This window comes from Acinetobacter pittii, assembly GCF_034064985.1.
Lineage (GTDB): Bacteria > Pseudomonadota > Gammaproteobacteria > Pseudomonadales > Moraxellaceae > Acinetobacter > Acinetobacter pittii_H.
The window spans coordinates 2,244,087-2,359,429 of record NZ_CP139249.1 but is presented as its reverse complement, the minus strand read 5'-3'; the positions used below and the strand labels follow the sequence as shown (position 1 = coordinate 2,359,429).

Here is a 115,343-nt window from a genome sequence, read left to right as displayed (position 1 = left end):
TTTAATTAATCAGTTGTCGACAATGGGTTTCTCTCGAATTGAGGCAGGGTCTTTTGTTTCTCCAAAAGCGATTCCGAACCTGCGAGATGGAGAAGAGGTTTTTACTAGAATTACGCGCCATAAAGATATTATTTATGTTGGGTTAATTCCAAATTTAAAAGGCGCGCTTCGGGCAGTTGAAGCCAATGCAAATGAGTTGAATCTAGTCCTCTCTGCTAGCCAAACCCACAACCTTGCCAATATGCGTATGACAAAGGCTCAATCGTTTGCGGGATTTACCGAAATTGTAGAGCAACTACAGGGTAAAACACAGTTTAACGGAACTGTTGCAACAACGTTTGGCTGCCCATTTGAAGGCAAGATTAGTGAAAAGGAAGTGTTTAGCTTAGTTGAGTACTATCTAAAACTGGGTATTGATAATATTACACTGGCAGATACCACTGGCATGGCAAACCCAGTGCAAGTGAAAAGAATTGTCTCTCACGTTTTATCGTTAATTTTACCTGAGCAGCTGACCTTACATTTTCATAATACACGTGGATTGGGATTAACTAATGTTCTTGCAGCTTATGAAGCTGGAGCAAGAAGGTTTGATGCCGCATTGGGTGGATTAGGTGGGTGCCCATTTGCACCAGGTGCTTCAGGAAATATCTGTACTGAAGATTTGGTCAATATGTGCGAAGAAATGGGAATACCCACCACTATTGATTTGGATGCTCTTATTCAACTTTCCAGAACTTTACCAGCTCTTTTAGGGCATGACACGCCAAGCCAGCTTGCCAAGGCGGGGAGAAATACAGACTTGCATCCTATACCGGATTACATCAAATCACTTAATTAAGATACGTTACTCAAGTTAGTTCGAGATAAGACGATATTCGTATCGTCATCGGTTAACTCGTCTTTAAAAACTTGAGAAGACGTGTTTTGAGGCTCATTTTCAGGAGAAAATAAATGAGTTTAACGCAAAGCATGGAATTATCGGCTGAAGCAACTGCCGAAAAGCAATTAATAAAAAAAGTAGCATGGAAAATCATGCCATTAATTATGGTGTGTTACCTATTTGCCTTTTTTGATCGTATCAATATTAGTTTTGCCAAGTTTCAGTTACAAGCTGATTTATCTCTAAGCAATACAGCTTATGGCCTTGGTGCCAGTTTGTTTGTAATTGGGTATGTAATATTTGAAGTACCGAGTAATTTATTGCTACATAAATTTGGTGCAAGAAAATGGATTGCACGCATCATGGTTTCTTGGGGTGTTGCAACGGCCTTAATGGTCTTTGTGACTACAGAGTGGCAATTTTATGTATTACGTTTCTTGATTGGTGCAATGGAGGCTGGCTTTGCTCCGGGTGTGCTGTATTACATGACTCTTTGGTTTCCTCAAAGCTATCGTGGTCGAATTATTTCATTATTTTTCCTTGCTTCTGCTTTTGCGGGCATCTTTGGGGGACCAGTTTCAGGCGTGTTGTTGTCATCACTTGATGGTGTGATGAACATGCGTGGGTGGCATTGGTTATTTCTATTGGGAGGTATTCCGTGTGTTCTGTTGGGTCTCTGTGTTTTAACTTATTTAAAAGACCGTATTGATGATGCACAATGGCTATCTGCATCAGAAAAAGTGCATTTAAAACGCTTAGTTGAACCAAAACAACCAGAAAAAGCGACCCATTCATTGTGGGCAGCAATTAAAACCCCAGGTTTCTTGGTTTTGAGTCTGAGCTATTTTTTGATTCAAGTTGCATCTTATGGACTAAATTTCTGGGGGCCACAATTAATTAAAAGCTCAGGTATTGATGATACCAAGCTCATCGGCTTGTTGACAGCAATTCCATATATTATGGGGGCAATGACCATGGTGATCGTGGGTCGTTTGGCCGATAGAACGGGTGAGCGCTTAAAATTTACAGTAGGGTTATTGTCTTTCGGTGCAATTGGTTTCTTTACAGCGGGTTTCTTTGATACCAATCCTGTTGTTGTAGTCATTTCGCTTGCTTTATTAGGGGCGGGTATTGTTGCAGCAATTCCTTCTTTCTGGAATTTACCACCGAAGCTTCTGGTTGGAGCTGGGGCAGGTGCTGCTGGTGGCACAGCGCTCATTAATACATTAGGGCAAATGGGAGGAATTGTTAGTCCTATTATGGTTGGTCATATTAAAGACATAACAGGGAGTACAACGCCCGCGCTATATATTATTGCAAGCTTATGTGTTGTGTGTATTGCACTACTAATATGGGCTACGCCAAAACGGTTAAAAGAGAAAGGTTAAACGATTCACTCATGCTCCAAGCCATCTAGGTGGCTATGGAGTGAGCGTAGTTAATATGAAAATGACCTAGAAGCCTATTTAACTCGATACCAATGTATTCACGAGCAATAAGTTTTTCACCATCTAGTGATGCGACTTTTTAGGACGCTAAACTATTTTTATATATGATTGAAGGCGCAATTATTCAGCTTTTAAGTTCAGATGAGGCAATCGATCGGGAAAAGGTACTCGATTGTTTTTTGCAGTTTAGGGGGGGAAGTAATTTGAGACCTCAGAATGCGCTAAACAATCGATAAAATTAAAAGCCGTTTGTCACCATATCTACGGATGTGGTTTTTATACTTTTAAGACATTTACTTTATTGCTTAATCAGAAAAATGAATGTATGGCTGATAACAAAAAATATTAGACCGGTCGTCTACTAATCTATATAGTGAGGCCTAACTTTGTTGACATTCTAGTTTAAAAGAGAAAATTAATGTCTATTATTCTTCATCATTTAAATGCTTCACGCTCATTTCGAATTCTGTGGTTACTTGAAGAAATTAATCAACCTTATGAATTAAAAAGTTATTTTCGAGATAAAACTACAAACCTTGCACCTCAAGAATTAAAAAATATTCATCCTTTAGGAAAATCACCTGTGATTGAGCTTAATGGAAAAGTAATTGCAGAATCAGGTGCTATTGTAGAAATTTTGATTGAAAAGTTTGCTCCTCAACTTATGCCCGCGAAAGATTCAGACAGTTATCTTGATTATTTACAATGGGTTCATTTTTCAGAAAGTTCGGCTATGGTTCCATATTTATTAAATATTTTTAATTCGATTGAGTTAAAAAATGGCACTCAATTAAAGTTCTTAGATCAATATGCGCAAACTGAGTTGGATAAAGTATTTTCGTATTTAGATCAACAATTAGTAGGCAAAAAATTCTTAGTAGGCAATAGCTTAACGGGTGCCGATTTTATGATTGGTTTCGTAGTCTATGGTCTGATTAATTCTTTAAATATTCGATCAAAATATCTCAATATTGAGCAATATGTAAAAGGTCTCGAAAACCTAGAAAGCTGGCAAAAAGCCATGTCTATAGAACAAAATCTTCATCACCAAACCAATGTCTAAAAACGAAATGGCCTTAAGCACTGAAAAAAGAATTGATTTCCCAAGTTGAGAAATCAATTCAGCAATTTAGATCCCTTCAACAAAACTTACCATGACATCACAGCAGCCTTGGCGTTTACTTTTGGCAAGCTGATATTCAGGTGAAAAATAACATTCACGTGCAGTTTCCATATCTGGAAACTTAATCACCACGTGACGTTCAAACACTTGCCCCTCTAAGACTTCCGAGGCACCGCCACGCGCAAGAAACTTGGCGCCGTACTTTTGAAAAGCTTGCGGAGCAGTGGCCATATATTGTTTATATTGTTCCATATCATGAATGGTGACATGAGCAATCCAGTAAGCAGACATATCGTATTTCCCTATAATTCATTCAATAAAGGTTTATTTACCTTTTCCTAAAACTTGTGATTTCAGGTATCTAAAATATTTTTTGCGACAGCAGCAGCTTCGGCAATATGTTCAGCAACCGCTTGTTTTGCCTTTTCAGGGTCTTTGTGAAGATAGATGGCTTCGCACATATTTTTAATACGTTGATAACCTGAAATTTCACGCTTTGTCGATTTCATAGTCATGGCACGAAGGCGGCTAATTCGGCCATTTAAGCGCTGAACTACTTCCCAAGCAATATGATGATTTGCGGTAGCGAAGATGGTTTGATAAAGCTGGGTTGAGGTCTCAATAATCAGATTGATGTCATCGGCAGCAAAAGCAGCTTTAAGATCTTCTAATAGAAACTTTAATTTTTCAGCAGTTTTTTCATCTAGGTTTTTAGTGCAGTCAACCACAGCACTTTGCTCTAATAAAAGACGAATTTCATAAATCTGTGAAGCGATGTCCCAGTTAAGTAGCGAAACAATAGGGCCTTTATTTGGCAAAATTTCAACTAAACCTTCTGCTTCCAAATAACGAATCACTTCGCGAACCACAGAACGGCTCACGCCGAGTTCTTCACATAACGTTCTTTCAACCAGTCTTTTTCCTGAAGGGAAATAGCCCGTAATAATGGCATTGCGCACTTTATCTAAACACAGCTCTCGTAATGTTACGGGCGGGTTTTCAATTTTAAGATTCATAAATAATTAAATTTTCCTGTTTTTTAACATGTTGAGTTTCATCACATGTTTTTCAATAAAAATTAGCATAGCAAACTCTTGCTTTTTTTTCAGTATGTATTATGGTATACCATAATACGAATGACAAGATAATTTACTTGCAAGGAAGAGCAATGGAACTCATACGTAAAACAGTGCTACATGTAGAAACCACTTATGTAGATGGCGGCAAAGAAGCAGCAAAGCCTTTAAAAATGGTGGCAGCCGCAGCGGTGATTAAAAATCCGTGGGCAGGGCAAGGTTATGTAGAAAACCTAACACCGGAAATTCGCCGTATTGCGCCGATCTTAAGCGAGCATTTAACCAAGCTTATTCTTGATGAAGTCGGTTCTGGTGAAGCAGTTGAAGCTTTTGGTAAAAGTGCAGTAGTTGGCTTAAACGGTGAACTTGAACATGCATCAGCTTTAATTCACACCTTACATTTTGGTAATACTTACCGTAGTGCTGTTGGTGCGAAATCTTATTTGGCATTTAACAATACCCGTGGTCCAGCAAATGCGCCGATTTTAATTCCAATGATGGATAAAAATGACGAAGGTCGTCGTTCTCATTACTTAACATTGCAATTTGCAATTCCAGATGCACCTGCTGCCGATGAACTGGTTGTTGTGATTGGTGCAGCAACAGGTGGTCGACCACATCATCGTATTGGTGATCGTTATAAAGATTTGGAAGAGTTAGGTCATGATGTCAAAAACCCTGCAGCTGTCAAATAACCGTATTGCTCACTATTTCGAGCAAGGCGAAGGAGAGCCTCTGGTTCTGATCCATGGAGTGGGAATGCAAGCCGCGGCATGGTATCCACAAATTGAATATTTTTCTAAACATTATCATGTAATTTCAGTAGACATGCCGGGACATGGTCAAAGCACCAAATTACCGGCAGAAGCAAAATTACAAGATTTTGTTGAATGGACCATCGAATTTATTACAGCCTTAAATCTAGGACCTGTAAATTTAGCGGGACATTCAATGGGATCGCTGATTACCACAGGAGTTAGCGTTACCCGTCCTGATTTAGTTAAACGGATGGCAGTGCTCAATGGTGTATATAAACGTACAACACAAGCACGTAATGCAGTCATCCAAAGAGCTGAAGAGTTAAAAACAGGCCGTATTGATGTTGAGACTCCGCTACAGCGCTGGTTTGGCGAAAGTGAAGTCGAGCGTATTGCAGCAGCCAAAGTGAAATCATGGCTCGAAAATGTCGACTTGTCTGGTTATACCACTGCATATTCTGCGTTTGCACAAGGCGATGAAACCTATGCAGATGACTGGTCAAAGATCACTTGTCCTGCTTTGGTGTTGACCGGAACGGATGATCCGAATTCAACTGCAGAAATGGCTTTGCAAATGGCGAATCAGGCAAAGCATGGCACTGCAATAGTCATTGAAAATGAACGTCACATGGTGAACTTAACTGCACCTGACAAAGTGAATAATGCAATGCAAGCGTGGTTGGAAACCAGCGTTTAATTTGCCACACATTGCTGAAGGAATATAACAATGAGTGAAATGGATACGATTAATAAAATGCGTGAACTACGTGATGCTTTCGGGTCATTTATGACAGGCGTTACCGTGGTCACAACCTGTAAAGAAGATGGAACGCCACTTGGCTTTACAGCGAACTCTTTTGCTTCGGTGTCTTTGGACCCAGCTTTACTTCTAGTGAGTATTGCCAAGACATCAAGCAATTATCATAACTTTGCAAATACCACTCATTTTGCAATCAATATTTTGGCAGAAGAGCAAAAAGATGTTTCGAATACCTTTGCTCGTCCGAGCGAAGACCGTTTTGCAAATCTTTCATGGTCAAAAAGTGCTTGCCAAAACCCGCTGATCGATCATGTCAGTGCATGGTTTGACTGTACAACCTACCAAGTTGTTGATGCAGGTGACCATGCCATTTTAATTGGTAAAGTTGAAGACTTTGCTTCGACAGGTTTTGCAGGACTTGGTTATTATCGTGGTGGATATTTCACACCAGCGAAACTTTCTGCCGAGGTGATCTCTGGTCCTAAAGTGGTGATGAGTGCAATTATTGGACATGAAAATACTATTTTACTTGAAGAAACTGCCGATCATAAATGGACTATTCCACATGTCATGGTAGATAAAGACGGTGCAGATAAAGCGCTCGAGAAAATCTTTGCACAATATCAGCCAGATGCTTCTGCCAACTTCATTTACTCTGTATATGAAAACGTTGAAAACCAGCAGCAATATATTTCATTTTTATGCAACACACCCGTAGCTCAAGCCACTAAAGGTCAGTTTGTCGATTTAAATGATCTTGAAAAGCTAGAGTTTGTAGACAGCGCTTTAGAAAGTATGTTGATGCGCTATCGCAAAGAAAACCATTTGAAAACTTATGGTGTTTATTACGGAAATCAGACAACAGGTACAGTTCGTCAAATCGTTAAAGAGGAAGTTTAATCATGCGTTTTTCATTATTTGTGCATATGGAACGTGTTTCTGATCAGCAAACCCAGAAGCAGCTTTATGATGAAATGATTGAGCTTTGTCAGATTGCAGACCGCGGCGGTATGCATGCAGTTTGGACAGGCGAACACCATGCCATGAACTTTACCATTGCACCGAACCCATTTTTAAATCTGGTCGATTTAGCAAATAAGACTCAAAATGTTCGTTTAGGTACAGGCACAGTGGTAGCGCCATTCTGGCATCCGATTAAACTTGCAGGCGAAGCTGCAATGACTGACATTATTACCAATGGTCGTTTAGATATTGGTATTGCTCGCGGTGCTTATTCGTTTGAATATGAACGTATGGTTCCGGGCATGGATGCATGGAGTGCAGGTCAGCGTTTACGTGAAATGATTCCCGCAATTAAAAACCTTTGGAAAGGCGATTATGAGCATAACGGGGAATTTTGGCAGTTTCCAAAAACGACTTCAGCTCCTCAACCACTTCAACAACCACATCCACCAATTTGGGTTGCTGCACGTGATCCAAATAGCCATGAATTTGCTGTGCAAAATGGCTGTAATGTACAGGTAACGCCTTTGCATTTAGGTGACGAAGAAGTTGAAAAGCTTATGGGACATTTCAATGCAGCTTGCGAAAAGTTCAGCGATGTACCGCGCCCTGAAATTATGTTGCTCCGCCATACCTATGTGGCAGATAGCGAAGAAGATGCTCAACTGGCAGCAGATGAAATTAATACGTTCTATAACTACTTTGGTGCTTGGTTTAAAAATGAGCGTGAAATTAATCAAGGTTTAATCGCACCTTTAAGTGCTGAAGAAATTGCTGCACATCCTTTTTATACACCAGAAGCGATGCGCAAAAATAATGTGATTGGACAGGCCCAAGAAGTCATTGACCGCTTAAAAGCTTATGAAGCAATGGGCTATAACGAATATTCTTTCTGGATTGATACGGGCATGAGCTTTGAACGTAAAAAAGCCTCATTAGAACGTATGATCAATGAAGTTATGCCGGCATTTGCATAGAGGCGAATATCATGACAGCAGATTTTCAGCTTTATATTAATGGTCAGTTTGAATCTGGTGCAGCGACTTTTGAAAGTATTAATCCTGCAACAGGTGAAGTCTGGGCACAGATGCCGGAAGCTCGAACCGATGAAGTCAACCGAGCAGTTCAAGCGGCATCTCAGGCCTTAAAAGCACCAGCTTGGGCAGGTTTAACTGCCTCACAGCGTGGTAAATTGCTCTATAAACTGGCTAATTTAATTGAAAAAGCTGCACCGCAACTGGCTCAAATTGAAACCAGTGATACGGGCAAGATTATTCGTGAAACATCGAGCCAGATTGCCTATGTCGCTGAATATTATCGCTACTATGCAGGTATTGCCGACAAATTAGAGGGAAGTTTTCTACCGATTGATAAGGCCGACATGCAAGCATGGATTGTTCGTGAACCAGTAGGTGTGGTTGCTGCAATTGTTCCTTGGAACAGTCAGTTATTTCTATCGGCAGTAAAGGTTGGCCCAGCTTTAGCGGCAGGTTGTACCGTCGTGCTAAAAGCCTCTGAAGACGGCCCTGGACCATTATTGGCTTTTGCTAAATTGGTCCATGAAGCGGGTTTTCCGGCTGGAGTGGTCAACGTGATTACCGGTTTCGGACCTGAATGTGGCGCCGTGTTGAGTAGTCATCCTGATGTTGCCCATGTTGCGTTTACAGGTGGTCCAGAAACCGCACGGCACATTGTGCGTAACTCGGCTGAAAATCTTGCAAAAGTTTCACTCGAGTTAGGTGGAAAATCACCATTTATTGTATTTGCTGATGCAGATATTCAAAGTGCGGTAAATGCTCAGGTCGCTGCTATTTTTGCTGCTACTGGGCAAAGTTGTGTAGCAGGTTCACGCTTACTGGTTGAAGAAAGCATTAAAGATGAATTTGTTCAGCGTTTGGTTGAGCGTGTACAAACCATAAAAATTGGTTTACCTCATGAGATGGCAACCGAGTTTGGGCCGCTTTGTACTTTACGCCAACGCCAAAAAATTGAGCAAGTCGTTGCAAGTTCAATCCAGCAAGGTGCAAAACTTCTTACCGGGGGTAAAAGCCTTGAGCGAGCAGGTTATTACTATCCACCGACCATTTTAGATTGCACCGATGCACCTCAAGCAGATTGCATTACCACGGAACTATTTGGTCCGGTGTTATCGGTAGATAGTTTCAAAGATGAAGCGGAAGCCGTGCAAAAAGCCAATAGCACGCCTTATGGACTGGCAGCAGGCGTTTTTACCACCAATTTAAGTCGTGCTCACCGCATGACTAAAGTCATTGGGTCGGGAATTGTTTGGCTAAACACTTATCGCGCGGTTTCTCCACTTGCACCTTTTGGTGGACATGGGCTTTCGGGACATGGTCGGGAAGGTGGCGCAAATGCGGTTCTAGATTACACCACCACCAAAACAGTTTGGTTACGTACCTCAGATGAGCCAATTGATGACCCATTTGTCATGAGATAAGTCATGACTTGAGGTATGAAAATATAACGGGATTTTAATTTCAAGGATGAAAAAATGAATCAGTCAAACCCAATAATCGCCTAAAGCTTTAAATAGTTGAAAACGTAAAACTAGATGTATCGATGCTTAATCAAGTATTGATTGGACTGGCTTTACCTTTTTCTTGGCTAAAACAACACAAACAGAGAAATGAGCTGTTTGTAAAAGGAAATAAAAAGATGAAGCCGAGTCATATTGAAATGACTTTGGCTGGGTAGATTTTTTGATGTTGAGGAAATGAATTCCTCAAAGAGAGATTAAGGATATGAGCCAAAACGAAAATAGCAATAATGCTTTCGCTATCGAAAGTCATTCCATTGATTATGTTGCTCCCTCTGAACGTAATGGAAAAGTTCGCGATCTATTCACATTATGGTTTTGTACCAATATTGCACCGCTTGCCGTGATTACGGGTGCAATGTCAATTTTAACCTTTAACCTCAATATTGTAAGTGCATTGTTTGCGATCTGCTGCGGACATTTTTTTGGTGCAGCGATTCTAGCCTTAACCTCTGCACAAGGTCCGCAGGTCGGCATTCCTCAAATGATTCAGAGCCGCGCACAGTTCGGACGTTATGGAGCATTGCTGGTTGTACTGTTTACGACCCTCATTTATTTAGGTTTTTTCATCTCTAACATTATTTTGTCAGGGAAAACCCTGCATACTGTTGTTCCTGCCATTCCAGTGCCGACCGCGACTGTCATTGGCGCAATTGCAGCAACCACAATAGGCGTGATCGGTTATCACTTTATTCATAAGTTTAATAAAATTGGAACTTGGTTTATGGGTGGTTCATTGCTCATTGGCCTCATGATTATGGTGCCGCATATTAATGCAGATGTACTAGCCAAAGGCTCTTTCAATATGAAAGGCTGGTTTGCCATGTTTGGTTTGTGTGCGGTATGGCAAATTAGTTTCTCGCCTTATACCTCAGACTATTCACGATATTTACCGAAGTCGATTGGTATTTATAAGCCATTTATCTTTACCTATTTAGGCGCATCGTTAGGAACTATTTTTGCAATGGCATTTGGTACGATTGCGGTCAGCATTGGCTCAACCACAGATGCCATGGAAGCGGTAAAGTCGGGTACTGGGCTATTCGGTTATGTTCTTATGATTTTGTTCTTATGCAATATCATTGGTCATAATGCCATGAACCTCTACGGTGCGGTTCTTTCTTGTATTACCTCTATTCAGACTTTTGCAGGGCAGTGGATGCCAAGCCGAAATATCCGAGTCGTGTTATCAATCATTGTATTAGTTCTAGCGACTTTAACGGCGCTTTGGGCATCAAGTAACTTTATTAGTTTCTTCTTGAATGTGATTTTTGCCTTGTTATTTATTTTGGTGCCGTGGGTGTCTATTAATTTATTAGATTTCTATGTCGTGAATAAAAAGTCTTATGACATTCAATCGATCTTTGCACGTGATGGTGGTATTTACGGCAAATTTAATGCAAAAGCGCTTACGGCTTATTTCATTGGGATCGCGGTACAAATTCCGTTCTTAAAAAATGCCTTCTTCACAGGTGCATTGGCCGATGTAATTCCCGATGCGGATATTTCATGGGTGATTGGATTGGTGGTGAGTCTGGTGGTGTATTACATCTTTAATCTAGGAAAGATTAAATGTTCTGCGCCTGCATTAAACGCAAAATTACCTCAATAAGCATTGTAGTGAAAGGAATCCCACAATGAAAAAAAGCTACTTACAAGCGGCTCTAAGCACAGCATTGATGGCTGTAATCTATCCAAGTTATGCAGGTGTAAGTTTTGGAAATAGCGATGGTGAATACGGCAAGCTCACCGTATCAGGTTATGTTCGCGCTAACTATCAAGATAAACACTATGGCGAAACTGCTTCTGATCAAAAAATTCGTTTTGATGCTGCGCAGTTAAAACTGGACTACGAGCGTGGACCGTTATTTGGTCATGCGGAATATCGGTGCTATCAATATGATCGTCTATGTGATTTTTCTACGTTAGTTGATGGTTATATAGGGTACAAATTAAATAAAACAGATCAAGTGGTGGCAGGTGTTCAGCCGATTCCATTTGGACCGGGACGTTTTTGGGGCAATAGCCTATATGGAAGTATGAGCACAACCGCAGGTTTGGAAGATGTTCACAATCTTGGTTTGAATTATCACTTTGAATTGCCGACAGCAACTAAGTTTGATGTGGGGTATTTTGCGGTAGATGGTGGAAGCTACACAGGCTCTACCCAACATTCAGGTCGCTACACTGCAAATTATGTCAGTTCAGATGATCCCAACAAAACCGATTTGCAAGAAAAGAACATGTGGGTAGGCCGAGTGACTCAAGATATAAATCTTGGAGTTAATGGTTTAACCACACAGCTCGGTGGTTCCTATTGGACATCCGATATTGAAAATAAAGCTGCTTCGAGTGATGGGCGTCGTCATGCATGGGCACTTTTTGGTAAAGCTAATTATGGCAATTTTAATGTGACCCTTACTGGCGGTAAAAATGATGTAACTAATCAGGACCAGCTTAATCCTAATCAGTCGATCATGGGCTCTTACGACAGTGAATATTATGTCGCGAACAAAGGAACATTCTATACCGCAGACGTTGGTTATTCTTTCAAAAATGTTAAGCAGATCGGGAACATTACACCGTACTTTATGTACAGTCAGTACGACAAAGATCAGGACAATATGAAAGATTCGATTCGTAATATTATTGGTGTGTCTATTGACCATAAACAGCTATCTTTGGTGGCTGAATACATCATGAGTAAAAATGACCCATTCATTGGTGGGACTCAAGATTCATTGGCACAAGGGGATGATAACCAGTGGAATAAGTTGCTTAACTTAACGCTGTTTTATTATTTCTAAAGACATTTAAACATTCGGTCATACCGAAAATTTTTTTAAATTAATTTTTGGTATGCCATAATACAAGGTTGATGGTGAGCTATTTAATTTATGTATCGCTCCACTATCAATGCAGAAGATCTCAATAGGATAATGATCATGCAGCTTAATGAACTCGCTTTATTTCGTCAGCAAGCCTTTGTTGCTGGAAAGTGGTGCGATGCAGACCATCAACAAACATCCGAAATTTTAAATCCGGCGACATTAGAGATTATTGGTACTGTCCCAAATATGGGCAAAGCTGAAGCCGAGCGTGCCATTGAAGCTGCCAAAGAAGCTTGGCCGCTATGGAAAAATAAAACAGCAAAAGATCGATCAATTATTTTAAAAAAATGGTTCGATTTAATCATTTCAAATGCAGATGAATTAGCTTTTATTTTAACGAGTGAGCAAGGAAAGCCCTTAGCTGAAGCCAAGGGTGAAATTTTATATGCTGCCAGTTTTATTGAATGGTTTGCTGAAGAAGCAAAACGAGTGTATGGCGATATTATTCCGAGTCCATATCCCGATGCTCGTATTGTCGTAAATAAACAGCCTATTGGCGTCGTTGCAGCTATTACGCCGTGGAATTTTCCCGCTGCCATGATTACGCGTAAGGTTGCTCCAGCCTTGGCGGCGGGTTGTCCTTGTATAGTAAAACCGGCGCCTGAAACGCCTTTTACTGCTTTGGCTTTAGTGGACTTAGCCGTGCAAGCTGGCGTGCCTGCTGAAATCTTTAGTGTGATTACAGGTGATGCAGTTCATATTGGTGATGCGATTTTTGAAAGTGATGTCGTACGCAAGTTTACTTTTACCGGTTCAACACCAGTTGGCAAAATGTTGCTTGAGCGTTCAGCAAAAACCTTAAAAAAAGTTTCCTTAGAGTTGGGTGGCAATGCGCCGTTTATTGTATTTGATGATGCCGATTTAGATGCAGCAATTGAGGGAGCGCTCATTGCTAAATTTAGAAATGCAGGGCAAACCTGTGTCTGCGTCAATCGATTTTTAGTGCAGGCGGGCATTTATGAAAAATTTATTGCTGCCATAAGCCAAAAAATCCAAAACTTTAATATTGGTAATGGATTAGAAGCTGGGCATGACATTGGGCCATTAATTAATGCCAATGCGGTGAAAAAAGTTGAAGCTCATATTCAAGATGCATTAGATAAAAATGGTCGTCTTGTGATTGGTGGTAAAAGGCATACTGCGGGTGAATTATTTTTTGAACCGACACTAATTGCAGATGTTACCGCTGATATGGATGTTGCAACCCAAGAAACGTTTGGTCCGCTAGCAGCTGTATTTAAATTTGAAACCGAGCAACAAGCAGTTGAAATGGCAAATGCAACTGAATTTGGTTTAGCCGCATATTGTTATACCAAAGATTTAGGCCGTGCTTGGCGAATGAGTGAACAGCTTGAGTATGGCATGGTCGGAATTAATAAAGGCCTTATTTCAAATGAAGTTGCGCCTTTTGGTGGCATTAAACAGTCTGGTTTGGGGCGTGAAGGTTCTAAATACGGTATTGAAGATTATCTGGAAATTAAATACACCTTGTTTGGAGGATTGAATATATGAGTAATGAAAAATTTGAAAAGGGTTTAGCAATCCGTAAACAAGTTCTTGGTGAAGAATATGTAAATAATTCAATCAACAATGCTGATGAGTTTAATCTTCCTCTTCAAGAATTAGTCACTGAATATTGCTGGGGAGCTGTTTGGGGGCGTGAAGAATTAAGTAAGCCTGAGCGCAGTTTAATTAATTTGGCAATGATCTCAGCTTTAAATCGTCCGCATGAATTAAAACTACATGTTAAAGGTGCACTTCGAAATGGTGTACCTAAAGAGAAAATTCGTGAAGTGCTTTTGCAGGTTGCAATTTACTGTGGCGTGCCTGCTGCTGTAGATAGCTTTCGAATTGCTAAAGAGGCAATTAAAGAGTTTGAGTCTGAGCAATAAACGTTGCCTTTGAATAATTAAAAAAGCCTTGTTCAAGTGGACGAGGCTTTTTTTATTTTTAAGCTTATTTGTTCAGTTCAGGGGGTAAATGCTGCGCCAAATAATCAATTGCAAGACGGGTTTTGAGTGGCATAAAAGGCAGTGTAGGCCATACTAAATGAATCGGAAAAGCAGTGCTCGACATGGCGTCTAACACTTGTACCAGCTTACCGTCCTGTAATTCATTTTGAATGAGCCAGTCGGGTAGCCAAGCGATACCAGCTCCAGCAAGCGCTGCATTTTTAATAGCTTGTAAGTCATTTAAAAGAAGTTTTGCTTTGGGCTTAATAAAGAAAGGCTCGCTATTTTCTTTTTGAAGTCGCCATTTCTGCATTTGACCAAAATGCGGATCGGCAATCGTGGCGTGCTGGTCTAAGTCCTCAATATGTTCTAGGGGACCTGCTTTATTTAAATAGTCAGGTGAGGCACAAAGTAGCATTCGATGCTCACCAATCGGTTTGGCAACGAGCTGAGTGGTGTCAGGCAATACCCCGATTCTTATACATAAATCAAAACCTTCTTCGATCAAGTCTACATTTCGGTCATTAAATGAAATTTCTAGCTGTAAGTCCGCATGCTGCTGAGCAAATTTAACCATGAGCGGGGTAGCAAAGAGTTGTCCAAAAAGTACAGGCACAGACATTCTTAATCGGCCTGTTGCGTTAATTTTCCTTTGGTCTAATAAAGCTGCCGCATTTTGTATTTCACTTAACGCTCGGCGGCTATGTTCATAAAACAAAGCTCCTTCGTCAGTCATGCTGAGTGAACGTGTTGTTCTTTTAAATAGAGCTACACCAAGCTGTTCTTCAAGCCGAGCAATATTTTTACTTATGGCTGAGCGAGTTAAATGTAATTGCTCGGCAGCTTTTACAAAACTTCCAGCTTCAACCACCGTCACAAATATAGAAATTGCACTCAACTCATGTTGCATGATTGTTGCCTAAAAGGAACCAATGATAAGAAATAATATCACCACTGTTGAATTTATTGTGGGGTTAATATGGCTTCATCAAAAACGTGGAGATGGTCATGGCTAAAATATTGGTATTAAAATCCAGCATTATGGGTGAGGGTTCTCAAACCAATCGCCTAATCGATGTAATGCTTGAACACCGTAAAGGCCAAGGTTTGCAAGATGACATTACCATACGCAATTTAGCTGAAATGAACCTGCCTGTATTAGATTTGGAAATTTTTCAGGCGCTTCGTGGGGCTGAAAATGTAAATCAAGACATTCAACGAATCGTTGCTTTGTCTGATGAATTAATTGCTGAATTAAAAAGTGCCGATTTATTGGTGATAGGCGCACCCATGTACAACTTAAATGTGCCGACTCAACTTAAAAACTGGTTTGACTTGGTGGCACGGGCAAGACAAACATTCCGCTACACCGAAACTTATCCTCAAGGTTTGGTGAAAGGGGTAAAAGCGGTGGTAGTAAGTAGTCGGGGTGGTATTCATGTCGGCCAAGAAACTGAGGCAGTCACGCCTTATCTCAAAGCGGTGTTAGGGCTAATGGGCATTCATGACGTTGAATTTATCTATGCAGAAGGCTTAGACATGCAGGCTTATCGCAGCAACGCTTTAGATTTGGCAAGCCAGCAAGTTAAAGAATTCGCTGTTTAAAATTATGAGTTGAAACTCTTGTACCTCTAACTGATGACAAGAGTTTCTAAGTCTATTTAAATTACATTTCTAAGTTCATTTGCTGTGTTGCGCAGCAATGGCAAAATTTGCTGAACCAAATAATCTTCTTGTACACGGTTGGTTTGAGACATGCAGTTAAGCGCTGCTATGGCTTGACCTTGGGCGTTAAATACGGGCACCGCAATCGCAATCACGCCAAGCTCATGTTCTTCTTTGGAAAGACAATAATCCGATAACGAAATACCCTTAAGCACTTCAAAAAACTTTGACTCATCTACTATGGTAAATGGCGTTAAGCGCTTTAAACCATAATTTTTTACCCATGTGTGCTGAGCTTCTTCAGGGAGTGCTGCCAGCAATACTTTACCCGTGGAAGTGGCATGGGCAGGGAGTCGGTTTCCTAAGTGCATCCCATACGGGCTAACACGTAAATTATCTTGCTGCGGTAAATAACTACGGGCAATCGGCACCACTTCGTTATCGTCTAACACCACAATTGAAAAAGTCAGAGATGTCTGCGCACACAAAAGGTTTAAAAATGATTGAGCAACTTTAGGCAGGTGGGCAGAGCTTAGATAAGAACTCGAAAAGCGCAGCACGCGATGAGTGAGCCAAAAGTAATGTTCATCGGTTTCTAAATAGCCTAAGTATTTTAAAGTTTTAAGATAACGCCTTGCTGCTGTTCGGCTAATACCGGTTCGTTCAGCCACTTGAGTGACATTAAGCCGCTGGCGATCTGTTCCAAAAGCTTCCAGTAAAGCCAAGCCTTTTGCTAAGCCTGCAATGTAGTCTTCTTGACGAATTTTCTCATGCGAGTTTGGGTGCTCTAAAAAAGCATCGAGAGAAGGCATCCTTTCATTCCTGTTATTTTGGTTGTTTCTGTCCGCTATTCGGACAAACTAAATGATAAACGGTTATTTTCGTCTTGGATACATAGTGCACAAAACTTAAAGCCAGTAATTTAAAAGTCAGGATGAAACAAGGATGAAGTTATGGAAATTTTAAAGACACAGGTTGCAATTATTGGATCTGGACCAGCAGGGTTATTGCTTGGGCAACTTCTATATAAAGCTGGCATCGACCATATTATTGTTGAGCAGCGTAGTGCTGAATATGTGGCTTCACGGATTCGTGCAGGAATTTTAGAGCAAGTTTCGGTCGACTTACTGAAACAAGCAGGTGTTGACCAAAACTTAAAAGACAAAGGATTACCGCATTCAGGCATTGAAATCTTAACCAATGGTGAATTGCATCGAGTTGATTTAGCTGCACTCACGGGTGGCAAACAAGTGACCGTATATGGTCAGACCGAAGTCACCAAAGATTTAATGACTGCGCGTGAAGCAGAGCAGCTCACTTCATTTTATGAAGCTCAAAATGTACAAGTAAAAGATTTTTACACTGCACCAAAAGTTGAGTTTGAGTACCAAGGTAAAGCCTTTCAAATTCAGTGTGACTTTATTGCTGGTTGTGATGGCTACCATGGTGTCTGCCGTGCCAGCGTGCCAGACGATAAAATTAAAACCTTTGAAAAAGTTTATCCGTTTGGCTGGTTAGGGGTGTTGGCCGATGTGCCACCTGTAGCCGATGAACTCATTTATGTACAGTCAGAGCGTGGATTTGCTTTATGTAGTATGCGTTCAGAAACACGTAGCCGTTATTATTTACAAGTCCCTTTAACAGATCACGTCGAAGATTGGTCAGATGAAAAGTTCTGGGATGAGTTAAAAAATCGCCTAGACCCTGAAAGCCGTGAAAAGCTAGTGACAGGACCTTCTATTGAAAAAAGTATCGCGCCGTTACGCAGCTTTGTGACAGAGCCAATGCGTTTTGGAAAACTATTTTTAGCTGGCGATGCTGCGCATATTGTTCCACCGACTGGAGCAAAAGGCCTCAATCTGGCGGCTTCCGATATTGCTTATTTATCAAGTGCGCTTGTTGAATATTATGTCGAAGGTTCCGAGCAAGGTATAAATGAATACTCAGAAAAATGCCTACAACGTGTATGGAAAGCTGAGCGCTTTTCTTGGTGGATGACTCATTTATTGCATCGTTTTGAAACTGAAAGTGAGTTTGATCACAAGATTAAACAAGCCGAGTTAAGTTATGTGCTTGGCTCGATTGCAGGTAAAACCACATTGGCCGAAAACTATGTCGGTTTGCCTTATGAGATTAAGCAAATTGATAGTTTTAAGCACGCAAGCTAAAGACTAAGTAAAAAATAAAAAGGGCATGCAAATGTCCTTTTTTTATATAAAAACTGGATGGAATGAGATCGGTTAAAAGATGTGATTCGGCTATAAAGTAGCCCCAATACTATTCAAAATACAGGGGCTACCTATCAATTCACCTAAAGTTTATTCAGCGGTTGCCGTAACTTTATTATTGGTTAATATCACTTGTTGTTGAGATTGAAGGGGCTTAATCACTTGTGGATTAGAGTTACTCCACGGGATATAGGCTTCTGTCAAAATATGGCCTGTAAGACTGGTTAAATCACTCGTTTTAACTTCTGCATCGCCTTGACGACCAAATAATACAACTTCATCACCTGCTTTGGCCTCTGGAATATCGGTTACATCAACCATCACAGTATTCATTGATACTCGACCTACCACTGGTGCTTTTTGTCCATTTATTAATACAAAAGCCTTATTACTAAAACTACGACGGTAACCATCCGAATAACCTACAGGGAGGTTTGCGAGTCTAGAGTCACGTTTTAAAGTATAAGTTTGGTCATAACCTACAGTTGAATCTTTAAGGTAATTATTCACTGCGGCAATTTGTGTTTTAAATGCCATCATACCTTTAAATTCAGGGTGATTAGGAAAATCCCCATATATAATTGCGCCTGCACGAACCATATCTAAATGTGATTCAGGAACGTTTACGGTAGCAAATGAATTAGCTGTATGTAATGTTAATTCTTTACGATTAAGTTTGGCTTTTTTAATCAACCATGCGGTTTGTTCATTAAATTGCGCCAGACGCTCACGAACAAATTTTTCATCTTCTACGGCATAGTGGGTCATAATGCCGTCAATTTTAAGATGAGGGAGTTTGGTGATCGCCACAGCTTGTTCTTTGCCTAGAGCCGTAGACATTTCAAGACCATTACGATCCATACCACCCGAATTTAAAGCCAAGCTGTAATGAACAGTTGTATTGTTCGCTTCTGCCCATTTAGACATACGAGCAGCTTGGTCATAATTACCTAAAAGCTCTTCAATATTTAAAGCCTGTGCGTTAATAATTTCACTATCTGTGGCTGTACGTAAACGTGTAATTTTGCCTTTATAGCCATGCTTACGCACCATAGCCGCTTCAGCATTACTGGTAATGCCAATACAAGATACATTTAACTTCATAACACTTGGCATAAGTAGGTCAATACTATGGCCGTATGCGTTAGCTTTCATGACTATACAAAGTTGTGTTTTGCCATTAAGTAACTGATTTGTCCTTTTAATATTATCTTCAAAAGCTTGAGTATCAATTTCTATCCATGCATTGGCTGTAGGAGCAGGACTTACTTCATTTGTAACATGGGGAGTAAGTAAGGGAGCTGCATGAGCAAATTGCACCGAACCGAATAATATTAATGCACAGCTATAAGCGAGATGAGAAAATTTTGTTTTAAGTTTCATGAGTTTTTTAATCTTTCCTGGCTGAATATAATTTAATGCTGGGTGGATTTTTATGGTTAAGTACTGAAATATAATTGATTTAAAATTTCACATGATTTTGTCGCAATAATACTTTCTCCTTAAAATATTATAGTCGCTATTAAGTAAAGTTTAATTTTGCTTAAAATAAATTGAAAAAATAAAAATCTGATTTCAATTAATCTTAATTAAATCTAAATATACATTCATAAAAAAACAAGAAGAAAAATTATTATATTTTTTGAATGTTATTTTTTTAATCTATTTATTAGGGCTATTTTTAATAAAATTTTTTAAAATATAACATTTGGTAAATAATTAACTTTATTATTGCAAAAGATTTTTTTATTTTTTAAATATATTTGATTGTATTTTTTATCAGTTGGTAAAATATAAAAAAATGGATGAATAAATATCCATAATTTTATTTAATAGAATACAAAAAATTAAAATAAATATATTTTCAAAAACTTATTTATTATTTATTAAGGATATTTAGAAATTATGGATTATGCCGTGTCAATTTTTAAGCATCTAATGTCATGTTTAATAGTTTTTCATAAGTTAATTTAAATTTTATAAATAGAATATTAATTAGGTTGAGTGAATAATTGGGTAATATTTAACCTTGGGTGTGTGGTCTTGGTTTTGTGCAATAAATAGGCTGGTATGTCATATATTATTTTTTTAATTCGATTTATTGTTTGAGATTTTGGTTCAATTAAAAATTTTATGTTTGTTTTGAAGTTAAGGAATTTTCTTAATATTTTAGTTTTTATTAAATAAATAATTTTATATTAAGACTTTATAAATATAAGATGATGAGTATGTTTTTTTAATTACTCGGAATAGTTTGGCTTTTTCTTGTTTATATTATTCTAATTCTATAAGGGTGTAATATAGGAGGGCTGATCTTGATTTTTAGTGCAAACCATCAGTTCCTGTGTAAGAGTCCGTATAGAAATATGAATTTTTATCTTAAAAAGTGTCTAATTAAATATCCTGTAATGGCTAGGCCATGCCGTTTTTTCTTGATGAACAAATGAGCTCAGGAAAGTTTTGCGAAGCCATCATAGGCGTACACCCACCATTTTTATGAAAAAATGAATTGGGATAAAATCGGGGAATAGGACGCATTTTGCTTAAAAGATCAGCATTAATAAAAGCTTTTGTCACATTTTTTCAGTATATTGCTATTAATTTCTTTATTTATAAATTCTAAGTTTGTATGGAACAGGACCAAGCTCGCATACCTAAATATATTCCTATCCGCGATGCAATTGCCCATGATATTGAATCTGGCGTATTAGAAGCCCACGCAAAACTCCCATCGGAAAGAGTGCTTTCTGAACAATTCCAAACCACTCGAGTGGCTGCACGTGAAGCTTTATTGGCTTTGGAAACTGATGGTCTGATTTATCGTTTAGACCGCCGTGGTTGGTATGTTCGCTCTCCTCGTATTATTTATCATCCGCAATCTACAAAAAACTTTAATCAGTTTGTGATTGAACAAGGCTATGAACCTTCTACAGAAGTGATTTCGAGTGAAATAACACAGGCTACTTCTTGGGATGCCAAGCATTTAAAAGTTGAAAAAGGGCATCCAATTTATTCAGTTTGGCGACGTCGTTGTATTAATGGTCGCCCTGTTTTGGTTGAGCATTTACGTGTGAATGCCGAGCTTTTTCCCGAGTTTTTATCTCATGATCTCAAGCAATCCATTACTTTGCTGATGGCAAATCAATATAACTGCCATATCACCAGAGCCGATATTAACCTCTATCCAACAGCTTTATCGGAACAGCAGGCCAAAGCACTGCATGTGAATGTGGGCGCACTGGGTTTATATATTTGCCGTAGCAACAGAAATAAAGAAGGCGAAATTACTGATGTTGACCAAGAATATTGGTTACACGATGTTTTAGATTTACATTTCGAAGCGCGAGCATAAAAATAAAATCTGGTTTAAACCAGATTAATTAAACTGTCATATAAAGCTGTTGAAATACCATCATCAAATAATTGCATTCGATGGTTTGCAGATGAAACAGTATGTTCAACAGACAATTAAACTCGGTGCTGCATCAGTTTTAGGTGTAGTAGTTGCTATTCAAATGGGATGTTCATCAGCAACATCAAAACAATCAGAAGAAATTACAGTCTATACGGCAGTGGAAGCCGACCAGCTTAAACAGTACCAAGAAGAATTATATCAAGCCTATCCAGAGCTAAAAGTAAAATGGGTACGAGATTCAACAGGTGTGATTACCGCTAAACTTTTGGCAGAGCAGAAGAATCCTCAAGCGGATGTGGTTTTTGGTGTGGCTTTAACCAGCTTACTGGTCATGGAAAAGAAAGACATGCTCGAGCCTTTTAAACCTGAAGGTGTGCAAAATTTAAAACCGGAATTTGTGAGCCAAAAACCTGTACCGACTTGGACGGGTATGGATGCATGGGAATCTGCAATTTGTGTCAATAAAGTCGAATTAGAAAAACGTAAGCTACCGATTCCAAAAACTTGGAAAGATTTAACCAACCCCATTTATAAAAACCTGATTGTGATGCCGAATCCGGCTTCGAGTGGCACAGGCTATTTAGATGTCACGGCTTGGATGCAAATTTGGGGTGAAAAGCAGGCATGGGACTATATGCAAGCTTTAGATAAAAACATTTCACAATATCCTCATTCGGGTTCAAAACCTTGCAAGATGGCTGCACAGGGCGAAATCCCAATTGGAGTTTCTTTCGGTTATCCAGCATTTAAATTAAAAGCAGAGGGTGCACCTTTAGAAGTAGTTTATCCAACTGAAGGTTTAGGCTGGGAAATGGAAGCCTCAGCAATTGTGAAAGGAACCAAGAAATTAAGTAGCGCACAAAAATTTATAAATTGGTCGGTAAGCAAAGCGGCAAACGAAGCCTATGCCCATAACTTTTCAATGGTGGCCTATAAAGGCATTGAAAATACCACTATGGACTTCCCGAAAAATCTTCCTCAAATGCTCGTAAAAAATGATTTTTATTGGGCGGCCGAGCAGCGTGAACGTATTTTGGCTGAATGGTCAAAGCGTTTTGAAAAGTGATCTTTTGGATAAGGGTCTTATTATGCAAATTCCTTCGTCATTGCAGTCATCGCTGCTAGGTCAAAACCAAAAGGCCGAGTTAGCAGGGCATTTATTGTCGACCTTAACGACCTATAAATATCCTGAACATGGCCCTTCGGTTTTAGAAGTAGTGGATATTCAAAAAAAGTTCCAACACTTTCAGGCTCTAACACATATTAATTTAGACCTTAAAGCTGGCGAGTTCGTGAGCTTTTTGGGACCTTCTGGATGCGGTAAAACCACATTGCTACGCATAATTGCGGGTCTAGAAAAACCTGATTATGGAAAAGTCATAAAAAAGGGCACTGATATTACGTTGTTGAGTGCTGAAAAGCGTCACTGTGGCATTGTGTTTCAAAACTATGCGTTATTTCCAAACTTAAACGTTGAAGAAAATATTGCTTTTGGCTTAGATAAAAAGAAATGGGATAAGGCACAGCGTAGCCAACGAGTTCAACAGTTATTACAACTGATTGAGTTACCTGATATTGCAAAAAAATATCCAAACCAATTATCGGGTGGGCAGCAGCAACGTGTTGCGCTCGCTCGGGCAATTGCACCGAATCCGGATATTTTATTGCTAGATGAACCGCTTTCAGCACTTGATGCTCAGGTACGTTTGAACCTAAGACAAAAGATTCGCTCAATTCAATCGCAGCTTAATTTGCCTACTATTATGGTGACGCACGACCAAGAAGAAGCATTAAGCATTTCTGACCGTGTTGTGGTGATGAATCACGGCGTGATTGAGCAAATCGATACGCCGCACAATATTTACTACAAGCCACAAACCCAATTCGTTGCAAAGTTTATTGGCACAATGAACTTTTTAAAAGCCATTTGTGCAGTACCCAATCAGCTCAATGTTTTAGGTTTTATTCCTTTAAATTTGGAACAGCAAAAACTTAAAGCTGGGCAAAACTACAGCATTGGTTTTAGACCGGAAGCGGTCGAGTTGGTTGATGATTTCGGTAGTGATAAAGAGTCGTTGTATTTGCCAGTTAAAGTAATAAGCACTGAATTTTTAGGCGCAAAACGTCGTTTGTTTTGCACTATTCATATCGATGGAATTGAGCAGGCAAAACACCTTTTGCAAATTGAAATTGAAAATACAAAGTTCAAATCTTTGCAAGAACTGATGTTTATAAAAGTGCCTAATCAGCTCATCCATGTCTTTGACGAACACGGGTACGCACTATGTTAAATGAAGCTGCTTCAGCGGTTTTAAAAACACAGCCGCGTCGAAAAACTGAATATTCATTAAGATCAAATATTGCTTTGGCTATGGTCGCAATCGCTTTGACTTTAGCGATTATTGCTCCTTTAATGATGCTATTTGAAACCGCATTTTTTGATGAAAATCAAAGTTTTGTTGGTCTTGAAAATTTTTATAATTATTTTGCAAGCCCAGCTTTACTCAGTTCTATATTTAACTCGGTCTGGGTTGCTTGTGCTGCTACTGTCATTACAGTATTTCTTGCCAGTATTTATGCTTTTGCCCTCACCAATGTGAATATAAAAGGCAAAGGCTTCTTTAAACTGGTGGCTTTTTTACCCATTTTAGCGCCGTCACTTTTGCCTTCTTTGGCATTGGTTTATTTGTTTGGTAAGCAAGGCGTATTAAAACCTTTACTGGGCGACATACAAATTTATGGCCCAATCGGTATTTTAATCAGTTACTGCTTTTGGCTATTTCCTGCAATTTTGATGTTGATGATGGTGTCTTTTCGCAGTGTCGATCAGCGTTTAATTGAGGCGTCTTTGTCACTGGGTAAAAATATCTGGAAGACACATTACCACGTCACGCTACCTGCAATTCGCTATGGGCTTATTAGTGCAAGTCTGGTGGCTTTTATTTATGTACTGACTGATTTTGGTATTCCAAAAGTCATTGGCGGTTCATTTAACATGATGGCGCTTGATGTCTATAAACAGATTATTGGTCAGCAAAACATGAGTATGGGTGCGGTAATTTCCATCTTGTTATTGCTACCAGCAATTTTTGTGTTCATTTTCGACCGTATACAAGGCAAGCGGCATGCACGGTTTCAAGCCTTTCAGGCTAAACCTTATGTTTCAGCATCGAATAAAAAACTTGAAGTCGTTCTGAGCATATTTTGTAGCTTGGTTTCAGCTACGATTTTACTGATTATCTTTACGGCTGTGCTCGCATCATTTATTCAGTCTTGGCCTTATGATTTGTCTTTGACCTTAGCACATTATAGTTTTGAATATGTCGATGGTGGTGGTTGGGCAGCCTACTTCAACTCAGTTCGCATGGCACTCTTTAGTACAGTTTTTGGAACAGCACTGATTTTTATGGTGGCACTATTAACCGAACGTTTTAAGGCACATCCACTCATTAAAAACTATGTGCAAGCTTTGGTTCTACTGCCACTCGCTGTGCCGGGGCTGGTCTTGGGTATTGCTTATATTTTGTTTTTTAACCAGCAGAGTAATCCGTTAAATGTGTTGTATGGAACCATGACTATTTTGGTGATTTCAACCATTGTGCATTATTACACTGTGCCACACCTCACTTTAACCAATGCCATTAAGCAGATTCCGCTACAGCTCGATCAGGCAGCAGAAACTCTAGGAACATCGAAGTGGAAAACCTTTTGGAAAGTATATTTGCCCATGTGTTTTCCAGCGCTATGTGATGTGTCGGTCTATGTTTTTGTCAATGCCATGACCACTGTGTCGGCTGCCATTTTCCTCTATTCACCAGACACCAGTTTAGCGGCGGTAGCCGTTTTAAATATGGATGATGCGGGAGACACGGTTGCTGCTGTTGCCATGAGCATTCTCATTTTAACCACCTCATGTGTTGTAAAACTCATTCACTGGTTATTTACCCGAAAAATTATGGCAAGAAGTCAGCAATGGTGTGAAAGCTCTCACTAAGCTTTAACTAAACACAATTTTTATTTAACCGACTGAAACGAAATGCTTTGTTCAACAAGGCAAGGGTTTATTCATCCTAAATTTCGCAAATTGGAAGTCTTATGAATCACGTACAGTTTGATTTAATTGTTGTCGGAGCCGGTATTTTAGGTTTGTCCGCTGCCATACAGGCACAAGAACAAGGCTTGAAAGTCTGTATCTTTGAGAAAAATGCCAAGCCTGTGGGCGCAACTCGCCGTAATTTCGGCATGGTCGGAACATCGACCTTAACCCATCCAGAGCAAAAGTGGCGAAAGTACGCGCTTGAAACGCGTTCTTTTTATCAGCGTATTCAAACTGAAACCGATATTTCATTTGCTCAACGCCAAGGTGTTTATCTCGCAAACACTGCACTTGAATGGCAGGTTTTAAATGAGTTTGCCGAGCGTGCAAATAACTATCAAATTCCAGTTCATTTGCTAAAGCATGAGGAGCTGGTCACCCAATTTTCTTATTTAAACCCCGCGCGGCAGTTTCAAGGCGGCTTGGTTTTTGAAGAAGATTATTCGGTTGAACCGCATGCGGTTGGGCAACGACTATTGGCATATGCACAGAGTCAAGGTGTAGAGATTTATACCAATGCCTGTGTCGTTCAAACCCAATATCAACATGAAATTTGTCAGGTTCGTTTGGCAAATGGTATGACTTATCAAGCAAATAAAGTTTTGATCTGTCACGGTGAAGTCATCGATGTTTTATATCCAGATCTCTTACAAAGCTTGAATCTGAAACGTTGTGGTTTGCAAATGGCCCTGACTCAACGGTTTCACCAAAACTTAAATGCTTCTCTTTATTCAGGCTTATCTATTTCACGTTATCCGGCTTTTGAAATTTGCCCAAGTCATGCAGAGCTGGTTAAAGCATCACAACAGGGTTTCATTAAAGAATTCGGTATTCATATTCTGATTAAACAAAATGAATTTGGCGAACTGATCGTAGGCGATAGTCATGAATATCATTCGACTAATGAAGCGCCTCAGTTCGAGCAACGTGAAGAGATTAATGAGTTTATTCAAACGTACTGCCACGAAAAACTAGGGCTGACTTTACCTCCAATTCAAAAACGCTGGATTGGTTATTACCTGACCCATGAACATGAGTTGGCCTGTTTCACTGAAGCCGAAAAAAATATCTTTCTGGTGAGTGCGATTGCTGGCAAAGGCATGACCATAGGGGCTGGGTTTATGAAAGAAATATTAGAACAAAATATTTATTAGTTTGTCATCTGGTTTAAACCAGATTGATGTATATTGAAATGAACGCGAAAGAAATGAGTAACATTATGAACATGCAACCCCAACTCGATATGGATTTAGAGAACAAGTATTTGCTTCTTACTCCAGGACCCTTATCAACATCGGCAACAGTACGCCGTGCCATGCAAAAAGACTGGTGTACTTGGGACCAAGAATACAACTCGCTGGTACAAGATATTCGTAATCAACTGGTCAACTTGGCAACCAGTCAACCTGAAAAATATACGGCTGTGTTAATGCAAGGCAGTGGAAGTTTTGCTGTGGAGTCTGTGCTTGGGTCAGCTATTCCGCGTGATGGCAAGATCTTGATTATCAATAACGGCGCATACGGTGCACGTATGGTGCAAATGGCACGTTGCTTAAATATTGAAGTTGTAGAACTGAACTATTTAGAAACCCAAGCACCAGATTTACAAGAAATTGAGCGTGTTTTAGAAGATAAAACTATTAGCCATGTTACTTGTGTGCACTGTGAAACCACCACAGGTATTTTAAATCCGATTCAAGAGATAGGCCGTTTAGTTAAAGCTGCAGGAAAAATCTGGATTGTAGATGCCATGAGTTCATTCGGTGGTGTGCCCATGGATATGGCTGAGCTTGAAATTGATTTTCTAATTTCAAGTGCAAATAAATGTATTCAAGGTGTTCCGGGCTTTGGCTTTATTTTGGCAAAGCGTGATTGCCTAGAAGCATGTAAAGGTTTAGCTCGTTCGGTCAGTCTCGATTTGTATGACCAGTGGAATACGATGGAGCAGTATAATGGTAAATGGCGCTTTACCTCGCCAACCCATGTGGTACGTGCTTTTTATCAGGCATTGCTTGAGCTTGAGGCAGAAGGCGGCGTTGCTGCACGTTATCAACGTTATTTACAAAACCAACAAACCTTATCTAAAGGTATGCAACAACTGGGCTTTGAATTGGTGCTCGGTAAAGAGTGCACACAATCGCCCATCATTACCACATTCCTTTACCCAACAGCCGAGACATTTAGCTTTCAGTCATTCTACGAAACGTTGAAAAATTCAGGTTATGTAATTTATCCGGGCAAAGTCACTGACCTTAACTGCTTCCGTATTGGCAATATTGGCGAAGTTTATATTCATGACATTGAAGGGCTTCTTACTGCGATTGTCAGCTACTGCGAAAACCACCTAAACCAAGCTGTAACAGCATAATTTTTATTAAATTAAAGGGAATACATCATGACGACCAACAATACACAAATTCAGGCTGTGGTTTTTGACTGGGCTGGCACAACAGTAGATTTTGGCTCACGCGCACCAATTTTAGCTTTTATGGCTTTGTTTAAAGACAATAAAGTTGAAATTACGGTTGAAGAAGCACGTGCACCAATGGGTTTAGAAAAACGTGACCATATTGCAGCAGTTTTAAAAATGCCGCGTGTCGCAGCGGCATGGCAGGAAGTCTATGGTCAGGCGGCAACTGAAGCAGATATTGACCGTTTATATAAAGACTTTATTCCATATCAATTAAATTCTATTCCGAAATGTTCTGCTTTAATTCCGGGGGCATTAGAAACGTTTGAAAATATTAAAAAGCGTGGTGCAAAAATTGGAAGTAACACGGGCTATGCATCCATGATGATTGGCCGCTTGGTCAAAGATGCTGCCGATCAGGGCTATCGACCAGACTGTATTGTTACTGCAAGCGACGTGAAATATGGCCGTCCATATCCTGAAATGCTTTGGAAGAACTTAATTCAACTCGACGTATCTGACATCAAAACTGTTGTAAAAGTAGATGATACCGTGGTGGGAATTGACGAAGGTTTAAACGCAGGGTGCTGGACAGTAGGACTTGCAGTTAGTGGTAATGAAGTCGGTTTAAGCTATGAAGAGTGGAGTGCATTATCGACCGATGAACAGATTGTTCTAAAAGATAAGGCATACCAAAAAATGAATGCGTCGGGCGCTCACTATGTGATTGATAGTGTCGCTGACCTGCCAAATGTACTCGATGATATTGAACGCCGTTTGGAGCAGGGTGAACGACCTTAAACAAATGTTTAGGTCTATATCTTTTTAAGCTTAGCTCCCTTGGGAGCTAAGCTTACCTAAAAAATTAAAATGAAGAGTAATAAACTCTACATATGTGGAAATAAGGAATAACTTTGAAGAGTAAATTCCTTATTTCTTGCTAATCATCTAAAACACATGTTTAGATCGTTAGACCATCAATCTTATAGTCATAGGACCTATAGGATTTTTTGTGATGGATCTTTTACGACTTTTGAGGGTCGTATAATTTTTCTTTAATGAATAGGGCTGGTATCACACCACAAATCAGGTAGGCAGCGCCCATCACGACAAAACCTAAACCAATTGAGCCGCCAGAGGCTAAGAAACCAATCGTTGCAGGGGCTAATGCAGCGCCTAAACGACCGACGTTATAAGCACCGCCAATAGCTGTACCGCGGATTGCTGTTGCAAAGCTTTCGGTCATGTAGGTTGCATTTACGCCATAAGGGATGCCGTAGAGGAAACCAAAGGTGACCAGTAAATATAAAATGTTGCTTGGTGAGTTATAAAAGACAATTAGCGGTAAGAAAATAGCAGTACCGATTGCACCAAAGGCATAGGTAAAGCGACGACCTAATTTATCAGCCATCATGCCTGCAAGGACTTTACCTAAAATCATGGCGGTATATGTACCTACCATATAAGAGGTCATTTCCTTAAATTTCATACCCAGTTCACTTTCTAGATATGACGGCATCCAGTTATTTACGCCATAGTAGCCAAACTGTAAAAAGCCCGCTGTTAATGCCCATAAGATAAACATATTGCGGTTTCGTTTATCTTGGAAAATAAGCTTAAATGCTGAAGTTTTTTGAGCATTCTGAGCTACAACAGGTTGTTGTAGTCGAGATTTTTGCCATGCTTCTGGTTCGGGTACAAGCACATGCATGAGGACAGCAATAACAACAGGAATAATCGCAACATAAAACAGCATGCGCCAGCCATGATCAGGAATAATCCAGCCTGCAAGCAAAGTCGCAACAATATAGCCGACGGTCCAGCCAGCCTGTAATGTGCCTAGTACTGTGGTGCGATAACGGGTTGGGACATATTCGGCCATGAGGGTATTACAGGCGATATAAAGTGAACCCAAACCCAGTGATGCAAAAAATCTTAAAATACCAAACTGAAGAAAGCTCTGAGTAAAACCTAAGCCACAGGTGAGGAGCGAGAAAGTTAAAATAGAAATAACAACAATGCGCACGCGACCAAATTTATCGCACGCCCATCCCCCAAAAATTCCACCAACAGCCATACCTGCCAATGTGAAACTGCCAAGCATACCTGCTTGTACTGAACTTAATCCAAAATCTGCCTTAATACTATTTAAGCTATAAGACAGCAGCATCAAATCTGCACCATCTACCAATAGTGCTAAAAATGCAAAAGTAAATGCTATTTTCCACGTATGAGGCTGTATACGAGAAAGACCTTCTTTGTAATTTGTAGCCATAATCCATTACCTACATTTGATAAAAAGCACTTCAAGTCGTTTTGAAGCGCTTAAAATTTGATTAAGACGCAGCGCGAATCATGTTTCGGGCAATAATCACTTGTTGAATTTGAGTGGTCCCTTCATAAAGACGGAACAGACGAACATCTCGATAAAAACGTTCAATGGCATATTCACTGATATAGCCCGCACCGCCGTGAATTTGTACGCAGCGATCAGCAACGCGGCCACACATTTCGGTTGCAAACATTTTTGCGCAAGAAGCTTCGGTGCTAACGTTTTGTCCTGCATCGCGTAGGCGTGCAGCGTCTAAGACCATACATTTAGCGGCATAAATTTCAGCTTTTGAGTCCGCAAGCATGGCTTGAATGAGTTGAAATTCGGCAATCGGTTGTCCAAATTGCTTGCGTTCGATGGCGTAATTTAAAGAATCGTCTAGCATTCGTGTTGCTGCACCGACACTCAAAGCCGCAATATGCAAACGGCCTTTATCGAGTACTTTCATGGCCGTTTTAAAACCAACACCTTCAACACCACCAATGAGTGCGGAGGCAGGAATACGACAATTTTCAAAAATGACGTCACAGGTATGTGCGCCTTTTTGCCCCATTTTTTTATCGCGTTTGCCAAGAGAAATACCCTGAGTTTGGCTGTCGACAATAAACGCAGAAATACCACCAGCGCCTTTAATATCAGAGTTTGTACGTGCCATGACTGTGAATACGCCAGCGTGTGGAGCATTGGTAATAAAGCGTTTGGTACCATTTAAAATATAAAAGTCACCCTCTTTTATAGCGCTGGTTTTTAAAGAGGCAGCATCAGAACCTGCGTCTGGTTCGGTTAAGCAAAAAGAACTGATCACTTCACCACGAGCTAAACGCGGTAAGAAAAATGATTTTTGTGCTTCGGTCCCATCAATAATCAGGCCACTTGAGCCAATGCCATTATTGGTCCCAATGAGAGAACGAAAAGCAGGAGAAGTACGACCCAATTCAAAAGCCACATAGACTTCTTCTTCCATCGTCAGGCCAAGACCTTCGTATTCTTCTGGAATGGTTAAACCAAATAAACCGAGAGCTTTCATTTGCTCAACAATATCTTGAGGAATTTCATCCGTTTCAGCGACTTCATTCTCATGAGGAATTAATACACCTTCAACAAATTGTCGAATCATATCAACAAGTTGATTTAAGGTTTCCTGATCTCGAATCATAGTCTCGTCCTTTTACTACATGCAGAAAACATCAATGTGATGTTCGTAAAATCACCAATATTTGAAGCGATAGTAATCAAACGATGAACGCAAAACAATATATTTTGAAAATTAATTTCGCAATGCGATACTTTGTTATTGATTTATATTTGGCTAATTTATTGATTTATTTGAGCTATATTTTCTTATAAAAAATCATTATTTTTAGTGGAAAATTAAAGTTTGATTTTTAAAAAGAGCTGTGTATATTAAAAATATATATCGCTATGCGAAATTTTAAATGGATAAGTTTTCCTATAGGAAATAAGTCACAAAATATAGTGGGATGAAGATGGGTGCTTTAAATGGAATTCGGGTACTTGACTTAAGTCGGGTATTGGCTGGGCCTTGGTGTGGGCAGATTCTTGCCGATTTAGGCGCAGAAGTAATCAAGATTGAACGACCAAAAGTCGGTGACGATACCCGTTCTTGGGGGCCGCCTTGGATGAAAGATGACTCAGGCCAAGACACTCAAGAAGCTGCTTATTATCAGTCTACCAACCGCAATAAACTATCGGTTGCCATCGATATTGCCAGTCCTGATGGCCAAGAATTGATTAAAGCCCTCATTCAAGACACCGATGTCGTGATTGAAAACTACAAAGCGGGTTCTTTGAAAAAGTACGGTTTGCACTATGAGTCTTTATCTGCGATTAACCCTAAACTGGTGTATTGCTCAATTACAGGCTTTGGTCAAACTGGCCCAAGAGCAGAGGAACCCGGTTACGACTTTATTATTCAGGGCATGGGCGGACTCATGTCGGTCACAGGTGAGCGCGATGATTTGCCGGGCGGCGGTCCACAAAAAGTAGGGGTCGCATTTTCCGATTTAGCCACGGGACTCTATTCTACGATTGCCATACAGGCTGCTTTACTCAACCGCCATGTCACAGGTTTAGGCCAATACATTGATATGGCTTTGCTTGACGTTCAAATTGCCACAATGGCAAATCAGGGAATGAATTATCTTTCATCGGGTAATATCCCTAAGCGTTATGGCAATGCACATGCCAATATTGTGCCTTATCAGGTATTTAAAGCTTCTGATCGTGATTTTATTATTGCATGTGGAAATGACACTCAGTTTATTCAACTCTGTCGAAGTATTGGTTTACCCGATTTACCAAATGATGCGCGTTTTGCCCGAAATGCGGACCGAATCAAGCATCGTGATGAAATTATCGGAATTTTATCAAATCACTTTTTAACTAAAACCGCAGATGAATGGGTAGATGCTATCTATGCGGCTAAAGTTCCCGTTGGTGTGATTAATAACTTGGAACAAGCTTTTCAAGAGCCTCAAGTGATCGCCCGAGAAATGTTAGTCGAGATGAACCATCCTCAACGTGAAAAGTTGAAGGTAATTGGCTCGCCAATCAAACTTTCGAGAACGCCAGTTGAATACAAAACAGCTCCTCCGTTGTTGGGTGAACATACGCAGGCGGTTTTAGGTCGAGTGGTTTCTTCAGACAAGTTAGCCGAGCTCAAAGAAAAGGGTGTAATTGGATAAGTGGCTTAAAAGCGGAAGGTTAAAATTATATTTAAAATCAGAAAATAAAATATTTAATCTTTCGCTTTAATGAGTTAAATGAAGTTATCTTTTAGATGCAGACTCGGATGTTTGCTCTTTTGCTATTTATAGAAAAAATAGATTATAATTTTCGCAGTGCGAAACAAAATATGGATTGGTATGACAATGAACGATGCAGTTGATGCAGAACCTACAGAAAAATTATTAGCGCCGTTAAGGCATGAATTATTACATCCGATTGAAGACATGCAGGATGAAAATGATCGCCAATTTATTACTGCATTAGCACGTGGTTTAGAGCTATTACGTTGTTTTACGCCTAAGCATCAACATTTGGGTAACCAAGAACTTGCTCAAATGACCGGTTTGCCAAAACCAACCATTACTCGCCTTACACATACCTTGTCGCGTTTGGGATATATCAAACAAGTACCTAACTCAAGCAAATTCCAGCTTTCAGTGGGTGTTCTTGCATTTGGTTATTCCATGCTCTCTAACGTATCGATTCGCTCTATTGCTCATCCATATATGAAAAATTTGGCAGACTATGCTGGCGCTGCTGTAGCCATGGCAACACGTGATCGACTAAATATGATTTATCTTGATGTGGTGCAAGGCAAAGGCAATATGACCATGCGTCGTCAAGTTGGAACCTATTTACCGATTCATCTAAGTTCGATGGGACGTGCTTGTTTAGCTGCAATGCCTGAAGATGAAAGAGAATTTTTACTTGATGCCATCCGTAGTAAGCACAAAGAAGACTGGATCAAAATTAACCGTGATCTAGACAAAGCGTTTAAAGACTACCAAGATTTTGGTTATTGTTTTTCAATTGGCGAATGGCATAAAGATGTCAATTCGGTTGCGGTTCCACTCATTCATGAACAACATGGTTTATTGGTGTTTAACTGTGGCGGCCCAAGTTTTATTATGAACCGTGAAAAACTCGAAGAAGATATTGCACCGCGTCTTTTACACATGGTGAATAATATTCGTACTGAGATTAGCTAAACCAATCTGATTTACTTATAAAAGCCAGCTTTGATTTTCAATGCTGGCTTTTTAGTAGGTGTATCTAGACTGTTTGGTTGTGAAAGTTTGGTTTCCGTTTTTCTTTGAAAGCCCTTAATGCTTCTTTAAACTCGGAACCCTGTAAACAGTGTGAGAAAATAGTCGACTCATGATCAATACGATTGAGTAGATCATCGATTGGCATATCTCTTAGCAACTTTTTGCTCAGTTGTAAGGCTTGACTTGGTTTGTGAGCAAGTTTAATTGCCACATCTTCAACTACTTGATCCAGCTCAGCAGCTTCAAATATTTCATTTACCAGACCATAATTTTTTGCTTGATCTGCCGAAAATTTTTCCCCCAGTAAAATAATTTCAGAAGCTCGAGCAAAGCCCAATAATCTTGGCAAGATGTAACTTGAACCCGCTTCAGGTACAAGCCCCAAATTCACAAAGGGAAACTGAAAAATAGAGCCTTGGCTTGCATACACAAGGTCACAATGTAGAAGCATAGTACTGCCAATACCAATTGCTACACCATTTACTTTAGCAATAATCGGTTTTGGAAAAGTTGCCAAGCTTTTTAAGAAAACAATCGAAGCGGGTGGTTCTGAACTTGATGCGTCGCGTTTTTCAAATGCATTGACATCATTACCACTGGTAAACGAAGAACCTTCACCAGTAAGTACAACGACATGAACATCTTGATTAGTTGCAGCTTGATCTAATGCTCGACTTAGGGACGTATACATTTCATAGTTAATTGCATTCTTTTTGGTGGGATTGCTTATGGTGAGCGTTAGTATATTTTTATCAAAACGCTGTTGAATTGTGCCTGTTTTAAGCTCGTTTTGAGTTTTATTATCCTGCTGCATTATACATTCCTTTAAATAGCTTTCCGTTTAAAATTTAAACTGATTAAAATGATGCTATCGGAAAATAATTCCGTTATCAATTATTATGTTTTATATTGTGGTATAAAATTTTGTATTGTGGAATTTTTACTTTAAATCACTTTAAATGATGGTAGGATTTATGCGTAAATAAGCATCTAGCTCTGCTAAGGAAATGAGAAGCTAGCTATAAAACAATGAGTGGAAAGAATATGAAGACCAAAATTACAGAATTATTTGAAATCGAGCACCCAATTGTTCAAGGTGGTATGCATTATGTTGGTTTTGCAGAGCTGGCTGCTGCGGTTTCTAACGCGGGTGGGTTAGGCATTATTACTGGCTTAACTCAGCGTACACCTGAAAATCTGGCAAAAGAAATTGCACGTTGCCGAGAAATGACCGACAAGCCTTTTGGTGTAAATTTAACCTTTTTACCTACGGTAAATACCCCTGATTATCCAGGTTTTGTAGAAGCAATCATTAAAGGCGGGGTAAAGGTTGTAGAAACAGCGGGGCGTAATCCTGAACAAGTCATGCCGTATTTAAAGGCTGCTGGCATTAAAGTAATTCACAAATGTACTTCGGTTCGACATAGCTTAAAAGCACAGCAAATTGGGTGCGATGCAGTTTCTGTAGATGGTTTCGAGTGTGGTGGGCATCCTGGTGAGGATGATGTGCCAAATATGATTTTATTGCCTTTAGCAGCCGATGCATTAGAAATCCCGTTTGTTGCTTCAGGTGGTATGGCAGATGGGCGTTCACTTGCTGCGGCTTTAGCGATGGGAGCCGATGGAATTAACATGGGAACGCGCTTTATTGCAACTCAGGAAGCTCCTGTACATGCAAATGTGAAACAGGCGATTTTGAATGCAACCGAAAGAGATACGCGTTTAATTATGCGTGCTTTGCGAAATACAGAACGCGTTATGAATAATGCTGCTGTAGAAAAAATTGTGGCAAAAGAAAAGGCACTCGGCGATAATATTAAGTTTGAAGATATTTTTGAAGAAGTGGCTGGCGTCTATCCAAAAGTCATGATTGATGGCGATGTTAATGCTGGCGCATGGTCATGTGGGTTGGTGGCTAGCTTGATTCATGATATTCCGACATGCGATGAACTGGTTAACCGAATTGTCAAAGAGGCAGAAGATATTATTCGCGGACGGTTATTAGGACTTTTATAGGATTTATCCTCGCTTCTATAACTCATTATTAGCCTATTTTATATAAGATCAGCACAAGTTTTAATTGTGCTGATTTTTTGCATCACGCACACAATAATAAAGACATACAACGGCAAAAATTAAGCCTAAAATACAGACACCTGTCCAACCGTAATGTTTCCAAGCATAGCTTCCCGCTGTTGTGCCTAAAGCGCCCCCAGCAAAATAACCCGTCATATAAATCGCATTAAACCGTGAGCGTAATTCTTGATTAAGTTTAAATACAATACTTTGGTTGGTGACATGCACAGCAGAAAGAGAAGCGTAGAGAATAAGTAAGGCAATAATATAAAAAGCAAAATGGTAGGGTAAAAGTGAAAAAAGAATCCAACTTATAATAAGCCCAATGCCGCAATAAATTGAAATTTTATGGATATAGCCTTGGTCAATAAATTTACCTGAGAAATTGGCAACGAACGTCCCTAATACCCCAACAAAACTGAAAAGGCCAATGGTAAAGTCACTAAAAAAATAGGGCGCTGGAGCCAGAAGCAACGACATGGTGGTAAAGGTTAAACTTACACAAGCAAATGTAAAACCACCAATGTAAGTTCTGGTTCTTAACCGACGATTTTGAATAAAAATCTGTGGTAAAGAACGAATAGTTTTCGCATAGTTTTCAGATTTAGTCGGTGGAAATAACCCGATATTACGATGCAAAATAAAGGCAATGATAAGTAACAGAAAACCACTGACCAGATAAATAATATTCCATGCAAAAAGCGTAGACATCAGCCCTGAAAGAGAGCGGGCGAGTAAAACCCCCATCATCAGACCACTCAGGAGAAAGCCAACGACACGGCCGCTTTGTTGAATTGGAACCAGACTTGCAGCAAGTGGTAACAACAGTTGGGCTGCACTAGAAAATAGACCAGTAATGATAGTGCCAAGCAGCAAAAGATAAATATTGTGCGAAAAACCGCTAATAATTAATCCACTTGAAGCCAATAACATAAAGATAAATAGCAGCTTGCGCTTTTCTAATATGTCACCCAACGGCATTAAAAAGAGTAAACCACATGCGTAGGTGATTTGGGCTAGAGTTGGCACCCACGCTGTAGTTGTTTCAGTTAAATCTAGGCTTACACTAATTGAATGAATAAGTGGCTGACTAAAATAATTTCCACCTGTACAAATGCCTGCGGCAATTGCCATTAAAATAATGGTTGGGGTATAGAGTGCGTTTTTCATCATGCCTTAGTCATAATGAAAGTGGTACCTTAATCAACACAACCATGACTGTTTTGAGTACGGTTATTAGTGCGTTTCATTCAAGGCATCTTGAATATTGTGCACCATGTGGATTAAACGTGGTCCAATTTCACCTTCAAGTTTTTCGGGATTTAAATGAAAACTTGGCGCACCACAGTTAAAAACATAAAGTCCATGTTTAGAGCTAACCAAAGGTACGGCCACCGAGTTCACTTCTTTATGCCACTCACCTAACGACAAACAATATCCATAATCTTGATAATCACGGAAAGCTCGTTCTAATGAGCGTTTTATGGCTGGCCAGTTTTCTGGATTTTTTTGTTTCAATGCATCAAGTAGAAAGTTGCGCTCACGTTCAGGAGTCGCAGCTAAACATGCTCGTCCCATAGAACTGCTATGCAGTGGTAAAGTCGAACCAATTGGACGGCGCATATTTAAGGCTGTTTCAATTTGCACAACATCGATATACACCATATTTAAGCGATCACGCGTTGCCATTGCTACAGGCGCTTGAACATACTGGCTCATCTCTTCCATATATTGATGAGCAATATTACGAATCGAGATGTTAGATAATGCTGCATATCCTAAAGATAAAACGCCAATATCTAGTGTGTATTTGGTCGAGTTAGGCAATTGTTTTAAATAACCTAATGACACAAGGGTATTAGTAATACGTGCAATGGTCGGTTTAGGTAAACCTGTCATTTTTGCTAATTCTTGGTTACCAAGTACCTGATTATTTGCAGAAAAGCATCTTAAAAGTTCTAAACCGCGCGCTAAAGAAGCAATAAATTGCGGGTTATTTTCCCGATGTATATGCGAAATAGGATCTAAACGTATCTCATCAAAATTTATTGGTTTTTCAGTTTCCATGTTTTGAGACATTCGATCCTCAAATATAATTAAAGCAATAGTTTTGCCATTATATTTCGCTCTGCAAAATAAATCCATTCATCACTGCGCTGTTGTGATGAATGGATATCGGGTTCAATGGTTATGAAACGTTTTCAATCACCATCGCAAGACCTTGGCCTACACCAATACATAGGCTCACCACGGCATATTTCTTCTTACGGCGAATTAACTCGCGCGCTACTGTTAACGCAAGACGAGCGCCTGAAGCACCAAGTGGATGACCAACCGCAATCGCACCACCGTTCGGGTTCACACGTGGGTCATTAAAATCAACATTTAAACCTTTTAAGCAAGATAAAACCTGTGAAGCAAAGGCTTCATTAATTTCGATAATATCCATGTCATCTAAAGTAAGCCCCGCGCGCGCAACAGCTTTTTTAATGGCTTCGATCGGGCCTGCACCCATAATGCGTGGTTCAATACCCGCAGCCGCGGCTGATAAGATTTTTGCCATTGGTTTTAGGCCATATTTTTGACCGGCAGCTTCTGAACCAATCAAAAGTGCTGCTGCACCGTCGTTAATCCCTGAGGCATTACCAGCTGTAACCACGCCACCTTCAAATAGAGGTTTTAACTTTGTGAGTGCTTCAACAGTTGAGCTTGGGCGAGGGTGTTCATCTTCTGAAATGAGTTTAGGCGGTAATTTTTTGCCTTGGAAAACCTCAATTGGTGTAATTTCATCGGCAAAGAAACCTTCTTCTTTGGCTTTTTGATATTTGGCTTGTGATTGAGCTGCAAAAAAATCAGCTTGTTCGCGGCTAATACCAAAGTCGGCTGCAACGTTATCACCCGTTTCAGGCATTGAATGACCGCCGTACTGAGCAATAATTTTTTTATTTGGAAAACGAGATCCAATGGTGGTGTCATAAATTTTTGCATCACGGCTATAAGCACTTTCGGCTTTACCCATCACAAAAGGTGCGCGAGACATACTTTCTACACCACCTGCGATATAGAGTTCGCCTTCACCACAAGTAATGGCACGTGCTGAGTCAATCACAGCACCTAAACCACTAGCACATAGGCGGTTTACCGTCTGGCCCGGTACAGTAACAGGTAAACCTGCAAGTAATAGCGCATTTCGTGCCACATTACGGCTATCTTCACCCGCTTGGTTGGTGTCGCCTAAAATCACATCTTCAATATCAGCACCCGGAACACCAGTTTTTTCTAGTAGTTTTTGAATGACAGTTGCGGCTAAATCATCAGGACGAATTGAGGCAAGTTCACCTGCATGACGGCCAAATGGGCTACGTAAACCATCATAGATATATGCATTTAACATTGAGAAATTCCTTTTCAAGACTCGTGAGTAAAAGTAAGAGGTAAACGAAGTGCGACACGACGCTGTAACCACGGGCTAGGGCGGTAACGCGGATCATGTGTAAGTGCGGTTATACGGTTTAGAATGAGTAAGATTTTTTCGCTACCGACTTGATCGCCCCATTCGATTGGGCCAAATGGATAGCCTAAGCCAAGACGTACCGCGGCATTAATGTCATCTACAGTGGCAACATTTTGCTGGGCAATATCACAGCCTAAATTAATGACCATGGCTAAAACGCGCTGTGCAACAAAGCCAATACTTTCATTAATCATACTCACCAGGTTTCCATCTAGATTGAAAATAGAGTGAGCGGCTTGTCGGTATTCAGGTTTGGTAATAAGTGAAGGCATTAAGGTTCGATGCTTTGCAATGCCATAAAGCATGTCTATAGCAACAGCTTGTTCTGGATTAACCCCAAGGCGGGTCGCCGCTTGAGTTGTATCTTCACCATAACAAGCGAGTAAACATAAGCTATCTGTTTGTGGTTCAGTATGAGTGTCTAAGGCAATATTTTGCTGAGTTAAATAATCTTCGAGCTGTTTTTTATCGTCTAAGAAATCGGCAGCGATCCAAACTTTTGGATATTGTGCTAAACGCTCTACAAACTTCGCAGGTTGTTCACCTGTTTTGGAACCAGTTTCATAGTTATAAAAACCTTGATTAACTTTACGTCCAAGTTGTTTGGCATCTAGCATTTGTTTGGTGAGCGGGTTTGGTTTGTAGCGGGCTTCTTCATAGTATTGGTGATAAATCGATTCCATGACTGGATGAGAAACATCAAGGCCAGTTAAATCGAGTAATTCAAAAGGACCCATTCTAAAACCAACGCCGTCACGTAAAATTCGATCAATTTCACTAATATCACAGACGTTTTCATTTAAAATTTTGAGCGCTTCGGTGCCATAAGCGCGGCCTGCGTGATTAATAATAAATCCAGGGGTGTCCTTCGCTACAACAGGGCGATGACCAAATGCACGAGACAGATCATTTAAGGCATCAATGATAAGTGGATCTGTTTTTAAACCACGAATCACCTCGACCACTTTCATGAGTGGAACTGGGTTAAAGAAGTGATAGCCCACCACACGTTCAGGTTTTTTGCAGTTTGCAGCAATGGCTGTAATAGACAGAGAAGAGGTGTTTGAGGCTAAAATAGTATTATCCGAAACAACGTCTTCAAGCTGCTGCATTAAGCTTTGTTTGATATCGAGACGTTCAACAATTGCTTCTACAATGAGGTCGCAATTTTTTAAATCTTCAATTTGATGAGCAACAATTAAATGGCTATTTGCTGCTGCTGCTTGCTCAGATGTAATTTTATTTTTGTCGACTAACTTTTGAAATGTAGCAGCCAGTTTTTCTTTAGCCTGTTCTGCTGCACCTGCTTTGGCATCATATAAATAAGTGGTATGACCTGACTGTGCAGCAATTTGAGCAATACCACTGCCCATGACACCTACACCAATCACAGCCATGCTTTTAATATCATAAGTCATGTCGATCATCCTGATGATTAATCTATATTTGAAATTAAACGGAAAAATAGGGTTGGGTGATTTAGCTTAAGCATTGTTTATCACCATCAATGGGTAAGATTTGTCCTGAAATTGAGCGACCACTATCTGACGCTAAAAATAGGCATGAATCTGCAATATGCTTTGGATTGACAAAATATTTGAGCGACTGATTTTTCAGTGCATTTTGAGTCACTTCTTCAAGTGAGGTATGCGCTACATCGGCACGGGCCTGTAATACGCGTTGAACCCGATCCCCATCGACTGCACCCGGAAGAATAGCGTTAACTCGAATATTGTCTGCACCGAGTTCCATAGAAAGCGTTTTGGTAAAACCCACCAGCCCCCATTTTGAAGTGGAGTAGGCTAATCGGTATGGATAGCCTAAGCGTCCGGCAATAGACGACATATTTATAATCACGCCTGCCTGTGCTTGCTTTAAATAGGGAATGGCTAACTGGGTAATTAAAAAAGTGCTATTCAGGTTTAAATTAATCACCGTGTTCCAATCTTCAAAACTTAACTCATCTGCTGCAACGGTCGGACCTGAAATGCCTGTGTTATTGACTAAAATATCAATAGCGCCAAGTTTATGAATGGCTTGACTAATCATCAGTTTAATTTGTTCATGGTCGGCTAAATCACAGGTATATATGTGTAGCTTTGGATAATCTTGTTGAAATTGTTCTAAGCTTTTAGCATTGATATCACAAACAAAAACTTCATCCTGATTGTTTAAAAATGCCTCGGCAATGCATCGTCCTATCCCTGAACCACCTGCACTAATTAATACTTTTCTGGCCATTTTCATTCCTTTGTTATTTTCGTTTTAAATTATTTACCTTGATACGACGGCTTACGCTTTTCGATAAAAGCTTGAACGCCTTCATTTTTATCTTCGGTCGAAAACAGTAACTGGAATGCTTTTCGTTCTAGCGTTAAGCCTGCATTTAATGGAACATCTTCGCTCATTAGTGCAACTTCTTTAATTTGTTGCAGGGCAATAGGAGGCATTTTTGCAAGGCTCTGCGCCATTTGAATTGCAGTTGGAATAGTTTGATCATCTTCTGTGACTTGTGAAACAAGACCAATCAAATAAGCTTCTTCGGCTTGCACCATGGCGCCTGTCATAATCATGCGCATGGCATGGAATTTACCCACAGCACGGAATAAACGTTGTGTACCGCCAGCACCCGGCATTAACCCGACTTTAATTTCCGGCTGGCCAAAGGTTGCGCCTTTACCTGCAATAATAATGTCAGCGTGCATTGCAAGTTCGCAGCCACCCCCTAATGCATAACCATTTACGGCAGCAATCACGGGTTTAGGGCACTGGGCAATCGCGTTCCAATAACGTTCGGTATGACGCAATAACATTTCTGTTGAAGTTGCGGTTGCCATTTCTTTTAGATCTGCACCTGCGGCAAAGACCTCTTCACCACCTGTGAGTACAACCGCATTGATCTTATCGTTAAAACTTAATTCGGTAAAAGCTTGTGCTAGTTGTTTGCGAACTTCTGTATTCAGTGCATTTTTTGCTTCAGGTCGGTTTATTTTTACAATTGCTATTTTTTGAATAGAAAAGTCGATTTCTACGAAATTATTCCCTATTGATACACTCATTTTTGAATTCCTTGTTTCGCACATCAAAACTATATTCCTTTTATGATGCTTATTTTGGAATTTATTTCAAGTCTTATTTAGTCTGTTATAACTATTATGAACTATGAAATAAGCTAAGTAATTGATATTACGTAATGGTCTGATTTTAAATTTCGTTTAACGAAATTAATTTTCAAAAAAGCTTGAAATTTGTATTTTCGTTCTCGTACTATGAAATACATCCGCAGTAAACAAGATTTAAAACATGGTATCCAGACAAGCTGGAGATGGCTGATGGGTGCGATGGAAATACATAAAAAGGGAGATCACAGATGATCCGTGATGAAGGGATGTTGGAGCAGTTACTTTCAACAATTCGAGATTTTGTAAAAAATGAATTGATCCCTCGTGAAAACGAAGTGGTAGAGAAAGACAAAATTCCAGATGACATTGTGCAGCAAATGCGTGAGCTAGGCTTGTTCGGGCTCACAATTCCCGAAGAATATGGTGGCTTAGGCATCACTATGGAAGAGGAAGTCAGAGTTGCATTTGAACTTGGACAAACTTCACCGGCTTTTCGTTCTTTAATTGGTACCAATAACGGTATTGGCTCAAGTGCAATTTTGATTGATGGTACAGAAGAGCAAAAGCAAAAATATTTACCACGTTACGCAAGTGGCGAAATTATTGGTTCATTCTGTTTAACCGAACCTGAATCTGGCTCTGACGCTGCCTCTTTAAAAACCAGTGCAGTAAAAGATGGCGACTTTTATGTGTTAAACGGCACCAAACGTTTTATTACCAATGCACCCCATGCTGCAACTTTTACCGTAATGGCGCGAACCAATCCTGAAATTAAAGGATCAGGTGGTATTTCAGCTTTTTTAGTTGAAGCGAATACACCGGGCATTACATTGGGAAAAATTGACCAAAAAATGGGGCAAAAAGGTTCGCACACTTGTGATGTGATTTTTGAAAATTGCCGTGTGCCTGCTTCTGCATTGATTGGGGGCATAGAAGGTGTTGGTTTTAAAACGGCCATGAAAGTGCTTGATAAAGGGCGTTTGCACATTGGTGCCTATAGCGTGGGTGTTGCCGAACGTATGTTAAACGACGCTTTGCACTATGCGATTGAGCGTAAACAGTTTGGTCAACCTATTGCAAACTTCCAGTTGATTCAAGCCATGCTTGCCGACTCTAAAGCCGAGATTTATGCAGCTAAATGTATGGTTTTAGATGCAGCTCGCCGCCGTGATAATGGCGAAAACATTAGCACAGAAGCATCATGCGCAAAAATGTTTGCGACTGAAATGTGCGGACGCGTTGCTGACCGCTGTGTACAGATTCACGGTGGTGCAGGCTATATCAGTGAATATGCCATTGAGCGTTTTTATCGTGATGTGCGTTTGTTCCGTCTCTATGAAGGAACCACGCAAGTTCAACAAATTATTATTGCCAAAAACATGATTAGGGAAGCTACAGCCTAATAAAAAATCAAATGCCATGAGGCATTGGATGCCTCATGTTCCTTCTGAGGATATGGACATGACAACAGAAACAGTTACCCAAAATACGGCTAGCAGTGAAGCTATCCAGACACCAAAAAAGATTTGGATTACCGCATTTATATTCGCTTTTTTAACATTGTTGTGTGATGGGGCAGACTTAGGTTTTTTGGCATTGAGCCTAACCAGTCTTAAAACAGAATTTCATTTGACGGGTGTACAAGCTGGAACACTAGGCAGCTTAACGCTTTTTGGTTCCGCTGTGGGTGGCTTGATTGGTGGCTGGGCGTGTGACCGTTTTGGGCGGGTTCGCATTATTGTGTTCTTTATTGCTTATTCTTCAGTTTTAACCAGTGCGCTGGGTTTTACTGATTCTTATATGCAATTTGCAGTTTTAAGAACATTTGGAGCGATGGGCTTAGGCGCACTTTATATTGCTTGTAATATCTTAATGTCTGAGATGGTGCCAACCAAACATCGCTCGACTGTTTTAGCTACTCTCATGACGGGGTACACCTTAGGTTCTTTACTCGCGACTTTATTAGCTGGACATATTATTCCTGAACATGGCTGGCGTTTCCTTTACTGGATTGCAATTGCGCCTGTGGTGTTGTCAGTTTTGATGCACTTTTGCGTACCTGAACCTGAGTCTTGGAAAAAAGCGCGTCAATTAAAAGCGCTAGAAGTCGCTCAAAGCAACCAACCTAAAAAACGCCAAAATCCATATCTTGAGATTTTAAGAGATAAAAAACATGGCACCATGTTTGTGCTTTGGATTATTAGTACGGGTGCATTGCAGTTTGGTTATTACGGCGTAAGTAACTGGTTACCGGCTTATTTAGAGTCTGATCTAGGCATCAAGTTTAAAGAAATGGCCATGTATATGGTCGGTACTTTCCTGATTATGATGTTTGCCAAAGTGATTGCAGGGATCGTTGCCGACAAATTAGGGCGCCGCGCTGTATTCGCTTTCGGAACCATTGGGACAGCCTTATTTATTCCGGTCATTGTCTATTTAAATACACCAACCAACATTTTATGGATGATGCTGTTCTTCGGTTTCCTTTACGGTATTCCATACGCAATTAATGCCACCTATATGACAGAAAGTTTCCCGACTTCTATTCGAGGCTCGGCAGTGGGTGGTGCTTATAATATTGGAAAAGTACTTTCTATTTTCTCTCCATTAACAATTGGTTTTCTATCGCAAAACGGTTCTATTGGCTTAGGGCTCTTGGTGATGGCTGCGGCTTATTTTATCTGCGGTGTAATCCCATTGTTATTTATTAAAGACCGACTATTTAACCCGCAAAAGGCAGAGTGACAGATCAATCTGTCACCTTAAATTAAGGATGAAAAGGGACAAGTGAGATGATAAATAAAATCACCAGTGACATTGAACCGATTTTAAAAGCTATTCCTGATGGTGCAACCATCATGACAGGCGGGTTCGGTGTGACAGGGCAACCTGCTGAATTAATTGAAGCCTTAATCGATTTAGGGAAAAAAGAACTGACGATTGTAAATAACAATGCGGCTTCGGGTGATCGTGGTTTAACCAAGCTCATTATTGCCGGTTGCGTTAAAAAAATGATTTGTTCATTTCCAAAATCTGCGGGATCAACCGTTTTTCAAGACTTATATAGAGCAGGAAAAATTGAGTTGGAACTGGTTCCACAAGGTAATTTGGCATGTCGTATTCAGGCAGCTGGCGCAGGCTTAGGCGCTATTTTTACGCCGACTGGTTATGGCACCAAAGTTGCCGAGGGTAAAGAGACCCGAGCCATCAACGGTAAGAACTATGTGCTTGAATATCCACTTGAAGCTGACTTTGCACTGATTTATGCCGATAAAGCCGATCGCTGGGGCAATTTAACTTACCGCAAAGCGGCCCGCAATTTCGGCCCAATTATGGCAAAAGCCGCCAAGACCACGATTGTTCAAGTGAATGATACCGTAGAGCTAGGAACGCTTGACCCAGAGTGCATTATTACACCGGGAATTTTTGTTCAGCACGTTGTAAAAGTAGGAGATATCTAATGTCAGTTCAAAAGCGTTCTCGTGAAGATATTGCCAAACTCATTGCTTATGACATTCCGGAAGGTTCTTATGTCAATTTAGGTATTGGCTTACCGACCAACGTTGCTAAATTTTTGCCAAAAGACAAAGAAATCTTTTTACATTCGGAAAATGGGGTTTTGGCTTTTGGGCCGCCGCCACAACCGGGTGAAGAAGATCAAGATTTGGTTAATGCTGGAAAAGAACTTGTCACTTTATTAGATGGTGGTTGTTTTATGCATCATGGTGACTCGTTTGACATTATGCGTGGCGGCCATCTGGACATTTGTGTAATTGGCGCATTCCAAGTTGCGGTAAATGGGGACTTGGCAAATTGGCATACAGGTAAAGCAGATGATGTACCCGCGGTCGGCGGTGCTATGGATTTGGCAGTCGGCGCGAAAACGATTTATGTCTATATGGAACATGTCACTAAAAAAGGTGAGTCCAAAATTGTAAAGGAAATTACATATCCAATGACGGGTGAGCAGTGTGTTAATCGTATTTATACCGATTTATGCATTATTGAACTCAAAGACCAAAAAGCTTATGTCACGGAAATAGTCGAAGGCTTAAGTTTCGAAGAATTACAGGCAGTCACAGACTGTGAACTAATCGATGCACGTGTAGCCTAAATTACACACGGAAAAACGCTTCTTTAAGGATTAAAAGATGAAAAAATTAATTTTAGCTGCAGCTTGCGCTGCGGCTTCAGGGACTATTTTTGCAAATTCTTCAGATACGACAGAACAAAGAATTAATTTGCTAGAAACCGAGCTGCAAAAATTAAAAGCAGAACTTGCTGCTCAGAAACAAACTCAAAATAATTTACAGGTCAAACAGGTAAAGATCGAAGAGAACATTGAAAAAACTAAAGCAACGGTAACAGAAAAGCCTGTTGCTCCTTCATGGGTCACTTGGACAGATAATGTGAAGGTTTACGGTATTGCACGTGTTGATGCAGCGGTTGATTTTAAATCATCACCTGACTCGGGCGGTAGAACAACCAGCAGTCTATACCGAACACCTTTTGAAAATGAAAAGCGTTCAAACCATGCGCGCTCTGATGCCATGATTAATGCAAGCCGACTCGGTGTTTATTTTAATAGCCCAAATAAAGCAGTAACGGGAAATATTGAAGCCGATTTCTTTGATAGCTCTAACATGGGAACGGGAGATGGTAAATTCCGTATCCGTCATGCATTTTTTACCTATAAAGATTGGACCTTTGGTCAAACATGGTCACTCATGTCTAACATGGAAACTCGTACAGAAGCTGTCGATTACACGCAATTTGTGGGCACCTCTTATACGCGTACTCCTCAAATTCGCTATGACTGGAAAATTGATGGCAATAATGATTTAAAAGTAGCTTTGGAATATACAGGTTCGAGAGTCTCGGCATTTCCAACTTTAACGGGTCGCTATACTTTTAAACAAGGTCCTTTAACAGCACTTGCTCAAGGCTTTATTAATGAAAAGTCTACAGATGTCGCAACTGCCACGGTGAAGAAAGTAAGCTGGGGTGCTGGAGGCGGTTTAAAATATCAACTCACGCCACAACAATCAGTACAAGCAAATTATCAATATATTGTCGGTGATCAAAAATTTATGCCGTATACCACCCAAAGTGGGTTGGCAAATTCAACAAGTTTAAATGCCGCGGGTGATTTTTCTTTAAGCGAAGACAAAACAGATTTGGTTATGAATAAGTTGAATAGCATCAATATTGGTTATTCATATAAATTTAATGAGCAATGGCGTGCAAACTTATCGGCTTCAATGTTTGATTATGATGACGACACGGCTTATGCCAAACTCAACCCAGATGCTAATAAACGCTTAACGGACTACGCAGCTAACGTCTTTTATTCACCGATTGAGCAAATGGATATTGGTATGGAATATCATCAAGGCAAACGAGAAGTATTTGATGGCAGAACCGCTGATGTATCACGCGTAAACTTTGTATCGATGTATAAATTCTAAAATGGGACGTAATTAAAAATGGAAAAAATAGTTGAGCCCAATGCAGAAAATATACTGTCAAAAAGCTTTATTTTTATCATGGCAATGACATGTGGAATTTGTGCGGGTTCAAACTATTATAACCAGCCCTTAATCTATTCGATTGCTGAAGCATTAAAAGTTAATGCCGATCAAGTCGCTTTAACTATTGTGATTAGCCAACTGTCATATGCAGTTGGCCTTTTTATATTGGTTCCCTTAGGCGACTTTTTTGAAAAGCGAAGTTATATTTGCTTGCTCATGTGTTGTACAGGCCTTGCCCAAGTAGGGCTATCTTTAAGTCAAACCTTGCCAGCTTTATATGGCTTTACCTTTTTAGCCACATTCTTTTCAATTGCGACTCAAGTTTTAGTTCCTTTCGCCGCAGGTTTAGCTAGTCCCAAAAAAAGTCCTCAAGTTGTAGGCACTCTCATGAGTGGTTTGTTTTTGGGAATATTATTGGCGCGCTCTATTGCAGGCTTACTTTCTACAGTTTGGTCTTGGCATGCGGTTTATTTAATTAGCGGAATTGTCATTTTGGTGTTTGCATGGGTAATGTGGGTAAAGTTACCAGTTGCGCGAAAATCCCATGAACTTAATATTCTACAGATTTATGGTTCATTATTTTCATTAGCAGCTCATCAGCCTCATTTACTGCGCCGTGGTTTGGCGGGAGGAATTGGCTTTGGAATTTTGGCTCTGATTTTTACTACCATGACTTTCATTTTGGCGAATGAGCCTTATCACTTTAACGATTTCCAGATTGGTTTATTTGGGATTGTTGGCTTGGCCGGTGTATTTGCTACTCCTTGGGCAGGTAAGAAAATTGCAGCAGGGCTTGAGAATAAAATTGCAGTGATTTGCATGGGGTTATTAATAAGTGCATGGATACCACTATTTTTTGCCCAGCAGTCTCTGGTGGCCTACGCTGTAGGGGTTGTTATGGCGTACTTTGGTTTATCGGCATTACATGTACTCAACCAAAATCTGGTCTATCGAATTTCGGCCGAGGCGCGTTCCCGTATTAACTCAATTTATATGACCTTATATTTTGGTGGAGCCGCTTTGGGTTCTTTTATTGCGGTGTATGCATGGAAACACTGGGGATGGGAAGCGTGTGCTGCTTTAGGTTTAGCGATGGCAATATTAAGTTTTATAATTGATCGCTTAGATTTTTATGAAATGAACAAAATTGCAAAGCAAGAAAAAGCTCCATAAACAGGAGCTTCAATATTTTATTATTTGCGAATAATCATTAATGTTGCCGAGGCAAAAGCATACACTTTGCCGTTCTCATCTACGATTTTTCCTTCGGTACTAATAATATTACGGCCCGCATTGATCAACTCGGCCGTCGCATAGTAAGACGTATCAACCTGCATGGGGCGGATCATTTTTACATTTAAATCAATGGTTCCATAGCCAACACCATGTTCAAGTAGGGTATGGGCCGCACTGCCTGTCGCCGTATCTAAAGCTGTGGCACAAAAGCCGCCGTGTACACCGCCTTGTATATTTCTATGTTCTTTGCAAGGAGTAACTTTATAAGTTGCTTTACCTTCGGAAACTTCAACGAGTTCCATCGGTATGGTGTGAGCCATAGGTGATGGAGAAACTTCACCATTTTTTAAAGCGGTTAAAAACTCAAGACCTGTGTATTTCGGGCTTTCCATAAATCGTCCTTGCATGATTAAGCAGTCTAATCACCATACTATAAATTGATTTTTTACGGAATAAAATTTTGCAATACAAAATAAAAATTTATTCTAGTTAAACAAGACTAATTAATTTTTATCTTATATTTTTATTTAAAAACATATATTTATTTTTTATCTCTATAGCTAAGTTAGGATAATTTTATTAAATTAGTGAAATTATATTTTGCTATAAGAAATTTTTTGATATTTTGGTGAGATTGAAACAATAAAAGTCCATTTCAAGGAAAAACAATATCTGCCCATGACACAGGCAGTGAAGTGAAAGGAAAAAACTATGCCTTCATACAAAGCTCCATTACGTGATATGCAATTTGTACTGCATGAAATGCTTCAAACAGAACAGAACTATCAAGGTTTAAGTAAATATCAGGAAAGCGTAAATCGAGAATTAATTGATCAATACTTAGAGGCAGCAGCAGATTTTTGTGAAAATGAATTGGCGCCCATAAATCAAAATGGCGATCAGGAAGGCTGTCATTTAAATCAAGGCGTAGTCACAACGCCGAAAGGTTTTAAAGAAGCCTACCAAAAATATGCTGAGCTTGGATTTACCTCACTAACCGCCGACCCTGAATATGGTGGGCAAGGCTTACCAACATTGCTGCGGATTGCCATTTCTGAAATGTTATGTGGTTCTAATTGGGCGTGGGCAATGTATCCGGGTTTGTCTCATGGAGCGATGAGAACCATAGAGCACCATGGTACTGAGCAACAAAAACAAAAGTTTTTGACTAAACTCATTAGCGGTATCTGGACGGGAACAATGTGTTTAACCGAATCCCATGCAGGCTCAGACCTTGGGTTAATTAGAACGAAAGCCGAACCAAATCCGGACGGTAGTTACTCAATTACGGGGGAAAAGATTTTTATTTCAGCAGGTGAACACGATCTTTCAGAAAATATTATTCATATTGTTTTAGCCCGTTTGCCTCAGGCACCTGCAGGGACCAAAGGTATTTCTTTATTTATTGTGCCTAAATTTAATGTAGACGATGAAGGTAATTTAGAAGACCGTAATAAAGTCGTCTGTAGTGCAATTGAACATAAAATGGGGATCCATGGTAATGCCACTTGTGTTCTTAATTTTGATGGTGCCAAAGGTTATTTGATTGGTCCTGAAAATCGCGGGCTTAATTGTATGTTTACCTTTATGAATACCGCACGTATTGGAACGGCAGTACAAGGGCTTGCTGCTTCTGAAATTTCATTTCAAGGTGCATTAAGTTATGCCAAAGAACGTCTCGCCATGCGTTCGCTATCAGGTCCTCAATATCCTGAGAAAAATGCCGACCCAATTATTGTGCATCCTGCTGTGCGCTCGATGCTAATGACGCAAAAAGCTTTTTCTGAAGGTGGCCGTGCATTGGCTTACTTTTTAGCTCAGCATGTCGATATTGTGGAAAGTTCAAATGATCAGGAACAGCAAAAGCACTCCGATGAATTACTGGCTTTTTTAACGCCGATTGCTAAAGCTTTTTTAACAGAATCAGGCAATGAATCTGCAAAGCATGGTGTTCAAGTATTTGGTGGGCATGGCTTCATTGTTGAGCATGGTATGGAGCAAATTGTACGTGATGCGCGTATCTCAACATTGTATGAGGGAACGACTGAAATCCAGTCTTTAGATTTACTTGCACGTAAAGTCCTCAAGTCGGAAGGCAAACTTCTAAAAAATATGACCGATTTAATTGATCGATTTATTGGTCAACATCAATCAAATGAACTCTTGAAATCTTATTTAGAAAAATTAGCTGAGCTTAAGCAACAATGGTTGTCACTGACCAAATCGATTGCAGAGAAAGCAAAACACAACCCTGAAGAAATAGGGGCCGCTTCGGTAGATTATCTTTATTTTTCCAGTTACGTCGTGTTCGCTTATTTATGGGCTCGAATGGCACAAGTTGCCCATGAAAAATTAGAATCGGGTACACAAGAGGAAGCTTTTTATAAAGCAAAATTAACGACTGCTAAGTTTTTCTATCAAAAGCTTTTGCATCGTACACAGAGTCATGCTGCTTCTATTGAGTCTGGCGCTGAATCTGTGATGGAGCTTGATCAAGATGCTTTTGCATTTTAATGAATCGTAAGTTCTAGAATCGCTGGGTGAAATTGACATGCGAAATTTTACCTAGTGATTAAATTTGTAATTTTAGACTCATCAGTTTTTGGTAGGAAAAACCAGTTGAGCCAAAGAAAGAGAGGGTTAACATAAGCATTAAAACGTGAATTTTCATCAAATATAGATGTTGGATAAGGACTACGGAAAGAAAATCATGAATGCTTATTATCAATTACTGAATAGAACAATTGGTCCTCAAGGTGAAGTCATTGCTCATTATTGCTCAACTGTCCATGCACAAGGGGCTTGGAACCCTCATGAACAGCATATGGCACCTGCAAGTGGTGTCATCGCAGCAGAGTTAGAGCAATTTTCACCACGACAAGATAAGCGAATTGGCCGAATTAGTTTTGATATTTTTGGTTTGATCGCATTTGGTGAATTTACGATTAAGACACATGTGATTCGTGCCGGTAAAACCATTGAATTGATTGAAGCCGAAATGCAAGCACAAGGTAAAACCTGTATTGTGGCTAGAGCATGGCGCATGTGTACTCAAGACAGTTCCGATATTGCTGGGCTTGAAGATCAGCCAGTTCACCATCCAGATACCTTTACAGAATGGACGGGTATGAAAAGATGGCCAGGTGGCTTTATTCAAACGCTAGTCACTAAAACGGATGATCAGCATCGTGCGGGTAAAGGCATTGTTTGGCTCAATAATGATAAAGAAATCGTGGAAGGGCAGCCGACCACAGATTTTGCGCATTTGATTGGCATGGTAGATGCGGCAAACGGCATTGTCCCAAGACAAGAAGGCGAATTTACTTGGGGCTTTCCAAATCTTGATTTACAAATCCACATGCACCGTTATCCGCAAGGGAAATGGCTAGGTTTGGAAACCGTTCAGCAATATGGTTCGGATGGTATTGGTTTAACCAGTGCAGTTTTACATGATGTGTATGGACCATTTGGACGAAGCGAGCAAATTTTGACTTTACGTAAAATGACTAAATAAATTTTTGAGCCAATAAAAAAGTCATCCCTAAGGATGACTTTTTTATTTTAAGATTTAATTTTAGTTACGGACTTTGAGCAGTGTTGGTGTAAGTTCATCCCAACGTTGTTTTGCAGCGTCCATTGCTTTCATTTTGATATGACCATAACCGCGGACTTCTGCTGGTAATTTTGCAATTTGCTCAGCAACTGCCAAGTTATGATTATCTGGTGCTTCAACAAGTGCTTCAACAAAAGCGATGTAACGATCACGCCATGCTTGTTCGTGTTGACGCTCTTCTTGACGTGCAAATGGGTCAAGGAAAGTTTCACGAAGCCATTGTAAGCGAGCAAGCATCATCATTGGGAAGCGCATCCAGTAACCAAACGCACGTTTACGAACATTTTTCAGACCACCCAGTAACGCTGGCGGAGCAAGATGATACGTTAAACGTAAGCCTTTACCGAATTGGGTTTCAATCGATTCTTTGAAGCTCTTACCAGTTAAAAGACGTGCAACTTCATATTCATCTTTATACGCCATGACTCTATAAAGCTGAGTTGCAATGGTACCCGTTAATTCTTCTGGTAGTTTTTTAGCGGCCAGTTCTACAAGTGTGCGGTATTTAGCTGCATAAGCTTCATTCCAGTAGTCTGTTAAACGAGCAGAACGATCTTCAACAAGTTCAGCTAAAGTTTGCGGAGTTTTGGTTTTTGGCATTGCCGCAACTAAGCGTGCAGCTAAAGTTGGGTCACTTGCAAGATGACAACCCACACGGAAAGCTTCGAGGTTCTTTTCAACAGCCGTACCATTTAAACGAATTGCTTTTTCAATGCTTTCACGCAGTAATGGAATACGTCCAGATTGCCATGCCATACCGAGTAATAACTGGTTGGTATAGATTGAATCACCTAGGAGTTGCGTTGCAATGCGAGCTGCTGGCAAAGAAACTAGTTGACCTTGACGAACACGACCACGAAGACGATCAATTAAATCACTAATAGGTGCATACCAGTCACGAGATTTAATAAACTCAGAAGTAGGAGTGCTGTCTTCATTCACAATAACTAAAGCATCATCTTTTAAGCGAGATAGAGCAGCGCTACCACCAGCGACTACCGCATCTGCACCAATCAATAATTCACATTGACCTGCCGGAATTTTGGTAGAAGAAATTTGCTCATCACTTGCTGCAAGTTGAACGTATGAATAAACCGTACCACCTTTTTGCGCAAGACCTGCCATGTCCATAACACGTGTTGCTTTACCTTCGAGGTGAGCCGCCATACCAAGCAGTGCACCAATAGTCACAACACCTGTACCGCCAATACCACCCACCATAATACGACTTGGAACATCATATAACTGAGGAATAACTGGTGATGTTGGCCAGCCTGCACCAATACCTTCAAATTTAGCTGGACGTTTCATGTCACGTGTATGAACAGTCACAAAACTAGGGCAGAACCCTTCAGCACAAGTGAAGTCTTTATTACAGCTACTTTGGTTAATTTGACGTTTAGTACCTAAAGCAGTCTCTACAGGTTCAATCGATAAACAGTTTGATTTTTTCGAACAGTCGCCACAGCCTTCACAAATATCACTGTTAATGTATAAACGCTCAGCTGGGTCAGGGTAGACGTCACGTTTACGGCGACGACGTTTTTCACTGGCACAGGTTTGTACATAAATTAAAGCGGTTACACCTGTCACTTCACGAAGCTCACGTTGAACTGCGTCGAGCTCATTACGGTGGCGAATTTCGACACCCGGTGCAATACCATCTTCTTCGTTTAATAATTTAACTTCATCCGTCACGATGACTTGTTTTTTAATACCTTCAGCAGCAAGCTGGCGAGTTAACTGTGCAACGCTCAAATGACCATCTACATGCTGACCACCTGTCATAGCGACTGCATCGTTGTAGAGGATTTTGTAGGTAATATTGGTTTTTGCAGCGATAGACTGACGAATTGCTAAGTAACCTGAGTGGAAGTAAGTTCCGTCACCGAGGTTAGCAAAAATGTGTTTTTCATTAGTAAATGGTGATGCACCAACCCAGCTTACACCTTCACCGCCCATTTGAGAGAACGTTTCGGTACCGCGATCAAGTGAAACAGCAATATAGTGACAACCGATACCGCCTAATGCACGGCTACCTTCAGGAACTACGGTTGAAGAGTTATGAGGGCAACCACTACAGAAATAAGGTTTACGTTCAGCAAGATCAATGACACGTTTTGATTCTTGCTCTGCTTTTAGCAGTAAGTCGATTCTACTTTGGATTTGTACTTTTAGGCTTTCTGGAATATCAAGTTTTAAGAAGCGAGCAGCCAGCATTTTTGCAATAGGTTCAGGCTGGTACTCATAGTGACCAATGAGCGGTGCTTCTTCAATAGAAGTACTCCATTCGCCTTTGCCGTCAGTTGCTTTACCAATGACACGAGGACGTTTGCCATCAGGCAGTGAGTACAGCTCATCTTTAATTTGTGTTTCAATAATTGGACGTTTTTCTTCAATAACGATTAGCTCTTCTAAACCTTCGGCAAATTCACGAATGCCTTGTGGTTCTAAAGGCCAAATCAGACCAACTTGATAAACACGTAGCCCAAGCTGTTGGGCAGTTTCATCTTCAATACCTAAAATGCGTAAGGCTTCAATGGTATCTAAATAACCTTTACCACTTGCGGCAATACCGACACGGGCATTTTCACAAGGCCATGTTACGTTATTGATTTTGTTGGCACGGGCATAGGCCAAAACAGCAGGTAAGCGATATTTATAAAGGCGCTCTTCTTGTTGAATGCCGTGATCTGGCCAGCGAATATTGACGCCGCCTTCTGGGAAATTGACATCTTCTGGTATAACCGGAGTAACACGGTCTAGGTCGACATGAACAGAAGCAGAAGTCTCTACAATTTCACTGACGAGCTTCATTGAAGACCAAAGGCCAGAAAAACGTGAAACAGCAATGGCGTGAACACCAAAGTCTAAAATTTGTTGAACGGATGTTGGGTAGAAAATTGGAATACCACAACCAATCATGACATGTTCAGACTGGTGAGGAATTGTAGAAGATTTACATGAGTGGTCATCGCCAAATAAAGCAACCACACCACCACGTTCAGAGGTACCAGCTAAGTTAGCATGGCGGAGTACGTCGCCTGAACGGTCAACACCCGGGCCTTTACCATACCACCAAGAAGACACTCCATCATATTTGCCTTGGCCTGAAAGGTTAACTTGTTGGGTACCCCAAATTGCGGTAGCAGCCAAGTCTTCGTTTACACCAGGTTGAAATACAACATTATGGGATTTAAGTAATCCTTGAACTTGCCAAAGGAAACTATCATAGTTACCAACAGGAGAACCGCGATAACCAGAAATAAAACCAGCAGTATGATAACCATTCATCGCGTCACGGCGAGTTTGGGCAAGAGGCAACCGAACAAGTGCCTGAATGCCGGTCATATATGCTGTACCGTTATCACTTACATATTTATCTTCAAGTGACACATCCTTTGTTGCAATAATATTTGGAGTGACTTTTGTAGCTATATTCATTTATATCTCCTTAGAATTTTTAGTAGCTCGGACTACTTTCTTTTTTCAACATCCAGTTGAATATTTGGAGCAAGTGACATACGAAATAAAAAAAGATCGGTTCCTCTTCTTAAAAAGAATTAGTGCCAATGTATGTACATTTAGTCATTGTGGTTGATCTAAACTGGTGCAACAATCCGTAATTTAGGAAAACATATTTACGTTATGCGCAAAAATCTCGATGGTGGACTATTGCATGCAATGCATGCATTCCTGAAAGTGATTGATAGCGGGAGTTTCACAGCAGCAGCTGAGCAGATGGATCTGACCACAGCACAGGTTTCACGTCTTATCAGCGAGCTAGAAACACGCTTAGGTACAAAATTAATACAACGCTCAACGCGCCAGCAGGCACTGACCGATATTGGTGCGACTTACGCAGAGCGCTGTCGCCAAGTCATTTCAATGGTGGATGAAGCAGAGTCGGAAGTGACAGGAACGGCATCTAAACCCAAAGGACGTTTACGTGTGTTAAGCATGGGAAGCTTTGGACATCATTATGTTTTTCCAGTGATGGCCGAATTTTGTAAGCATTATCCTGAACTAACCGTGGAATATACGACTTCGCAGTACGTTCCAGACTTGTTGGCAAAAGGGGTGGATGTCAGTCTTTATCTCACTGAATCTTTAACAGACTCCCGTTTTGTTGCACGCAGAATTGGTACTATTTTTTCTGTTTTATGTGCTTCACCTGCTTATCTCGAAAAACATGGTGTGCCGAAGTCCCCAGAAGACTTAAAAGATCATGCCTGTTTACGCTTGGTAAACCCTTCTATTACACCAGATTGGCACTTATTAAATACAAGTGGTGAGTCTTACCAAATCGACATTGGCGGACAACTCATTGCAGATAATCCTGAGTTATTGTTAGATGTGGTGCAACAGGATATGGGCATCGCATTATTGCCGATGTTTTCGGCTTTAGATGCAGTTCAAAATGGAAGATTATGTCATATCTTGCCAGAGTGGCGTTCACCCGATATAGGAGTTTATACCTTATTGCCTTCACGCCATTTTATTGATGCTAAAACACGTGCATGGTTAGATTGGGTGGAAGAATATATTTCCCCAAGAATTGAAATGGATGCATCTTATTTTTATAAATAATGAGATAAATTTTTTAAGGACTAAAATAGAAAAGGATGAAGAATAATACGGTTTAGAATAAAAATAGGGTAGAGAATGCTTCTTTTGAAAGAGGCATTTAATACAGAGATAAATAATAGATTTTAAAAAAATTGCATGAGGGATTGAGCCCCAATTCCTGAACAGAATGAGATAAAGATGAGATAGGATGATCTGGTACTTTGCCTAATATTAAGCCTTATACCAGATGCTAAACTACTTTAATTTATGACTAGGCACACTTGGTTTGCCAATAAGCATTTGCATAATTCGACAAGCTTTTTCGGTTTAATACGTTGCTAATATTTTGGCTGGCTTGCATCAGTTTCTCTAAGTCAATGCCAGTTTCAAAGCCCATGTGTGACAGCAAATAAAACAGATCTTCGGTCGATACATTACCCGAAGCTCCTTTGGCATAAGGGCAACCGCCGAGTCCTGCAAGAGACGAGTCAAAAACACGAATGCCTTGTTGTAAAGACTGATAAATATTGGCAATTGCCATGCCGTAGGTATTGTGGAAATGCCCAGCTAAAACCTTGCTATCGAGTTCAGCAAGGCATGCTTGCCAAACCTTTTGAACACGATCTGGTGTTGCGGTGCCAATGGTTTCACCTAAAGACACTTCATAGCAGCCCATGTCATAGAGTCGTTTAACCACTTTTACCACTTGCTCAGGTGCAATTGCGCCTTCATAGGGACAATCGACAATACAAGAGACATAGCCGCGTACACGGATGTTATGTGCTTTTGCTGCGTTCATGACATCGCTAAACTTTTCAAAGCTTTCGTCGATTGAACAGTTAATATTTTTACGGGTAAAACTTTCAGAAGCTGCGGTAAACACCGCGACCTCTTTGCATCCTACTGCTTGAGCAGTTTCAAAACCTTTAATATTTGGAGTGAGCAGGCTAAATTGCACATCGGTTGTTTGGGGTAATAACTTAAATAGCTCGTCACTTTGGGCCATTTGCGGTACCCATTTTGCCGAAACGCATGAACCGACTTCAATCGATTTTAGGCCTGCACTAATTAGGTCATTAACGAAGTTTAAGCGTTGTTCGACGGTTAAAGCCTGCTTTTCGTTTTGGAGACCGTCTCTGGGACCGACCTCCACGATTTTGACAAACTCACTCATGCAACTTCCTCCTGAGCAGGCTGAAATTCCACAAGCTCGTCGCCAGCTTTGACCTGATCACCGACTTGGAAATAGGAGTCTACAATCACGCCATCTTTAGGGGCACGGATGGTATATTCCATTTTCATTGCTTCAAGCGTCATTAAAATATCGTCTTTCTTCACGCTATGATTTGCACTGACTAGCACTTGAGTGACCACACCTGGCATTGGTGCTTTCAGGTGGCCTTCATCGGCTTGGCTATCTGCCTGATTAAAGTCTTGACGAATATAAGCAAACTTATAGCTTTGTCCATTTTGGAACAAGGTAATGCCTTGCTGACTTTGGTTAAAAGATAGCTTTTGCTTAGATCCACCAATTTGAATAGAGGCGGTATGCGCATCAATCAATTGACCAGAAATTGGATAGCTTTGACCGTTATATTCTGCGGTGAATCCATCTTCATTTGAGGCAAATTTGATTTGAATATTTTGGTTTAAATAGTTCAGTTTAATACTGTGCTGATAGGCAATATTTAAACGCCAAAGTGGCTGAGCCTGCCAAAGCTGTTTTTGGCTTGAGCTGTTGTTATTAAGTTTACTTAAAAACTCAATAAATGCTGCTGCCACCACCAGTTCAGGTTTGATATCTTCTGGGCTAAACAAGAAGTTTTGTTCACGTTGAATCAGGTTGGTATCAAGCTTGGCTTGTTTAAACGATTCGCTACGAACAATTTTTTCAAGAAAGGCAATGTTGTTGCCTAAGCCATCGACATGGAATTGGCTTAAGGCATGCTGCATTTGAATGAGCGCAGCTTCACGGTTTTTACCCCATACGATCAGTTTGGCAATCATTGGGTCGTAATACGTCGTGATTTCATCGCCTTCAACGATACCGCTGTCTACACGCACATACTGGTTTTGGGTTGGGTAGTGTAAATAGTCAATTTTACCAATGGCAGGTAAAAAGCCTTTTTCAGGTTCTTCTGCGTAAATACGTGCTTCGAGTGCATGTCCGTGAATTTGTAATTCGTTTTGTAGTTTAGGTAAAGGTTCACCATAAGCCACACGAAGTTGCCATTCAACCAAGTCTTCACCTGTAATCATTTCGGTGACAGGGTGTTCGACTTGTAAACGTGTATTCATTTCCATGAAATACGCTGTACCGTCTTGTTCCACAATAAACTCAACCGTACCTGCGCCAACGTAATTTACCGCACGTGCAGCATCAATTGCAGCTTGGCGCATTGCATCTAGCTTTTCGCTTGGCATTTGTGGAGCAGGCGCTTCTTCTAACACTTTTTGGTGTCGGCGTTGTACAGAGCAGTCACGTTCAAACAGATGCACATAGTTGCCATGTGTGTCGCTAAATACTTGAACTTCAATATGGCGCGGTTGAATCACATAACGCTCAATCAAGACATCATCATTACCAAAGCTCGATTTAGCTTCACGTTTACAAGAGGCTAAGGCATGCAAAAAGTCTTCACTGCGTTCAACCAGACTCATGCCTTTACCACCGCCGCCCGCACTGGCTTTAATTAAAACAGGATATCCAATTCGATCTGCCTGCTGTTTTAAAAAGTCAGCATCTTGGTTGGTTCCGTGATAGCCCGGTGTTAAAGGAACACCTGCTTTTTCCATTAAAGCTTTTGAGGTTGCTTTTAAGCCCATTGCTAAAATGGCATCCACTGGTGGGCCAATAAAGCAAATATTGTGTTGTTGGCAAGCGAGTGCAAACTGATCATTTTCTGAAAGGAAGCCGTAGCCTGGGTGAACCGCTTGGCTGCCCGTATCGATCGCTGCCTGAATAATGCGGTCTGCTTGTAAATAACTTTGAGTTGCAGGGGACTGACCAATATAAACCGCTTCATCTGCAAGTTTGACATGTTGTGCATTTGCATCTGCATCTGAGTAAACAGCCACCGTTGCAATCCCTAATTTTTTAGCTGTACGAATCACACGGCAGGCAATTTCGCCACGGTTCGCAATTAAAATCTTTTCAAACATGATGATCGTCCTTAATTGTTGTTATTCGAGTTAGAAACCCAAGCAGGCTGTTGTTTATTTAAAAAGGCACTCAGACCTTCTTTTGCCTCGCTGCCTTGACGAACTTGAGCAATATGATGTGCTGTCTGATGCAGCAAGTCATTGCTCATGGTCTGGTTGCTCACCATTTGAATGAGTTGTTTGGATGCCGCTTGAGCGTGTGGGCCACCGAGTAATAGTGCATCAATAATTTCTTGAACTTTTTTATCTAAGTCTTCAGCATCTGCAACTTCATGGGCCAAACCAATGTGTTTGGCATCACGTGCTGAAATTCGCTCGGCAGTTAAGAAGTAACGAGAGGCTTGTCTTGCACCAATCGCACGGATCACATAGGGACTAATGGTAGATGGAGTAAGCCCTAAACGAACCTCAGAGGTTGCAAACTTGGCATCCGTGCTGGCAATACAAATATCACATGCCGAAGCTAAACCCATGCCGCCACCAAAGGCAATCCCATGCACACGGGCAATGGTCGGTTGTTTTAGGGTTGCGAGCGCATCTAACATTTGTGCAAGTTTTAATGCATCTGCTTCATTTTCTGCTGAAGATGCCTGACCTGCCTGTTTCATCCAGTTGAGGTCGGCACCTGCTGAAAAGCTTTTGCCGCGACCTGCTAAAACCACTACACGAATGTCATCACGGGTATTAATTTGTTTAAAGCAGGCATGTAGTTCTTCAATGACTGTCGTATTAAAAGCATTGTGTAATTCAGGGCGGTTCAGCCAAACATAGGCAACCTGACCTTGTTGTTCGAGTTGTAAAAATTGATAGCTCATATACACCTCTTACATGCGGAACACGCCAAATTTGGTTGGCTGGATTGGGGCGTTCATGGCCGCAGCCAAACTTAAACCAAGTACCTGACGAGTTTGCGCTGGGTCAATTACGCCGTCATCCCAAAGGCGGGCAGAAGCATAGTACGGATGACCTTGACGTTCATATTGTTCACGAATTGGCTGTTTAAATTCATCTTCTTGCTCAGCTGACCACTCTGCACCTTTTTGCTCAATTTGATCGCGCTTTAAAGTTGAAAGTACGCTTGCGGCTTGTTCGCCGCCCATCACTGAAATACGAGAGTTTGGCCATGTCCATAAAAAGCGTGGTGAATAAGCGCGGCCACACATACCGTAGTTACCTGCACCAAACGAACCACCAATAATCAAGGTGAGTTTTGGTACATTTGCGGTTGCAACTGCCATAACCAATTTAGCGCCGTTTTTTGCAATCCCTTCATTTTCATACTGGCGACCAACCATAAAGCCCGTAATGTTTTGTAGGAATAACAATGGAATATTGCGCTGAGTGCACAGCTCAATAAAGTGCGCGCCTTTTTGTGCAGACTCAGAGAATAAAATCCCGTTATTGGCAATAATCCCGACTGGCATACCATAGAGTGAAGCGAAACCGGTAATCAGTGTTGAACCAAAACGTGCTTTAAACTCATCAAAACGTGAGCCGTCTACAATACGGGCAATCACTTCACGCACATCGAAAGGTTTACGCGCATCATTTGGTACCACGCCATAGAGTTCCGGTGCATCAAACAAAGGCTCATCAATTTGCTTGTTTAACTCATTTGGCTTTTTATTTAAGTTCGCAACAATGTTCCGTGCAATGGCAATCGCATGTTCATCATTTTCAGCTAAATGGTCAGCCACGCCTGAAAGACGTGTGTGAACATCACCACCGCCTAAATCTTCACTGCTCACCACTTCGCCCGTTGCAGCTTTTACCAGAGGAGGGCCGCCTAAGAAAATCGTACCTTGATTACGTACAATAATCGTTTCATCAGACATGGCAGGTACATATGCACCTCCTGCGGTGCAGCTACCCATCACTACAGCGATTTGGGCAATACCTAGGCTCGACATGCGTGCCTGATTATAGAAAATACGCCCGAAGTGATCACGGTCTGGGAAGACTTCATCTTGCATTGGTAAATAGGCACCGCCTGAGTCCACCAAATAAATACAAGGCAAGTGATTTTGTTCAGCAATTTCTTGTGCGCGTAAATGCTTTTTAACCGTAAGAGGATAATACGTTCCGCCTTTAACCGTTGCATCGTTGGCAACGATCATGCAAGTGATGCCGTTGACCTGACCAATACCAGCAATCACACCCGCAGCAGGAACATCATCTTCATAAACGTTGTACGCTGCCAATTGACCAATTTCTAAAAATGCCGTGCCGACATCAATCAGTTGGTCAATACGTTCACGGGGCAAAAGTTTACCTCGAGCCAAATGTTTTTGACGGGCATTTTCACCACCGCCTAAAGCAATACGCTGGGCAACTTGTTTTAGATCTGTGACCAATGTTTGCATGGCTTGCTGGTTTGTTTTGAAGTCTTCACTTCGAACATTAATCTTGCTTTGTAATTGGTTCATAAGATGCGTCCTTATTTATAATTATTATTTGGTTTCATTGAAAAGTTCGCGGCCAATCAACATACGGCGAATTTCAGAAGTTCCTGCACCAATTTCATAAAGTTTTGCATCGCGCCATAAACGCCCAGCAGGGAATTCATTGATATAACCGTTGCCGCCTAAAGTTTGAATTGCTTCACCCGCCATCCATGTTGCTTTTTCAGCAGAATATAAAATGGCACTTGCAGCATCTTTACGTAGGCTGCGGTCATGGTCAGCTTTGTCACACGCAGCACCAACAGCGTAGACGAGGGCTTTACATGCCAACCATGTTGAATACATATCGGCAAGTTTGCCTTGCATAAGCTGGAATTCACCTAAAGCTTGGCCAAACTGTTCACGTTGATGTAAATAAGGAATCACGACATCTAAACAGGCATCCATAATACCTAAAGGGCCAGCACTTAAAACTGCACGTTCATAGTCCAAACCACTCATGAGTACTTTTGTACCGTTACCCACGCCGCCGAGTACGTTTTCAGCAGGCACTTCCACATTGTCAAAGAACAGCGGGTAAGTGTTAGAGCCACGCATACCGAGTTTGTCTAAGTGGTTACCGTGACTAAAGCCTTTCATGCCTTTTTCAATTAAAAAAGCAGTCATACCTTTCGCGCCAGCTTGCGGGTCAGTTTTAGCGTAAACTACGAGTACATCTGCATCACCACCGTTAGTGATCCACATTTTTGAACCATTTAAAACGAAGTGATCACCTTTTTGTTCAGCACGTAATTTCATGCTGACGACATCAGAACCCGCATTCGGTTCAGACATCGCAAGGGCACCCACATATTCACCAGAAATGAGTTTAGGTAAATATTTCTGCTTTTGTTGCTCGTTACCGTTACGGTTAATTTGGTTTACACATAAATTAGAATGAGCGCCGTATGACAGGCCAATAGATGCCGAAGCACGCGAAATTTCTTGCATAGCAATAATATGAGCTAAATAACCCATATTGGCACCGCCATATTCTTCAGAAACCGTCATGCCTAAAAGGCCCATATCTCCGAATTTTTTCCAGAGATGTGCAGGGAATTTGTTGTCTTGATCAACTTGTTGGGCAAGTGGTGCAATTTCCTTTGCACAAAATGCTGCCACTGAATCTTGAAGCGCAATTAAAGTTTCATCTAGACCGAAATTCAAGCTGCGTAGGTTCATGATATCTTCATCCTATTGGTTATATTTGTTGTCCATAAAATATTTTGTGGGTATTTGATAATTACCATACAATGATTTTTTAAAAAAGTGAATACTGATTCATAAAATGATTTACAATTCATTTTATTTGTTAGAGAATAAATTATGAGCTATAAACGATCATCTTTAATGCAAGAGCGGATGGAACAAAATCGTAAGTCGATTTTGAGTTCAGCCAGAAAGTTAATTTCAGAGGGAGGGTTTAAAGACGCACAAATACAAACAATTGCAGAGCAAGCGGGCGTATCAAGTGGTCTGGTTTATCGCTACTTTGATAATAAAAGCCAAGTGCTGATTGAGGTTTTGTCCGAAGCCATTAATACGGAACTATTGGTGATTGATTCGATTACTGAAAGTGACTTATCGGCAAAGCAGAAATTGCATAAGGCTGTGGCAACCTTTGTAAAAAGGGCACTGAATAGTCCTCAGCTTGCATATTCACTCATGTTTGAACCTGTCGATTCAACGGTTGAACATGAGCGTTTTCGTGTGAAGCAATTGATTAAACAAAGTATTAAAAAAATACTTGCGGATGGAAATGCAAGTGGTGAGTTTGTCTTGGATGATTTAAATACAGCAGCACTTTGTGTTGTCGGTGCCATGACCTATGTGGTGGTTGAACCCCTAGACCCAGCTCAAAATACAAAGTTTGATCATGCGCATAAAGACTATTTTTCAAAACAGATTGCTGACTTTTGTGTAGATGCTGTGCAGAGGAAATAGGGCATATAAAGGATAAAACAACACAAAGAAGGCGGTTTAGAAAAATAGTTGCAGTAACAACAATTAGATCAGGTAAGAAGAGAATTAGAAGAATCAAGGAGAATGATTCAATGCAACAAGAACGGTTAAGCTACGCCTCGGGACCAAGCACACAGCCCTTATTGGGTATGACCATTGGTGAACAATTTGATCAGGCTTGTCGGCAATATGCTGAAAAGGAAGCAATCGTTAGTTTTCATCAAAACAGACGATTAACCTATAAAGCTTTACAAGATGAAGTAAATGCTTTTGCTTGTAGCCTTTTAAAATTGGGATTAAGAAAAGGAGATCGATTAGCGATCTGGTCGCCTAATTGTGTGGAATGGACGGTAACCCAATTTGCAGCCTTTAAAGCAGGGATTATTTTAGTCAATCTCAATACAGCTTATAAAAGCCATGAACTTGAATATGTGTTGAATAAAGTCTCATGCAAAGGATTGATTATTGCTTCTCAATTCAAAACGACTGATTACCAAGAATTACTCACAAAAATTGCCCCTGAGTTAACCACCTGTACTGACAAAGTGCTCAGTTCAGAACGTTTACCATATTTAAAATTTGTCATTAAAATTGATGACCAGCAACATACGGGTATTCATCGCTTTAGTGATTTAGTCACTACGCCAACATCAGAACAGCTAGAACAATTAAAACTATTAAGCAAGCAACTTCAGTTTGATGAAACCATTAATATCCAGTTTACTTCTGGTACAACGGGTAATCCTAAAGGGACTATGTTGACCCACCATAATATTTTAAATAATGGCTATTTTGTTGGTGAAGGCATTCGTTTGACCCCTCAAGATAAAGTCTGTATTTCTGTGCCGTTGTTTCATTGTTTTGGCATGGTGATGGGGAATCTGGCGTGTGTGACGCATGGGTCAACCATGGTCTATCCATCGGCTGTATTTAATCCTTTAGAAACTTTAAAAGCGATTCATCAAGAGCGTTGTACGGCAGCTTATGGCGTGCCAACCATGTTTATTGCCACCTTAGAACATGAACAGTTTAATGAGTTTGACCTGTCGAGCTTAAGAACAGGCATTATGGCAGGTAGTCCTTGTCCACGTGAAATTATGCAACGTGTTATCGACCGCATGCACATGTCTGAAATCACCATTTGTTATGGCATGACTGAAACCTCGCCAGTGAGTGTACAAAGTTCGGTAAATGATTCGATTGATAAACGGGTAAGCACAGTTGGACATGTTCATCCGCATGTTGAAATTAAAATTGTCGATTTAGAAGGGCAGATTGTTCCGCAAGGAACTTTGGGTGAGCTATGCGTTCGCGGTTATTCAGTGATGGCTGGCTATTGGGGTGAAGAAGAAAAGACCAAAGAGGTCATTGATGCTGCTGGTTGGATGCATACAGGTGATATTGCCGAAATGGATCAAGACGGTTTTATTAAAATTAAAGGCCGTATTAAAGATGTGGTGATTCGTGGTGGTGAAAATCTCTTTCCAAAAGAAATTGAAGATTTCTTATACACTCATCCCGATGTAAGCGATGTCCAGGTCATAGGCTTACCAGATGCCAGATATGGTGAAGAACTTTGTGCTTGTATTATTTTGCATGAACATCATCAAATTGATGAAGACAGCATTCGCCAATTCTGCAAAGAGCATATTTCTCATAATAAAGTGCCGCGTTATGTCCGATTCTTTAATGAGTTTCCAATGACTGCTTCAGGCAAAGCGCAAAAGTTTAAATTGCAGGAAATTATGCGAGCTGAACTTAACTTAACGGGAAATGTCTTTGACTAAAGAAGTCGAAAGCCCATTCAAAGTGCAGCAAACTATAAATTGAAAGGTAGTTTAAATAGAGGATAAGCAAAATGGCAAAAGACTTTAATAGCCCAAAGGTAGTCGAAGGATATGACGAACATATTCGTAAATTAATTCCGGGTTATGAATTGATCCATCAACAGGTGGATGCCATTTTGCAATCGGTGTTGTCCCCAAATGCTCATATTTTAATTGTGGGCTGTGGTACGGGGTATGAACTCGAATATTTACTTAAACGTCATCCAAACTGGAAATTTACAGCAGTTGAACCATCTTTAACTATGCTGCAAAAAGCTCAGGAACAGGTTGAACTTTTAGATAAATCTTCTCAAGTCATCTTTGTTCACGGTGAAACGTCAGCTTTACCTCTTGAGAATTGCTTTGATGCTGCACTTTCTATTCTCGTGGCTCATTTTATTGTAGATGACATAAAACCTGTTTTTTTTAAGGATATTTATGATCGCTTAAAAGAAAAAGCGATTTTGCTGACCTACGATTTAATGACGTGTGTAAATCCACAGCATTTTCAAGCTTTACGTTATTTATGTTTGGCACAAGGCTTAACAGAAGAACAATGTCAAAAAATGTTAGAGCGTATGGCGCAAGACTTTTTTAGCCTAACCACTGAAGGATATATAAAACTTTTAGAAAAAACTGGTTTTGAAAGTGTGCATCCTTATACGCAAATTTTGACGTATCAAGGGTTTATTGCAAAAAAATAATGGATTTGGGAAAGCGTTAATACGGATATAAAACCTGCATATTCTCAATGAGGAAGAGAATATAAAAACTGAAAAAAATTAGAAGATTTAGCTTTACTTAAAAACAAATTAAAAGTGGTTTTCAGGCCGCTTTAGGGAGGTTTTGTCTAAAAAATATGATCAAAGGTCTTTCTTGTGAAAGAAAGGCAAATTTTAAGCACCTATTTTAGATAGGTACATAACAAAAAGGATGTCGAGATCTTTAAGTCGAATTAAAGACCAAAAGGAAAATTTCATGATGAAAGTTTTAAATACAACGGTTCAAAAAAGCCTGTTGGCTGTTTCTGTGACCCTGCTTGTGTCTTCTGCTCTTGCAGGTCAAACAGATCCTGAAATAGCACAACTTCGCCAAGAAGTGAAAGAACTTCGGGCTATATTACAAGCCAATATGCAGGCGCAAAAATCTTTATCGCAACAAAGAGTGGAACTAGTAAATTCAGCGACTCCTCAAGCCGTACCACCAAAACAGCAAGGTTTAACCAAGTCTGGCGCAGAATTTAACTTATATGGCTATATACGGGCAGATGCTTCTTATCAAATGAAGGGGGCATCTACGATGTATAACAATATTAGCGGTGTTCCACTTGAAAACACGCCAGAAGAATCTGCACAAAAAGACCAATTGCACAGTACGGTTAATGTGACACGTTTCGGGTTGAATTTTAAAACCCCAACAGCCGCGGGTGATGTGGGCGGAAAGTTAGAAATGGACTTCTTTGGGGCAGCCACTCGTGATCAGTTTCGGATACGCCATGCTTATTTAACTTTTGATAAATGGCTCATCGGTCAAACGTGGTCAACATTTATCGCACCCGAATATTATCCGGAAACGATTGATGCAGGCACATTTGTAGGCAGTGCATTATTAAGATCACCGCTAGTTCGCTATAGCGATAACTTAACGGCAAATACGAGCTTTGCAGTATCGGTTGAAGATCCGAAATATACTGCGACCTCAGACCCTGACAATAAAATGCGCTTACCAGCTTTGGTAGGACGTTTAAATCATAAGTTTGCGAATGGCTCGATGTTGTCGGGACGTAGTTTTGTCGCCGAAAAGAGAACGAATAATGATGAGCAAGTCGCTTGGGGTGTGGGCTTCGGCGGTAAATATCAAATTACGCCTGATACCTTACTCAAAGCCGATTATTACCATGTCAAAGGAGATGGGCGTTTCTTGCTATGGAGTAATAGCGGCTATGCAATAGATGATCAAAATAATATGCATAGCAACGAGTTTGACACCGTTTCTTTGGGTATCACTCATCAATTTACATCACAAATTCGTTCAACCTTAGGTTATGGCTATATGAAAGCCAAAGATGATAACCGTTTTGCCGAATTACAACGTAATAGCACCACTCAAAACAAAGAGCTTTGGCAGGGTTGGGTGAATGCACTTTATAACCCTTACAAGCCAATTACCTTGGGCGTCGAATATGTGTATGGCGAACGAGAAACTTTTGATGGACGTAACGGGATTGATAACCGCTTCAATATGATGGCGAGTTATGATTTTTAATTTATTCAATAAAACCTTGAATAATCTGTTTTTTCTTTAGGGTGCAGTATGTCGTTTTAAAAAATTGAATATGAATTTATCTCACAGAGGAGGTGAGTAAATGACAACATCTAAATTAAATGTAAATGAAGTTATTGATCAGGCCAGATTTACCCCTTTTCACTGGAGCATTTTGCTTTGGTGTTTATTAATTATTGTTTTTGATGGTTATGATCTGGTGATTTATGGCGTGGTACTGCCTTTGCTAATGCAAGAGTGGTCGTTAACAGCTGTACAGGCGGGGATGTTAGCAAGTACAGCACTATGCGGAATGATGTTTGGGGCAATGTTCTTTGGAACACTGGCAGACAAAATAGGCCGTAAAAAGGTAATTTTAATCTGTGTGACATTTTTTAGTGGTTTTACCTTCTTAGGTGCTTTTGCATCAAGCCCACTTGAGTTTGGGGTACTTCGGTTCTTGGCGGGACTAGGTATTGGTGGGGTTATGCCAAATTTAGTTGCACTTACATCAGAATATGCACCTAAACGTATACGCAGTACGCTGGTGGGGAGTATGTTTAGTGGTTATGCAATTGGGGGAATTCTTTCAGCATTGATCGGTAGTTATTTGGTTGAAAGTCAGGGGTGGCAAATTATGTTTTTAATTGCCGGTATTCCACTATTTTTATTACCTGTCATTTGGAAGTTTTTACCTGAGTCATTAACTTTTTTAGTTAAGACGGGTAAGACTGAGCAAGCACAGCGCATTATTCAAAAAATTTCACCTGAACAAAACCTAACGATTAATACTCACTTAGTGCTTAATGAAGATAATGTTCCAACAGGCAGCTCTGTAAAAGGATTATTTCAACAAGGTCGTGCATTTAATACATTCATGTTCTGGCTCGTGTTCTTTATGTGCTTACTCATGGTATATGCCTTAAGTAGCTGGTTACCAAAACTCATGCTGGCAGCAGGTTATTCACTTGGAAAGAGTATTTTATTCTTGCTTGCTCTAAATGTTGGCGCAATGATCGGTTCAATCGGCGGTGGTATTTTGTCTGATAAATTCCATCTGAAACCTGTAATTATGGGAATGCTGCTAGCTGGTGTTTTGGCACTGGTCGGCTTAGGTTTTAACTCACCCGCCTATGTTTTATATGGTTTAGTCACTGTTGCCGGAGCAGCAACGATTGGTACTTCAATTCTTCTTTATAGTTACGTTGCGCAATATTATCCATTAAGTGTGCGTTCTACTGGAATTGGCTGTGCCTCTGGTGTTGGTCGTATTGGGGCTATTGTTGGACCTATCTTAACGGGCCTGTTATTGGGTTTAGAATTGCCGCATAAGATGAATTTTGTGATGATCGCAATTCCTGCAATTTTAGCGCTTTTCGCCGTCATGGTTTTAAGACGATATGCAGCTGAAAAACAGCCTATTACACCAAAACTTAATGTTGAGTTAGAGGGGAATTAATCCATATGGATACGGGTAGGAAATAAATTCCTATCCGTATCTGGACGTTTTATTGATTAACTAATTGGTTTAAATCAACTAGATTTGCCATTTGTTGATTACCGCGATCATTCGGATGTAAATGATCTCCTGAATCATAAATTGGATTTAATCGATCAGGGTGTTTAGGGTCTTTTAAACCTTGCTCAAGATCAAGTACGGCGTCAAATGTATGGCTGGTTCTGATCCAGTGATTAATGCGCTGACGTAATTCATCTTTATTCATTTGGTAATAATTATCTAACGGTGTATTGGGTAAGGCACCTGAAAAGGGAAGTAAAGTTGCCCCAATCACTTGAATACCTTGACGATGTGCTTCATCTATAACGCGTTTATAACCTTGAGTGAGTGCTTCAAAAGTTGGTATTTGTTGTTTAGGTGCAAATGCGGTACCAGGCCAAGAAATATCATTAATACCCACCAGCACAATTAATGTTTTCACACCTGAGTATTGAAACACTTCACTTTTTAAACGTTTTAAAGCACTGTCACCCATACCGTCTGTAAGTAGTCGATTCCCTGAAATTCCACTATTAATAACTGCTACTTGATGTGGCGATAAGCGCTTAGCTAAAAAGTCGGTCCATCGAGTATTTGCATCTAAAGTTGCGGTTGCTCCATCGGTAATTGAATCTCCAATGACTGCAACAACATGTGCTTTACGCTTTGGTTTTACTTCCACAGCCGACAATAATAATCGCGCAGTTGTTGTTTTGGCACTGCTAGGCGTATTTAAATTCGCAGTCTGGTTGCCCGTAATGAGCCAACTGGTTTGTTTCGCATCCCAATGAAAAGTTTTAAATGTAGTGGGCTTTTGAATAAAGGTATTTACCATTAACTGCGCATGATCGGGAACTGGTAATTGGATTGGATCACTCATCAGCTGTTTGCCAGGTAAAATTTGTGCTTTAAGCTTTCCAGAAAAATAAACTGGATAAGCATTCTTTGATTTTAGACTTTGTCCTTTGATTAGTCCCACGGTAGTTTTATCAATATATAAAGGTTGATCCCCATATTGGTTGGTGAAAACGAGCCGAACAGCTTCACCACCTAAACTAATTTGACTAATTTGTTTGATGGTCTGATTTGATATTTGATCTGGAATATTGGTCGGGAAAACGAAATCTTTATTCCAGACTTTTTGTGGGCTGGCTGCCCAAGTGGTAATCCATTGGCTCTTTTGTACTTCTGCTTGTGCAAAGCTCGTAAATAAAACGAGAGAGAATAGGGCGGTTTGATAAAGTTTCATCTCGTGAACTCTTTAAAACGAATTAAAGTTATCTTGAAACAAATTGCTGGCTTGTTATAGCCACATAAGCGGAATAAGATTTGTGAATGAAATTCATAAATAGATTTTGTTATGTCTTATTTTGATATTAATCGGTCTGGCGAGTTGGCAATTTTTATTCGAGTGGTCGAGCTTGGAAGTTTCTCTGCCGTTGCAAGAGCTTGTGACATGACGCCGTCTGCGGTGAGTAAGTTAATTTCACGCTTGGAAAAAAGACTTGGCGTAAGGTTGCTTAACCGTTCAACACGCCAGTTTCAGCTTACCAGTGAAGGATGTCAGTTTTATGAGCAAGGTATTCAAATCCTGAACGATCTAGACGAGCTTGAACAATCTGTTACTGCAAACCACATACCGCAAGGGCGAATTAGAATTCATACTAGTCTTTCATATTGGACGCATTTTTTATTGCCTTGTATTTCTCAATTTAATGAGTGCTATCCACAAATAGAATTAGAAGCTCATTTGAGTGATGAAGTCATTAATTTGGTTGAGCAAAGAATAGATGTTGCAATTCGTACAGGGCCTTTAAAAAGCTCAAATTTGGTTGCTCGTACACTCGGGAGCACGCAGAAACATTATGTATGTTCACCTACATATATTGAAAAGTATGGCTGTCCGCAGCACCCAGAAGAGTTATATGAACATCAGCTTTTAGATGTAAGTTACCAACGCCAAAATAAAACATGGCTTTTTAAAAAAGATGTTCAAGAAATCACGCTTGCTCCCACTAAGGTTTTAAGAGTAAATCATGGAGAAGCAATCTTACAGTTAGCGCTTGCAGGTGCTGGTATTGCACAGCTTAACCAATTCCAAGTCCAAAAAGCTGTGGAGCAAAAACTATTGGTTAAAATCCTTGAAGACTGGAATACCAATGCTTCTGAAGAATTTCATGCCGTCTGGATCGGACATGACAAATATGTTCCTAAACGTGTCAGGGCTTTTTTAGATTTCTTGGTCGAGCATGCAAACATTAGTTAATTAATTTGTTTCTGGCACTTAACTGACATTGATCCATGGTTTCATTCATTGTTTCCACAAAGTGCATATCCGCATCAATATTTTGTAAGCTAACTTTCGGTAAGTTTTCTACAAACTTTGGCGAATAATGTTTTTCTAAAGAGTTATAAATACAGTTGCATTGTGAAAGTGCACGACCTGCCCAAACACAATGTGTATTAAATTCATTTTTACTAATAGATCTGCAACCTATTAAACTTATAGAACTTATTAATAGGGTGCACATTAAAACAATACGATATAAAAAAAACATCATTATTGCTCTTTATTGGTTGTTGTTATCGTTCAGTTTGGTTTGGAGATGTTCTCATCTTTAACGGGTGTTAAATATTGACATCTTTTGTCGAGTGAGATGAGTGTTTGGATGGGCGAAAAAATAGAGAAAGTTCTTTAAAACCGCTTTAAGCCAAATAAAAGGATAGTGAAGAGTAAGAAAAATAAAATAATATAAAATAATAGTCATTAGAGACTCCTTGATAAAAGAAGTTGCGCCCAATCACTGCTATTAATTATGGTGGTGAAACGAAAGAGGGTTAGCAGACTGATACCTAAGAAACCAGCACACCCGAAGGTGTCCCACTCCCGTTCCTCCGTCAAAGGCACGAGGGGCTCCACACCAAAAAACTTGTTTTTAGTGCACTTAGGTAGACGATCTGCTAAAACCGACTGACAAAATAGGTCAGCGGGAGCATCATAAGCTGAGCCTTAAAGCGGGTCAATTGCAAAAATAAAAGATTGGTTTATATAAACAAATATTAATATTTTTAAATTTTTATTAATAAAATAAGGAGTTATTTAGAATTTGAAGTACTGAATAAACATTCAGTCAAATTTAGAAAATGAGTTTTAATGTTTATATATCAAATATTTATTAATTGTGTATTTATATAGTGTGGAGGGCTATTAACTTAATAAAATACAAGTTTAAAAAGGGTGAGAATTTTTAATTTTATAAATATGATGTAATTAAATAATTAGCTATTGCCAAAAAATAATCAAAATATCAATTGCAAGAATAGTAATTTTCTTTAGATTTATTTTATTGAGATTTTTACAAAAGCTTGCATAACCTACAAAACTTAAGAGAACCATAGCGGTAGGTAAACATAAGAAAATGTTATTCATAAACCTACATCTTAAGATTTAAAAGGGTGACCTCAATGTTAAGAATATTTTATGCAGTAAGTATGGTAGTCACAATTGCAGTCGGTATGAGCGCTTGTCAAGATAGAAATACAACTGACGATGATGGTACACACGGTTCTAATGATCCAGCGACTACTCAACAAATGGATAAAAATTCATAATATTTTCGCTTAAGAAAACTCACTGTTAAGTGGGTTTTCTTATCGTTTATTTCTATAAAATATGTAACATAATAAAAAATACAATTATATGAAAATATAAAATTAATCAATAAATTAGTGAGTTATTATGTTTGTATAAAATTGTTGTTATTGAATTGTGTCTAATATAAATTATAGTTTCAAAAAATTAATAAAATAAACACAATAAATTACTTATATTCATCCAAAATTCATTTTAGTGAAAACAATTTTTTGAAGGTAAGGATATGCCCCAGTACTTAAGAATAGCTGAGAAAATCTATCAAAATGTTAAAGAAAAAAAAGGCTTTACAGATGATCCTATGGAAGATCTTAACAATTTGATGATTGAGCTCAGACACGAGATTAAGGGGACAAATCTTAAACTTTTATACAATTATATTGATTTTGCTGAATTACTGATTAAACCTCTTCAGGAATCTAAAATTAAATTAGATTTAAGTATTATTCCTAAAAGTAAGAATACACAGGAATTTGTACTTTGGCTTGCAAGTTTTATCGAACGAATTACCACGGGTGGTCAAGAAAAACTGCCTCCCATCCGTGCAAAAGTTGCTTTGCCTGCCTATGCCTATGAAGAACCATATCCTCCTACGGGAAGCCCCGTAAATAATGGGGAAGAAATTATTGAATACTTTAAGAAAAAAGAAAATTAAACAAATTTTCAGTCAAGCCTGATGTGTACCTACTTAGATCAGGCTTAAATGATATTAGAACTCTATTACGTTTACGTTCAAATGAATACTTAAGGTGGTTAAGCATGTTTGTATATTTTACAGATGGGACGTGTATTAATGAGTCTGAGATCTATGGTGTGAAAGCCAAACATGAGCAAAATAAGTATGTAGTTGAAGTAACAATCAAACCGACTCATACATTATCGGCATCTAGTGTACAGTTCAAAAAAGAAGTTTTTGATAATGCTCAATTAGCCAATCAATATTTAAATAATAATTTTAATATGCCACCTTTCTTTTAAAGAAGCACTCGAAGCTGGATTTTTAAGAAATTTTAGCAATAAAAAGAGCTTATTTCCGAGGGCCAATAGGAAATAAGCTCATGGCTTTGGACCAATTAAGGATGTTACATGTCATCCCATGCATCTTTAATGGCTTGTTTAGCATGTTCCCATTTTAAACGAGATTCAGCTTTTAATTCTTCCCACTTTTGTTGCAAGCTACCTTCCATATCTTCAAACTGAGTTCCTTCTTTAGATTCTGAACGGGCACGGTGACCTAGTTCATAAGCTGCAGAAAAATCACGATCATAATCCAGATCTGGCGTAGTTAATTGAGCTTCTTGATAATAAGGTCGAGTAAGATAACTTTCCCGCCAGCGAGAGTCAGAATAATTATGGTCGCCAGCTACAAGTTGAGCATGGTCTGTATTTTGATCTGTCATCAGTTTTTCCTCTTCTCTTATTTAATTTTATGCTTATGTTAAATTTAGGAAGGTGAGGGCACCTTCCTAAATAAAATGAATGACCGCATCAAATGACATTTAAGTCAGCAACGAATTAACGTTGCTGATTATTGTTATTTGAGTTTTGTTGGCCTGAATCTTTTTGATTAGAGCCTTGTTGTTGGCGGCGGTTGTCATTTTGCTGTTGTTGCTGGTTGTTTTGTTGCTGTTGATCGTTTTGCTGTTGGTTGCCTTGTTGCTGCTGGTTGTTACGGTTGTCGTTTTGCTGTTGTTGTTGCTGTTGATTATCACGTTGATTGCTTTGATTATTAGTAGTGCTCATCTTTAATTACCTCATATCATTTATGATGTGTGTTTTATCTGAGAGCTTCAGATAGGTTCATTAAAACATGAAAATTTTTAATGTGTAGTCTAGGGGTGTTACCCTATATTTAACTGTAACTTTGATTATTAAATAAAACCTTGATTTCTATAAAATGTAATTTTAATCAATAAACATAATTAATATGAAGATAGATAAGATTACATTTAGGTACATTGGAATTAAGCAAACACTATGATCATTTCCAAATATGTATTTGTTATCTTTTATAAAGAAAAGCTATTTTTTATTATCTAATATTATATATTCAATATCTTGGGTAATGTAATAAAGAAGTTGTCTAAGTTTAAGATAGGGAAAACCTTTAAATACTCTTCTAAAGTTATAAAAATTATTCTGATAATAAATAGAATAAAAGAAAGTGCCTACAGGTTTCTCACTAGTTTCCGAGCCCCCCTTTTTTAGTAAGCCAGTACAGGCAACATAGAGGTCGGCATGCAAGAGTTCTTTGCCTTTTTTGATCATCTCTACAGTGACTTGCATAGACTCAGGCGTATATTTTTCAATAAGTTCAGGTGAAATATGAAGAGTATTCTCTTTAACACGTAAGTCATAGCTAACTAAGCTTCCAATAAGAATGTCACCTGAATAAGGACTTAAAGAGAAGCGGTAAGCGAGATAACCAGCCGAAGCACTTTCAAAAAATGCGATTTTAATTTTCTCTTGGGCAAGTAATTTACAACATGAGTTAAACATTTGTTTTCTCCTTAAAACTATTTTTAATTTAGTTATAAGATTATTTTTAATTTCTTTTTGTTAAGTTTTTAGTCTTTATAATTTTAAAGGTAGCTCAAGTGTAATAAAGGTTTATAATTTATATATTTTTTATAAAAACAGTTGGTTAAATTATTCGAAAGGTGAGAATGTAAGTTTGTGTTATTTTGTATCTTGTTGAAATTTAATATTTTTAAAATTATAGGTTGTTTCTTGATAACGTAATATAACAAAGATAGGCTGGGATTATAGTTCAGTTAAAGTATGGTAATTTATATCTCACTAAAGGAGAATAGAAATGCCTGTTGTAGTGAAAAAAAGATTATTAGACTTATTACAAGATAATCAACAGAACTATTACGAATTATTTGTTTTTTTCCTTGATCCTGATATTTCTAGTTTTGAAAAAGAAAAGAAAGCAAGAGATTTCCTTAATCAAGAAATAGATAAAATAGATCAAGAGGAAATTGATTTTCCAGCAACTATAAAGACCGTTAAAGAATGGTGTGAAAATGATAATAAACAAAATTGTGAGTTATTTCAGACCTATTTGAGTCGTAGACAAAATGGCGGCGGAAGAGAGTACTTTAAAAATGTTGGTCAGGCATTTGAGTTTTTAATTAAAGTTTCACCCACTAAAAAAGTAGACGGTGCATGGCTATATAGTTCAGTTCAATATTGGAATGATCCGGTTTTTCATGACCTTATCATTACCTATTTGGAAGAGCTGGGGCTAGGTGAGCCGAAAGCAAATCATGTATGTATCTATGATGACTTATTACGTAGTCTTGGGCTCGATAGTTTTGATCTACTCTTAGAAGATGAATATTATCATAATGCCGTGATTCAATTGGCGCTTGGTTATGCTCCAGCTGAGTTCATTCCCGAAATTGTTGGCTTTAATTTAGGCTATGAGCAACTGCCACTTCATCTACTCATCAGTAATTATGAGCTTGCGGAACTTGGTATTGATTCTAAATATTTTAATTTGCATATCACTATCGATAACATTGATAACGGCCATGCAGATAAAGCAATTAAAGTTATAGAAAATATTTACGATAAATATAGAGACAAAGAACTTTTCTTTAATAAATTGAAGCGCGGTTTTGCTCTTAATAGCCATGGCGTTTCTTCTTCAAAAATTATTAAAAATTTAAATCTTGAAGATTTAGTCCTTAAAATTTTAAAAAGAAAAGCGCTCGTGGGTCAGCTAATACATAACGAAACTAGACAGTTTGGATGTAAAACGATTAACCAATGGTTATCAAATCCAGAAGACGTTAAAGGGTTGGTTACACACCTCATTGATCACAAGTGGATTAAATTGAATACCGATCCTGAACAGAGCGTGTTCTGGCGAATGATTAATGAAGAAAATGGAAAAATGTTTGGGGTATTTAACCCTGTAGAACGACAAATTATTCATGATTGGATTGCTGGTAGTGACCATGCTTCTAACTTTTTGGCTTATAGCAGAGAACTAAAGAATAGCCAGCGTATTCAAGACTATCTCTTTAGCTATATTTCTGATGGCGAACTCGATGCACTTCAGGAACGTATACGCCAGACCCCTGATCTTGCCATAAAGATATGTAAGCTGACCCCGTTTTTGGCCCCAGATTCACATCATAAAAGCATTGGTCTATGGAGCACACGTAAATATGTTGAGCTCCTTTTTCCATATTTAAGTTCCTTTAACAAAAACTAACTCTTGGAGTTTTTTAATTCACCCCACGTTTAACTTTAAAACATAGGTAATGAACATGACTGATAATGTTAAATCAACAAATAAAACAAGTGAAATGGCTGGTGCGGACGCTGCAAATAAAGCCAATACTACCCAAAAAACTGAACAATTAGACTCAGTCAGAGATGATGCAACCAATGAGGCATTAACCACAAACCAAGGGGTTAAAATAGCGGATAACGAGAATAGTTTAAGAGCGGGCATTCGTGGTTCGACACTATTAGAAGATTTTATTTTAAGAGAGAAGATCACTCATTTTGACCATGAACGTATTCCTGAACGTATTGTGCATGCACGTGGCGTAGGTGCACATGGTTACTTTCAGGCCTATGAAGGAAACGAGCGTTTTACAAAAGCGGGATTTTTAACCGATCCAAGTATTCAAACGCCAATTTTTGTACGCTTCTCAACTGTGCAAGGCCCACGTGGTTCTGCTGACACCGTCCGTGATATCCGCGGTTTCGCAATTAAGTTTTATACCCAAGAAGGTAATTTCGATTTAGTCGGTAACAATGCACCCGTGTTTTTTGTACAAGATGGTATTAAGTTTCCAGACTTCGTGCATGCCGTAAAACCTGAACCAGATACAGAAATGCCAACAGGAGCAACTGCTCATGATACTTTCTGGGATTTTGTGTCTTTAGTGCCTGAGTCAGCACATGCAGTCATTTGGGCAATGTCAGACCGTGCTATTCCACGTAATCTACGTTCAATTCAGGGTTTTGGTGTTCATACATTCCGCCTTATTAATGCTCAAGGCAAATCTCATTTCGTGAAATTCCACTGGACACCTAAACAAGGTTTAAGTGCTTTAGTTTGGGATGAAGCTCAAAAGCTTGCAGGTAAAGATCCAGATTTCCACCGTCGCGATCTCTATGAAGCGATTGAGAATGGAGTTTATCCAGAATGGGAACTTGGTGTACAAATTGTTGAAGAAGAAGATGAGATGAACTTTGACTTCGACTTATTGGACCCGACAAAAATTATTCCTGAAGAGTTGGTTCCAGTGACACCAATTGGCCGATTTGTTTTAAACAGAAATGTAGATAATTTCTTTGCAGAAACAGAGCAGGTGGCTTTCTGTCCAGGCCATATTGTGCCAGGGATTGATTTTACAAATGACCCACTTTTACAAGCACGTCTATTTTCGTATACCGATACGCAGTTAAGTCGTTTAGGTGGACCAAACTTCCATCAAATTCCGATTAATAAACCGGTATGCCCATTCCACAATAATCAACGTGATGGTATTCACCAACATACCATTCACAAAGGACAGGCTGCATACCAACCAAACTCAATTGATAATGATTGGCCAGCAGAAACACCACCTGCGGCTTCAAATGGTGGCTTTGAAAGCTATCCTGAAAATATTAGCGGACATAAACTTCGTCAAAGAAGTGAAACCTTTTCCGATCATTTTTCACAACCGCGCCTTTACTACAAGAGCCTTGCGCCTCATGAGCAAAAGCACGTGGTCGATGCCTATACTTTTGAATTAAGTAAAGTGCAAAGAAAACACATCCGTGAGCGCCAAGTTCAACAAATTTTGGCAAATATTGATCTCGATTTAGCTCGACAAGTAGGTGCTAACTTAGGAATCGAAATTCCTGATTTAACGCTAGATTATAAGAAAACTGCAGTTGAAAAATCAGCTAAATTATCTTTCTTGGCTTTTCCACCAGAAGATATTCAAGGCCGAAAAGTTGCAGTGCTCATCCATAATTTAGTGAAATCTGATGAACTAGAAGTTATGAAAAATTGGGCAATTAAAGAAGGTGTAACTCTTCATTTATTAGCGCCAAGTTTAGCTCCTGTAAAAGATCATCAAGATAAAATTATTACGGCTGATGGCATGCAAATGGCTGAACCTTCAATCGCTTATGATGCGGTAATCATTCCGGATGGCGATAATTTAAATGCTGTTATGCAAGATGGTGTGACTCGTCATTATCTATTAGAAGCTTATAAGCATTTAAAACCAATTGCATTTTTAGGTAATAAATCTGATTTACTTGAACCGCTAGGTTTAGTTGCCGATGAAGGTACGCTAGTTGAAGATGAATTCCAGCAAATTGCTGAAAAATTCAAAAACTTGATTATGGCTCATCGTGTTTGGTCACGAGAACAAATCGCTGCTCACGTACCAGCTTAACAAATAAAAAAAGCCCTGAAAGCTTTAACTTTCAGGGCTTTTTTATATCTTAATGATTAGCCATTAACGATTTGACCACCGTTTACATGAATAACCTGACCTGTAATATAACTTGCATCATCTGAGGCAAGGAAAAGATAAGCAGGTGCAACTTCACTTGGTTGTCCCATTCTTCCCATTGGCGTATCTTTACCAAATTCTGCAACGGTTTCTGCATCAAAACTACTTGGAATTAAGGGAGTCCAGATGGGACCGGGTGCCACACCATTCACTCGTATACCTTTTTTCTGTTTCATTAAATTGTTCGATAAGCTGCGCGTAAAAGTAGTAATAGCACCTTTCGTACTTGCGTAATCGATTAGCTCATCATGACCTTGATAGCTGGTAATACTGGTCGTGTTAATAATACTATCGCCTTCTTCCATATAAGGAATGGCTTCTTTAGTAAGATAAAACATTGGAAAAATATTGGTTTTAAATGTCTTTTCTAACTGCTCATTACTAATGCTTTCAATTTCCTTTTGTTGATATTGCACACCGGCATTATTCACTAAGATATTAATTTTGCCGTACTGTTGTAGAACTTTATCAATATCTAGTTTTGCAACATCTGGGTCAGAAATATCACCTTTTAATAAAAGGCAATGTTGTCCTTCTCTTTCTACGAGCTGTTTGGTGATTTCGGCATCTTGATCTTCTTCAAGATAAAGGATGGCAATATCGGCACCTTCACGGGCAAACAATACAGCGACAGAACGGCCTATACCACTATCGCCACCACTAATAACGGCAACTTTACCTTTTAACTTCTCGCTACCTTTATGGGAGCTTTTTATAATCTCTGGTTCAGGATGCATTTTTTCCTGATCGCCTGGTTGGTGAGATTGAACTTGTGCGGGAGCAGACGTCGGATATTGATTTGTTGAGTTTTCCATGTTTCAAATACCTCTGTATGAATATCTAATTTTCATAGGGTGAACTGTTGTTACGTAAATATAAGTAAAATGAATTTTTTAATAAGTTGTCTTTGTTATTTTATATATAAGGATGTAAAAAAATATTTTATATTTGAGAGTTATATAATTTCCATTAGCTTAATTTTATTTTTATCAATCATACTCTCAATAATAGAGCGGTTTCCTATATCGTCTAACCAATTTTCTATCGGTATATTATTAGATAAGTCTAAAATTTCTTGAATAACTTTTCTTGCTCCCTCTATATTCTGTGAAGCTTTATTATCTTGATGCGCTATATTATCAAGTAATAATTTTATATCTTCTTGTTTCATATCTTTTGATTTAATAATGTATAAGTCTCTTTGGAAGGGATGGCTTGCATGTGGGGGATCTAATCTATAACTCCATTCTTGATCATAATTCTGCCATGAATTCTTAGACTTAATATGACCTAATAGAATTTCTGGGATAGAAATATGAATATATTGTGGAAGTGATGATTGTTGATCTACTTTCATGGCTAACTCACTTAGAATATCTTAAATTAATTTTTAAATAGTATTTTTTATTACTCAAGTAAAGATTTTAAAGAAATGTAATGATATATGTTTATGTTTTTTAAAAAAATTATTTGTTTCCCATTTGTGTTTTTTTAGGTGGGGATGTTTCATAGTTTTAATTTTTGTTTTTATTTAAACTGTTTTGTTATTTACATGATAGTTTTAAAACTGATTGTAAGAATATATTTTAATGTGCGCTTGAGTAATAATGAGTGAATAATTATATAAAAGGTAAAGTTGAATAGAAGCTGAAATATATAAATTCTTATTTAAATAATGAAGTTATAAAAATTTAAAATTTTAATTTTATATACATTTAAATCGATTGATACAGAGCCTAGGTGGGAAAATATTACAGATCTTCTATCTTAATTAAATCCGTTAACCAAAAGCGGTAGTGACTATAATTAAATATAGGAAGATATAACTATGGCTAATACTAGATATGAAGATGATGATAACAATAGAACAGGTACTTCAAATCGTGGATTTGCAAGTATGGATCCTGAAAGAGTACGAGAAATAGCCAGCAAAGGTGGGCGAGCAGCTCACGCGAGTGGTAATGCACATGAGTTTACCTCTGAAGAGGCTCGTGAAGCTGGCAGAGCAGCCCATGCAAGTGGTAACGCTCATGAATTTACGTCTGAAGAAGCACGTGAAGCGGGTGCCTTAAGTCATAAAAATGACCGTAATGGTCGTGGCCGCAGTCGTGATGATGACGATGATGATGATCGCGGTGGCCGCTCAGGTGGTCGAGGCCGAGGTCGCAGTCGTGATGACGACGATGATGATGACGATCGCGGAGGCCGTTCAGGTGGCCGAGGCCGAGGTCGCAGTCGTGATGACGACGATGATGATGACGATCGCGGTGGCCGTTCAGGTGGTCGAGGCCGAGGTCGCAGCCGTGATGATGACGATGATGATGACGATCGTGGTGGCCGTTCAGGTGGTCGAGGCCGAGGTCGCAGCCGTGATGATGACGATGATGATGACGATCGCGGTGGCCGCTCAGGTGGTCGAGGTCGTGGCCGCAGCCGTGATGACGATGATGATGATGATGATCGCGGTGGTCGCTCAGGCGGACGAGGTCGTGGTCGCAGCCGTGATGATGACGATGATGACGATCGCGGTGGCCGCTCAGGCGGACGAGGTCGTGGTCGCAGCCGTGATGATGACGATGATGATGATCGCGGTGGCCGTTCAGGCGGACGAGGTCGTGGTCGCAGCCGTGATGACGACGACGATGATGATCGCGGTGGCCGTTCAGGTGGCCGAGGCCGAGGTCGTAGCCGTGATGACGACGACGATGATGATCGTGGTGGCCGTTCAGGCGGACGAGGTCGTGGTCGCAGCCGTGATGATGACGATGATGACGATCGCGGTGGCCGTTCAGGCGGACGAGGTCGTGGCCGCAGCCGTGATGACGATGATGATGACGATCGCGGAGGCCGTTCAGGCGGACGAGGCCGTGGCCGCAGCCGTGATGACGATGATGATGACGATCGCGGTGGCCGTTCAGGCGGACGAGGTCGTGGCCGCAGCCGTGATGACGATGATGATGACGATCGTGGTGGCCGTTCAGGCGGACGAGGTCGAGGTCGCAGCCGTGATGACGACGATGATTATGATGGCCGCGGTCAAAACTCGCGTAATCAAAAACGTGATGCCTACGGACGTTTTACGTCTTAAGCAGAATGTTTTAAAAACAAAGGAGGCTTTTGCCTCCTTTGTTTTTAGTTTACTTACTGTATTTACTGAGGGAGAGGTTGTAAGCCTTTTACAATATCAAGATATTCAGACCCGTTTAACCAAAAAGATTTTTTCAAAAAAAGTGTTGTCATAATACTTTCGGCTGCTTCGCTATCTGGATTTTCACAAAACAATCCGTAGCTTTCACCTAAAACCGCATCATTTTCAATGAGACGGATATAGTAAGCATGTTGCTCATTTGCATAACCTAAAACCGCATCACGTTGATTTTTCATTTCGCATGTCTCCATACCAAAAACTGAATTTAACCAGAATGTTAAGTGTTCAGAATCTCATTTGATAAAAATCAAAAACAGTCAGCGATAAAGACTATTTCAAAATAGGTTTTGATTTTCTTCAAATTGCCATTTCGCTCAAAACATCCCTGTTAAAAACAAAATGGATTAAAATCTGATCATGAGATTTATTGTTATGCAAAAAAAATATTTCGTCAACTTGAAAATGTAACTTTTTCAAGTTACATTGTTTGTGTAGGATTTGAACGGTGATAAGGGAGGCGATATGCCCAAGAAAAAAGAGTTCGAGCATGGTGGTGCACGAGAAAATGCCGGCCGTAAAGCACAGTTCAATGAACCCACCAAAGTCATTCGTGTTCCTGAGTCCCAAGTTAACTTTATCAAAAATTGGTTACTGAATAATGTCAAAACCAATCACTTGACCGACTTTAACTCAAAACTTAATGTTCAAGCAGTGCACCCGAATAACGATAAAATTTACCACATTCCTTTGGCAACTGAACGTGTTGCAGCGGGTTTTCCTTCACCTGCACAAGATGATATTGAGCAAGCACTCGATTTAAATGAATATTTAATTAGAAATGAAAATGCCACGTTTATTGTCAAAGCCAACTCTTTATCCATGTTAGATGCTGGAATTGATATTAATGATCCGCTTATTGTGGACCGTAGCATTCCCGCTAAATCGGGTGATATTGTGATTGCACTCATCGATAATGATTTCACTGTGAAGCGCTTAATGATTGATAGTCAATTTCATCCACCTAAAGTTTGGCTAAAAGCAGAAAATCCTGATTATCAGAATATTTATATTGAAGAGGGGCAAGAACTGGTTATTTGGGGAGTCGTGACTTATAACCTCAAACGAATGAGATAATTTTTTCTTATATTTATTATTTAAGTTACTGACCTGAAATCGAGGCCAGTAACTTTTTGCTGAATGACTTTTAAATTTGCCCAATCAATAAGCACGTTGCGATAACGACCATTAAACCACCTGAAAAACGGCCGACTAACTGTGCTGCTTGTGGTCTGGTTTTCAAAATAGCCTCTGAACCATAACCCACCATTAAGTAAATAATTGCGCAGCTAATCATGTGGACAACACCAAAGGCAAGAATTTGTGTCGTCACTGACCATGAAGCAGTCGTGTCAATAAATTGAGGAAGCAGGGCTAAAAAGAGCAAAAAAACTTTCGGGTTTAATCCACTCACGTAAACGCCTTTGGTTGCCCAGCTCAACCATGACTGAGCCTTTTCAGAACCAGATTCGTTCGGAGTAGGAGGGGTAAGTAATAAATTTATTCCCATCCATAATAAATAAGCAGAACCCGCAACAGTAAGAATCATCAGAGCAGTTGGATTATTTGCTACAAGCAGACCAACACCAGCTGCTACTAATAAAATCGTAATAAAGTGCCCAAATAGCATGCCTGCGACAGCGGGTACGACAACTTTACCTTTAATTCCTGCCGAAATGGCATAGGCCCAGTCTGCCCCTGGCGTAATGATAAAAAGAATGGAGACACTCCAAAATGCAATAAAAATGTTAAAAGCCATATGCTTATCTCGGCAAACTATTTTCCAAAGGTTTCACTCGTGGTTTAGAAAAAATCCCTATTTATTCGAGCTTGTTGAAAATAATATGCTCATGTATTTAGAATGTGCTTTTAAATGTTTGCTCATATCACACTCATTTGGGGTAAATTTTTCTAAATGGATCGCACAGATAAAAAGATTCTTGCTGAATTGCAATTAAATGGCCGATTATCTATTACTGAATTGGCAGAAAAAGTAGGCTTGAGCATTTCACCTTGTCATAGACGAGTGAAGGCTTTAGAAGAGTCAGGAGCTATCAAAGGTTATCGGGCAGAGCTCGACCCGAATTTAGTGGGATTTGAATTTTCAGCGATTGTTTTTATTACGCTTAAAGAAGGTGATAAACAGGCAGTTGAGAAGTTTGAAAATGCTGTGATAGACATCCCGCAAATTATTCAGGCGCAGCGCTTATTTGGTGAGCCAGACTATTTGCTGCATGTGGTGGCTAAAGATTTACCGGCTTTCCAGCGTTTGTACGATGAAAAATTATCTGCTATTCCAAGTGTGCAAAGGCTCATCTCAACCATTGTGATGAAAGATGTAGTGCCTGAACGTTTATTCCCGATTGGCTAAGAATCATCAGATATAAAAAAAAGAAGCTTTAAAGCTTCTTTTTTAGTTTTAAGAATATTTAATCATCGAGTGTTTTACACAAAGAACAGATTGTACCGTTATGTTTGTGAGAGAACATAATATCTGGACGTTCATAACCTTGCTCACATACGCGGCAGTGATAAACAGTTGCTACAGGAGTACCTTCAGCATCATAACGTGGTTCTTTAATACCGTCATCGTGTGACTTGATGTAGTATTTTCCTTTGGTTAATAAGCCCATGATTGGTGTTAATACAAAGGCAAGTACAAGTGCGATAAGCGGTGAGTAAGGCGCCAAGAAGCTACCAAGTAAGCCGAAGAATGCTGCAATTGATAAGCCTGCTGATACAAGGAACGCAACCATACCGACAGGGTTTACGTTGTATAGCATGTCACGGCGATATTCAGGTTCTTTCGGTGAAAGTTTTAAAACATATTTATTAATTGAAATGTCTGTTGCTACAACCACAACCCAAGCAATCGCAAAGTTTGAATAGAACCCTAAGATTTTACCCAGTACCGCAAACATGTTGCCTTCCATTAAAGCAAGTGCAATTGCCAAGTTCACCATCACAAACACAATACGACCAGGATAATGTTTGCTAATACGAGTGTAGGCACTTGTCCATGCAAGGGAACCAGAGTAAGCATTGGTCACATTAATTTTAATTTGAGAAATAACCACCAAAATAACCGCAAGTGTTAAAGCCGCCCAGCCCGGAAGCATGTCATGAAACGCCGCATTAAACTGTTGAACAGGTTCGGTACTGTTTACGCCCGGTATTTTAGTGAGTAAATAGAAACCTAAAAATGCCCCAATAATTTGTTTAATCGCCCCTAAAATCACCCAGCCTGGCCCCGCTGAAATAACCGCTGCCCACCATGCTTTGCTATTTTCTTTTGTTTTTGCAGGCATGAAGCGTAGGTAGTCAATTTGCTCACCGATTTGCATGATGAGGGATAAGCATATACCTGCACCAAGCATAATCGCTGCCATATCTACAGGTGCAAAACCTTCATGACCTGTAAACGTTGCAAACTGGCTAACTAAGGTAGGTTCTTGGTAAATCAGATAAGCCACAGGACCAATCATTAGAACGAGCCAAAGTGGGGTAGTCCAGACTTGTAATTTACTTAAAGCTTTCATGCCGTAAATCACCAGCGGAATAACCATAACGGTTGAGATGAGGTAGCCAGCCCAAAGCGGAACGCCTAAACCGAGCAATAATCCTTGCGCCATGATTGAACCTTCAAGGGCAAAGAAAATAAATGTGAAACTGGCGAAAATGATACTGGTAAGAACCGAACCGATGTAACCGAAACCTGCACCGCGGGTAATCAAGTCAAGGTCGATGTTATAGCGAGCTGCGTAGTAGGCTAAAGGAATGCCGGTTAAGAAGATAATAATCGCTGCAAATAAAATGGAGAAAACAGCATTGGTTGTTCCATAAGACATACCAATACTGGCACCAATAGAAAAGTCAGCAAGATAGGCAATACCACCAAGTGCAGTAATAGCAACAACTTTGGGACTCCAGCGCCGAAAGCTGTGTGGAGCATAACGTAAAGTATAATCTTCTAAGGTTTCATTCACTGCTTTTTGTGAATCTGCACCTTGCACAGTGTCCAGATTTGGATGTTCAGATACACTCATAACATCAATCTCCCAATCATTTTCGGTCAATCAACACAAATATTGATCATTGTTTTTTGATGGTTTTGAGTGTGTGATTTTTGGGAAAAATTGAAAATACGTTATTTTGCGTATATGTGCGTATTAGAAAAAATCGCCATGATAAATGACTTTTGGCATAAGGATTGCTGGGTTTAATGCAGCCACATGCCAAACATGAGTGTTATGCCAGATTCTTCACGCCCCCAACAAGCGCCACAACGTGTGATCAAAACACGCCGTGAATATAATATTTGGGTGGCAGATGAAAGTATCGAAGATTATGCGCTTCGCTACGCACCCACCTCAGTAAGAAAATGGTCGCCTTGGACGGTAACCAATACTGCAATTTCGACCGTTAGCTTTTTGGCTATGGAAGCCATTGGGGCGACTATGCTTTGGCAGTATGGCTTTAGCAATGCAGTCTGGGCAGCAATTGTCGTATGTACCATCATATTCTTAACCAGTTGGCCCATTAGTTACTACGCTGCAAAATATAATGTAGACGTCGATTTGCTTACTCGTGGTGCAGGTTTTGGCTACATTGGCTCGACCATTACATCTCTAATTTATGCCAGCTTTACCTTTATTTTGCTTGCGTTTGAAGCCGCAATTATGGCAATGGCACTTGAGCTGGCTTTAGGCATTCCGCAAGTTATTGGTTATTTAATTTCTGCCTTAGTGATTTTGCCTTTAGTGGTCAAAGGCATTGGTTTTATTAATAAAGTTCAGGCAATCACTCAGCCAATCTGGCTCTTGTTGCTGTTATTGCCGTGGTTTTTTGTACTTTGGAAACAACCACAAATTTTAAGTAGTAGCCTGCATTTTGTTGGTGCGGTTTCAAAATCGACCGATTTTAATCTGTATTACTTTGGTGCGGCGTGCACTCTTATTTTTTCATTTGTGATCCAAATTGGTGAGCAAGCCGACTATTTACGTTTTTTACCCCAACAAGAAAAGAATAGAACTGCATGGCGTTTTGCTGTTTTTTTAGGTGGTCCATCTTGGATTATTTTCGGATTTCTAAAAGTTTTGATGGGCATGCTGCTGATGGTGTTGGCTTTTCAGTTGTTTATTCCTGTCTCTGAACTAGACAATCCGACTTATCTATATTGGGTCGCCTATCAACAATTTATTCCAAACCCTCAGCTTGCTCTAATCTTAACTCTGGCACTGGTTTGCTTGGCACAAATTAAAATTAATATGACCAATGCCTACGCTGGCTCATTGGCATGGTCCAACTTTTTTGCTCGCTTGACTCATAGCCATCCGGGGCGAATTGTCTGGCTTCTTTTTAATGTTTTTATTGCTATCGTTTTGATGGAAATGGGGATTAGCCATGCGGTTGAACGCATTTTGGGGCTATATAGCAATATCGCTTTGGCGTGGATTGGCGCCGTTGTTGCCGATTTAATTATCTGTAAGCCTTTAGGTTTAAGCCCGAAGGGAATTGAATTTCGCCGTGCTTATTTATATGACATTAACCCCGTAGGTGTGGGCGCATTACTGATTGCCTCAGTGTTATCTATGCTGAGTTATTTGGGCTTTTTCGGACTCATGGCAAAAGGATTGGCGAGTTTTATTGCTCTAGGGAGCGCAATGTTATGCGTTCCTGTCATTGCTTACTTAACCAAAGGCAAATATTACATTGCACGTCAGCCTGAAAAAATTCAGGCAACTTCGGTTGCAAACTGTGTGGTGTGTGAACGGGACTATGAACTCGCTGATATGGCGGGCTGTCCAGCCTATAACGGTACGATTTGCTCATTATGCTGTTCACTTGAAGCACGCTGCCACGATTTATGTAAACCCGATGCACGTTGGTCAGTTCAGCTCAAAAAAGCCATCTGGCACTATTTACCAGAACGTTGGGCTAGCCGTTTAAATAGCAGGGTCAGTTTGTATCTATTGTTGACTCTAGGGCTGTCGATCGTTTTGGCAGTGAGTTTAAGTCTGGTTTATATCCAAGAAAAAACCTATTTAGAAACCATTAATGCCGCAGCCGTTCCGCAGTTATTCATGCTGTTTGTAAAAATTTACACCATCTTATTTTTATTGATGAGTGTTGCAGCATGGTGGTTAGTACTAAACGATGAAAGCCGACGTAATGCCGAAATCGAAACGCATCAGCAAACAACATTATTGATTGATGAAATTGCTGCCCATGAAGTCACTTCAAAAGACTTACAAGACGCCAGAATAGCAGCGGAGCGGGCAAATGACGCAAAAAGCCGTTATGTCATTGGCATTAGCCACGAATTACGAACGCCTCTAAATAGTATTTTGGGCTATAGCCAATTGCTTCAAAAACAAGAGCAGCTTTCGGAACAAGGCAAAATGGCGCTCGGGGTGATTAGCCGTAGTGGCCAGCATTTGACTTCACTCATTGACGGTTTACTAGATTTAGCACGAATTGAAACAGGTAAAATTTCTTTAAATGTAGTGGATGTTCATTTCCCCAATTTTATTGAACAGATTATTCAAATGTTTCAACCACAGTTTGAACAGAAGAATTTACAGTTTGTTTATGAAATTGGAGAGAACCTACCGCACTATGTGCGTACCGACAAAAAACGCTTAGAACAAGTACTCATCAATTTACTGGGTAATGCTTTAAAATTTACGACGAGCGGTACAATTACTTTAAAAGTCGAGTACCGTTTTCAGACGGCTTATTTTGAAATTAAAGATACAGGATGTGGTATTGCAGAAGCAGATTTAGAGCGAATATTTAACCCGTTTGAACGGGGTAGTAATGTGGTTCAAGGCGGATTTACCGGAACAGGACTCGGACTACCCATTGTAAAATTATTAGTCGATTTACTTGGTGGCCAGCTATCTGTGACTAGTCAGCTCAATCATGGTTCACAATTTAAGATTAAGTTTTACTTACCTTCAAAAGAAGTAGTCCATCCAATTTCTAATGTCTACTCCAACCAAATTACGGGTTATCAAGGCGAGCGTAAACGAATTTTGGTTGTCGATAATGAAGCTGTGGACCGAGGATTAGTTGCTAATTTTCTCAAACCTTTGGGATTTATGATTGAAGAAGCCGAGTCGGGCATTGATTGTTTAAGACGTGTACCTATTTTTCAGCCGAACCTGATTTTGATGGATTTAAATATGCCTTTGATGGGCGGGTGGGAAACTGCGCGTTTGTTACGTCAGAATAATATTACCAATGTGCCGATCTTAATTATTTCGGCCAATGCAGGCGAGCGTGAAGTCAATCCACAAGATGCGGTCTTAAGTGAAGACTTTATGTTAAAACCAATCGATCTCAATTTATTGCTGAGTAAAATTGGAGACAAGTTGGGCTTGGTGTGGATTGATTCCAAATCAGAGACACTCCTTGAAAATAATGAAGTTCAAGCACTCGATTTAAATATATATAAGCAAGAGCAAGCTGCTGTTCATACACCAATTCAACGACCAGAAAATAATGATCTGCTTGATTTACCGCAAAGCTTGCAACAGTTAAATGATTTAATTGGACAGGGTTATATTCGAGGAATTCAACAGACTTTAATGCAATGCCGTCAAAATTTTCCGGAGCATAATGAGTTATGGGAACAGCTTGAACAGGCTATTCAAAAGTTTGATTTAAAACACGCGCAACGATTAATTCAGGATAAGTAATGAGTACGCAACATGTTTCTTTTCAGCAAGCTTCGCCAAATGAGCAGGCTGTTATTCTGATTGTGGATGATGTGCCGGAAAATTTAGGCTTGCTACATGAAAGTCTGGATCAGGCAGGTTACCGCGTGCTTGTCACAACCGATGGATTGAGTGCAATTGAAATTGCACACCGATGCTTACCGGATATGATTTTACTCGATGGCAATATGCCACATATGGATGGTTTTGAAAGTTGTATACAGCTTAAAACGAGTCCAATTACGCAGTTTATTCCCGTCATTTTTATGACAGGTTTGTCTGAGACAGAGCATATTGTGCGTGGTTTTCAGGTTGGCGGGGTGGACTATGTAACCAAACCTCTGAATATTGAAGAAGTATTAGCAAGGGTAAAAACACATTTGGCACATGCCAAACTATTGCAGCAACAAAAACAGGTCATTGATGCGACGGAAACAGCCATTCTTGCACTAGATGTTCACGGTAAAATTGTTTGGAAAACTCAAAAAGCCAGTGATTTACTGAATCAATATTTACCTGAATTAGAAGGTTTTGAAGCAGGCTTAAAAGCTTGGTTTTCAGATTTGGAACATGAAAAAGACCCCAAAAAATTAACCAGCTGTTCTTATTCAACACCATCTCAGCAATTACAGCTTTTATTGCTTACACCGTGGCAATCTGAAACAAGCGTAGCAAAAAATTATCTTATCCAGATCAAGACATCTACGCCAGCTTTGGAAATGGCTGATATTTTGAAATATTGCCCGCAGTTGACTCAACGTGAGGCAGAAGTCATGCATTGGTTGTTGTTAGGAAAAACCAATAAAGATATTGCAGAAATCTTGGAGCTTAGCCCACGGACGGTAAACAAGCATTTAGAGCATGTTTTTGAAAAACTTTGCGTTGAAAACCGAACTGCTGCGGTGGCGCATATTAATAGCTTGGTACAAGAGTTTTACTAATTTAAGTGAAGATTGTATTTAAAAAGCATACAGACTCACTGCTAAAAATAGGCTATTTTTTTACAGTTAAATTTGTTCTTATAGATAAAGATATATAAAGTCATTTTTAAATAAATTTGAGCCATAATACGAGGAATTCATTGTGAATATTCAACAAAAAGATGATACAAAACACGGCAGCTTTAGCTTACTTGATGGTGAAACCGTTGCAGGCGAAATGACTTATACATGGGCAGGCGAAGGTATGCTGATTATTGATGCCACAGATGTGAATGAAAATTATCGTGGACAAGGCGTAGGTCGCCAATTACTTGATGCTTTGGTGGCTTTTGTTCGTGAAAAAGACGTAAAAGTAATTCCGCTTTGCCCATATGCTAAATCGGTTTTTGATAAAGACCCAAGCATTGGCGATGTACTGAGAAAGTAAGCAATAAATTGAAAATCATTTAATAAAAATCGGGCCTTGGTGTCCGATTTTTTATTGGTTTTATTATTCATCTTTGTTTTAGTGAATATGTTTTGAGCGGTTGTATTCAACTGCTTTAAAGGTTTTCGATTACCAGATCGAATTTATCAAACTTATAGAAAAGCTTATCTAATAAAAATAGTTTTAGACCAATTGGGAAAAAAATAAACTTGTTACACAAATATTTAATGGCTGATGAAAGCTAAATATTTATAGCGTTTTAATATTATTTTTTTGGAATTTTCCTTGAACTGGCAGTATATCCATAGTGTGTTGCCGCAATTCTTCTCTGCAACTTTGACCACGCTGGAAATTTCAATTATCAGCATTATTTTGGCAATTATTGTAGGGCTAATTTGCAGCATTTTAATCACATATCGCGTGCGGGTGCTAAATAGAATTGCCCAGTTCTATATTGAGTTATCTCGAAATACCCCTTTATTAATTCAACTGTTCTTTTTGTATTACGGTTTGCCAAAACTCGGTATCAAAATTGATGGTTTTGCTTGTGGTGTGATCGGACTGACCTTCTTAGGTGGAAGCTATATGGCCGAAGCTTTCCGAGCAGGTTTGCAGTCGGTGGCCAAAGGGCAGATTGACTCAGCAAAAAGTATTGGTCTACAACCGATTCAAATTTTTAGATATGTCATTTTCCCTCAAGCACTGGCTATTTCAATTCCGGCAATAGGGGCAAATTGCCTATTTCTAATTAAAGAAAGTTCTGTGGTCAGTGCTATTGCTGTCGTTGAACTGCTTTTTGTCACCAAAGACTTAATTGGCATGGACTATAAAACCACCGAAGCTTTGTTCTTACTCATCATGGCTTATCTGATTATTTTATTGCCCGTATCTATTTTAACCAGTTATCTGGAGCACAGAAGTCGGAAGGTGAGCCATGGAACTTGATTATCTATTTCAAGCGAGTCACCTCGAACGTTTAATGTGGGGACTTTGGGCAACTGCAAAAATTGCTTTTATTTCGGTGTTTTTCTCTGCAATTTTTGGCACAGTTTTCGGCGTCATTATGACTTCTAAAAACATAGTCGTTAAAGCGCTGTGCCGTCTGTATTTAGAAGCCATTCGAATCATTCCAATTTTAGTTTTGCTATTTGTGTTTTATTTCGGCTTTGCGACATGGTTTAACTGGCAATTTTCCGCAATGTGGGTGTGTGTTGTTGTATTTGTTTTATGGGGTACGGCAGAAATGGGCGATTTGGTTCGTGCAGCGATTACTTCGATTGATCAACATCAACGTGATTCGGCCTATGCGCTTGGACTTACCCATGTTCAAGCCTTGGTGTATGTCATTTTTCCGCAAAGTCTAAAACGAGTAACACCAGGCGCGATTAACTTATTTACTCGAATGGTGAAAACCAGCTCTTTGGCAGTCCTGATCGGTGTGGTTGAGGTCATTAAAGTTGGCCAGCAAATTATTGAAAATTCGCTGTTGACCGTGCCGAGCGCTTCTCTTTGGATTTATGGCTTTATTTTTATTTTGTATTTTCTGATTTGCTACCCCTTATCGCGTTTGGCGGCACACTTAGAAAAGGTCTGGGAGTAATTATGCCTTTGTTATCGATACAACAATTACAGAAATCATTTGCACAAAGTCATATTTTACAGGGCATTGATCTGGATGTAGAACAAGGAGAGGTGGTTGTTATTTTAGGCCCATCGGGCTGCGGTAAAAGTACTTTATTACGCTGTATTAATGGCTTAGAACCGATTCAGGGTGGTGAAATCCGTTTAACCGGTTCAGGTGTTTTGGGTAAAGATGTGGACTGGACTAATGCTCGTCAAAAAATTGGCATGGTTTTTCAGAACTATGAGCTATTTGGGCATATGAACGTCATTGACAATATTTTGCTCGGACCACTCAAAGTACAAAAACGCCACCGCGATGAAGCAGAACAAGTCGCAGATGAGTTGCTAAAGCGAGTGGGATTGTTTGAGCGAAAACTTGATTATCCACGACAACTTTCTGGTGGACAAAAACAGCGTATCGCTATTGTGCGTTCGCTAGTTATGCAACCTAAAGTCATTTTACTTGATGAAATTACTGCTGCGCTTGATCCGGAAATGGTGAGAGAAGTACTTGATGTAGTCCTTAAGTTGGCGAATGAAGGCATGACCATGTTGATTGTGACACATGAGATGTCCTTTGCACGCAAGGTTGCCGACCGCATTATTTTTATGGATAAGGGCAAGATTATTGAACAGGCTTCACCAGAAGAATTTTTTAAACAGCCAAAAACAGAACGAGCGAAAGCCTTCTTAAATATTTTGTCTTACTAAATTTTTATTATTTGAATCATGAGGAAGTGAATGTTTAAACGTAATTCAATAAAAATATTAAGCAGTCTTGCTGTTGTTGGGGTGTTGTTAACTGCATGTAGTAAAACGCCATCCACTGAACAGGCAAGTAATGCTCAAGAAGACCATTCTTTAGAGCAAGTCAAAAAAAATGGAGTTCTACGCGTTGCTGTTTTTGCTGATGATCCGCCGTTTGGTTACGTAGATAGTGCGGGGAATAATCAGGGCTTTGATGTGGCCTTAGCAAAACGAGTGACCAAAGACTTGCTCGGTGATGAAAAGAAAGTTGAGTTTATTGTGACTGAAGCTTCAAATCGGGTGGAGTTTTTAAAATCAAATCGTGCCGATGTGGTGTTCGCGACATTTACAGTAACGCCTGAACGTAAAGAAGTTGTCGATTTTGCCGAGCCTTATTTAAAAGGTGCGTTTGGTATTGTCTCGCCTAAAGCCAAGCCAATTACTGACATTGCCCAATTAGAAGGTAAAACTTTAATTGTAAATAAAGGCACAAGTTCGGATACTTACTTTACCAAGCATTATCCGAAAGTGAATTTACTTAAGTTTGAAAGAAACTCGGATGCGTTTAAAGCCTTAACCGACGGTCGTGGTGACGCAATTTCACAAGATAGTACGTATGCTTTGGCATGGGCCGCGAAGAACCCAAGTTATGTGGCGGGTATTCAGTCTATTGGTGATCAAGAGTTTATTGCACCAGCAGTGAAAAAGGGCAATACCCAATTATTGAATTGGCTTAATACTGAAATTAAGCAGCTAAGAACTAGTGGTGAAATTAAGAAAATTTATGATGAAACCTTGAAACCAATTTACGGTGACTCGGTCAATCCGAATGTGTTTTTAGATGTAGGCCAATAATTTTCGATATCGCTAGAGCAGTGTTTAAAAGTAGGCGCTGCGATTTTAAATAAGACTTTTACAAGAACGATAGGGTGAAATAATGACAACATTAACATTTCAAAACGTGAAGCATATTTTAGCTGCGTCTTTACTGAGTTTAGGTTTAGTTGCATGTGACAAAGGAACTCAGTCTACTGAAAAAACGGCAGATACCACACAAACTGTGTCGAGTATTGAACAGATCAAAAAGAATGGCGTGGTACGAATTGGCGTATTTAGTGATAAACCGCCGTTTGGATATTTAGATGCTCAAGGTAAAAATCAGGGCTTTGATGTAGAAATTGCTAAGCATGTCGCTAAAGACTTGTTGGGTGATGAAAACAAAGTTGAGTTTGTTTTAACTGAAGCGGCGAACCGTGTCGAATACTTAAAAGCCAATAAAGTGGATATTATTTTTGCAAACTTTACAGTTACACCAGAACGTAAAGAAGTAGTCGATTTTGCTAAGCCTTATTTAAAAGTTGCTTTGGGGGTTGTTTCTCCAAAAAGTCATCCCATTACCGATGTGGCTCAACTTAAAGATAAAACTTTGTTGGTAAACAAAGGTACAACGGCTGATTCATTCTTCACCAAGACTCATCCTGAAATTAAACTACAAAAGTATGAACAAAACACTGAAACTTTTGATGCTTTAAAAGATGGACGTGGTGCTGCGCTTGCCCATGATAACTTGCTGGTTTTAGCTTGGGCTAAAGAAAATCCAAATTACACTGTTGGCATTACTAATTTAGGTGAGCAGGACTTAATTGCACCAGCAGTGAAAAAAGGCGATAAAGAGTTACTGGACTGGTTGAACCAAGATTTAGAGAAACTGGCAAAAGAAGGTGTGATTCATCAGACTTATGAAAAAACGTTAAAACCAGTCTATGGCGATACGATTAATCCAAAAGATTTATTGGTTGAATAATCGTGCTAATAACGATTAGAACTCTAGATAGTCTTTGCTCTAGCTAAGATTCATCTACAGCCTGCCCATAATTTATAAAGATAATGTTTTTGCAATATTTTTTATAGATGTAAACAGTGGTCAGGTTCTGTAGATGAGAAAGTTTTTTGGTTACTTTTTTCAAAAAAAGTAACAGAATTAGCTGATTGCTTTAGAGGTTAAAAGGTTGGATTCCATCGTGCTAATTCTTTGACTTTATATTACTTTAACTTAAATAAAGTCGGCTCTGCTGCTAATTTATCTGCCAAATATTGAATAAATACACTCAATTTAGGTGGGACATGCCGTGTCGGTGGGTAGAGTAACCACAGTCCGCCACTATAATAGGTTTTAAAATACCAATCTGGTAAAACCTGAACTAAGGTACCTTGTTGTAGAGCATGGCGTGCAACAAAGTAAGGCAAGCTAGCAATACCTAAATGTTGTAATGCGGCACTCAAACGCACACCCGTATGATTTGCAGCATAACGCCCACGCACAGCCACACTGATCGATTTATTTCCTTGCTGAAATTTCCATTTTGAGTCACTGACTTGTTCACCTAAGTAAATACATTCATGCTGCTTTAAATCATGAGGATGGTTCGGTGTGCCATGTTTTGCTAAATATTCAGGTGTAGCACAAACCAAGTGATCAATATCAATCAGCTTTCGACCCATAAGGCCACCCGGTGGTTGCTCTGTAATTCGAAGTGCTAAATCGATGCCATCATCAATGAGATCTACATAGCGATCTTCTAAAAGCATTTGTATATCAATTTTCGGGTAGCGTTCTAAAAACTCGGGTAAATGCGGATGAATCATAAAATGTCCCACAGCTTTCGGAACACTCATACGAATAATACCTTCTGGCTCGACATGAAATTGACCTGAACTTTCCATGACTGCTTGTGCCGCATTCACCATGTCTAAACAGCGTTGATAGACCTGTTGTCCACTTTCACTTAAACGAAGTTTCCGGGTGGTCCGATAGAGTAAGCGGGTGCCTAAAGCACGTTCTAAACGAGCAATCGCACGACTAACAGCAGAAGGTGTTGTACCAAGCTGGCGAGCCGTTTCAGAAAAACTTTCCGACTCGACAACCTTAACGAAAGTCGCCATTTCATTTAACAGAACCAGACTTTGATTTGTGCTCATGAGGCAAAAGTTATTTGGATTTTGATTGGATTATCGCGTCTAGAAAATCGCAATACAATCTTTTCTGTGATTTTCAGGAAACTAAATTGTTATGTGGCAGTTGTATGGACATGAGTTTTTAACGCTAGCTCTTATTCACTTTATGGCGGTGATTTTACCGGGACCAGATTTTGTGATTACGGTCAGGCAAAGTGTACGTTATGGCTACTTAATTGGATGTCTGACTGCGATTGGTATTGGTGTCGGGATTTCAGTCCATGTGTTTTATACACTTGTTGGTATTGGCTTTTTGATTCAGCAAAGTGAATGGCTCATGTCACTAATCAGAACAGCGGGGGCAGCTTACTTAGTGTATTTAGGATGGCAGTGTTTACGTAGTCAGCCGAATACCACTATTGAGATTAATGGCTCAGCAGACAGTGACACGCCGAGTTTATTTAAAGCTTTTACAATGGGTTTTCTTACTAATGCATTGAACCCAAAAGCTACTATCTTTTTTCTGGCAATTTTCACTACGATTGTAAGTACGACTACCCCAATGAAAGTTCAGGTTTTTTATGGGGTCTGGATGTGTATGGTCAATGCCATCTGGTTTATGGTGGTGAGTGTACTGTTTGCACAGCCTATTGTACGTAAAAGATTTTTGGAGTTTGGGGTTTATTTTGAAAGGGTAATGGGATTGTTGTTGATTGGCATTGCATTGAGATTGATTTGGGGATTGTTTGTTTAAGTTAGTTTTCTTTATAAGTGGGAGTACTGTCGCGACGGAGTCTTACCGTTTATACGTCATAATAAAGTAGTTAATTCTGTTACTTTTTTTGGAAAAAGTAACCAAAAAACTTTGTCATCTACAGAACCTGTTCACTGTTTTCATCTATCAGGAAATGTTGCAAAAATATTATTTTTATAAATTATGCACAGGCTGTAGATGACTCTTAGCACGAGCCGAAGGCTAATTCAGAAATCGAATTTAAAATAACAAGACTCCGCAGTGATAACTACTTTGAGTTGTCCGAACTATTGATGACTCTTAATTCGAGCTAAAATCATCTGCAACCTGCGTGGTATTAAATAGTTTATGTTTCTGCGATATATCGATTAGATATAAGAAGAGGACAGGTTTTGCAGATGAAAATGCTTTTGCTTACTTTGGGCGAAACCAAAGTAAGTCTAGCCGAAGGCTAAGCTAGGAATCAAATTTCAAATCATAAGACCCCGCCGTGATAGCTACTTTGACTTGTTACTTCATATATAACTTTTGAGCTCAAGTAGTTTTAATAAATAATCCATAAAAAAGACCGCTCAAAAGCAGTCTTTTCTAGTCTAAAAATAGATTTAGTTGCTACGCCTATTACGTGTCAGTTGATGTAACACCGACACCAATAAATCAATTTCTTCAGTCGTATTATAAAAAGCTAAAGACGGACGCACGGTCTGTTCTACACCAAAACGACGTAAAATTGGCTGTGCACAGTGGTGGCCAGAACGTACTGCAATGCCATGTTGATTTAAAGCTTTACCGACTTGTTCAGTTGAATAGCCTTGTAAAGTAAAGGACATAACACTGGCTTTGTGATGTGCGGTTCCGATCAAGCGTAAACCTGACACATTGCTCAGTGCATTTTGACCATATTCGAGTAGATCATGTTCATAGCGAGCAATGTTATGAATACCTAGACTTTCGACATATTCAAGTGCAGCACCTAGACCAACAGCATCGGCAATGTTGCCAGTTCCGGCTTCAAACTTGTTGGGTGCAGGTTGGTAAACTACCTGTTCGAAGGTCACATCCTGAATCATGTTACCGCCGCCTTCCCAAACAGGCATACTTTCTAGCAACTCTGGTTTTGCATAGACCGCCCCAATTCCCGTTGGCCCAAATACTTTATGTCCAGAAAACACAAAAAAGTCTGCATCAAGAGCTTGTACATCGGTAGGGATGTGCGAAACAGATTGAGCACCGTCAACTAAAACGCGTACACCTTTGGCATGTGCAATTTTAATGACTTCAGCAACAGGTGTGACTGTTCCTAAAGCATTCGAAACTTGAGTAATCGACAGCAGTTTAGTGCGCTCATTAATCAGTTTTGGCAACTCTTCTAAAATAATCTGGCCCGTGTCATCCACAGGAATGACTCTTAATTTCGCTCCAGTTTTTTTAGTGAGTTGATACCAAGGCACAATATTGGCATGGTGTTCTAAGTGAGAAACGATAATTTCATCACCTTCACCAATATTTTGCTCGCCCCATGTTTTTGCAATCAAGTTAATCCCTTCGGTTGTTCCTCGAACAAAGATAATTTCTTTAGAAGAGGGTGCACCAATAAATCGGGCAACTACATTTCTCGCATGTTCATAGGCATCGGTTGCACGAGCCGCTAACTCATGGGCAGCACGGTGAATATTTGAGTTTTCATGCTGATAAAAATAAGCAATCCGATCAATCACGCGCTGTGGTTTTTGTGTGGTCGCTGCATTATCCAACCAAACTAGAGGGCGGCCATTGACGCGTTCCTGTAAAATTGGGAAATCGCGACGTATAGCATGTACATCGAGTGGTTGAGCACTACTTGCTACAAAAGTGGGTTGCGATGGCTGATAGTGACTATAACTTTGTCCACTTTGAGGCAAGTCTAAAAAGTAAAATGCAGAGCTTGCCGAACTTTGGGGGGGCGTGTTCGTTGCAAAACGATCTTCCGTCAGCAATGATTTCAGCTGGTCACCATGTGGCAATTGAAAAGACTGTGCAACCGAATAATTATCTTCAACACCTTTAACAGATGGCTCTGCTGTATTTAGAGCAGAAAAATCATTTAAAAAATAATAAGGTGATTCACCTGCACCAGTGGGTAAGTTTGGTTCAATGCGCGGCACATTGGGTTCACTATCAGCAGCTTGTGGCAAATGTGGTTCAAATGGTGGGCGTGGCAAATTAGCTCCACCAACCACAGGCGCAGACGCTACAATTCGGCGTTCAGGGTAGTCGGGCAAATTTGGAATATGCTCAGGATATTCCGGATTGAGACTTTTCTGAAAGGCGATATTAGGCGCACGACCACTGAGTGCTGAAAATGGTTCACCCGGTTGTGGTGGGTGCGGTGGTGCTCCGACAGGTAAATCCAAGTTAAGGCCCGATGGAGAAGTAGAACTGCTTGAGCTTGGCACTGCTGAAAAAAACTCATTAGCAAGTCGAGCAATGGTGGACTCATCGGGGAAGTTGGCTGGTGGGTTAGCACCAGTCACTTCAGGCCCCGTTGAACTACCTTGCAGATTACTTGTAGTTAACTGGGTAGTCATGATATTTGTCCACCTCCACATCATCTAACACTGCCAAAGCATCGTCTGTTAATACTGCAAGTGAGCAATATAACGAGATTAGATATGAGGCAATCGCGTTACGGTTAATTCCCATAAAGCGTACTGAAAGCCCCGGTGACTGTTCACTCGCAAGGCCCGGTTGGAACAAACCAACAATCCCTTGACGCTTTTCACCAACACGAAGCAGCAAGATTTTAGTTTTGCCATCTTCTACAGGAATTTTATTTGATGGAATAAGTGGAATTCCGCGCCATGTAATGAACTGCGAACCAAACAGACTAACCGTTGGAGGCGGCACACCACGGCGTGTACATTCACGTCCAAATGCTGCAATCGCATCAGGGTGTGCTAGGAAAAATCCCGGTTCTTTCCAGACCTTACGTAGCAAATCATCAAGATCATCAGGAGTTGGTGGGCCATTTAAAGTCGAAATACGTTGGTCATCTGTCACACTTGCTAGTAAACCGTATTCAGGGTTATTGATAAGCTCACTTTCTTGACGTTCTTTAATGGTTTCAATGGTTAAGCGAAGCTGTTCTTTAATTTGGTCATGTGGGCTGCTGTAAAGGTCGGCAACACGTGTATGCACATCTAAAACAGTAGATACACCATTTAAAAAGTATTCACGTGGCTCTGGGTCATAATCAACAAAAGTTTGTGGCAAAGTTGCTTCATCACGTTGTGTACAAGCGACTTGAATATCATCGGTATTATTTACACGGTTTAGGCGATAAATACCTGCTTCAACAGGGAGCCATTGAAGTAAATGAGTCAGCCATCGGGGAGTAATCGTAGAAAGTTGGGGAGCTGTCTTGGTTGCATTGGCCAGTTGGCGGGCTGCGTGGTCCCCAAGTGCAAGTTGAGCTTTGTCTGTATTTTTCGCCATGAATCATTTTTCCTTATTACATTGGCTTTTTGAAAATAAAAATTCTAGGATGCATATAAACTAGAATTAGTTCTGGTTTTAAAATTAAAATCGCGTTATAAATTTTTAAAATACTGAGCTTATTAATGAGTTATCTATTTTCTAAATAAAAATATATTTAAACTAGAAATAAGCATTTTATTAATCTGCACGTTCTTTGTTTATTTATCTCCTTATCTATTTATTTCACATCTATAGTTTTTAACCGGCAATATGATTTTTTTGATAAGACTCATTAGGAGACTGTAAAATCTGACTACCTGCTGCAACACTATGGGTTAACCAAACATTCCCCCCAATAATAGACCCTCGACCAATCGTAATACGGCCTAAAATAGTCGCACCTGCATAGATCACAACGTCATCTTCAACAATTGGATGGCGTGTATAGTCTTTTTTCAAAGCACCATCATCATTGGTTTCAAAGCGTTTTGCCCCCAGTGTTACGGTCTGATAAATACGAACGCGTTCCCCAATCACACAAGTCTCACCAATCACCACACCCGTACCATGGTCAATGAAAAATCCTTTGCCAATTTGCGCACCCGGATGAATATCAATACCCGTAGCAGAGTGAGCCAACTCAGAAATAATGCGAGACAATAAAGGCACTTGGGCATAGAGTTGATGCGCAATTCGGTGATAAATAATCGCAAATATGCCCGGATAGCAGAGTAATACTTCATCTACACTATGTGCTGCCGGATCGCCTTCATAGGCTGCACGTACATCGCCGTCTAAAAGACGTCGTATAGAGGGCAAAGTGTTGGCAAAATCCTGCACAATAGTTTGAGCAAGTTCTTGTGGCTGCTGCACTGGGCTTGAATGACCCAAATGACGTTTTGCTTCATAATTCAAAGCCAGTTGCACTTGAGCATGTAAGGCTGTCAGTACCCGATTTAAGGTATAGGCAATATAAGAATCTTCAGTTTCCTGACGTAAGTCGGCAGGGCCTAAACGCATTGGAAATAAAATCCCGCACAGGTCATCTAAAATGGCCTTTAAAGCTTCTTTAGATGGAAGTTCACGGCCCCCAAATTCTTTTGTTCTGTGCTGTTGCTGACGCCAGTCATGCCTTGCTTGTTGTAAACCTTGTACAACCGCATTAATGTTCCATTGAGTCACAAGCTTTCCTTGATTCACTGAAAATTGATTGAAGTATTAGTCTTGTTGCCAAGGAAGTTGGTGGATGCGCCAGCCATTTTTCTGATTACGCTGTTGCTGATCATTTAGATCACCTTCGAAGCCTTCAAGAACGTTATAAATGTGCTCAAAACCTGCATTAAATGCGGCTTCGGCTGCTTGTGCTGAACGGTTGCCACTACGACATAACAAAAGAATGTTTTTGTCTTTGCCAACTTTTGATTCAAGTTCTTTTAAAAAGCGTGGATTACGGTTAAATGATGTGCCTGTTGCCCACGCCACATGAATACTTTCAGGAACATAACCCACAAATTTACGTTCTTCATTGGTACGCACATCAACTAAAACAGCTTCTCCTTGTTGTACAAGCTGCCATGCGTCAATAGGTGATAAACTGCCACTAAAATTTAGTTCGTGTTCTTGTGCATATTGCTGTGCTTTAGCAAGAATATCTTCGGCTGAAAAGGATGTATTTGAACCATTTGAGATAAAACTTTGTGGAGTTTCAGTATTTAATTTAGCGTTCATTGAATATATCCTTATCTTTGATTCAGATTGTTAAGGTTCAATTTACGCGGTTTTAAATATAAGCAAAAATAAGGAATATCTATTTATATATATTATTTTGATAAATAAGAGCGGTGAATATTTTATATAAAATAGTATTAGTTAATCTTATAAAGTTATTAAAATAAAATAGATTTAAGAAAGTTTATTATTTAGTAAAAACCGTGAGAATTAAAATAATCCACACGGTTTTAAAAATTAAGCAAATCCACCATTTACTCGAATGACTTGTGAATTTACCCAACGTCCATCTGGACCAGCTAGCATGGCAACTACGTCAGCAATTTCGTCAGGTGTTCCGATTCGTTCCAATGGAGCAAGTTTTGCAATAGCCGCTACTTGCTCGTCAGTTTTTCCATTGTAAAAAAGGTCAGTGCCTGTCGGGCCGGGTGCAACGGCGTTTACAGTGATATTGCGCCCACGTAACTCATTTGCTAACACATGTACCAAACCTTCGACACCTGCTTTTGAAGCAATATAAGGACCATATGCCGGAAAAGATTTGGCAATTACACTGGTTGAAAGCGCAATAATCCGGCCACCATCTGGCACTGTTTCGGCCGCATGCGCCAAAATTAAAAACGCGCCACGTAAATTGGTATGAATTACTTTATCGAAATCTGGCAGACCTTCAGGTGTAATTTTTGCCATAGGCATAATACCGGCACTATGAACTACAACATCTATTCGACCGTTAATGGCCTTTGCTTCTTGAAACAAACGGCTCACCTCATGTTCATTTGCAACGTCCGCTTGAATAGCTGAGGCTTGACCACCTTGCTCAATAATGTGCTCTACAGTGGCGTGGGCATGCACTTTATTGCCAGCATAGTTAACAATCACATAAAAACCATTTTGGGCTAAACGTTCTGCGATAGTACGGCCAATACCACGTGATGCACCAGTAACCAGAGCTGTTTTTCTTGAAATATTCATTTTTAGATTGCCTGTTTGAGTAGGTATGGCTTATTTTAATAATATAGAAATATGGGATAAATTATCAGAATTGGATATGATAATTCCATATAAATTAATAATAGGTAGGGTTAAAAGCGAGCACCATGGATAAATTTGATACCTTGCAACTTTTTACCCGCATTGTAGAGTTGGGTAGTTTTAGTCAGGCAGCCGATCAGCTGAATATCCCACGCGCTACAGCAAGTAATGCCATTAAGGAGTTAGAAAATAATTTACAGTGCCGTTTGCTAGAGCGGACGACTCGGCATGTAAGACCATCACTAGATGGGCAGGCATTTTATGAGCGTTGTACACAAATATTATCGGAACTCGATGATGCCGAATCGTCTTTACGCAATGTAGTTGCACAGCCCCGTGGTTTATTACGTGTCGATTTATCCGGTGCACATGCGACTAAAATTGTTTTACCCAATATCGACCAATTTCACGAGTTGTATCCCGACATTGAACTCGTAATTAGTACAGGAGATCGCTTGGTTGATCTGATTAGGGAAGGGATAGACTGCGTGGTGAGAGCGGGACGTTTGGATGATTCCACTTTAATTGCTAGACATTTGGTCGATATGCCGCAAGTGATTTGTGCAAGTCCTGATTATTTAAATAAACATGGAACACCACAGCAACCAGAAGATTTATTATCACATTATTGTGTCAATTTCTTTTCGACATCAGGCGGGCGGAATTATCCATTTGAATTGATGGTGAATGGCAAAAAACAAGATTATTTTTTGAAAAGCTGGTTCGCAGTAAATGATGCTGAAAACTATGTATTATCTGCTTTACGTGGAGCAGGTTTAATTCAGGTCCCGCGCTACCATGTGGCGAATGAGTTAAAAGACGGGCAACTGGTTGAGGTTTTATCTGAATGGGAAATCCCTAAGATGTCAGTTTCTGCTCTATATCCGCAGCACAGGCAGCTCTCGCCACGTGTACGAGTTTTTGTCACTTGGTTGAGTGAGTTATATACGGGGTATTTTTCAAAATAACGATAGCAGCCCTAATAATCTGGAGCGAATTACAGGATTTTTTGATCAAAGCCATATGACACGTCATTTTCTAAAAGCATTTGGATTGACCCCAGCCCGATGGCGGATGATCAATAAACTCTCTTCTTAAGCAACTTATTTAAAAGCCAGCCTGTTTAGGCTGACATAGACTTTATCTTAAAATAGGTTCATGCCTTTCAAAAAATCATAAAGCATAAATATGCCAGAAACGATTAGCATCAATCCCATGGCTTGGTTTATACGATTAAACCAGATTTTATTTTTAATTTTTTTACCTAACACAGCACCTGCCCAAGAGTAAAGGCAGGGCGCGCCAGCTGCACCCAGTGAAATGAGCAATGACACTAAGAAGATTTGAACGCCAATGATATGTGCAGTAGGGTACATAATGGTTGTAACAGGCAAAATCACTAAAACTCCTTTGGGATTTAAAACTTGTATCCAAAAACCATTCCAGAACGAAAGCACCTGAACTTCAGTGGTCTCATTACTCATATCGATATCTGACTTTAACATTTGGTATGAAAGATAAAATGTATAAAGTGCACCGAATAACGCAATATAGTGCAAGGCATTTTGTGGAATGATTGCAGCCCCAAGATATCCAAAAAGCATGAATAACATCAGCATTGCACAACCGACACCCATAAAAAAATAAATTGTTCTTTTGAATTGCCCGGTTAGCCCAGCGTTTAGTCCCATAAAATTTACTGGACCGGGGCTATACATCACACTCAAGGTATAAAAAAAGATTTCCATAACGTATCTACTGAAACCAAAACAACCCAGCATAGTGACTCGTAAATTTAGGGTCTTGTACGTTTGTGATGGCTCCTGCACAAACGTACAAGACGAGAAAAATCTGAATGAGTCATGATGAGCGGCCTAAAATAAATGATTCAGGAAAGAAGTTTATGTTTGACACAAAAATTGCGCTGATTGTCCGTAATGATCTTGCGACGTGGCAGAGATTAAATGTGGCGGCTTTTTTGGCAACGGGGATTGCCTCTGCTGTACCTGAAATGTTGGGTAAACCTTATATCGATGCGAATGGCTATGAGTATGGCAACATGTTAGGGCAGCCGATCTTGGTATTTGAGGGAGATTTATCTGGTCTGCAAAAAGCGCATCGCAAAGCAATTGAGCAAGATTTAGCGATAATTCCCTATGTACATGCCATGTTTTCTACAGGCAATGATGAGGACAATAGAGCTGTTTTTTTGGCTGACGATGCGAATCAATTAAATTTGGTCGGAGTGGCATTAAGAGGACCTAAAAAGGCAGTTGATAAGGCAATTAAGGGACGTTCTTTGCATCAATAAGATTTTTATTGGAAGAATGATAAAACCCACTTTTTGAGCAAAAGTGGGTTTTATTTAAAAATAATAATTAAACTTTATCTTGAGTCTTGGTCTCAAAATCGCTGGCATCATGACGTTCATGCAACTGTGTAGCTAAGTCACCAAAAGTACGGTTGACCATACGGCCACGTTGTACCGCAGGACGCGCTAAAATCGCATCTGCCCAACGTTGAACATTTTTATATTGATCGACACCTAAAAACTCCGCGCCGTTATACACCCAGTTTTTAACAAGACCACCATACCAAGGGAACGCCGCAATATCAGCGATGCTATATTCAGAACCAGCCAAATATTCATGCTTTGCTAGATGCTGATCTAATACATCAAGTAAGCGTTTTGTTTCCAAGGCAAAGCGGTTAATTGCATATTCAACTTTAACGGGTGCATAAGCATAAAAATGTCCAAAACCGCCACCTAGGTAAGGCGCGCTGCCCATTTGCCAGAATAACCAATTGAGGCATTCAGTACGTGCAACAATATCAGTTGGAATGAAAGCTTTAAACTTTTCAGCCAAGTAAAGCAAAATTGAGCCTGACTCGAAAACTCGTAGAGGAGGATTTTGGCTATGGTCAACCAATGCTGGAATTTTAGAGTTTGGATTAATTTCTACAAAGCCACTACCAAATTGCTGCCCTTCACCGATTTTAATCAGCCATGCATCATATTCAGCATCTTGGTGTCCTAGAGCTAAAAGCTCTTCTAATAAAATAGTGACTTTTTGACCATTAGGCGTTGCTAAAGAATAGAGCTGGAGCGGATGTTTCCCTACTGGAAGTGTATGTTCGTAGCGAGGGCCTGAAGTAGGTTGGTTTAAATCGGTTTTTTCTCCAGCCCATTGCCAAACTTGTGGAGGAATATAGTTTGAATCACTCATTTTTTATCTCGTGTTTGGTGTAAATATAAGGATTTATTTATGTCTTAAGGCAAGCCATTTTTGTACGGTCGGTCTTTGCCATTGCTGTAATGCATAGTTTTTTAAACGTTCTGGTACAGCATCACCATTTTGAATAAGGCGTTGCAACATAAGGGCAAGTTCAGCATCGACAATGCTCCATGAACCAAAAAGAAATTCGGCATCAGACGCAAGAAGTTTTTCTGCAACAAAGAAAAGTTTCTCTGCTGCTTTTTGGCCTTGTTCAGAAAGTGGAGTGGAGGTGGGCTGAATAAAAATAACATCGGTTGGACGCTCAGTTCTTAGTGCAACTAAGTCCGATCGGAGCCATGCCTGAATTTGTCTTGCTCTTGCGCGTGCTTGAATATCTTTTGGATAAATAGATGTGTTTGGATAAAGCTCTTCAAGATATTCCAAAATGGCGGAGGATTCTGATAAGGCAAAATCGTTATGCTCGAGTACAGGCACTTTGGCAGTTAATGACTTTGCTACATAAGATTTTTCAAACTGGCCTTGTTGGCCTAAGTTGATGGTCGCAATTTCAAATGGAATTTGTTTTTCATGTAGCCCTACAAAAACTGTAAACGCATAGGGGCTTAGAAACTCTGAATCTGTGTACAGCTTAAAATGTTCATTATTCATTGTTATTGTCCATGTCATAAAACAATCGGATCTAGTCTAAGTGAGCTGATCCAAGATTGGGTAGCTTTTTTGTGGAAAAGCTTTATCAGTTTTTGAATTAAGTCATTTCAGTGTTCAACGTTAGGGCTTAATGTGTTGAAAATGCTGACGAACAATATTAAGCCACGCCTGTACTGCTGGTGAGACAGGAAGATTTTTTTTCCAAGCCATCACTAAGTGCCACTGAATATTTGGTTTTTCAAGCGGTACTGCTGCAAATAAATTAGGGTCAAGCATGTCGGTATAATATTGCGGGAGAAGCGCAATCCCCATTCGTTGTAACACCATATCTGCTAAGAGGTGCCATTGGCTGGTCCGGCAAGCAATGGTTGGGTAGAAACCATGCTGCTTACAGGCATCGAGAATAATACTATTTAAAGAGAAATTTTCTGGAAACATTAAAAATGATTGGTGTTGTAGTTCTTCTAGATTTATTTTTTTACGGGTTGCCCAAGTCGCATCACGGCGTAAAAGGACCATTAAAGGGTAGTTACATAGCTCGATGCTATTGAAAATTTGCGTATCAAAAGGCTGCAATAAAACGCCAACGTCTAGTTCATTGTTAAGCAAAGCTTGCTCAATACCGCGTGAACCCACTTCCATAAAAGCCAATTCAATCTCTGGCCATTGCTGATGATAATCAAATAGGGCAGTCGTTAAGAGCTGTGAACCTAAAGGCGGAACGCCAAGTTTTAAAGTTCCTGTTTTTAATTGTTGATAGTTTTCAATTTCAAGAAAGATGTTTTGTTCTGCTTGAAGAAGCTCGATCGCATGTTGATAAATGCGCTCTCCAATTTCAGTTAGTTCAATTTGTCTTTTACGGCCGTGATCAGGTTTAACCAAAAGCTGTACCTGAAGTTGCTCTTCAAGCTGCTGTAATATTTTACTAATAGTGGGTTGAGTCAGATACAACTCTTCAGCAGTACGGGTAAAACTTTTAGTTTTTACCAATGTAACGAAGCACTGTAGTGATTTTAGAGAAAGCATAATAAAGAATAAATTATTCCATTTTGGAATGATATTAACATGAATAATTCATATTTAGCAGCTTTAACCAAGATAGCATAATAGTGTAGTTAACCATTTAATTTCGCAAAATGAGTACTGAATCTGCTTCTGGAACACCCACACAACCTTCACTATTCGTGTTAGTTAAACAAATTTTGATTTTGGCTGGATTTTGGTGGGTCGGATATCTCTTACATCAAAAACTTGGCGTACCTGTCTCGGCAGGTATTTTAGGTATGTTTTTATTGCTTTTATGCCTGTTCTTTAAAATTATCAAAATGGATCAGGTAGCAATGGGAGCAACCGTTGTTTTAGGTGAACTGTTGCTGTTTTTCGTGCCCGTTGTGGTCGCTGTAGTGCAGTATAAAACCTTGTTTATGACCGAAGGATGGCAAATTGTCTTGAGCATTGCGGTTGGGACCATTTTGGTCATGCTCAGTACATGCCTGACGATCCACTATTACAATCGTTTGAAAGCTTATTTACAGACCCGAAAACGTCTTCAACATAAGCATATCTAAGAGAAAATGACATGAATATTTGGTCAATTCTTTGTCTGATCTGGACCTTGGCAGCCTATGTTGTGGCAAAGCGGATCTATCAGAAAAATCCGAAACTTTGGTTATCACCAGCAATTAGTGTGCCTGTACTCACCATTATTTTGATGACGATTTTTGGAATTTCATATCAAACTTATGCTGAAGATACGCAGTGGATTGTTAATTTATTAGGACCAGCAACGGTTGCTTTCGCTGTACCGATTTATCGTTATAGGGAAACGATTCGTAAAAACCTTGGGGTGCTTTCGATTGCAATTATTGTGGGGATGAGTGTTGGTGTGATGTCAGCCTATGAGATGGCTCAGTGGTTCCACTTTAGCCCAGAAGTGACCAACAGTTTAATGGCACGTTCTATTTCAACACCTTTTGCCATGATTTTAGCCGAAGATATTCATGGTTCGGCAGCATTGGTTTCACTATTTACCGTTATTACTGGTTTGGTCGGTATGATTTGCGGCGATGCGATTTTAGCGATTACTAAAATCCGTTCTAACGTAGCAAATGGGGCAGCCTTCGGCAATGCAGCCCACGGTTTTGGTACAGTTAGAGCACAGCAGCGCAATAGTGAAGAAGGGGTAATTGCCAGTTTAACCATGGTTATTGCCGGTATTTTAATGGTACTGATTGGACCATTTGCGATTCATCTATGGTTGCTGTTGTAGGCTATATCTAAGTCGGCTTGTCATGTTGTTGAATAATTTTTGATAGTTTTTTTATGGTTTGTTGCATCAGTTCGGGTTCAAAATCGCCTAAGCCGACAATTAAACCCGAACGTTGCCGCTCTTTTGAAAATGTCGGTGAAATTGCTTTGATGGCAATGCCTGTATCGATTGCCGAACTTGCAACGTCAATATCATTAATATGCTGAGCAAGCCATAACACCACATGCATGCCTTGATCGCCCGGCTGTAACCAAGCCAGTTCTTGAGGTATGTATTTTTCAATCAGACCAATAATGTATTCTCGAACTTCTGCATAGACATTTCGAGTACGTCGTATATGCCGCTCTAAATAACCCTCTTGAATAAAAGCAGCCAAAACGTGTTGGTCGGCAGCAGGCGGGTGTCTATCAATTAAGACTCTAAGCCCACAAAAAGGAGCTACCAGTTCTTTAGGCAACACTGCATAGCCAAGTCTAAGAGACGGAAATAAGACCTTACTGAAAGTGCCAAGATAAATGACTTGATCGGGTGCCATACCTTGTAAAGATGGAAAGGGCTGTCCGTTATAACGAAGTTCGCTGTCATAGTCATCTTCAATGATCCATGCATTTTGCTGTTTTGCCCAAGCTAATAAAGCAGTACGTCTTGCTAGACTCATCGGCATACCCAGTGGATATTGGTGAGAGGGTGTTACAAAAGCAGCACGCGCATGTTTAGAAAGCTTAATGCCAGTTTCAACCTGAATGCCTTCTTCATCAACAGGAACACGCACCATCCGAATGTTTTGTACAACATGTTCAAAAATGGCTGTTGTACCGCGATAAGCTGGATCTTCAATCCAAACTTCATCTTTTGCTTCAAATAAAATCTGGCTACAAATATAAAGTGACTGTTGAATGCCAGGTGTAATCACAATTTGTTCAGGTTCGCAGTGGACAGAACGTGAGCGTCGTATATAGTCTGCTATAGCAATTCTTAGTGATAACACCCCTTGAGGTTCACCATAACCTGATGGAGCACCTGCACCCCGAGATCTAAATTTATTACCAAATTTACGCCAGATATCACTTGGTTGAGTACGACCGACGGGGACAGATACCGCAAAAGGAACATGAGGAAGTGGCTTAAATTCATCAAGCACTTTGGCATAAGAACGTGCCGATTTGGTCAACGATATCGAGTTAGGTTTATTTTCTTTTGATGAGTGTTGTATTACAGATGTTTTAACCAAAGCATGAGACACATAAGTGCCAGTTCGTGGTTGAGAGTCAAACACACCTTCAGCTAAAAGCTGATCATAAGCTTCAATAATGGTTCCTCGTGCGACCTCAAGTGTTTGAGCCAGTTCACGAGAAGAAGGCAATGGATCGCCTGGCTGTAAATCACCACTTTGTACAGCTTCACGTAAAGCTTGAGTCAGTTGAGCACTAATCTTTCCTTGGCTTTTGTCAATCTTTGCAATAGATGGAAGTTCCACAACTTTTGCCATTCTTGCCATAATTCTGGTCTACTTAAAAAAATACAAAGTGGTTCTTTTTAATAAACCACAGAAACCAGAAAATTTACAACACAAAATATAAATAACCCTGATATTTACAGCGAGGTTTTTAGCCATGTATATCCCTGATGATTTTGCAGAAAACCGTTTGGATGTATTGCATTCTCTTATTGCAGAACATCAATTTGGGGTGCTTTTTACGCATGGAAGTAATGGCTTAGATGCAAATCATCTTCCATTCGAATTACAGGCAAGCGAAGGGAACTTGGGTATGCTACATGCCCATGTGTCTCGAAATAATTCTGTTTGGCAGGATATTAAAAATGGAGATGAGGTACTTGTCGTGTTCCAAGCTGGCGATGCGTATATTTCACCAAACTGGTACCCATCCAAACATGAACAGCACAGACAAGTGCCGACGTGGAACTATAGGGTTGTGCATGCTTATGGCAAAGTGACAATTCGAGATGATGAACGTTATGTTCGTGGTGTGGTGGCTCGCTTAACCCGCACCCATGAAGCTTCTCAACCTGAACCATGGAAAATGTCAGATGCACCAAAAGACTATCTTGAACCGATGTTAAAAGCCATTGTGGGAATGGAAATTGAAATTACTAAGCTGCAAGGGAAATCAAAACTTGGGCAAAACAAAGAACGCCGAGACATTTTAGGCGCGGCAGATGGCCTATCGAAATCTGGTCATCAAACTATAGCGAATGCCATGTACAGTGTGGCTGAGTTAAATAAATAATTTTGAAAATATAAAAGCTTAATATCAATTGAGGAGATAAAGATGTCTTTGACTACACCTGTTGAGTTATTGGGTGAACACGTTATTTTAAAGCCGCTAGATGTAACTCAAGCTGAAGCGCTCAAAGAGGCCGTTTGCGATGGGGAACTCTATAATCTTTGGTATACCCGTGTGCCAAGACCTGAACAGATAGCTGCTGAAATTGAAAGACGTCTTGATTTGCAAAAATCCGGCTCTATGTTGCCATTTTATATTGAAGACCGAAAAACGGGGCGAGCGCTGGGCATGACAACTTTAATGCATATTGAAGAAGCCCATCGCCGTGTAGAAATTGGCTCAACATGGTATCGAAAGTCTGCACAACGTACGCCTGTAAATACTGAATGTAAAAAGCTATTGTTGGCTCATGCATTTGAGACTTTAAACTGTATTGCGGTTGAGTTACGCACATCTTCTTTAAATGTTCAAAGTCAAGCCGCGATTGTACGCTTGGGTGCAAAGCTAGACGGTGTGCTAAGAAGCCATCAAATTGTGAAAGATGATATTTTGCGGGACACTCATGTTTACAGTATTTTAAAACATGAATGGCCTGCGGTCCGTCAAAATCTAGAATGGCTATTGAGCAAACCGCGTTAAAAAGAATTTAAACAAACTGCTTTTCTCTTTTTTGGCTTAGCCAAAAGAGAGAAGCTGCGGCAATCACCAACCATGGTATTAACGCGATATTCATTGCTTTCCAGCCAAATAAATCCAGTAAAGCACCTGCACTAAACGAACAAATCAAACCGACGACAAAAACGGTCATATCGTTAATAGCTTGGGCCTTGGCTTTTTCAGCCACGGAATAAGTTCCTGTGAGTAAAGAAGTACTGCCAATAAATAAAAAGTTCCATCCCACACCTAATAAAATTAAAGAAATAGCAAAAGATGTGAACTGAATACCTGAGAGAGCAAATCCGATATAGCAGACAAATAATAAAAGACCT

107 protein-coding genes and 3 pseudogenes (2 of these 110 cut by a window edge) are annotated in these 115,343 nt (G+C 39.9%); 65 read left to right on the top strand and 45 right to left on the bottom strand.

The window, feature by feature from the left end:
• The 4 genes and pseudogenes from SOI76_RS11235 to SOI76_RS11220 all read left to right on the top strand — a co-directional run.
• A protein-coding gene (locus tag SOI76_RS11235; protein WP_104080595.1) for a hydroxymethylglutaryl-CoA lyase crosses the window boundary here: on the top strand, positions 1–841 show its 3' portion. 98 nt of this gene lie to the left of the window's left edge; 841 of the gene's 939 nt are visible here — the last part of the coding sequence; its start codon lies beyond the left edge, outside the window; the stop codon is at positions 839–841.
• Between the two features lie 113 nt (positions 842–954).
• The gene (locus SOI76_RS11230; protein ID WP_104080594.1) at positions 955–2,271 is read left to right on the top strand and encodes an MFS transporter; all 1,317 of its coding nucleotides are present in this window, start codon (positions 955–957) and stop codon (positions 2,269–2,271) included.
• Positions 2,272–2,396: 125 nt separating this feature from the next.
• A pseudogene (locus tag SOI76_RS11225) lies at positions 2,397–2,567 on the top strand (hypothetical protein); the annotation flags it as partial.
• 182 nt (positions 2,568–2,749) lie between these two features.
• Positions 2,750–3,394, top strand: coding sequence for a glutathione S-transferase family protein (locus tag SOI76_RS11220; protein ID WP_104080593.1), 645 nt, complete (start codon positions 2,750–2,752; stop codon positions 3,392–3,394).
• Positions 3,395–3,460: 66 nt separating this feature from the next.
• Here the strand turns inward: SOI76_RS11220 and SOI76_RS11215 are convergent, their stop codons facing one another.
• Together SOI76_RS11215 and SOI76_RS11210 are read right to left on the bottom strand one after the other, a co-directional pair.
• Complete coding sequence (locus SOI76_RS11215) at positions 3,461–3,745, bottom strand: DUF1330 domain-containing protein (protein ID WP_104080592.1); 285 nt, start codon at positions 3,743–3,745, stop codon at positions 3,461–3,463.
• A gap of 62 nt (positions 3,746–3,807) precedes the next feature.
• On the bottom strand, positions 3,808–4,470 hold the full coding sequence (locus SOI76_RS11210) for a GntR family transcriptional regulator (RefSeq protein ID WP_104080591.1): 663 nt from the start codon (positions 4,468–4,470) through the stop codon (positions 3,808–3,810).
• A gap of 152 nt (positions 4,471–4,622) precedes the next feature.
• Between SOI76_RS11210 and SOI76_RS11205 the strand changes: the two genes are divergently transcribed.
• The 10 genes from SOI76_RS11205 to SOI76_RS11160 all read left to right on the top strand — a co-directional run bounded on the left by SOI76_RS11205 (position 4,623) and on the right by SOI76_RS11160 (position 14,351).
• Entirely contained in the window at positions 4,623–5,225 is a 603-nt protein-coding gene (locus SOI76_RS11205; protein WP_000420415.1) for an amino acid synthesis family protein, read from the top strand.
• On the top strand, positions 5,194–5,985 hold the full coding sequence (locus SOI76_RS11200; RefSeq protein ID WP_104080590.1) for an alpha/beta fold hydrolase: 792 nt from the start codon (positions 5,194–5,196) through the stop codon (positions 5,983–5,985). The genes SOI76_RS11205 and SOI76_RS11200 overlap by 32 nt, the downstream gene beginning before the upstream one ends.
• A 30-nt stretch (positions 5,986–6,015) precedes the next feature.
• Positions 6,016–6,948, top strand: a complete 933-nt coding sequence (gene tgnA / locus SOI76_RS11195; protein WP_001293253.1) for a flavin-dependent trigonelline monooxygenase reductase component — start codon at positions 6,016–6,018, stop codon at positions 6,946–6,948.
• 2 nt (positions 6,949–6,950) lie between these two features.
• Positions 6,951–7,988 carry a flavin-dependent trigonelline monooxygenase oxygenase component gene (tgnB, locus tag SOI76_RS11190; RefSeq protein ID WP_104080589.1) on the top strand — a complete coding sequence of 346 codons (1,038 nt, stop codon included), beginning with the start codon at positions 6,951–6,953 and terminating at the stop codon, positions 7,986–7,988.
• An 11-nt stretch (positions 7,989–7,999) separates the two neighbouring features.
• Complete coding sequence (gene tgnC / locus SOI76_RS11185) at positions 8,000–9,469, top strand: (Z)-2-((N-methylformamido)methylene)-5-hydroxybutyrolactone dehydrogenase (RefSeq protein ID WP_104080588.1); 1,470 nt, start codon at positions 8,000–8,002, stop codon at positions 9,467–9,469.
• Between the two features lie 122 nt (positions 9,470–9,591).
• Positions 9,592–9,726, top strand: coding sequence for a hypothetical protein (locus SOI76_RS11180; RefSeq protein ID WP_014206414.1), 135 nt, complete (start codon positions 9,592–9,594; stop codon positions 9,724–9,726).
• A 47-nt stretch (positions 9,727–9,773) separates the two neighbouring features.
• A complete protein-coding gene (locus tag SOI76_RS11175) occupies positions 9,774–11,180 on the top strand; it encodes a purine-cytosine permease family protein (RefSeq protein ID WP_104080587.1) in 1,407 nt (468 codons plus the stop codon).
• A gap of 25 nt (positions 11,181–11,205) precedes the next feature.
• Positions 11,206–12,375: a hypothetical protein gene (locus SOI76_RS11170; RefSeq protein ID WP_104080586.1), complete on the top strand. Its 1,170-nt coding sequence runs from the start codon at positions 11,206–11,208 to the stop codon at positions 12,373–12,375.
• 138 nt (positions 12,376–12,513) lie between these two features.
• Positions 12,514–13,971 carry an NAD-dependent succinate-semialdehyde dehydrogenase gene (locus SOI76_RS11165; protein WP_104080585.1) on the top strand — a complete coding sequence of 486 codons (1,458 nt, stop codon included), beginning with the start codon at positions 12,514–12,516 and terminating at the stop codon, positions 13,969–13,971.
• Positions 13,968–14,351, top strand: coding sequence for a carboxymuconolactone decarboxylase family protein (locus SOI76_RS11160; RefSeq protein WP_000064100.1), 384 nt, complete (start codon positions 13,968–13,970; stop codon positions 14,349–14,351). Before SOI76_RS11165 ends, SOI76_RS11160 begins: the two co-directional genes overlap by 4 nt.
• A 64-nt stretch (positions 14,352–14,415) precedes the next feature.
• On the opposite strand, the gene SOI76_RS11155 is transcribed toward SOI76_RS11160, so the two are convergent.
• Entirely contained in the window at positions 14,416–15,321 is a 906-nt protein-coding gene (locus tag SOI76_RS11155) for a LysR family transcriptional regulator (protein WP_104080584.1), read from the bottom strand.
• Between the two features lie 98 nt (positions 15,322–15,419).
• Between SOI76_RS11155 and SOI76_RS11150 the strand changes: the two genes are divergently transcribed.
• On the top strand, positions 15,420–16,016 hold the full coding sequence (locus tag SOI76_RS11150; protein ID WP_104080583.1) for an NAD(P)H-dependent oxidoreductase: 597 nt from the start codon (positions 15,420–15,422) through the stop codon (positions 16,014–16,016).
• Positions 16,017–16,072: 56 nt separating this feature from the next.
• On the opposite strand, the gene pobR is transcribed toward SOI76_RS11150, so the two are convergent.
• The gene (gene pobR / locus SOI76_RS11145; RefSeq protein ID WP_017385546.1) at positions 16,073–16,888 is read right to left on the bottom strand and encodes an IclR family transcriptional regulator PobR; all 816 of its coding nucleotides are present in this window, start codon (positions 16,886–16,888) and stop codon (positions 16,073–16,075) included.
• A gap of 141 nt (positions 16,889–17,029) precedes the next feature.
• On the opposite strand from pobR, the gene pobA reads away from it, so the two are divergent.
• Positions 17,030–18,244 (top strand): 4-hydroxybenzoate 3-monooxygenase, encoded by a 1,215-nt coding sequence (gene pobA, locus SOI76_RS11140; RefSeq protein ID WP_104080582.1) that lies wholly within the window; start codon positions 17,030–17,032, stop codon positions 18,242–18,244.
• 150 nt (positions 18,245–18,394) lie between these two features.
• Here the strand turns inward: pobA and alr are convergent, their stop codons facing one another.
• Positions 18,395–19,687 (bottom strand): alanine racemase, encoded by a 1,293-nt coding sequence (gene alr, locus SOI76_RS11135; RefSeq protein ID WP_104080581.1) that lies wholly within the window; start codon positions 19,685–19,687, stop codon positions 18,395–18,397.
• 1,246 nt (positions 19,688–20,933) lie between these two features.
• Between alr and yvoA the strand changes: the two genes are divergently transcribed.
• From yvoA to phnX, 7 genes are all read left to right on the top strand, one after another.
• Entirely contained in the window at positions 20,934–21,656 is a 723-nt protein-coding gene (yvoA, locus tag SOI76_RS11130; protein WP_104080580.1) for a UTRA domain-containing protein, read from the top strand.
• Positions 21,657–21,747: 91 nt separating this feature from the next.
• On the top strand, positions 21,748–22,785 hold the full coding sequence (locus tag SOI76_RS11125) for a putative 2-aminoethylphosphonate ABC transporter substrate-binding protein (protein ID WP_104080579.1): 1,038 nt from the start codon (positions 21,748–21,750) through the stop codon (positions 22,783–22,785).
• Positions 22,786–22,807: 22 nt separating this feature from the next.
• The gene (locus SOI76_RS11120; protein ID WP_104080578.1) at positions 22,808–24,010 is read left to right on the top strand and encodes an ABC transporter ATP-binding protein; all 1,203 of its coding nucleotides are present in this window, start codon (positions 22,808–22,810) and stop codon (positions 24,008–24,010) included.
• Positions 24,004–25,713, top strand: coding sequence for a putative 2-aminoethylphosphonate ABC transporter permease subunit (gene fbpB / locus SOI76_RS11115; protein WP_104080577.1), 1,710 nt, complete (start codon positions 24,004–24,006; stop codon positions 25,711–25,713). Before SOI76_RS11120 ends, fbpB begins: the two co-directional genes overlap by 7 nt.
• Before the next feature lie 101 nt (positions 25,714–25,814).
• Entirely contained in the window at positions 25,815–26,969 is a 1,155-nt protein-coding gene (msoX, locus tag SOI76_RS11110; RefSeq protein WP_104080576.1) for a TIGR03364 family FAD-dependent oxidoreductase, read from the top strand.
• A 26-nt stretch (positions 26,970–26,995) separates the two neighbouring features.
• Complete coding sequence (gene phnW, locus SOI76_RS11105) at positions 26,996–28,183, top strand: 2-aminoethylphosphonate--pyruvate transaminase (RefSeq protein ID WP_104080575.1); 1,188 nt, start codon at positions 26,996–26,998, stop codon at positions 28,181–28,183.
• Positions 28,184–28,210: 27 nt separating this feature from the next.
• The gene (gene phnX / locus SOI76_RS11100; RefSeq protein WP_104080574.1) at positions 28,211–29,026 is read left to right on the top strand and encodes a phosphonoacetaldehyde hydrolase; all 816 of its coding nucleotides are present in this window, start codon (positions 28,211–28,213) and stop codon (positions 29,024–29,026) included.
• A gap of 223 nt (positions 29,027–29,249) precedes the next feature.
• Here phnX and mucK read toward each other — a convergent pair whose 3' ends face one another.
• Both mucK and SOI76_RS11090 read right to left on the bottom strand, forming a co-directional pair.
• Positions 29,250–30,500: an MFS transporter gene (gene mucK / locus SOI76_RS11095; RefSeq protein ID WP_104080573.1), complete on the bottom strand. Its 1,251-nt coding sequence runs from the start codon at positions 30,498–30,500 to the stop codon at positions 29,250–29,252.
• A gap of 61 nt (positions 30,501–30,561) precedes the next feature.
• Positions 30,562–31,713 (bottom strand): acyl-CoA dehydrogenase family protein, encoded by a 1,152-nt coding sequence (locus SOI76_RS11090; RefSeq protein ID WP_104080572.1) that lies wholly within the window; start codon positions 31,711–31,713, stop codon positions 30,562–30,564.
• A gap of 331 nt (positions 31,714–32,044) precedes the next feature.
• Here SOI76_RS11090 and caiB point away from each other — a divergent pair, with 331 nt between their 5' ends.
• Both caiB and pcaR read left to right on the top strand, forming a co-directional pair.
• The gene (gene caiB, locus SOI76_RS11085; protein ID WP_104080571.1) at positions 32,045–33,262 is read left to right on the top strand and encodes a CaiB/BaiF CoA transferase family protein; all 1,218 of its coding nucleotides are present in this window, start codon (positions 32,045–32,047) and stop codon (positions 33,260–33,262) included.
• 186 nt (positions 33,263–33,448) lie between these two features.
• Positions 33,449–34,294: an IclR family transcriptional regulator gene (pcaR, locus tag SOI76_RS11080; protein WP_013198245.1), complete on the top strand. Its 846-nt coding sequence runs from the start codon at positions 33,449–33,451 to the stop codon at positions 34,292–34,294.
• A gap of 64 nt (positions 34,295–34,358) precedes the next feature.
• Here the strand turns inward: pcaR and pecI are convergent, their stop codons facing one another.
• Positions 34,359–35,168, bottom strand: coding sequence for an enoyl-CoA hydratase (gene pecI / locus SOI76_RS11075; protein ID WP_104080570.1), 810 nt, complete (start codon positions 35,166–35,168; stop codon positions 34,359–34,361).
• 230 nt (positions 35,169–35,398) lie between these two features.
• Between pecI and SOI76_RS11070 the strand changes: the two genes are divergently transcribed.
• Positions 35,399–36,370, top strand: coding sequence for an NAD(P)H-dependent flavin oxidoreductase (locus tag SOI76_RS11070; protein WP_104080569.1), 972 nt, complete (start codon positions 35,399–35,401; stop codon positions 36,368–36,370).
• A gap of 60 nt (positions 36,371–36,430) precedes the next feature.
• Here SOI76_RS11070 and ygaY read toward each other — a convergent pair whose 3' ends face one another.
• The 6 genes from ygaY to dcaE form a co-directional block, all read right to left on the bottom strand.
• Positions 36,431–37,603, bottom strand: a complete 1,173-nt coding sequence (gene ygaY, locus SOI76_RS11065; protein WP_104080568.1) for an MFS transporter — start codon at positions 37,601–37,603, stop codon at positions 36,431–36,433.
• 63 nt (positions 37,604–37,666) lie between these two features.
• Positions 37,667–38,509: an IclR family transcriptional regulator gene (gene dcaR, locus SOI76_RS11060; protein ID WP_087605680.1), complete on the bottom strand. Its 843-nt coding sequence runs from the start codon at positions 38,507–38,509 to the stop codon at positions 37,667–37,669.
• 109 nt (positions 38,510–38,618) lie between these two features.
• Positions 38,619–39,824 carry a 3-oxoadipyl-CoA thiolase gene (dcaF, locus tag SOI76_RS11055; RefSeq protein WP_104080567.1) on the bottom strand — a complete coding sequence of 402 codons (1,206 nt, stop codon included), beginning with the start codon at positions 39,822–39,824 and terminating at the stop codon, positions 38,619–38,621.
• Positions 39,825–39,838: 14 nt separating this feature from the next.
• Positions 39,839–41,362 (bottom strand): 3-hydroxyacyl-CoA dehydrogenase, encoded by a 1,524-nt coding sequence (dcaH, locus tag SOI76_RS11050; RefSeq protein ID WP_104080566.1) that lies wholly within the window; start codon positions 41,360–41,362, stop codon positions 39,839–39,841.
• Positions 41,363–41,423: 61 nt separating this feature from the next.
• Entirely contained in the window at positions 41,424–42,185 is a 762-nt protein-coding gene (gene dcaG / locus SOI76_RS11045; protein ID WP_104080565.1) for an SDR family oxidoreductase, read from the bottom strand.
• 29 nt (positions 42,186–42,214) lie between these two features.
• Positions 42,215–43,003, bottom strand: a complete 789-nt coding sequence (gene dcaE / locus SOI76_RS11040) for an enoyl-CoA hydratase (protein ID WP_104080564.1) — start codon at positions 43,001–43,003, stop codon at positions 42,215–42,217.
• A gap of 311 nt (positions 43,004–43,314) precedes the next feature.
• Here dcaE and SOI76_RS11035 point away from each other — a divergent pair, with 311 nt between their 5' ends.
• From SOI76_RS11035 to dcaY, 6 genes are read left to right on the top strand one after another with little or no spacing between them, the layout of a single operon-like run.
• Entirely contained in the window at positions 43,315–44,469 is a 1,155-nt protein-coding gene (locus SOI76_RS11035) for an acyl-CoA dehydrogenase family protein (RefSeq protein ID WP_104080563.1), read from the top strand.
• Between the two features lie 58 nt (positions 44,470–44,527).
• The gene (dcaK, locus tag SOI76_RS11030; protein WP_017481548.1) at positions 44,528–45,811 is read left to right on the top strand and encodes an MFS transporter; all 1,284 of its coding nucleotides are present in this window, start codon (positions 44,528–44,530) and stop codon (positions 45,809–45,811) included.
• Positions 45,812–45,858: 47 nt separating this feature from the next.
• Positions 45,859–46,527 carry a 3-oxoacid CoA-transferase subunit A gene (gene dcaI / locus SOI76_RS11025; protein ID WP_104080562.1) on the top strand — a complete coding sequence of 223 codons (669 nt, stop codon included), beginning with the start codon at positions 45,859–45,861 and terminating at the stop codon, positions 46,525–46,527.
• Positions 46,527–47,180: a 3-oxoacid CoA-transferase subunit B gene (dcaJ, locus tag SOI76_RS11020; RefSeq protein ID WP_104080561.1), complete on the top strand. Its 654-nt coding sequence runs from the start codon at positions 46,527–46,529 to the stop codon at positions 47,178–47,180. Before dcaI ends, dcaJ begins: the two co-directional genes overlap by 1 nt.
• A gap of 37 nt (positions 47,181–47,217) precedes the next feature.
• Positions 47,218–48,534: an outer membrane trimeric porin-like protein DcaP gene (gene dcaP, locus SOI76_RS11015; protein WP_104080560.1), complete on the top strand. Its 1,317-nt coding sequence runs from the start codon at positions 47,218–47,220 to the stop codon at positions 48,532–48,534.
• Between the two features lie 18 nt (positions 48,535–48,552).
• Positions 48,553–49,770 (top strand): MFS transporter, encoded by a 1,218-nt coding sequence (gene dcaY / locus SOI76_RS11010; RefSeq protein ID WP_104080559.1) that lies wholly within the window; start codon positions 48,553–48,555, stop codon positions 49,768–49,770.
• A gap of 20 nt (positions 49,771–49,790) precedes the next feature.
• On the opposite strand, the gene SOI76_RS11005 is transcribed toward dcaY, so the two are convergent.
• The gene (locus SOI76_RS11005; RefSeq protein WP_104080558.1) at positions 49,791–50,240 is read right to left on the bottom strand and encodes a PaaI family thioesterase; all 450 of its coding nucleotides are present in this window, start codon (positions 50,238–50,240) and stop codon (positions 49,791–49,793) included.
• A 304-nt stretch (positions 50,241–50,544) separates the two neighbouring features.
• Between SOI76_RS11005 and acdB the strand changes: the two genes are divergently transcribed.
• Together acdB and SOI76_RS10995 are read left to right on the top strand one after the other, a co-directional pair.
• The gene (gene acdB, locus SOI76_RS11000; protein WP_104080557.1) at positions 50,545–52,347 is read left to right on the top strand and encodes an acyl-CoA dehydrogenase C-terminal domain-containing protein; all 1,803 of its coding nucleotides are present in this window, start codon (positions 50,545–50,547) and stop codon (positions 52,345–52,347) included.
• 196 nt (positions 52,348–52,543) lie between these two features.
• The gene (locus SOI76_RS10995; RefSeq protein ID WP_205668473.1) at positions 52,544–53,347 is read left to right on the top strand and encodes a thioesterase family protein; all 804 of its coding nucleotides are present in this window, start codon (positions 52,544–52,546) and stop codon (positions 53,345–53,347) included.
• Between the two features lie 60 nt (positions 53,348–53,407).
• Here SOI76_RS10995 and iorA read toward each other — a convergent pair whose 3' ends face one another.
• The gene (gene iorA / locus SOI76_RS10990) at positions 53,408–56,890 is read right to left on the bottom strand and encodes an indolepyruvate ferredoxin oxidoreductase family protein (RefSeq protein WP_104080555.1); all 3,483 of its coding nucleotides are present in this window, start codon (positions 56,888–56,890) and stop codon (positions 53,408–53,410) included.
• A 204-nt stretch (positions 56,891–57,094) separates the two neighbouring features.
• On the opposite strand from iorA, the gene SOI76_RS10985 reads away from it, so the two are divergent.
• On the top strand, positions 57,095–58,036 hold the full coding sequence (locus SOI76_RS10985) for a LysR family transcriptional regulator (RefSeq protein WP_014206446.1): 942 nt from the start codon (positions 57,095–57,097) through the stop codon (positions 58,034–58,036).
• 250 nt (positions 58,037–58,286) lie between these two features.
• Here the strand turns inward: SOI76_RS10985 and mvaB are convergent, their stop codons facing one another.
• Genes mvaB through ivd form a run of 5 tightly spaced genes read right to left on the bottom strand, consistent with a single transcriptional unit; the run spans position 58,287 to position 64,800 of the window.
• Entirely contained in the window at positions 58,287–59,189 is a 903-nt protein-coding gene (gene mvaB, locus SOI76_RS10980) for a hydroxymethylglutaryl-CoA lyase (protein ID WP_104080554.1), read from the bottom strand.
• Entirely contained in the window at positions 59,186–61,177 is a 1,992-nt protein-coding gene (locus SOI76_RS10975; protein WP_104080553.1) for an acetyl/propionyl/methylcrotonyl-CoA carboxylase subunit alpha, read from the bottom strand. Before SOI76_RS10975 ends, mvaB begins: the two co-directional genes overlap by 4 nt.
• 11 nt (positions 61,178–61,188) lie before the next feature.
• The gene (locus SOI76_RS10970; RefSeq protein WP_104080552.1) at positions 61,189–61,992 is read right to left on the bottom strand and encodes an enoyl-CoA hydratase/isomerase family protein; all 804 of its coding nucleotides are present in this window, start codon (positions 61,990–61,992) and stop codon (positions 61,189–61,191) included.
• Positions 61,993–62,001: 9 nt separating this feature from the next.
• Positions 62,002–63,603 (bottom strand): carboxyl transferase domain-containing protein, encoded by a 1,602-nt coding sequence (locus SOI76_RS10965; protein WP_104080551.1) that lies wholly within the window; start codon positions 63,601–63,603, stop codon positions 62,002–62,004.
• A gap of 24 nt (positions 63,604–63,627) precedes the next feature.
• Positions 63,628–64,800 (bottom strand): isovaleryl-CoA dehydrogenase, encoded by a 1,173-nt coding sequence (gene ivd / locus SOI76_RS10960; protein WP_104080550.1) that lies wholly within the window; start codon positions 64,798–64,800, stop codon positions 63,628–63,630.
• Between the two features lie 144 nt (positions 64,801–64,944).
• Here ivd and SOI76_RS10955 point away from each other — a divergent pair, with 144 nt between their 5' ends.
• The 5 genes from SOI76_RS10955 (at position 64,945) to SOI76_RS10935 (ending at position 71,127) form a co-directional block, all read left to right on the top strand.
• Positions 64,945–65,562, top strand: coding sequence for a TetR/AcrR family transcriptional regulator (locus SOI76_RS10955; protein ID WP_002114305.1), 618 nt, complete (start codon positions 64,945–64,947; stop codon positions 65,560–65,562).
• A 110-nt stretch (positions 65,563–65,672) separates the two neighbouring features.
• A complete protein-coding gene (locus tag SOI76_RS10950; protein ID WP_104080549.1) occupies positions 65,673–67,367 on the top strand; it encodes an AMP-binding protein in 1,695 nt (564 codons plus the stop codon).
• A 71-nt stretch (positions 67,368–67,438) separates the two neighbouring features.
• Positions 67,439–68,110: a class I SAM-dependent methyltransferase gene (cmoA, locus tag SOI76_RS10945; protein ID WP_104080548.1), complete on the top strand. Its 672-nt coding sequence runs from the start codon at positions 67,439–67,441 to the stop codon at positions 68,108–68,110.
• A 277-nt stretch (positions 68,111–68,387) separates the two neighbouring features.
• Entirely contained in the window at positions 68,388–69,671 is a 1,284-nt protein-coding gene (locus SOI76_RS10940) for a DcaP family trimeric outer membrane transporter (RefSeq protein WP_104080601.1), read from the top strand.
• 100 nt (positions 69,672–69,771) lie between these two features.
• The gene (locus SOI76_RS10935; RefSeq protein ID WP_104080547.1) at positions 69,772–71,127 is read left to right on the top strand and encodes an MFS transporter; all 1,356 of its coding nucleotides are present in this window, start codon (positions 69,772–69,774) and stop codon (positions 71,125–71,127) included.
• A gap of 49 nt (positions 71,128–71,176) precedes the next feature.
• On the opposite strand, the gene SOI76_RS10930 is transcribed toward SOI76_RS10935, so the two are convergent.
• Positions 71,177–72,415 carry an SGNH/GDSL hydrolase family protein gene (locus tag SOI76_RS10930; RefSeq protein WP_104080546.1) on the bottom strand — a complete coding sequence of 413 codons (1,239 nt, stop codon included), beginning with the start codon at positions 72,413–72,415 and terminating at the stop codon, positions 71,177–71,179.
• A gap of 111 nt (positions 72,416–72,526) precedes the next feature.
• On the opposite strand from SOI76_RS10930, the gene SOI76_RS10925 reads away from it, so the two are divergent.
• On the top strand, positions 72,527–73,432 hold the full coding sequence (locus SOI76_RS10925; RefSeq protein WP_104080545.1) for a LysR family transcriptional regulator: 906 nt from the start codon (positions 72,527–72,529) through the stop codon (positions 73,430–73,432).
• Here SOI76_RS10925 and SOI76_RS10920 read toward each other — a convergent pair.
• Positions 73,425–73,727, bottom strand: a complete 303-nt coding sequence (locus tag SOI76_RS10920; RefSeq protein ID WP_104080544.1) for a hypothetical protein — start codon at positions 73,725–73,727, stop codon at positions 73,425–73,427. The two genes, SOI76_RS10925 and SOI76_RS10920, sit on opposite strands and share 8 nt — an antisense overlap.
• Before the next feature lie 1,317 nt (positions 73,728–75,044).
• Between SOI76_RS10920 and SOI76_RS10915 the strand changes: the two genes are divergently transcribed.
• Together SOI76_RS10915 and SOI76_RS10910 are read left to right on the top strand one after the other, a co-directional pair.
• Entirely contained in the window at positions 75,045–75,473 is a 429-nt protein-coding gene (locus SOI76_RS10915) for a hypothetical protein (protein WP_104080543.1), read from the top strand.
• Between the two features lie 104 nt (positions 75,474–75,577).
• Positions 75,578–75,796 (top strand): hypothetical protein, encoded by a 219-nt coding sequence (locus tag SOI76_RS10910; protein WP_032053637.1) that lies wholly within the window; start codon positions 75,578–75,580, stop codon positions 75,794–75,796.
• Between the two features lie 104 nt (positions 75,797–75,900).
• On the opposite strand, the gene surA1 is transcribed toward SOI76_RS10910, so the two are convergent.
• The 3 genes from surA1 to SOI76_RS10895 form a co-directional block, all read right to left on the bottom strand.
• Complete coding sequence (surA1, locus tag SOI76_RS10905; RefSeq protein WP_000132045.1) at positions 75,901–76,218, bottom strand: surface antigen protein 1; 318 nt, start codon at positions 76,216–76,218, stop codon at positions 75,901–75,903.
• A 115-nt stretch (positions 76,219–76,333) separates the two neighbouring features.
• The gene (locus tag SOI76_RS10900) at positions 76,334–76,561 is read right to left on the bottom strand and encodes a hypothetical protein (RefSeq protein WP_016141364.1); all 228 of its coding nucleotides are present in this window, start codon (positions 76,559–76,561) and stop codon (positions 76,334–76,336) included.
• Positions 76,562–76,840: 279 nt separating this feature from the next.
• Positions 76,841–77,317, bottom strand: coding sequence for a CinA family protein (locus SOI76_RS10895; RefSeq protein ID WP_057074783.1), 477 nt, complete (start codon positions 77,315–77,317; stop codon positions 76,841–76,843).
• 316 nt (positions 77,318–77,633) lie between these two features.
• Between SOI76_RS10895 and SOI76_RS10890 the strand changes: the two genes are divergently transcribed.
• Positions 77,634–79,046 carry an iron-containing redox enzyme family protein gene (locus tag SOI76_RS10890; protein ID WP_104080542.1) on the top strand — a complete coding sequence of 471 codons (1,413 nt, stop codon included), beginning with the start codon at positions 77,634–77,636 and terminating at the stop codon, positions 79,044–79,046.
• A 49-nt stretch (positions 79,047–79,095) separates the two neighbouring features.
• Positions 79,096–81,240: a catalase HPII gene (katE, locus tag SOI76_RS10885; protein WP_104080541.1), complete on the top strand. Its 2,145-nt coding sequence runs from the start codon at positions 79,096–79,098 to the stop codon at positions 81,238–81,240.
• A 56-nt stretch (positions 81,241–81,296) separates the two neighbouring features.
• Here the strand turns inward: katE and yhxC are convergent, their stop codons facing one another.
• Both yhxC and SOI76_RS10875 read right to left on the bottom strand, forming a co-directional pair.
• Positions 81,297–82,175 (bottom strand): SDR family oxidoreductase, encoded by an 879-nt coding sequence (gene yhxC / locus SOI76_RS10880; protein WP_016141360.1) that lies wholly within the window; start codon positions 82,173–82,175, stop codon positions 81,297–81,299.
• 140 nt (positions 82,176–82,315) lie between these two features.
• Complete coding sequence (locus SOI76_RS10875) at positions 82,316–82,717, bottom strand: DUF6367 family protein (RefSeq protein ID WP_104080540.1); 402 nt, start codon at positions 82,715–82,717, stop codon at positions 82,316–82,318.
• A 471-nt stretch (positions 82,718–83,188) separates the two neighbouring features.
• Between SOI76_RS10875 and SOI76_RS10870 the strand changes: the two genes are divergently transcribed.
• Positions 83,189–84,448, top strand: coding sequence for a KGG domain-containing protein (locus SOI76_RS10870; RefSeq protein WP_320541594.1), 1,260 nt, complete (start codon positions 83,189–83,191; stop codon positions 84,446–84,448).
• A 62-nt stretch (positions 84,449–84,510) separates the two neighbouring features.
• Here SOI76_RS10870 and SOI76_RS10865 read toward each other — a convergent pair whose 3' ends face one another.
• Complete coding sequence (locus SOI76_RS10865; protein ID WP_002114518.1) at positions 84,511–84,744, bottom strand: hypothetical protein; 234 nt, start codon at positions 84,742–84,744, stop codon at positions 84,511–84,513.
• A 286-nt stretch (positions 84,745–85,030) separates the two neighbouring features.
• Between SOI76_RS10865 and umuD the strand changes: the two genes are divergently transcribed.
• Positions 85,031–85,642 (top strand): LexA family protein, encoded by a 612-nt coding sequence (umuD, locus tag SOI76_RS10860; protein WP_104080539.1) that lies wholly within the window; start codon positions 85,031–85,033, stop codon positions 85,640–85,642.
• Positions 85,643–85,712: 70 nt separating this feature from the next.
• On the opposite strand, the gene SOI76_RS10855 is transcribed toward umuD, so the two are convergent.
• The gene (locus tag SOI76_RS10855; protein ID WP_000885232.1) at positions 85,713–86,324 is read right to left on the bottom strand and encodes a LysE family translocator; all 612 of its coding nucleotides are present in this window, start codon (positions 86,322–86,324) and stop codon (positions 85,713–85,715) included.
• A 156-nt stretch (positions 86,325–86,480) separates the two neighbouring features.
• On the opposite strand from SOI76_RS10855, the gene putR reads away from it, so the two are divergent.
• A complete protein-coding gene (putR, locus tag SOI76_RS10850; RefSeq protein ID WP_000376211.1) occupies positions 86,481–86,936 on the top strand; it encodes an Lrp/AsnC family transcriptional regulator in 456 nt (151 codons plus the stop codon).
• Positions 86,937–86,994: 58 nt separating this feature from the next.
• On the opposite strand, the gene SOI76_RS10845 is transcribed toward putR, so the two are convergent.
• The gene (locus SOI76_RS10845; protein WP_205668472.1) at positions 86,995–88,611 is read right to left on the bottom strand and encodes a purine-cytosine permease family protein; all 1,617 of its coding nucleotides are present in this window, start codon (positions 88,609–88,611) and stop codon (positions 86,995–86,997) included.
• 195 nt (positions 88,612–88,806) lie between these two features.
• Between SOI76_RS10845 and SOI76_RS10840 the strand changes: the two genes are divergently transcribed.
• The 3 genes from SOI76_RS10840 (at position 88,807) to SOI76_RS10830 (ending at position 93,654) form a co-directional block, all read left to right on the top strand.
• Positions 88,807–92,268: an ATP-binding protein gene (locus SOI76_RS10840; protein WP_104080600.1), complete on the top strand. Its 3,462-nt coding sequence runs from the start codon at positions 88,807–88,809 to the stop codon at positions 92,266–92,268.
• A complete protein-coding gene (locus tag SOI76_RS10835; protein WP_104080537.1) occupies positions 92,268–93,227 on the top strand; it encodes a response regulator transcription factor in 960 nt (319 codons plus the stop codon). Before SOI76_RS10840 ends, SOI76_RS10835 begins: the two co-directional genes overlap by 1 nt.
• A 142-nt stretch (positions 93,228–93,369) precedes the next feature.
• Positions 93,370–93,654 carry a GNAT family N-acetyltransferase gene (locus tag SOI76_RS10830; protein WP_004642449.1) on the top strand — a complete coding sequence of 95 codons (285 nt, stop codon included), beginning with the start codon at positions 93,370–93,372 and terminating at the stop codon, positions 93,652–93,654.
• A 115-nt stretch (positions 93,655–93,769) separates the two neighbouring features.
• On the opposite strand, the gene SOI76_RS10825 is transcribed toward SOI76_RS10830, so the two are convergent.
• The gene (locus SOI76_RS10825; protein ID WP_104080536.1) at positions 93,770–93,874 is read right to left on the bottom strand and encodes a hypothetical protein; all 105 of its coding nucleotides are present in this window, start codon (positions 93,872–93,874) and stop codon (positions 93,770–93,772) included.
• A 65-nt stretch (positions 93,875–93,939) separates the two neighbouring features.
• Here SOI76_RS10825 and artM point away from each other — a divergent pair, with 65 nt between their 5' ends.
• From artM to SOI76_RS10800, 5 genes are all read left to right on the top strand, one after another.
• Complete coding sequence (artM, locus tag SOI76_RS10820; protein ID WP_205668471.1) at positions 93,940–94,599, top strand: amino acid ABC transporter permease; 660 nt, start codon at positions 93,940–93,942, stop codon at positions 94,597–94,599.
• A complete protein-coding gene (gene yckA, locus SOI76_RS10815) occupies positions 94,589–95,254 on the top strand; it encodes an amino acid ABC transporter permease (protein ID WP_000418067.1) in 666 nt (221 codons plus the stop codon). The genes artM and yckA overlap by 11 nt, the downstream gene beginning before the upstream one ends.
• Before the next feature lie 2 nt (positions 95,255–95,256).
• Positions 95,257–95,988 carry an amino acid ABC transporter ATP-binding protein gene (glnQ, locus tag SOI76_RS10810; RefSeq protein ID WP_104080535.1) on the top strand — a complete coding sequence of 244 codons (732 nt, stop codon included), beginning with the start codon at positions 95,257–95,259 and terminating at the stop codon, positions 95,986–95,988.
• Positions 95,989–96,018: 30 nt separating this feature from the next.
• Complete coding sequence (locus SOI76_RS10805) at positions 96,019–96,879, top strand: transporter substrate-binding domain-containing protein (protein ID WP_104080534.1); 861 nt, start codon at positions 96,019–96,021, stop codon at positions 96,877–96,879.
• An 82-nt stretch (positions 96,880–96,961) separates the two neighbouring features.
• Positions 96,962–97,828: a cysteine ABC transporter substrate-binding protein gene (locus SOI76_RS10800; protein ID WP_104080533.1), complete on the top strand. Its 867-nt coding sequence runs from the start codon at positions 96,962–96,964 to the stop codon at positions 97,826–97,828.
• A 43-nt stretch (positions 97,829–97,871) separates the two neighbouring features.
• Here the strand turns inward: SOI76_RS10800 and SOI76_RS10795 are convergent, their stop codons facing one another.
• Both SOI76_RS10795 and SOI76_RS10790 read right to left on the bottom strand, forming a co-directional pair.
• Complete coding sequence (locus SOI76_RS10795; protein WP_002114211.1) at positions 97,872–97,991, bottom strand: hypothetical protein; 120 nt, start codon at positions 97,989–97,991, stop codon at positions 97,872–97,874.
• 76 nt (positions 97,992–98,067) lie between these two features.
• Complete coding sequence (locus SOI76_RS10790) at positions 98,068–99,003, bottom strand: LysR family transcriptional regulator (RefSeq protein WP_104080532.1); 936 nt, start codon at positions 99,001–99,003, stop codon at positions 98,068–98,070.
• Between the two features lie 91 nt (positions 99,004–99,094).
• Between SOI76_RS10790 and SOI76_RS10785 the strand changes: the two genes are divergently transcribed.
• Positions 99,095–99,733 carry a LysE family translocator gene (locus tag SOI76_RS10785; protein WP_104080531.1) on the top strand — a complete coding sequence of 213 codons (639 nt, stop codon included), beginning with the start codon at positions 99,095–99,097 and terminating at the stop codon, positions 99,731–99,733.
• An 88-nt stretch (positions 99,734–99,821) separates the two neighbouring features.
• Positions 99,822–99,942 (top strand): annotated as a pseudogene (locus tag SOI76_RS10780) (hypothetical protein).
• A gap of 396 nt (positions 99,943–100,338) precedes the next feature.
• Here SOI76_RS10780 and SOI76_RS10775 read toward each other — a convergent pair.
• The 5 genes from SOI76_RS10775 to SOI76_RS10755 form a co-directional block, all read right to left on the bottom strand.
• A complete protein-coding gene (locus tag SOI76_RS10775) occupies positions 100,339–102,300 on the bottom strand; it encodes a family 2A encapsulin nanocompartment cargo protein cysteine desulfurase (protein WP_104080530.1) in 1,962 nt (653 codons plus the stop codon).
• Entirely contained in the window at positions 102,275–103,207 is a 933-nt protein-coding gene (locus SOI76_RS10770) for a family 2A encapsulin nanocompartment shell protein (RefSeq protein WP_104080529.1), read from the bottom strand. Before SOI76_RS10770 ends, SOI76_RS10775 begins: the two co-directional genes overlap by 26 nt.
• Before the next feature lie 240 nt (positions 103,208–103,447).
• Complete coding sequence (gene epsC, locus SOI76_RS10765; protein ID WP_104080528.1) at positions 103,448–104,389, bottom strand: serine O-acetyltransferase EpsC; 942 nt, start codon at positions 104,387–104,389, stop codon at positions 103,448–103,450.
• 18 nt (positions 104,390–104,407) lie between these two features.
• A complete protein-coding gene (locus SOI76_RS10760; RefSeq protein ID WP_104080527.1) occupies positions 104,408–104,917 on the bottom strand; it encodes a rhodanese-like domain-containing protein in 510 nt (169 codons plus the stop codon).
• A gap of 237 nt (positions 104,918–105,154) precedes the next feature.
• A complete protein-coding gene (locus SOI76_RS10755) occupies positions 105,155–105,892 on the bottom strand; it encodes an SDR family oxidoreductase (protein WP_104080526.1) in 738 nt (245 codons plus the stop codon).
• 125 nt (positions 105,893–106,017) lie between these two features.
• Here SOI76_RS10755 and SOI76_RS10750 point away from each other — a divergent pair, with 125 nt between their 5' ends.
• The gene (locus SOI76_RS10750) at positions 106,018–106,920 is read left to right on the top strand and encodes a LysR family transcriptional regulator (protein WP_104080525.1); all 903 of its coding nucleotides are present in this window, start codon (positions 106,018–106,020) and stop codon (positions 106,918–106,920) included.
• Between the two features lie 28 nt (positions 106,921–106,948).
• Positions 106,949–107,050, top strand: a pseudogene (locus tag SOI76_RS10745) (AraC family transcriptional regulator); the annotation flags it as partial.
• Between the two features lie 47 nt (positions 107,051–107,097).
• Here the strand turns inward: SOI76_RS10745 and SOI76_RS10740 are convergent.
• The gene (locus SOI76_RS10740) at positions 107,098–107,700 is read right to left on the bottom strand and encodes a LysE family translocator (RefSeq protein WP_104080524.1); all 603 of its coding nucleotides are present in this window, start codon (positions 107,698–107,700) and stop codon (positions 107,098–107,100) included.
• A gap of 155 nt (positions 107,701–107,855) precedes the next feature.
• Here SOI76_RS10740 and SOI76_RS10735 point away from each other — a divergent pair, with 155 nt between their 5' ends.
• The gene (locus tag SOI76_RS10735) at positions 107,856–108,263 is read left to right on the top strand and encodes a DUF2000 domain-containing protein (RefSeq protein WP_104080523.1); all 408 of its coding nucleotides are present in this window, start codon (positions 107,856–107,858) and stop codon (positions 108,261–108,263) included.
• Positions 108,264–108,330: 67 nt separating this feature from the next.
• On the opposite strand, the gene yghU is transcribed toward SOI76_RS10735, so the two are convergent.
• The 3 genes from yghU to SOI76_RS10720 all read right to left on the bottom strand — a co-directional run bounded on the left by yghU (position 108,331) and on the right by SOI76_RS10720 (position 110,865).
• Complete coding sequence (yghU, locus tag SOI76_RS10730) at positions 108,331–109,179, bottom strand: glutathione-dependent disulfide-bond oxidoreductase (protein WP_104080522.1); 849 nt, start codon at positions 109,177–109,179, stop codon at positions 108,331–108,333.
• Positions 109,180–109,212: 33 nt separating this feature from the next.
• On the bottom strand, positions 109,213–109,839 hold the full coding sequence (gene yfcF, locus SOI76_RS10725) for a glutathione transferase (protein WP_104080521.1): 627 nt from the start codon (positions 109,837–109,839) through the stop codon (positions 109,213–109,215).
• A 120-nt stretch (positions 109,840–109,959) separates the two neighbouring features.
• Entirely contained in the window at positions 109,960–110,865 is a 906-nt protein-coding gene (locus tag SOI76_RS10720; protein ID WP_104080520.1) for a LysR family transcriptional regulator, read from the bottom strand.
• Between the two features lie 110 nt (positions 110,866–110,975).
• On the opposite strand from SOI76_RS10720, the gene SOI76_RS10715 reads away from it, so the two are divergent.
• Together SOI76_RS10715 and ywbG are read left to right on the top strand one after the other, a co-directional pair.
• Positions 110,976–111,407 carry a CidA/LrgA family protein gene (locus SOI76_RS10715; protein ID WP_205668470.1) on the top strand — a complete coding sequence of 144 codons (432 nt, stop codon included), beginning with the start codon at positions 110,976–110,978 and terminating at the stop codon, positions 111,405–111,407.
• Positions 111,408–111,418: 11 nt separating this feature from the next.
• Entirely contained in the window at positions 111,419–112,108 is a 690-nt protein-coding gene (gene ywbG / locus SOI76_RS10710) for an LrgB family protein (protein WP_002157453.1), read from the top strand.
• 7 nt (positions 112,109–112,115) lie between these two features.
• On the opposite strand, the gene SOI76_RS10705 is transcribed toward ywbG, so the two are convergent.
• Positions 112,116–113,606: a PLP-dependent aminotransferase family protein gene (locus tag SOI76_RS10705; RefSeq protein ID WP_104080519.1), complete on the bottom strand. Its 1,491-nt coding sequence runs from the start codon at positions 113,604–113,606 to the stop codon at positions 112,116–112,118.
• Between the two features lie 115 nt (positions 113,607–113,721).
• Here SOI76_RS10705 and SOI76_RS10700 point away from each other — a divergent pair, with 115 nt between their 5' ends.
• Positions 113,722–114,357 (top strand): FMN-binding negative transcriptional regulator, encoded by a 636-nt coding sequence (locus SOI76_RS10700; RefSeq protein WP_104080518.1) that lies wholly within the window; start codon positions 113,722–113,724, stop codon positions 114,355–114,357.
• Positions 114,358–114,399: 42 nt separating this feature from the next.
• Positions 114,400–114,993, top strand: coding sequence for a GNAT family N-acetyltransferase (locus tag SOI76_RS10695; protein ID WP_104080517.1), 594 nt, complete (start codon positions 114,400–114,402; stop codon positions 114,991–114,993).
• A 7-nt stretch (positions 114,994–115,000) separates the two neighbouring features.
• Here the strand turns inward: SOI76_RS10695 and SOI76_RS10690 are convergent, their stop codons facing one another.
• Positions 115,001–115,343 carry the final stretch of an MFS transporter gene (locus SOI76_RS10690; RefSeq protein ID WP_104080516.1) on the bottom strand. Its footprint extends 845 nt past the window's final position, so the window shows 343 of its 1,188 coding nt (coding positions 846–1,188); the start codon falls outside the window, past its right edge; its stop codon occupies positions 115,001–115,003.

Bases quoted from the DNA above. Each gene is read 5' to 3' on its own strand.
- SOI76_RS11230 (WP_104080594.1), top strand. From the start codon at position 955: ATGAGTTTAACGCAAAGCATGGAATTATCGGCTGAAGCAACTGCCGAA.
- SOI76_RS11220 (WP_104080593.1), top strand. From the start codon at position 2,750: ATGTCTATTATTCTTCATCATTTAAATGCTTCACGCTCATTTCGAATT.
- SOI76_RS11215 (WP_104080592.1), bottom strand. From the start codon at position 3,745: ATGTCTGCTTACTGGATTGCTCATGTCACCATTCATGATATGGAACAA.
- SOI76_RS11210 (WP_104080591.1), bottom strand. From the start codon at position 4,470: ATGAATCTTAAAATTGAAAACCCGCCCGTAACATTACGAGAGCTGTGT.
- SOI76_RS11205 (WP_000420415.1), top strand. From the start codon at position 4,623: ATGGAACTCATACGTAAAACAGTGCTACATGTAGAAACCACTTATGTA.
- SOI76_RS11200 (WP_104080590.1), top strand. From the start codon at position 5,194: ATGATGTCAAAAACCCTGCAGCTGTCAAATAACCGTATTGCTCACTAT.
- tgnA (WP_001293253.1), top strand. From the start codon at position 6,016: ATGAGTGAAATGGATACGATTAATAAAATGCGTGAACTACGTGATGCT.
- tgnB (WP_104080589.1), top strand. From the start codon at position 6,951: ATGCGTTTTTCATTATTTGTGCATATGGAACGTGTTTCTGATCAGCAA.
- tgnC (WP_104080588.1), top strand. From the start codon at position 8,000: ATGACAGCAGATTTTCAGCTTTATATTAATGGTCAGTTTGAATCTGGT.
- SOI76_RS11180 (WP_014206414.1), top strand. From the start codon at position 9,592: ATGCTTAATCAAGTATTGATTGGACTGGCTTTACCTTTTTCTTGGCTA.
- SOI76_RS11175 (WP_104080587.1), top strand. From the start codon at position 9,774: ATGAGCCAAAACGAAAATAGCAATAATGCTTTCGCTATCGAAAGTCAT.
- SOI76_RS11170 (WP_104080586.1), top strand. From the start codon at position 11,206: ATGAAAAAAAGCTACTTACAAGCGGCTCTAAGCACAGCATTGATGGCT.
- SOI76_RS11165 (WP_104080585.1), top strand. From the start codon at position 12,514: ATGCAGCTTAATGAACTCGCTTTATTTCGTCAGCAAGCCTTTGTTGCT.
- SOI76_RS11160 (WP_000064100.1), top strand. From the start codon at position 13,968: ATGAGTAATGAAAAATTTGAAAAGGGTTTAGCAATCCGTAAACAAGTT.
- SOI76_RS11155 (WP_104080584.1), bottom strand. From the start codon at position 15,321: ATGCAACATGAGTTGAGTGCAATTTCTATATTTGTGACGGTGGTTGAA.
- SOI76_RS11150 (WP_104080583.1), top strand. From the start codon at position 15,420: ATGGCTAAAATATTGGTATTAAAATCCAGCATTATGGGTGAGGGTTCT.
- pobR (WP_017385546.1), bottom strand. From the start codon at position 16,888: ATGCCTTCTCTCGATGCTTTTTTAGAGCACCCAAACTCGCATGAGAAA.
- pobA (WP_104080582.1), top strand. From the start codon at position 17,030: ATGGAAATTTTAAAGACACAGGTTGCAATTATTGGATCTGGACCAGCA.
- alr (WP_104080581.1), bottom strand. From the start codon at position 19,687: ATGAAACTTAAAACAAAATTTTCTCATCTCGCTTATAGCTGTGCATTA.
- yvoA (WP_104080580.1), top strand. From the start codon at position 20,934: ATGGAACAGGACCAAGCTCGCATACCTAAATATATTCCTATCCGCGAT.
- SOI76_RS11125 (WP_104080579.1), top strand. From the start codon at position 21,748: ATGAAACAGTATGTTCAACAGACAATTAAACTCGGTGCTGCATCAGTT.
- SOI76_RS11120 (WP_104080578.1), top strand. From the start codon at position 22,808: ATGCAAATTCCTTCGTCATTGCAGTCATCGCTGCTAGGTCAAAACCAA.
- fbpB (WP_104080577.1), top strand. From the start codon at position 24,004: ATGTTAAATGAAGCTGCTTCAGCGGTTTTAAAAACACAGCCGCGTCGA.
- msoX (WP_104080576.1), top strand. From the start codon at position 25,815: ATGAATCACGTACAGTTTGATTTAATTGTTGTCGGAGCCGGTATTTTA.
- phnW (WP_104080575.1), top strand. From the start codon at position 26,996: ATGTATATTGAAATGAACGCGAAAGAAATGAGTAACATTATGAACATG.
- phnX (WP_104080574.1), top strand. From the start codon at position 28,211: ATGACGACCAACAATACACAAATTCAGGCTGTGGTTTTTGACTGGGCT.
- mucK (WP_104080573.1), bottom strand. From the start codon at position 30,500: ATGGCTACAAATTACAAAGAAGGTCTTTCTCGTATACAGCCTCATACG.
- SOI76_RS11090 (WP_104080572.1), bottom strand. From the start codon at position 31,713: ATGATTCGAGATCAGGAAACCTTAAATCAACTTGTTGATATGATTCGA.
- caiB (WP_104080571.1), top strand. From the start codon at position 32,045: ATGGGTGCTTTAAATGGAATTCGGGTACTTGACTTAAGTCGGGTATTG.
- pcaR (WP_013198245.1), top strand. From the start codon at position 33,449: ATGAACGATGCAGTTGATGCAGAACCTACAGAAAAATTATTAGCGCCG.
- pecI (WP_104080570.1), bottom strand. From the start codon at position 35,168: ATGCAGCAGGATAATAAAACTCAAAACGAGCTTAAAACAGGCACAATT.
- SOI76_RS11070 (WP_104080569.1), top strand. From the start codon at position 35,399: ATGAAGACCAAAATTACAGAATTATTTGAAATCGAGCACCCAATTGTT.
- ygaY (WP_104080568.1), bottom strand. From the start codon at position 37,603: ATGATGAAAAACGCACTCTATACCCCAACCATTATTTTAATGGCAATT.
- dcaR (WP_087605680.1), bottom strand. From the start codon at position 38,509: ATGTCTCAAAACATGGAAACTGAAAAACCAATAAATTTTGATGAGATA.
- dcaF (WP_104080567.1), bottom strand. From the start codon at position 39,824: ATGTTAAATGCATATATCTATGATGGTTTACGTAGCCCATTTGGCCGT.
- dcaH (WP_104080566.1), bottom strand. From the start codon at position 41,362: ATGACTTATGATATTAAAAGCATGGCTGTGATTGGTGTAGGTGTCATG.
- dcaG (WP_104080565.1), bottom strand. From the start codon at position 42,185: ATGGCCAGAAAAGTATTAATTAGTGCAGGTGGTTCAGGGATAGGACGA.
- dcaE (WP_104080564.1), bottom strand. From the start codon at position 43,003: ATGAGTGTATCAATAGGGAATAATTTCGTAGAAATCGACTTTTCTATT.
- SOI76_RS11035 (WP_104080563.1), top strand. From the start codon at position 43,315: ATGATCCGTGATGAAGGGATGTTGGAGCAGTTACTTTCAACAATTCGA.
- dcaK (WP_017481548.1), top strand. From the start codon at position 44,528: ATGACAACAGAAACAGTTACCCAAAATACGGCTAGCAGTGAAGCTATC.
- dcaI (WP_104080562.1), top strand. From the start codon at position 45,859: ATGATAAATAAAATCACCAGTGACATTGAACCGATTTTAAAAGCTATT.
- dcaJ (WP_104080561.1), top strand. From the start codon at position 46,527: ATGTCAGTTCAAAAGCGTTCTCGTGAAGATATTGCCAAACTCATTGCT.
- dcaP (WP_104080560.1), top strand. From the start codon at position 47,218: ATGAAAAAATTAATTTTAGCTGCAGCTTGCGCTGCGGCTTCAGGGACT.
- dcaY (WP_104080559.1), top strand. From the start codon at position 48,553: ATGGAAAAAATAGTTGAGCCCAATGCAGAAAATATACTGTCAAAAAGC.
- SOI76_RS11005 (WP_104080558.1), bottom strand. From the start codon at position 50,240: ATGCAAGGACGATTTATGGAAAGCCCGAAATACACAGGTCTTGAGTTT.
- acdB (WP_104080557.1), top strand. From the start codon at position 50,545: ATGCCTTCATACAAAGCTCCATTACGTGATATGCAATTTGTACTGCAT.
- SOI76_RS10995 (WP_205668473.1), top strand. From the start codon at position 52,544: ATGAATGCTTATTATCAATTACTGAATAGAACAATTGGTCCTCAAGGT.
- iorA (WP_104080555.1), bottom strand. From the start codon at position 56,890: ATGAATATAGCTACAAAAGTCACTCCAAATATTATTGCAACAAAGGAT.
- SOI76_RS10985 (WP_014206446.1), top strand. From the start codon at position 57,095: ATGCGCAAAAATCTCGATGGTGGACTATTGCATGCAATGCATGCATTC.
- mvaB (WP_104080554.1), bottom strand. From the start codon at position 59,189: ATGAGTGAGTTTGTCAAAATCGTGGAGGTCGGTCCCAGAGACGGTCTC.
- SOI76_RS10975 (WP_104080553.1), bottom strand. From the start codon at position 61,177: ATGTTTGAAAAGATTTTAATTGCGAACCGTGGCGAAATTGCCTGCCGT.
- SOI76_RS10970 (WP_104080552.1), bottom strand. From the start codon at position 61,992: ATGAGCTATCAATTTTTACAACTCGAACAACAAGGTCAGGTTGCCTAT.
- SOI76_RS10965 (WP_104080551.1), bottom strand. From the start codon at position 63,603: ATGAACCAATTACAAAGCAAGATTAATGTTCGAAGTGAAGACTTCAAA.
- ivd (WP_104080550.1), bottom strand. From the start codon at position 64,800: ATGAACCTACGCAGCTTGAATTTCGGTCTAGATGAAACTTTAATTGCG.
- SOI76_RS10955 (WP_002114305.1), top strand. From the start codon at position 64,945: ATGAGCTATAAACGATCATCTTTAATGCAAGAGCGGATGGAACAAAAT.
- SOI76_RS10950 (WP_104080549.1), top strand. From the start codon at position 65,673: ATGCAACAAGAACGGTTAAGCTACGCCTCGGGACCAAGCACACAGCCC.
- cmoA (WP_104080548.1), top strand. From the start codon at position 67,439: ATGGCAAAAGACTTTAATAGCCCAAAGGTAGTCGAAGGATATGACGAA.
- SOI76_RS10940 (WP_104080601.1), top strand. From the start codon at position 68,388: ATGAAAGTTTTAAATACAACGGTTCAAAAAAGCCTGTTGGCTGTTTCT.
- SOI76_RS10935 (WP_104080547.1), top strand. From the start codon at position 69,772: ATGACAACATCTAAATTAAATGTAAATGAAGTTATTGATCAGGCCAGA.
- SOI76_RS10930 (WP_104080546.1), bottom strand. From the start codon at position 72,415: ATGAAACTTTATCAAACCGCCCTATTCTCTCTCGTTTTATTTACGAGC.
- SOI76_RS10925 (WP_104080545.1), top strand. From the start codon at position 72,527: ATGTCTTATTTTGATATTAATCGGTCTGGCGAGTTGGCAATTTTTATT.
- SOI76_RS10920 (WP_104080544.1), bottom strand. From the start codon at position 73,727: ATGATGTTTTTTTTATATCGTATTGTTTTAATGTGCACCCTATTAATA.
- SOI76_RS10915 (WP_104080543.1), top strand. From the start codon at position 75,045: ATGCCCCAGTACTTAAGAATAGCTGAGAAAATCTATCAAAATGTTAAA.
- SOI76_RS10910 (WP_032053637.1), top strand. From the start codon at position 75,578: ATGTTTGTATATTTTACAGATGGGACGTGTATTAATGAGTCTGAGATC.
- surA1 (WP_000132045.1), bottom strand. From the start codon at position 76,218: ATGACAGATCAAAATACAGACCATGCTCAACTTGTAGCTGGCGACCAT.
- SOI76_RS10900 (WP_016141364.1), bottom strand. From the start codon at position 76,561: ATGAGCACTACTAATAATCAAAGCAATCAACGTGATAATCAACAGCAA.
- SOI76_RS10895 (WP_057074783.1), bottom strand. From the start codon at position 77,317: ATGTTTAACTCATGTTGTAAATTACTTGCCCAAGAGAAAATTAAAATC.
- SOI76_RS10890 (WP_104080542.1), top strand. From the start codon at position 77,634: ATGCCTGTTGTAGTGAAAAAAAGATTATTAGACTTATTACAAGATAAT.
- katE (WP_104080541.1), top strand. From the start codon at position 79,096: ATGAACATGACTGATAATGTTAAATCAACAAATAAAACAAGTGAAATG.
- yhxC (WP_016141360.1), bottom strand. From the start codon at position 82,175: ATGGAAAACTCAACAAATCAATATCCGACGTCTGCTCCCGCACAAGTT.
- SOI76_RS10875 (WP_104080540.1), bottom strand. From the start codon at position 82,717: ATGAAAGTAGATCAACAATCATCACTTCCACAATATATTCATATTTCT.
- SOI76_RS10870 (WP_320541594.1), top strand. From the start codon at position 83,189: ATGGCTAATACTAGATATGAAGATGATGATAACAATAGAACAGGTACT.
- SOI76_RS10865 (WP_002114518.1), bottom strand. From the start codon at position 84,744: ATGAAAAATCAACGTGATGCGGTTTTAGGTTATGCAAATGAGCAACAT.
- umuD (WP_104080539.1), top strand. From the start codon at position 85,031: ATGCCCAAGAAAAAAGAGTTCGAGCATGGTGGTGCACGAGAAAATGCC.
- SOI76_RS10855 (WP_000885232.1), bottom strand. From the start codon at position 86,324: ATGGCTTTTAACATTTTTATTGCATTTTGGAGTGTCTCCATTCTTTTT.
- putR (WP_000376211.1), top strand. From the start codon at position 86,481: ATGGATCGCACAGATAAAAAGATTCTTGCTGAATTGCAATTAAATGGC.
- SOI76_RS10845 (WP_205668472.1), bottom strand. From the start codon at position 88,611: ATGAGTGTATCTGAACATCCAAATCTGGACACTGTGCAAGGTGCAGAT.
- SOI76_RS10840 (WP_104080600.1), top strand. From the start codon at position 88,807: ATGAGTGTTATGCCAGATTCTTCACGCCCCCAACAAGCGCCACAACGT.
- SOI76_RS10835 (WP_104080537.1), top strand. From the start codon at position 92,268: ATGAGTACGCAACATGTTTCTTTTCAGCAAGCTTCGCCAAATGAGCAG.
- yckA (WP_000418067.1), top strand. From the start codon at position 94,589: ATGGAACTTGATTATCTATTTCAAGCGAGTCACCTCGAACGTTTAATG.
- glnQ (WP_104080535.1), top strand. From the start codon at position 95,257: ATGCCTTTGTTATCGATACAACAATTACAGAAATCATTTGCACAAAGT.
- SOI76_RS10805 (WP_104080534.1), top strand. From the start codon at position 96,019: ATGTTTAAACGTAATTCAATAAAAATATTAAGCAGTCTTGCTGTTGTT.
- SOI76_RS10800 (WP_104080533.1), top strand. From the start codon at position 96,962: ATGACAACATTAACATTTCAAAACGTGAAGCATATTTTAGCTGCGTCT.
- SOI76_RS10790 (WP_104080532.1), bottom strand. From the start codon at position 99,003: ATGAGCACAAATCAAAGTCTGGTTCTGTTAAATGAAATGGCGACTTTC.
- SOI76_RS10785 (WP_104080531.1), top strand. From the start codon at position 99,095: ATGTGGCAGTTGTATGGACATGAGTTTTTAACGCTAGCTCTTATTCAC.
- SOI76_RS10775 (WP_104080530.1), bottom strand. From the start codon at position 102,300: ATGACTACCCAGTTAACTACAAGTAATCTGCAAGGTAGTTCAACGGGG.
- SOI76_RS10770 (WP_104080529.1), bottom strand. From the start codon at position 103,207: ATGGCGAAAAATACAGACAAAGCTCAACTTGCACTTGGGGACCACGCA.
- SOI76_RS10760 (WP_104080527.1), bottom strand. From the start codon at position 104,917: ATGAACGCTAAATTAAATACTGAAACTCCACAAAGTTTTATCTCAAAT.
- SOI76_RS10755 (WP_104080526.1), bottom strand. From the start codon at position 105,892: ATGAATATTTCAAGAAAAACAGCTCTGGTTACTGGTGCATCACGTGGT.
- SOI76_RS10750 (WP_104080525.1), top strand. From the start codon at position 106,018: ATGGATAAATTTGATACCTTGCAACTTTTTACCCGCATTGTAGAGTTG.
- SOI76_RS10740 (WP_104080524.1), bottom strand. From the start codon at position 107,700: ATGGAAATCTTTTTTTATACCTTGAGTGTGATGTATAGCCCCGGTCCA.
- SOI76_RS10735 (WP_104080523.1), top strand. From the start codon at position 107,856: ATGTTTGACACAAAAATTGCGCTGATTGTCCGTAATGATCTTGCGACG.
- yghU (WP_104080522.1), bottom strand. From the start codon at position 109,179: ATGAGTGATTCAAACTATATTCCTCCACAAGTTTGGCAATGGGCTGGA.
- yfcF (WP_104080521.1), bottom strand. From the start codon at position 109,839: ATGAATAATGAACATTTTAAGCTGTACACAGATTCAGAGTTTCTAAGC.
- SOI76_RS10720 (WP_104080520.1), bottom strand. From the start codon at position 110,865: ATGCTTTCTCTAAAATCACTACAGTGCTTCGTTACATTGGTAAAAACT.
- SOI76_RS10715 (WP_205668470.1), top strand. From the start codon at position 110,976: ATGAGTACTGAATCTGCTTCTGGAACACCCACACAACCTTCACTATTC.
- ywbG (WP_002157453.1), top strand. From the start codon at position 111,419: ATGAATATTTGGTCAATTCTTTGTCTGATCTGGACCTTGGCAGCCTAT.
- SOI76_RS10705 (WP_104080519.1), bottom strand. From the start codon at position 113,606: ATGGCAAGAATGGCAAAAGTTGTGGAACTTCCATCTATTGCAAAGATT.
- SOI76_RS10700 (WP_104080518.1), top strand. From the start codon at position 113,722: ATGTATATCCCTGATGATTTTGCAGAAAACCGTTTGGATGTATTGCAT.
- SOI76_RS10695 (WP_104080517.1), top strand. From the start codon at position 114,400: ATGTCTTTGACTACACCTGTTGAGTTATTGGGTGAACACGTTATTTTA.